The organism is Pseudomonas sp. 02C 26, from assembly GCF_002843585.1.
Classification (GTDB): domain Bacteria; phylum Pseudomonadota; class Gammaproteobacteria; order Pseudomonadales; family Pseudomonadaceae; genus Aquipseudomonas; species Aquipseudomonas shirazensis.
The window spans coordinates 1,587,339-1,702,681 of the sequence record NZ_CP025262.1; the positions used below are offsets into that span (position 1 = coordinate 1,587,339).

Annotated in this window: 90 protein-coding genes, 1 other RNA gene and 1 pseudogene (2 of these 92 cut by a window edge); 43 read left to right on the forward strand and 49 right to left on the reverse strand. The window is 62.9% G+C overall.

Annotated features, from left to right (window positions below):
- From CXQ80_RS07325 to gcl, 4 genes are all read right to left on the reverse strand, one after another.
- A protein-coding gene (locus CXQ80_RS07325; protein ID WP_101317962.1) for a glycerate kinase crosses the window boundary here: on the reverse strand, nt 1-1,019 show its 5' portion. Its footprint begins 256 nt before the window's first position; the window shows 1,019 of its 1,275 coding nt (coding positions 1-1,019); the start codon lies at nt 1,017-1,019; the stop codon falls past the left edge of the window.
- A 154-nt stretch (nt 1,020-1,173) separates the two neighbouring features.
- Nucleotides 1,174-2,067, reverse strand: coding sequence for a 2-hydroxy-3-oxopropionate reductase (locus CXQ80_RS07330; protein ID WP_101317964.1), 894 nt, complete (start codon nt 2,065-2,067; stop codon nt 1,174-1,176).
- Between the two features lie 54 nt (nt 2,068-2,121).
- Nucleotides 2,122-2,904, reverse strand: a complete 783-nt coding sequence (gene hyi, locus CXQ80_RS07335) for a hydroxypyruvate isomerase (protein WP_101317966.1) — start codon at nt 2,902-2,904, stop codon at nt 2,122-2,124.
- A gap of 57 nt (nt 2,905-2,961) precedes the next feature.
- The gene (gene gcl / locus CXQ80_RS07340) at nt 2,962-4,737 is read right to left on the reverse strand and encodes a glyoxylate carboligase (RefSeq protein ID WP_101317968.1); all 1,776 of its coding nucleotides are present in this window, start codon (nt 4,735-4,737) and stop codon (nt 2,962-2,964) included.
- Nucleotides 4,738-4,994: 257 nt separating this feature from the next.
- On the opposite strand from gcl, the gene CXQ80_RS07345 reads away from it, so the two are divergent.
- Entirely contained in the window at nt 4,995-5,435 is a 441-nt protein-coding gene (locus CXQ80_RS07345; RefSeq protein ID WP_101317970.1) for a heme-binding protein, read from the forward strand.
- Nucleotides 5,436-5,477: 42 nt separating this feature from the next.
- Here the strand turns inward: CXQ80_RS07345 and CXQ80_RS07350 are convergent, their stop codons facing one another.
- The 4 genes from CXQ80_RS07350 to CXQ80_RS07365 all read right to left on the reverse strand — a co-directional run bounded on the left by CXQ80_RS07350 (nt 5,478) and on the right by CXQ80_RS07365 (nt 9,266).
- On the reverse strand, nt 5,478-6,089 hold the full coding sequence (locus tag CXQ80_RS07350; RefSeq protein ID WP_101317973.1) for a TetR/AcrR family transcriptional regulator: 612 nt from the start codon (nt 6,087-6,089) through the stop codon (nt 5,478-5,480).
- Nucleotides 6,090-6,277: 188 nt separating this feature from the next.
- Complete coding sequence (locus CXQ80_RS07355) at nt 6,278-6,916, reverse strand: RraA family protein (protein ID WP_101317975.1); 639 nt, start codon at nt 6,914-6,916, stop codon at nt 6,278-6,280.
- A gap of 25 nt (nt 6,917-6,941) precedes the next feature.
- Nucleotides 6,942-7,916, reverse strand: a complete 975-nt coding sequence (locus CXQ80_RS07360) for a hydroxyacid dehydrogenase (protein WP_101317977.1) — start codon at nt 7,914-7,916, stop codon at nt 6,942-6,944.
- A 9-nt stretch (nt 7,917-7,925) separates the two neighbouring features.
- The gene (locus CXQ80_RS07365; protein ID WP_101317979.1) at nt 7,926-9,266 is read right to left on the reverse strand and encodes an MFS transporter; all 1,341 of its coding nucleotides are present in this window, start codon (nt 9,264-9,266) and stop codon (nt 7,926-7,928) included.
- 171 nt (nt 9,267-9,437) lie between these two features.
- On the opposite strand from CXQ80_RS07365, the gene CXQ80_RS07370 reads away from it, so the two are divergent.
- A complete protein-coding gene (locus CXQ80_RS07370) occupies nt 9,438-10,967 on the forward strand; it encodes an IclR family transcriptional regulator C-terminal domain-containing protein (protein ID WP_101317981.1) in 1,530 nt (509 codons plus the stop codon).
- Nucleotides 10,968-10,986: 19 nt separating this feature from the next.
- Here CXQ80_RS07370 and CXQ80_RS07375 read toward each other — a convergent pair whose 3' ends face one another.
- Complete coding sequence (locus tag CXQ80_RS07375) at nt 10,987-12,294, reverse strand: bifunctional diguanylate cyclase/phosphodiesterase (RefSeq protein WP_218195362.1); 1,308 nt, start codon at nt 12,292-12,294, stop codon at nt 10,987-10,989.
- A 410-nt stretch (nt 12,295-12,704) separates the two neighbouring features.
- Here CXQ80_RS07375 and CXQ80_RS07380 point away from each other — a divergent pair, with 410 nt between their 5' ends.
- Both CXQ80_RS07380 and CXQ80_RS07385 read left to right on the forward strand, forming a co-directional pair.
- On the forward strand, nt 12,705-13,631 hold the full coding sequence (locus CXQ80_RS07380; RefSeq protein ID WP_101317985.1) for an AEC family transporter: 927 nt from the start codon (nt 12,705-12,707) through the stop codon (nt 13,629-13,631).
- A gap of 131 nt (nt 13,632-13,762) precedes the next feature.
- Nucleotides 13,763-14,683 carry a DUF808 domain-containing protein gene (locus tag CXQ80_RS07385; RefSeq protein ID WP_101317987.1) on the forward strand — a complete coding sequence of 307 codons (921 nt, stop codon included), beginning with the start codon at nt 13,763-13,765 and terminating at the stop codon, nt 14,681-14,683.
- A gap of 68 nt (nt 14,684-14,751) precedes the next feature.
- Here the strand turns inward: CXQ80_RS07385 and CXQ80_RS07390 are convergent, their stop codons facing one another.
- The 7 genes from CXQ80_RS07390 to puuE all read right to left on the reverse strand — a co-directional run bounded on the left by CXQ80_RS07390 (nt 14,752) and on the right by puuE (nt 21,884).
- Complete coding sequence (locus tag CXQ80_RS07390) at nt 14,752-15,534, reverse strand: outer membrane protein OmpK (RefSeq protein WP_101317989.1); 783 nt, start codon at nt 15,532-15,534, stop codon at nt 14,752-14,754.
- Between the two features lie 356 nt (nt 15,535-15,890).
- Nucleotides 15,891-16,676 (reverse strand): outer membrane protein OmpK, encoded by a 786-nt coding sequence (locus CXQ80_RS07395; RefSeq protein WP_101317991.1) that lies wholly within the window; start codon nt 16,674-16,676, stop codon nt 15,891-15,893.
- 153 nt (nt 16,677-16,829) lie between these two features.
- Nucleotides 16,830-18,185 (reverse strand): nucleobase:cation symporter-2 family protein, encoded by a 1,356-nt coding sequence (locus CXQ80_RS07400; protein WP_101317993.1) that lies wholly within the window; start codon nt 18,183-18,185, stop codon nt 16,830-16,832.
- A gap of 192 nt (nt 18,186-18,377) precedes the next feature.
- Entirely contained in the window at nt 18,378-19,703 is a 1,326-nt protein-coding gene (locus CXQ80_RS07405; protein WP_101317995.1) for a urate hydroxylase PuuD, read from the reverse strand.
- Between the two features lie 131 nt (nt 19,704-19,834).
- Entirely contained in the window at nt 19,835-20,338 is a 504-nt protein-coding gene (locus CXQ80_RS07410) for an ureidoglycolate lyase (RefSeq protein ID WP_101317997.1), read from the reverse strand.
- A 104-nt stretch (nt 20,339-20,442) separates the two neighbouring features.
- Nucleotides 20,443-20,958, reverse strand: a complete 516-nt coding sequence (gene uraD / locus CXQ80_RS07415; RefSeq protein WP_101317999.1) for a 2-oxo-4-hydroxy-4-carboxy-5-ureidoimidazoline decarboxylase — start codon at nt 20,956-20,958, stop codon at nt 20,443-20,445.
- Nucleotides 20,958-21,884 carry an allantoinase PuuE gene (gene puuE / locus CXQ80_RS07420; protein ID WP_101318001.1) on the reverse strand — a complete coding sequence of 309 codons (927 nt, stop codon included), beginning with the start codon at nt 21,882-21,884 and terminating at the stop codon, nt 20,958-20,960. Before puuE ends, uraD begins: the two co-directional genes overlap by 1 nt.
- A gap of 388 nt (nt 21,885-22,272) precedes the next feature.
- Here puuE and uraH point away from each other — a divergent pair, with 388 nt between their 5' ends.
- Nucleotides 22,273-22,626: a hydroxyisourate hydrolase gene (uraH, locus tag CXQ80_RS07425; RefSeq protein WP_101318003.1), complete on the forward strand. Its 354-nt coding sequence runs from the start codon at nt 22,273-22,275 to the stop codon at nt 22,624-22,626.
- A 111-nt stretch (nt 22,627-22,737) separates the two neighbouring features.
- Here the strand turns inward: uraH and CXQ80_RS07430 are convergent, their stop codons facing one another.
- Nucleotides 22,738-23,685 carry an RHS repeat-associated core domain-containing protein gene (locus CXQ80_RS07430; protein WP_101318005.1) on the reverse strand — a complete coding sequence of 316 codons (948 nt, stop codon included), beginning with the start codon at nt 23,683-23,685 and terminating at the stop codon, nt 22,738-22,740.
- A 94-nt stretch (nt 23,686-23,779) separates the two neighbouring features.
- On the reverse strand, nt 23,780-25,129 hold the full coding sequence (locus CXQ80_RS07435; protein ID WP_101318007.1) for an NCS2 family permease: 1,350 nt from the start codon (nt 25,127-25,129) through the stop codon (nt 23,780-23,782).
- Between the two features lie 353 nt (nt 25,130-25,482).
- On the opposite strand from CXQ80_RS07435, the gene CXQ80_RS07440 reads away from it, so the two are divergent.
- A complete protein-coding gene (locus CXQ80_RS07440; protein ID WP_101318009.1) occupies nt 25,483-26,247 on the forward strand; it encodes a GntR family transcriptional regulator in 765 nt (254 codons plus the stop codon).
- A gap of 364 nt (nt 26,248-26,611) precedes the next feature.
- Here the strand turns inward: CXQ80_RS07440 and guaD are convergent, their stop codons facing one another.
- From guaD to xdhA, 4 genes are all read right to left on the reverse strand, one after another.
- Nucleotides 26,612-27,916, reverse strand: coding sequence for a guanine deaminase (guaD, locus tag CXQ80_RS07445; RefSeq protein ID WP_101318011.1), 1,305 nt, complete (start codon nt 27,914-27,916; stop codon nt 26,612-26,614).
- A gap of 10 nt (nt 27,917-27,926) precedes the next feature.
- Nucleotides 27,927-28,772, reverse strand: coding sequence for a xanthine dehydrogenase accessory protein XdhC (xdhC, locus tag CXQ80_RS07450; protein WP_101318014.1), 846 nt, complete (start codon nt 28,770-28,772; stop codon nt 27,927-27,929).
- Nucleotides 28,773-28,839: 67 nt separating this feature from the next.
- The gene (gene xdhB, locus CXQ80_RS07455) at nt 28,840-31,239 is read right to left on the reverse strand and encodes a xanthine dehydrogenase molybdopterin binding subunit (RefSeq protein ID WP_101318017.1); all 2,400 of its coding nucleotides are present in this window, start codon (nt 31,237-31,239) and stop codon (nt 28,840-28,842) included.
- Nucleotides 31,232-32,677, reverse strand: coding sequence for a xanthine dehydrogenase small subunit (xdhA, locus tag CXQ80_RS07460; protein WP_101318018.1), 1,446 nt, complete (start codon nt 32,675-32,677; stop codon nt 31,232-31,234). The genes xdhB and xdhA overlap by 8 nt, the downstream gene beginning before the upstream one ends.
- 266 nt (nt 32,678-32,943) lie before the next feature.
- On the opposite strand from xdhA, the gene CXQ80_RS07465 reads away from it, so the two are divergent.
- The 5 genes from CXQ80_RS07465 to ffs all read left to right on the forward strand — a co-directional run bounded on the left by CXQ80_RS07465 (nt 32,944) and on the right by ffs (nt 41,044).
- Nucleotides 32,944-33,603, forward strand: a complete 660-nt coding sequence (locus tag CXQ80_RS07465) for a GntR family transcriptional regulator (RefSeq protein ID WP_101318020.1) — start codon at nt 32,944-32,946, stop codon at nt 33,601-33,603.
- Nucleotides 33,604-33,606: 3 nt separating this feature from the next.
- Nucleotides 33,607-37,095 carry a chromosome segregation protein SMC gene (gene smc / locus CXQ80_RS07470; RefSeq protein ID WP_101318022.1) on the forward strand — a complete coding sequence of 1,163 codons (3,489 nt, stop codon included), beginning with the start codon at nt 33,607-33,609 and terminating at the stop codon, nt 37,093-37,095.
- A 205-nt stretch (nt 37,096-37,300) separates the two neighbouring features.
- Nucleotides 37,301-38,188: a cell division protein ZipA gene (zipA, locus tag CXQ80_RS07475; RefSeq protein WP_101318024.1), complete on the forward strand. Its 888-nt coding sequence runs from the start codon at nt 37,301-37,303 to the stop codon at nt 38,186-38,188.
- A gap of 307 nt (nt 38,189-38,495) precedes the next feature.
- On the forward strand, nt 38,496-40,826 hold the full coding sequence (ligA, locus tag CXQ80_RS07480; protein ID WP_101318026.1) for an NAD-dependent DNA ligase LigA: 2,331 nt from the start codon (nt 38,496-38,498) through the stop codon (nt 40,824-40,826).
- Nucleotides 40,827-40,947: 121 nt separating this feature from the next.
- An RNA gene (gene ffs / locus CXQ80_RS07485) (signal recognition particle sRNA small type) lies at nt 40,948-41,044 on the forward strand.
- Between the two features lie 80 nt (nt 41,045-41,124).
- Here ffs and CXQ80_RS07490 read toward each other — a convergent pair.
- Both CXQ80_RS07490 and CXQ80_RS07495 read right to left on the reverse strand, forming a co-directional pair.
- Nucleotides 41,125-41,331: pseudogene (locus tag CXQ80_RS07490) on the reverse strand (MerR family transcriptional regulator); the annotation flags it as partial.
- Between the two features lie 88 nt (nt 41,332-41,419).
- Nucleotides 41,420-42,190: an ABC transporter substrate-binding protein gene (locus tag CXQ80_RS07495; protein WP_101318028.1), complete on the reverse strand. Its 771-nt coding sequence runs from the start codon at nt 42,188-42,190 to the stop codon at nt 41,420-41,422.
- Between the two features lie 128 nt (nt 42,191-42,318).
- Here CXQ80_RS07495 and dnaX point away from each other — a divergent pair, with 128 nt between their 5' ends.
- From dnaX to recR, 3 genes are all read left to right on the forward strand, one after another.
- Nucleotides 42,319-44,352: a DNA polymerase III subunit gamma/tau gene (gene dnaX, locus CXQ80_RS07500; protein WP_101318030.1), complete on the forward strand. Its 2,034-nt coding sequence runs from the start codon at nt 42,319-42,321 to the stop codon at nt 44,350-44,352.
- A gap of 65 nt (nt 44,353-44,417) precedes the next feature.
- Nucleotides 44,418-44,744, forward strand: coding sequence for a YbaB/EbfC family nucleoid-associated protein (locus tag CXQ80_RS07505; protein ID WP_101318032.1), 327 nt, complete (start codon nt 44,418-44,420; stop codon nt 44,742-44,744).
- 220 nt (nt 44,745-44,964) lie between these two features.
- Complete coding sequence (gene recR / locus CXQ80_RS07510; RefSeq protein ID WP_101318035.1) at nt 44,965-45,567, forward strand: recombination mediator RecR; 603 nt, start codon at nt 44,965-44,967, stop codon at nt 45,565-45,567.
- Between the two features lie 18 nt (nt 45,568-45,585).
- Here the strand turns inward: recR and CXQ80_RS07515 are convergent, their stop codons facing one another.
- Nucleotides 45,586-47,439, reverse strand: coding sequence for a sigma-54-dependent Fis family transcriptional regulator (locus CXQ80_RS07515; RefSeq protein ID WP_101318037.1), 1,854 nt, complete (start codon nt 47,437-47,439; stop codon nt 45,586-45,588).
- A 279-nt stretch (nt 47,440-47,718) separates the two neighbouring features.
- Between CXQ80_RS07515 and CXQ80_RS07520 the strand changes: the two genes are divergently transcribed.
- Genes CXQ80_RS07520 through CXQ80_RS07540 form a run of 5 tightly spaced genes read left to right on the forward strand, consistent with a single transcriptional unit; the run spans nt 47,719 to nt 53,047 of the window.
- Nucleotides 47,719-48,774, forward strand: a complete 1,056-nt coding sequence (locus CXQ80_RS07520; RefSeq protein WP_101318039.1) for an ATP-NAD kinase family protein — start codon at nt 47,719-47,721, stop codon at nt 48,772-48,774.
- A gap of 22 nt (nt 48,775-48,796) precedes the next feature.
- Entirely contained in the window at nt 48,797-49,774 is a 978-nt protein-coding gene (locus CXQ80_RS07525) for a thiamine pyrophosphate-dependent dehydrogenase E1 component subunit alpha (RefSeq protein ID WP_101318041.1), read from the forward strand.
- 33 nt (nt 49,775-49,807) lie between these two features.
- Complete coding sequence (locus CXQ80_RS07530; RefSeq protein WP_101318043.1) at nt 49,808-50,830, forward strand: alpha-ketoacid dehydrogenase subunit beta; 1,023 nt, start codon at nt 49,808-49,810, stop codon at nt 50,828-50,830.
- Nucleotides 50,827-51,933 carry an acetoin dehydrogenase dihydrolipoyllysine-residue acetyltransferase subunit gene (locus tag CXQ80_RS07535; protein ID WP_101318045.1) on the forward strand — a complete coding sequence of 369 codons (1,107 nt, stop codon included), beginning with the start codon at nt 50,827-50,829 and terminating at the stop codon, nt 51,931-51,933. The genes CXQ80_RS07530 and CXQ80_RS07535 overlap by 4 nt, the downstream gene beginning before the upstream one ends.
- Before the next feature lie 49 nt (nt 51,934-51,982).
- A complete protein-coding gene (locus CXQ80_RS07540) occupies nt 51,983-53,047 on the forward strand; it encodes a 2,3-butanediol dehydrogenase (RefSeq protein ID WP_256585763.1) in 1,065 nt (354 codons plus the stop codon).
- 67 nt (nt 53,048-53,114) lie between these two features.
- On the opposite strand, the gene CXQ80_RS07545 is transcribed toward CXQ80_RS07540, so the two are convergent.
- The 16 genes from CXQ80_RS07545 to ccoN (CXQ80_RS07620) form a co-directional block, all read right to left on the reverse strand.
- On the reverse strand, nt 53,115-53,663 hold the full coding sequence (locus CXQ80_RS07545) for an adenine phosphoribosyltransferase (protein ID WP_101318049.1): 549 nt from the start codon (nt 53,661-53,663) through the stop codon (nt 53,115-53,117).
- A gap of 48 nt (nt 53,664-53,711) precedes the next feature.
- Nucleotides 53,712-54,446: a Crp/Fnr family transcriptional regulator FnrA gene (gene fnrA, locus CXQ80_RS07550; protein ID WP_101318051.1), complete on the reverse strand. Its 735-nt coding sequence runs from the start codon at nt 54,444-54,446 to the stop codon at nt 53,712-53,714.
- 179 nt (nt 54,447-54,625) lie between these two features.
- Nucleotides 54,626-56,008 carry an oxygen-independent coproporphyrinogen III oxidase gene (gene hemN / locus CXQ80_RS07555; protein ID WP_101318053.1) on the reverse strand — a complete coding sequence of 461 codons (1,383 nt, stop codon included), beginning with the start codon at nt 56,006-56,008 and terminating at the stop codon, nt 54,626-54,628.
- Nucleotides 56,009-56,105: 97 nt separating this feature from the next.
- A complete protein-coding gene (locus CXQ80_RS07560) occupies nt 56,106-56,789 on the reverse strand; it encodes a sulfite exporter TauE/SafE family protein (RefSeq protein WP_101318055.1) in 684 nt (227 codons plus the stop codon).
- Complete coding sequence (gene ccoS, locus CXQ80_RS07565; protein WP_101318057.1) at nt 56,782-56,991, reverse strand: cbb3-type cytochrome oxidase assembly protein CcoS; 210 nt, start codon at nt 56,989-56,991, stop codon at nt 56,782-56,784. Before ccoS ends, CXQ80_RS07560 begins: the two co-directional genes overlap by 8 nt.
- An 11-nt stretch (nt 56,992-57,002) precedes the next feature.
- The gene (locus tag CXQ80_RS07570) at nt 57,003-59,465 is read right to left on the reverse strand and encodes a heavy metal translocating P-type ATPase (protein WP_101318059.1); all 2,463 of its coding nucleotides are present in this window, start codon (nt 59,463-59,465) and stop codon (nt 57,003-57,005) included.
- A gap of 152 nt (nt 59,466-59,617) precedes the next feature.
- On the reverse strand, nt 59,618-60,142 hold the full coding sequence (locus CXQ80_RS07575; protein ID WP_101318061.1) for a FixH family protein: 525 nt from the start codon (nt 60,140-60,142) through the stop codon (nt 59,618-59,620).
- 12 nt (nt 60,143-60,154) lie between these two features.
- Nucleotides 60,155-61,570, reverse strand: coding sequence for a cytochrome c oxidase accessory protein CcoG (ccoG, locus tag CXQ80_RS07580; protein WP_101318063.1), 1,416 nt, complete (start codon nt 61,568-61,570; stop codon nt 60,155-60,157).
- Nucleotides 61,571-61,793: 223 nt separating this feature from the next.
- Nucleotides 61,794-62,774 carry a cytochrome-c oxidase, cbb3-type subunit III gene (ccoP, locus tag CXQ80_RS07585; protein WP_101318065.1) on the reverse strand — a complete coding sequence of 327 codons (981 nt, stop codon included), beginning with the start codon at nt 62,772-62,774 and terminating at the stop codon, nt 61,794-61,796.
- On the reverse strand, nt 62,771-62,968 hold the full coding sequence (locus CXQ80_RS07590; RefSeq protein ID WP_101318067.1) for a cbb3-type cytochrome c oxidase subunit 3: 198 nt from the start codon (nt 62,966-62,968) through the stop codon (nt 62,771-62,773). The genes ccoP (CXQ80_RS07585) and CXQ80_RS07590 overlap by 4 nt, the downstream gene beginning before the upstream one ends.
- Before the next feature lie 5 nt (nt 62,969-62,973).
- Nucleotides 62,974-63,582: a cytochrome-c oxidase, cbb3-type subunit II gene (gene ccoO / locus CXQ80_RS07595; RefSeq protein WP_101318069.1), complete on the reverse strand. Its 609-nt coding sequence runs from the start codon at nt 63,580-63,582 to the stop codon at nt 62,974-62,976.
- Nucleotides 63,582-65,024: a cytochrome-c oxidase, cbb3-type subunit I gene (gene ccoN / locus CXQ80_RS07600; protein ID WP_101318071.1), complete on the reverse strand. Its 1,443-nt coding sequence runs from the start codon at nt 65,022-65,024 to the stop codon at nt 63,582-63,584. The genes ccoO (CXQ80_RS07595) and ccoN (CXQ80_RS07600) overlap by 1 nt, the downstream gene beginning before the upstream one ends.
- Nucleotides 65,025-65,446: 422 nt before the next feature.
- Nucleotides 65,447-66,388 carry a cytochrome-c oxidase, cbb3-type subunit III gene (ccoP, locus tag CXQ80_RS07605; RefSeq protein ID WP_101318073.1) on the reverse strand — a complete coding sequence of 314 codons (942 nt, stop codon included), beginning with the start codon at nt 66,386-66,388 and terminating at the stop codon, nt 65,447-65,449.
- Entirely contained in the window at nt 66,385-66,576 is a 192-nt protein-coding gene (locus CXQ80_RS07610; RefSeq protein ID WP_101322973.1) for a cbb3-type cytochrome c oxidase subunit 3, read from the reverse strand. Before CXQ80_RS07610 ends, ccoP (CXQ80_RS07605) begins: the two co-directional genes overlap by 4 nt.
- A 9-nt stretch (nt 66,577-66,585) precedes the next feature.
- The gene (gene ccoO / locus CXQ80_RS07615) at nt 66,586-67,194 is read right to left on the reverse strand and encodes a cytochrome-c oxidase, cbb3-type subunit II (RefSeq protein WP_101318075.1); all 609 of its coding nucleotides are present in this window, start codon (nt 67,192-67,194) and stop codon (nt 66,586-66,588) included.
- A gap of 13 nt (nt 67,195-67,207) precedes the next feature.
- On the reverse strand, nt 67,208-68,632 hold the full coding sequence (ccoN, locus tag CXQ80_RS07620; protein ID WP_101318077.1) for a cytochrome-c oxidase, cbb3-type subunit I: 1,425 nt from the start codon (nt 68,630-68,632) through the stop codon (nt 67,208-67,210).
- A gap of 49 nt (nt 68,633-68,681) precedes the next feature.
- On the opposite strand from ccoN (CXQ80_RS07620), the gene CXQ80_RS07625 reads away from it, so the two are divergent.
- On the forward strand, nt 68,682-69,374 hold the full coding sequence (locus tag CXQ80_RS07625; protein ID WP_101318079.1) for an alpha/beta family hydrolase: 693 nt from the start codon (nt 68,682-68,684) through the stop codon (nt 69,372-69,374).
- 49 nt (nt 69,375-69,423) lie between these two features.
- Here CXQ80_RS07625 and CXQ80_RS07630 read toward each other — a convergent pair whose 3' ends face one another.
- The gene (locus CXQ80_RS07630; protein ID WP_101318081.1) at nt 69,424-69,708 is read right to left on the reverse strand and encodes a pyrimidine/purine nucleoside phosphorylase; all 285 of its coding nucleotides are present in this window, start codon (nt 69,706-69,708) and stop codon (nt 69,424-69,426) included.
- Between the two features lie 76 nt (nt 69,709-69,784).
- Nucleotides 69,785-70,336 (reverse strand): exonuclease domain-containing protein, encoded by a 552-nt coding sequence (locus tag CXQ80_RS07635; RefSeq protein ID WP_101318083.1) that lies wholly within the window; start codon nt 70,334-70,336, stop codon nt 69,785-69,787.
- A 150-nt stretch (nt 70,337-70,486) separates the two neighbouring features.
- Between CXQ80_RS07635 and CXQ80_RS07640 the strand changes: the two genes are divergently transcribed.
- On the forward strand, nt 70,487-71,290 hold the full coding sequence (locus CXQ80_RS07640; protein WP_101322974.1) for an ABC transporter substrate-binding protein: 804 nt from the start codon (nt 70,487-70,489) through the stop codon (nt 71,288-71,290).
- Between the two features lie 3 nt (nt 71,291-71,293).
- On the opposite strand, the gene CXQ80_RS07645 is transcribed toward CXQ80_RS07640, so the two are convergent.
- Nucleotides 71,294-71,824, reverse strand: a complete 531-nt coding sequence (locus tag CXQ80_RS07645) for an RNA polymerase factor sigma-70 (protein ID WP_101318085.1) — start codon at nt 71,822-71,824, stop codon at nt 71,294-71,296.
- 289 nt (nt 71,825-72,113) lie between these two features.
- On the opposite strand from CXQ80_RS07645, the gene CXQ80_RS07650 reads away from it, so the two are divergent.
- Both CXQ80_RS07650 and CXQ80_RS07655 read left to right on the forward strand, forming a co-directional pair.
- Entirely contained in the window at nt 72,114-85,067 is a 12,954-nt protein-coding gene (locus tag CXQ80_RS07650; protein WP_101318087.1) for a non-ribosomal peptide synthetase, read from the forward strand.
- A gap of 126 nt (nt 85,068-85,193) precedes the next feature.
- Complete coding sequence (locus tag CXQ80_RS07655) at nt 85,194-86,813, forward strand: PvdJ/PvdD/PvdP-like protein (RefSeq protein ID WP_101318089.1); 1,620 nt, start codon at nt 85,194-85,196, stop codon at nt 86,811-86,813.
- Nucleotides 86,814-86,846: 33 nt separating this feature from the next.
- Here CXQ80_RS07655 and CXQ80_RS07660 read toward each other — a convergent pair whose 3' ends face one another.
- Genes CXQ80_RS07660 through CXQ80_RS07670 form a run of 3 tightly spaced genes read right to left on the reverse strand, consistent with a single transcriptional unit; the run spans nt 86,847 to nt 91,394 of the window.
- On the reverse strand, nt 86,847-88,250 hold the full coding sequence (locus CXQ80_RS07660; protein WP_101318091.1) for an efflux transporter outer membrane subunit: 1,404 nt from the start codon (nt 88,248-88,250) through the stop codon (nt 86,847-86,849).
- A 3-nt stretch (nt 88,251-88,253) separates the two neighbouring features.
- Nucleotides 88,254-90,215 carry a MacB family efflux pump subunit gene (locus tag CXQ80_RS07665; protein ID WP_101318094.1) on the reverse strand — a complete coding sequence of 654 codons (1,962 nt, stop codon included), beginning with the start codon at nt 90,213-90,215 and terminating at the stop codon, nt 88,254-88,256.
- Complete coding sequence (locus CXQ80_RS07670) at nt 90,216-91,394, reverse strand: efflux RND transporter periplasmic adaptor subunit (RefSeq protein ID WP_101318096.1); 1,179 nt, start codon at nt 91,392-91,394, stop codon at nt 90,216-90,218.
- 217 nt (nt 91,395-91,611) lie between these two features.
- On the opposite strand from CXQ80_RS07670, the gene CXQ80_RS07675 reads away from it, so the two are divergent.
- The 3 genes from CXQ80_RS07675 (at nt 91,612) to CXQ80_RS07685 (ending at nt 94,126) form a co-directional block, all read left to right on the forward strand.
- A complete protein-coding gene (locus tag CXQ80_RS07675; RefSeq protein ID WP_101318098.1) occupies nt 91,612-92,088 on the forward strand; it encodes a sigma-70 family RNA polymerase sigma factor in 477 nt (158 codons plus the stop codon).
- A gap of 155 nt (nt 92,089-92,243) precedes the next feature.
- A complete protein-coding gene (locus CXQ80_RS07680; RefSeq protein ID WP_101318100.1) occupies nt 92,244-92,723 on the forward strand; it encodes a response regulator in 480 nt (159 codons plus the stop codon).
- A gap of 68 nt (nt 92,724-92,791) precedes the next feature.
- Nucleotides 92,792-94,126 carry an MFS transporter gene (locus CXQ80_RS07685; protein WP_101318102.1) on the forward strand — a complete coding sequence of 445 codons (1,335 nt, stop codon included), beginning with the start codon at nt 92,792-92,794 and terminating at the stop codon, nt 94,124-94,126.
- A gap of 804 nt (nt 94,127-94,930) precedes the next feature.
- Here the strand turns inward: CXQ80_RS07685 and CXQ80_RS07690 are convergent.
- Nucleotides 94,931-96,595, reverse strand: a complete 1,665-nt coding sequence (locus CXQ80_RS07690) for an electron transfer flavoprotein-ubiquinone oxidoreductase (protein WP_101318104.1) — start codon at nt 96,593-96,595, stop codon at nt 94,931-94,933.
- A gap of 539 nt (nt 96,596-97,134) precedes the next feature.
- On the opposite strand from CXQ80_RS07690, the gene CXQ80_RS07695 reads away from it, so the two are divergent.
- The 9 genes from CXQ80_RS07695 to CXQ80_RS07735 all read left to right on the forward strand — a co-directional run bounded on the left by CXQ80_RS07695 (nt 97,135) and on the right by CXQ80_RS07735 (nt 104,077).
- Nucleotides 97,135-97,884 (forward strand): electron transfer flavoprotein subunit beta/FixA family protein, encoded by a 750-nt coding sequence (locus CXQ80_RS07695; protein WP_101318106.1) that lies wholly within the window; start codon nt 97,135-97,137, stop codon nt 97,882-97,884.
- Entirely contained in the window at nt 97,885-98,814 is a 930-nt protein-coding gene (locus CXQ80_RS07700) for an electron transfer flavoprotein subunit alpha/FixB family protein (protein ID WP_101318108.1), read from the forward strand. It abuts the gene before it with no gap.
- A gap of 72 nt (nt 98,815-98,886) precedes the next feature.
- On the forward strand, nt 98,887-99,708 hold the full coding sequence (locus CXQ80_RS07705; protein ID WP_101318110.1) for an ABC transporter substrate-binding protein: 822 nt from the start codon (nt 98,887-98,889) through the stop codon (nt 99,706-99,708).
- A gap of 10 nt (nt 99,709-99,718) precedes the next feature.
- Nucleotides 99,719-100,072 (forward strand): DUF4398 domain-containing protein, encoded by a 354-nt coding sequence (locus tag CXQ80_RS07710; RefSeq protein ID WP_101318113.1) that lies wholly within the window; start codon nt 99,719-99,721, stop codon nt 100,070-100,072.
- Complete coding sequence (locus CXQ80_RS07715) at nt 100,069-100,878, forward strand: OmpA family protein (RefSeq protein ID WP_101318115.1); 810 nt, start codon at nt 100,069-100,071, stop codon at nt 100,876-100,878. The genes CXQ80_RS07710 and CXQ80_RS07715 overlap by 4 nt, the downstream gene beginning before the upstream one ends.
- Nucleotides 100,879-101,069: 191 nt before the next feature.
- Entirely contained in the window at nt 101,070-102,512 is a 1,443-nt protein-coding gene (locus CXQ80_RS07720) for a PLP-dependent aminotransferase family protein (protein ID WP_101318118.1), read from the forward strand.
- A gap of 63 nt (nt 102,513-102,575) precedes the next feature.
- A complete protein-coding gene (locus tag CXQ80_RS07725) occupies nt 102,576-103,070 on the forward strand; it encodes a hypothetical protein (protein ID WP_101322975.1) in 495 nt (164 codons plus the stop codon).
- Nucleotides 103,071-103,185: 115 nt separating this feature from the next.
- Complete coding sequence (locus CXQ80_RS07730) at nt 103,186-103,440, forward strand: YkgJ family cysteine cluster protein (RefSeq protein WP_101318120.1); 255 nt, start codon at nt 103,186-103,188, stop codon at nt 103,438-103,440.
- 31 nt (nt 103,441-103,471) lie between these two features.
- A complete protein-coding gene (locus CXQ80_RS07735; protein ID WP_101318122.1) occupies nt 103,472-104,077 on the forward strand; it encodes an START domain-containing protein in 606 nt (201 codons plus the stop codon).
- Nucleotides 104,078-104,143: 66 nt separating this feature from the next.
- Here the strand turns inward: CXQ80_RS07735 and gltA are convergent, their stop codons facing one another.
- Nucleotides 104,144-105,433 carry a citrate synthase gene (gene gltA / locus CXQ80_RS07740; protein WP_101318124.1) on the reverse strand — a complete coding sequence of 430 codons (1,290 nt, stop codon included), beginning with the start codon at nt 105,431-105,433 and terminating at the stop codon, nt 104,144-104,146.
- A gap of 350 nt (nt 105,434-105,783) precedes the next feature.
- Here gltA and sdhC point away from each other — a divergent pair, with 350 nt between their 5' ends.
- From sdhC to sucC, 8 genes are all read left to right on the forward strand, one after another.
- Nucleotides 105,784-106,170: a succinate dehydrogenase, cytochrome b556 subunit gene (sdhC, locus tag CXQ80_RS07745; RefSeq protein WP_178080755.1), complete on the forward strand. Its 387-nt coding sequence runs from the start codon at nt 105,784-105,786 to the stop codon at nt 106,168-106,170.
- Complete coding sequence (gene sdhD, locus CXQ80_RS07750; RefSeq protein ID WP_101318128.1) at nt 106,164-106,532, forward strand: succinate dehydrogenase, hydrophobic membrane anchor protein; 369 nt, start codon at nt 106,164-106,166, stop codon at nt 106,530-106,532. The genes sdhC and sdhD overlap by 7 nt, the downstream gene beginning before the upstream one ends.
- Nucleotides 106,533-106,535: 3 nt before the next feature.
- A complete protein-coding gene (gene sdhA, locus CXQ80_RS07755) occupies nt 106,536-108,308 on the forward strand; it encodes a succinate dehydrogenase flavoprotein subunit (RefSeq protein ID WP_101318131.1) in 1,773 nt (590 codons plus the stop codon).
- A gap of 12 nt (nt 108,309-108,320) precedes the next feature.
- Entirely contained in the window at nt 108,321-109,025 is a 705-nt protein-coding gene (locus CXQ80_RS07760) for a succinate dehydrogenase iron-sulfur subunit (RefSeq protein ID WP_101318133.1), read from the forward strand.
- A gap of 245 nt (nt 109,026-109,270) precedes the next feature.
- Entirely contained in the window at nt 109,271-112,102 is a 2,832-nt protein-coding gene (locus CXQ80_RS07765; RefSeq protein WP_101318135.1) for a 2-oxoglutarate dehydrogenase E1 component, read from the forward strand.
- A 42-nt stretch (nt 112,103-112,144) separates the two neighbouring features.
- Complete coding sequence (gene odhB / locus CXQ80_RS07770) at nt 112,145-113,374, forward strand: 2-oxoglutarate dehydrogenase complex dihydrolipoyllysine-residue succinyltransferase (protein ID WP_101318137.1); 1,230 nt, start codon at nt 112,145-112,147, stop codon at nt 113,372-113,374.
- Between the two features lie 92 nt (nt 113,375-113,466).
- Nucleotides 113,467-114,903 (forward strand): dihydrolipoyl dehydrogenase, encoded by a 1,437-nt coding sequence (lpdA, locus tag CXQ80_RS07775; RefSeq protein WP_101318139.1) that lies wholly within the window; start codon nt 113,467-113,469, stop codon nt 114,901-114,903.
- A gap of 173 nt (nt 114,904-115,076) precedes the next feature.
- Nucleotides 115,077-115,343: the 5' portion of an ADP-forming succinate--CoA ligase subunit beta gene (gene sucC, locus CXQ80_RS07780; RefSeq protein WP_008091914.1), read on the forward strand. It continues 900 nt past the right edge of the window; 267 of the gene's 1,167 nt are visible here — the first part of the coding sequence; its start codon is at nt 115,077-115,079; its stop codon lies off the right edge, out of view.

The following is a 115,343-nucleotide window of genomic DNA, read 5'->3' on the forward strand; positions in this document are numbered from 1 at the left end:
TTGAGGTTTTCGGTGAGGCTGAGCAAAAACTCCGCGTTGCGCCCGCCACGGCCATTGCCGCGCACGGTCACGGTCGTTTCACCGCCGGAGAGAATCACGCAGGGCGCCTTCAGCGGCTGGCCGTGCTGGACGATTTGCCGAGCGATGCCGGCATGCACCTTGGCCACCTCGCGCGACTCGCCTTCAAGGTCACCGAGGATCAGCGGGCTGAAGCCGGCCTGGCGGGCTTTCACGGCTGCCGCCTCCAGCGACTGCTGGGGCTTGGCGATCAATTGGAAGTGGCTGCGGGCCAGGGCCGGGTCGTCGGCTTTGACGGTTTCCGAAGCCGGGTTGTTGAGCCAGTCGATGACCGCTTGCGGCGCTTCGATGTTGTAGCGTTTGAGGATCGCCAGCGCTTGCGCCGAGGTGCTCGGATCGGCCACCGTCGGGCCGGAGGCGATCACGGTGGCGAGGTCGCCGGGCACATCGGAAATGGCATAGGTGTACAGCGTGGCCGGCCAGCAGGCCTTGGCCAGGCGGCCGCCCTTGATCGCCGAGAGGTGCTTGCGCACGCAGTTCATCTCGCCGATGGTCGCGCCCGACTTGAGCAGGGCCTTGTTGATCTGTTGCTTGTCGGCCAGGGACAGGCCTGCGGCTGGCAGGGCGAGCAGGGCAGAGCCGCCGCCAGACAGCAGACAGATCACCCGGTCGCTTTCAGTGAGGTCGCTGACCAGCTCCAGCACGCGCTTGGCCACGGCCAGGCCGGCGGCATCGGGAACAGGATGGGCAGCTTCGACCACTTCGATTTTCTGGCAGCTGGCGCCGTGCCCATAGCGGGTCACGACCAGCCCGGAGACTTCACCTTGCCAGGTTTTTTCGACCACTTCGGCCATGGCTGCGGCGGCCTTGCCGGCGCCGATAACGATGACCCGGCCGCTACGGTCGGCGGGCAGGTAGGCTTCGAGGACCTGGCTTGGGTGGGCGGCGGCGATGGCTGTGTCGAACAGCTCGCGCAGAAATTGTTGCGGATCGACCGACATGGCAGGCTCCCAAAATTCTTGTTGTTATGCGTAATAAAAAAACGCCCCCGGAACGACCTCCGTGCAGGCTGAACCAGGGGCGGGTGTTGCTCGGTTGCGGGTCAGAGACCCCTGGGGGCTGCGTCGCAAGCCCCCGGATTCAAATCAATTCAAATCACTTCTCGTCGCGGATCGAGAAATTGGCCATGTGCTCCAGGCCCTTGATCAATGCCGAGTGGTCCCAGTTGCCGCCACCCAGTGCTACGCAAGTGCTGAACACTTGCTGCGCGTTGGAGGTGTTCGGCAGGTTGATGCCCAGCTCCTTGGCGCCTTGCAGGGCCAGGTTCAGGTCCTTCTGGTGCAGGTTGATGCGGAAGCCTGGATCGAAGGTGCCTTTGATCATGCGCTCGGCATGCACTTCAAGAATCTTCGACGAAGCGAAACCGCCCATCAGTGCTTCACGCACCTTGGCTGGGTCCGCGCCGTTCTTGGCGGCGAACAGCAGCGCCTCGCCAACTGCCTGGATGTTCAGCGCGACGATGATCTGGTTGGCGACCTTGGCGGTCTGGCCGTCACCGTTACCGCCGACGCGGGTGATGTTCTTGCCCATCAGCTCGAACAGCGGCAGGGTGCGCTCGAAGGCTTTCGGGCAACCACCGACCATGATGCTCAGGGTGGCCGCCTTGGCGCCGACTTCGCCGCCGGACACCGGGGCGTCCAGATAGGCCGCGCCAGTGGCTTTGATCTTCTCGGCAAAGGCTTTGGTCGCGGTTGGCGAGATCGAGCTCATGTCGATGACGATCTTGTTCGGGCCAACACCTTCGGCAACGCCGTTTTCACCGAACAGGACAGCTTCGACCTGCGGGGTATCCGGGACCATGACGATGATGAATTCAGCTTCCTGAGCCACTTCCTTTGGATTGGCCAGGGCCACCGCGCCAGCGGCGATCAGGTCAGCCGGTGCTGCGTCGTGATGGGTCGAAACGAACAGGCTGTGACCTGCTTTTTGCAGGTTTTGGGCCATGGGCTTGCCCATGATGCCAGTGCCGATAAAACCGATTTTAGCCATGAGAGATACCCTCTTTTGTAATTGTCGAATCTCGATGAACCAGGCGCAGCCCGATCAGATCGCGTTGTGCGTCTTCAGCCAGCCCAGGCCCGCTTCAGTGGTGGTCAGCGGCTTGTACTCGGCGCCAACCCAGCCCTTGTAGCCAATGCGGTCCAGGTGCTCGAACAGGAAGCGGTAGTTGATCTCACCGGTGCCGGGTTCGTTGCGGCCAGGGTTGTCGGCCAGCTGGATGTGGTTGATGCGCGGCAGGTTGGCTTCGATGGTGCGGGCCAGGTCACCTTCCATGATCTGCATGTGGTAGATGTCGTACTGCAGGAACAGGTTGGCGCTGGCGACCTCGGTCTGGATGTCCAGCGCTTGCTGCGTGGTGTTCAGGTAGAAGCCAGGGATGTCGCGGGTGTTGATCATTTCCATGACCAGACGGATCCCGGCGGCCTGCAACTTGTCGGCGGCAAACTTGAGGTTGTCGACAAAGGTCTTGCGCACGGTGGCGCATTCCAGACCCTGTGGGCGAATGCCCGCCAGGCAGTTGATCTGGGTATTGCCCAGCTCCTTGGCATAGGCGATGGCCTTGTCGACACCGGCGCGGAATTCTTCGACGCGGTCGGGGTGGCAGGCAATCCCGCGCTCACCTTTCGACCAATCGCCCGCAGGAAGGTTGAACAACACCTGGGTCAGGCCATTGGCGTCCAGTTGCGCCTTGATTTCAGCGGCGCTGAAATCGTACGGGAAGAGGTATTCGACACCGCTGAAGCCAGCGTCGGCGGCGGCCTTGAAGCGGGCCAGAAAGTCCTGCTCGGTAAACAGCATGGACAGGTTGGCAGCGAAGCGAGGCATGGTGATCTCCTTGCAAATGAAAGCCCCCGGCACAACCGGCGCGGGGGCGTCAGGCAATCAGTCGAGCAGCGAAATAGCGGTAGGGGCGTCGTTGCCCACCAGGGCGAGGTCTTCGAACTCGTTGACCGCGTTGATTTCGGTGCCCATGGAAATGTTGGTGACGCGCTCGAGAATGATTTCAACCACGACCGGTACGCGGAACTCTTCGGCCATCTTCTGCGCCTTGAGCAGGGCAGGGGCGATTTCGCCTGGCTCGAATACGCGCAGGGCCTTGCAACCCAAACCTTCGACGACTGCAACGTGATCGACGCCGTAGCTGCCGGCTTCGGTCGAGTTGATGTTCTCGAACGCCAGTTGTACACAGTAGTCCATCTCGAAGCCACGCTGAGACTGACGGATCAGGCCGAGGTAGGCGTTGTTCACCAGCACGTGGACGTAGGGCAGATTGAACTGCGCGCCAACGGCCAGCTCTTCGATCATGAACTGGAAGTCGTAGTCACCAGACAGCGCGACGACCTTGCGTTGCGGGTCGGCCTTGACCACACCGAGGGCCGCCGGGATGGTCCAGCCGAGCGGGCCGGCCTGGCCGCAGTTGATCCAGTGACGCGGCTTGTACACGTGCAGGAGCTGCGCGCCAGCGATCTGCGACAGACCGATGGTGCTGATGTAGCAGGTGTCCTTGCCAAATACCTTGTTCATCTCTTCATAGACGCGCTGCGGCTTGACCGGCACGTTGTCGAAGTGGGTCTTGCGCTGCAGGCTGGCCTTGCGCTGCTGGCAGTCTTCCAACCAGGCACTGCGGTCCTTGAGCTTGCCGGCGGCTTTCCACTCGCGGGCCACTTCCAGGAACATATCCAGCGCCTTGCCAGCATCGGAAACAATACCCAGGTCCGGGGTGAACACGCGGCCGATCTGGGTCGGTTCGATGTCGACGTGAACGAAGCTGCGGCCTTCGGTGTAGACATCGACAGAACCGGTGTGGCGGTTGGCCCAGCGGTTACCGATACCGAACACCATGTCCGATTTGAGCAGGGTCGCGTTGCCGTAGCGGTGCGAGGTCTGCAGGCCGACCATGCCCACCATTAGCGGGTGATCGTCCGGGATGGTGCCCCAGCCCATCAGGGTCGGGATGACCGGCACGCCGGTCAGTTCGGCGAACTCGACCAGCTTGTCGCTGGCGTCGGCATTGATGATGCCGCCACCGGCCACCAGCAATGGGCGCTCGGCGTCATTGAGCATGGCCAGGGCTTTTTCCGCTTGCACGCGGGTAGCGCCTGGCTTGTTGATCTGCAGTGGCTCGTAGGCGTCGATGTCGAATTCGATCTCGGCCATCTGCACGTCGAACGGCAGGTCGATCAACACCGGGCCTGGACGGCCGCTGCGCATCTCAAAGAAAGCCTTCTGGAATGCGTAAGGGACCTGGCCTGGCTCGAGCACGGTGGTTGCCCACTTGGTCACCGGCTTGACGATGCTGGTGATGTCGACGGCCTGGAAGTCTTCTTTGTGCAGACGTGCACGCGGCGCCTGGCCGGTAATGCACAGGATCGGGATGGAGTCGGCGGCGGCGCTGTACAGACCAGTGACCATGTCGGTACCGGCTGGGCCGGAAGTGCCGATGCACACGCCGATGTTGCCCGGGTTGGCGCGGGTGTAACCCTCGGCCATGTGCGAGGCACCTTCGACGTGGCGAGCGAGGACGTGATCGATGCCACCGACTTTCTTCAGGGCCGAGTACAGCGGGTTGATAGCGGCCCCTGGGATGCCGAATGCGGTATCTACACCTTCCCGGCGCATGACCAGAACGGCTGCATCGATTGCTCTCATTTTGCTCATGGGTTGTGCCTCATCGATTTTGTAATTGTATACAACTTGCTCTTGGCCAGAGTGTATTCACGCTCGGTGGCCTAGGTCAATCCATTTTCGTCGGCAGCAAACGCTTCGGTCGGAATGCCCGTGAAAACGGCGTTTCGTCTGATCGTGCACGATCGCCTAAAAATATTGTATACAAAGATAATCGTAGTTGTGTTCTATTTATGCCATTGGATTTCAACTGCCCTCAGGGCTTCTCACAACAAGAAGAGGACCTTTCCATGACCACTTTGACCCTCAAAGTCGCTGTCAGCCTGGTGAACGCCGCGCTGGCCGCAGGCCGCAAGATCAACGCTGCGCCGCTGACCGTGGCGGTGCTGGATGCCGGCGGGCATCTGCTGACCTTGCAGCGTGAAGACGGCGCCAGCCTGCTGCGCCCGCAGGTAGCGACTGGCAAGGCCTGGGGTGCAATTGCCCTGGGCAAGGGCTCGCGTCTGCTGGCGTTGGATGCGCAGCAGCGACCGGCGTTTTTTGCCGCATTGAATGGTTTGGGCGAGCGGCCGGTGGTGCCGGCGCCAGGGGGCGTGCTGATTCGCGATCAGCAGGGCAGGGTGCTGGGTGCGGTGGGGATCAGCGGCGATACTTCGGATATCGATGAACAGTGCGCAATCAGCGCCATCGAAGCGGCGGGCCTGACCGCAGATGCCGGTGTCGCGGCCTGATCACTGCACCCAGGGCCGCGCTGCGGCCCTTTCTGACTCAGCTCAAGCCAGCTCTGGCTCACAGCCCTTGAGCACGAGCCGAATGATCGTTTGCGCAGCGGCCTCGTAATCACTGTCGGCGAGCTTGGCCTTGCCGGTGACGGCGGCGATCTGCCAATCGAAGTCGGCGTAGGTCTGGGTCGCCGCCCATATGCTGAACATCAGGTGATGGGCATCGACCGGGGCGATCTGTTTGCGCTCAATCCAGCGCTGGATGCACTCGATATTGTGCCGGGCCTGCTCGTTGAGCTGCTCGACCTGGCTCGGCGAAAGGTGCGGCGCGCCGTGCATGATCTCGCTGGCGAACACCTTCGAGGCATGGGGTAGATCACGCGAGATGCGGATCTTCGAGCGGATGTAGGCACTCAGCACTTCTTTCGGATCACCGTCGGCATTGAACGGCGTCGATGCCTGCATGATCGGCGCGATGATGCTCTCGAGCACCTCGCGGTAGAGGTTGTCCTTGGATTTGAAGTAGTAGTAGACGTTCGGCTTGGGCAAACCCGCCTTGGCCGCAATGTCGCTGGTTTTGGTGGCGGCGAAGCCCTTGTCGGCGAATTCCTCGCTGGCCGCGCGCAGGATCAGTTCCTTGTTGCGCTCGCGAATGGTGCTCATTGCAGGGATCTTCCTCGGAAAGGGCGCCTCTAGGAGGGATCGGGCATGGTAGCACCGGCCCGGAGCGAGGCTCAAGGCAGGCTGTTTGCGCAAGGGACGAGGGAGCTGGTCTGGGGGCAACCGGGGTGATGAGCATCGCAGAGGGGAAATGTCGGGCAGCAGTGCCTAGGCTGCTACCCGACCGGCGCTCAGCGCACGCTTGCCCGCACCTTGTCGCGAAAGCTGTTCTCGTAACCGTCCTGCAGCTTCACCTGCTCGGCCAGCGAGGCGAGACGGCTGCGCGGGATGACGATGATGCCGTCGCGGTCGCCAATTATCGCATCGCCCGGATGGCACACGACATTGCCGCACGCCACGGCGATGCCGACCTGGCCCGGGCCCCATTTCGACGGCCCTGCGGGGTTGACCGCGCGGGCATAGACCGGCAAACCCATGCTGTCGAGTTCTGCCACATCGCGCACGGCGCCGTCGATGACCACCGCCGCCACTTGCCGGGCCAGGCAGATCTCGCCAAGCAGATCGCCGAACACCGAGCGGTTGACCTCGCTGTTGCCATTGATCACCAGCACATCGCCGGGCTGCGCTTCGTCGAGAGCTCGGTGGATCGCCAGGTTGTCACCCTCGCGAGTATTGAGCGGCAGGATGGTGCCGAAAAAACTCGGCTTGCCAGCGGTATGGCGGATGGCCGAAGCCATCATGCCCATGCGCTGCAGAACGTCACCGATCAGGGCGACCGGGTAACGGGCGATCTCGCCAATCAGCGCCAAGTCTGCCCGTTGCCACTGGCTATTGACGCTGATCGAGTCGTCGGACACGTTGATGAACATATGAAACCTCCAGATTCGCCGGCGCTCAGTCGAACGACTTCGCCACAGGTTGGTTGACCGGGTGCGCCGGGGCTTGCCCCTGGAGCACGGCGGCAATCGCCTGCAGGGCGCTCATGCCAACCCGCATCAACGATTCGTCGGTCTGCCCGGCCACATGCGCGGTGACGATCAGGTTTGGCGTTTCGGCGATGGCCGGCGTGGGGTGGTTGAAAGGGTTGATCATGTCGAGATTCTCCGCGTCGAGCACATCCACCCCCGCGCCGGCCAGCTTGCCGCTGTTCAGCGCAGCGACCATGGCCTGCTCATCGACCACGCCACCCCGGCTGGTGTTGATCAGCAGCGCGCCGTCTTTCATCCGGGCGAACTGCTTGGCACCGATCAGGTTGCGGGTGGTGGGTAGCAGCGGTACATGCAGGCTGATCACATCGGCAGTGGCCAGCAGGGTGTCGAGGTCGACCCAGCGCGGATCGGTGCCTGGTGCGATTGCCGGGTCGGTGAAGATCACCTTCAGGCCAAAGGCCTCGGCCACGGGCGCAACGCTTGCGCCGATGTTGCCAAAGCCGACCAGGCCCAGGGTGCGCCCTTCGAGCTCGATGCCGGTCAGTGCCAGGCGGTCCTGCGCCCAGTTGCGATTACGCGTCTGCTCGCTGGCCATTGCCAGTTTGCGGCACAGCGACAGCAGCAAGGCGAAGACATGTTCGATGACACTGCGCTGATTGGCCCCGGGAGTGTTGGTGACCCACACGCCATGTTGCGCGGCGGCCTGGTAATCAACGTTGTCGTAGCCTGCGCCATGGCGGGCGACGATGCGCAGTTTCGGCGAGGCAGCGATCATCTCGGCGCTGACATGACCACCACGCAGAAACACCGCGTCGACCTGGTTGTGGATTTCGTCATAGCTGACGGCGTTGGCGCCATAGCCCAGACGCACCTCGCCAAGGTCAGCAAGGCCGGCGAGCACGCGCGGGTGAATGGGGCTGGTGACGTAGATCAGAGGCATGGTCTGTACTCAGGAAAATTGATGGCGATTGGCGTCGGCGGCAGCGTTGTTGCGCACGGTGCTGAGCACGATCAGGCCCAGCACGCCAGCGCCGCAGAGGATGAAAGCGGGTGCCGACTGGTTGCCGCTGGCGCCGATCAGCCAGGTCGCCATGAACGGCCCGATGCCGCCACCGATCACCGCGCCGACGCTGTGGCCGAAGGCGACACCGGTGTGGCGAACGTGGGTCGGGAAGAACTCCGGCATCACCGAGTAGGTGCCGGCCAGGCACAGCGCGTACGGCACCATGCCCAGGGCCAGGCCGACCATGGCCAGGCTCACCTGGCCTTGCTGCATCAGCATGAAGGAGGGGATCGACAGGGTGGCGTAGCCGAGATAGGCCAGGCGCAGAACGGCCTTGCTGCCGATGATCGAGCCGAGGTGACCGGCCAGGGGAATCATCAGCGCGGCAAAACTCACCGCCACCAGGACGATGGTCGAGGCCTGACCTTTTGAGTAGCCGAGGATCGAGCTGAAGTAGGCGGCGATGAATACCGTGCCGATGTAAGTGCCGATGTTCTGCACCAGCGAGATCATCATGACCTTGGTCAGCGGGCGCATGTAATCGCGCACCAGCTCGGCGAAGGGCGCGCTTTTCGGCTCGGCGTCAGCGGTCTTGTTCGACTCGAACTCAGGGCTGTCTTCAATGCCCAGGCGCATCCACAGGCCGATGATGCCCAGCGGCAAAGCGAGCAGGAACGGCACGCGCCAGCCCCAGTCGGCCATCTGCGGGTCGGTCAGCCAGGCTGCGGCCAGGCCAGCGATGGCCGCTGCCAGGCCCTTGCCGAACTGGGCGATCGAGGGCAGGAAGGAGATGTACAGCGAACGCCGATTGGCCGGTGCCCACTCGCGAATGTAGCTCGCTGCGCCACCGATTTCGCCGCCGGCGGAAAAGCCCTGAAGCATGCGCAGCGCCACCAGCAGAATCGGCGCCCACACGCCAATCTGCGCATAACCGGGTAGCAGGCCGATCAAGGTCGCGGCGATGCCCATCAAGGTGATGCTGGCAATCAGGCTGGTGCGGCGGCCCACCTTGTCACCCAGCCAGCCGAACGCGACGGCGCCGAGCGGGCGCACGAGGAACGCCGAGCCGAATACCAGAAATGTGTTGAGCAGGCCGGTGGTGGGGTCATCGGACGGAAAGAACACCAGCGCCAGGGTGGCCGCCAGATAACCGTAGATACTGAAGTCGTAATACTCGACGAAGGTGCCGAACACGGCGGCGGCGGTGGCTTTCTTCGCCTTGGTCTTGCGCTCGGCGACAGGCTCGGACATGGCGACGGGCTCGGTCAACGTATTGTTGTTATTCATAGGTCACTCCAGCGTTTTGGTCACGGCCATTTTAAAAAATGGGACAGTGTCCTGTTTTGTTTTTTTCAAGCATCCTCGTGCTCAGCCTGGTTGTCAACAGGCGGGCTAATTGCTTTGGTTGTGGCCTTGAGCACAGAATGGGCTCCCGTAGCAGCATGCCAAGCCTCTGAAATGCCTAACCCACGCCCTGAACCCGCGGCCAGCCACGCGGTTGCCGCCACCTCCAGCCACGGTCGTTTGATCGAGGTACTGGACGCACTGGTCAGACGAGCGGAGGGTGAGCCGTGGGGTGTCAGGGAGCTGGCCAGCGAGCTCGCCGAGAGCCGCAGCACTATCAATCGGATCCTGGCGGCACTGGTCGAGCGTGACCTTGCAGCGGAAGATGGTGCGGGCAAGTATCGGGTCGGGCCACGCTTGCGGGTGCTGATGCAGGCGGTGAGTGCGCACAGCGCCGTGTGGAATGCGGCCGGGAAGCTGCTCGATGAGCTGGCCGGCGATGCCAAGCAGTCAGCCTTGCTCTCGGTGTATGTCCCGCACTGTGACGGCTACTTCGTGCTGTGTTGCGGCGAGGCAGCGGCCACCTTGGCCTTCAGGCCGCAGCTTGGCGCGATCTATCCGCTGGGTTTTGGCGATATCGGCCGAGCGTTCGCTGATCATCTGAACAGCGGCGCGCAGCCTGACCAGCAACAGCTGCCGGTGCCAGCCGACAACGGGCAGGCGATGGCCGAATCCGAGTTCCCCGCAGCGGTGGCCCTGGCCACCCGGTGCTTGCCGCAAGGGCTGCTGGTGACGGTATCGCTGCACGACCTGGGCGCTGGCGGTGGCAGCAGCGCCAGTGCGGCGTTGCGCAAAGTCGAACAGGTCTTGAACCACCTCGAGGGATTGCCCGTCACCGCGCGAGCCTGTCCGCAGGTGCGGGGTTGCGACGAGGACAGCGCCACTGCGGCTCGGCTGGAGGTATTGCTGCAAATCCTCTGTGCGGTACCCGACGGCTACCCCTGCAAGGCGGGGATTGCCGCCGAGCTGCAGTGCAACAGCGCCACGGCGCGCAAGATCGTCGAGTCTGCTGCACAGGCCAGCCTGGTCTTTGCCAGCGGCCAGGCGCTATACCCTGCGGCGCGCCTGTACCAGTGGGCGGCGGTGCTCGGCGACAACCGCTTGCCTGTGGCAAAACTGTGCCGAGCGATCGTTGAGGCGTTGGTCAAGCAGACCGGCGAAACCGTGGCCTTTCTCAGCTTCGATGCGTGCTCCAGCACGGCGCAATTCATCGAAGTGGCTCAGGGTTGGAAGCCCATCCAGTACAAACTCGAAACCGGTGTCGAAGTACCGCTGTATGCCGGTGCTGCGGGCAAGGCTGTATTGGCGCACCTGGCCCCCGAGTTCGCTGACGGCCTGACCCTGAACAGATTCACCGAGGCCACCATCGTCTCGCATTCGGCGCTGCAGGCGGATTTGCTCGCCATTCGCGAACGCGGCTGGTCGCAGGGGGACGGCGAGCGAGTCCTCGGCGCCTTTGGTATCGGCGTGCCGTTCTTTGTCGACGGCCAGGTGGCAGGGTCGCTCTCGGCCACCATTCCGCAGTACCGCAAGCAGGATTGCGATGTAGCGGCATTGGTTGATCACATGAAGCTTGCAACCAGCCGCATCAGCCGGCTGCTTTCACTGGGCACTGTGCCTGTCCAAGGTGAATCGGGCCAGTAAGCCATGCCGCGGTTTGCGCTTAGCTGGCCGCGTATTTGCCGATGAACTGCGCCGCGATCATCGGCCGGCCGAAGTAAAAACCCTGGAAGGCAGTGCAGCCCATCGCTTGCAGGCAATCGAACTGGGCCTCGGTCTCAACGCCTTCGGCAACCGTCGATATGTTCAGTATCTCGGCAATTTCAATGATCTTTCTGATCAGTTCATATTTGCCCTTGTCACTCTCGATACCGGCGATAAATGAGCGATCGATTTTCAACTCATCCAGCGGCAGTTCGCGCAGCAGGGCCAATGAAGAAAACCCCGTGCCGAAGTCATCCAGTGACCACGATATGCCGTCGCTGCGCAGTGCTTCCATTTTCATCACGGTTGCCACCAGATCACTGGCAAATACCGACTCGGTTATTTCCAGGCGAAGTCGATTGGCAGGAATATTAAATTTGTGAACTATCTCTCGAACTTCTTCAACAAAGGTTGACGAAGTCAGTTGAAGCGGACTGACGTTTACCGACAACTTCCAGTGCTGTGCATCGCGGTGCTCGGACCACTCACTTAGCTGGCGACAGGCTTGTTCCAGCACCATCAGGCCGATGTCGTGGATCAGGCCGCTTTGCTCTGCAACGGGAATGAATTCGGCGGGCGACTGAATGCCGTGTCCGGGGCGGTCCCAGCGCAGCAGGGCCTCGGCGCCGATCACCCGCCCTTGTGCGCAGACTTGTGGCTGCAGGTAAGTGCACAGCTCGCGGCGGGCCAGTGCCCGTGCCAGCGCACTGTGCAGTTCGACCTTGAATTTCTGCTCATCGCGGAATATCGCCAGCACGCCCAGGGTCAGGGCCATGGCGGTGATGCTGTTCAGGGCATGCCCGAACTGGCTGATGTCTGATGGCAGCAATTCCAGCCGGCTAAAGGTCAATGGGCTGTTGGCGAAGAACACCAGGCCTGCGAAACATAGGCACGGAAACACCCAGCGCAGGTAGATGCCACTGTTGCGAAACAGCAGAAAGGCGGCCACGCCGATAGGGATCAGAAACAGGTTGGCCGAGCGTGATGTGTCGGCCGTCGCCGAGTCGGCAAGGCTGGCAATCACGGTAGCGATCAGCAGGCAATGGGCCAAGGCCGGCAGCGCGCGCTGTGTCGGCTGAGTCGCCAGGTACAGGCAGGCCAGACCAGACAGCACCACCGTGAACAGCAACACTGCCAGCAGCAACATGGCATGGGTCGCGTAATAAACGCCCCATAACGTGCCGTGCAAAATGCAGGCGACGCCGCTGAAGCGAAGGAGCAATTGGATGCGTGGCCACTGCGACGTGTCAGGGAACTTGCGAGCCATCCAACGCCTGCTCGCTTGAATTGATGTGTTCTTCACGTTGGCCAGTTCCACTGATGGAGTTGCGTTGTTGCGCGCACTAATAATCATGGACCACGCCACTCGCGGTTTACTGCGCATCATGGCCGGTGCAGATGACAAGCACGCCGCTCAAGTGCGGGGTCGCGCGCATGGTAGCAAACGTTTGCCAGGGAATGATGAATCGCGTGCTACGCGCCACCGTTATTAACTTGACCAGTTGATCAGTTCTGCCGTGGCCCGAGTAATGGAGGCAAGGGCATCTATTGTTTTGTATCCTCGGAATAATAAATCGCCGCGCGTTGTTGGTTATTCAGTTTATAGTCCCGGGCTGTTGTTATGGAGGAGGTTTCTGTGTTGCGGCGAACGTTGTCAATTTTGCCGGCGGCTGGCCAATGACCAGCGCGCTCATTCTCGCCTTGGTGCCGATTGCCTTGCTGATCATGCTTGGGCTCTGGCTGCGCCACGCGAACTTCGTCGGCGAAGCGTTCTGGCCGTATGCCGAAAAGCTCGGTTATTACGTGCTGCTGCCGGCACTGTTCTTCCATAGTCTGGCAACCGCACAGCTGGGCGACCTGCCGGTGCAGGCGATGGTCAGCGTGCTGGTGGTGTCGACGGTGGCCGTGGCTGCGGTGATGGTCTTGGCGCGGCGGTTGTTCCCGGCCGATGACCCGGCATTTACCTCGCTGTTCCAGGGTGGTGTGCGCTTCAACAATTATGTCGGGGTGACCGCTGCGGCGGGGATTTTCGGCGCCCATGGCATCGCCTTGGCTGCCATCGCCAATGCTGCGATCGTGCCAACGGTGAATATCCTCTGCGTGTTGGTGTTTGCCCGATATGGCGCGGGCAGCCGCCCGACCTTGGCCAGCGTGCTCAAGCAACTGGCGCTCAACCCGCTGCTGCTGGCCTGTGGGCTGGGCATGCTGGTACGGGGCAGCGGGCTTGCCATCCCGCCGGGCCTGGCTCCGGCACTGCAGGCGCTGGGGCAGGCGTCGCTGCCGTTGGGCCTGCTGTGCATCGGGGCGGCGCTGCACCTGCGCAGTGTGCGCGGCTGGCTCAAGCCGATCGGCACTTCGTCAGTGATCAAGTTCGTGGCAATGCCCTTGGTGACGGTGTTGATCTGCCGCTTGTTCGGCCTTGAAGGCGAGGCGGCGCTGGCGGCGGTGCTGTTCCAGACCTTACCCACCGCGTCGTCCGCCTACATCATGGCCAGGCAGTTGGGCGGTGATGCGCCACTGATGGCGGCGATCATCGCCGGGCAGACGCTGCTGGCGGCGCTGGCGATGCCGCTGGTGGTGTTGGCGACGACACCGCTGCTGTAGCGCTGGGTCGCCCAGCCAGAACTGTTCAGCGTGGCTAGGGTCTCTATGCCAACTTGTCGGCAATCACGTCTTTATCGCAGTCGCGCGGGCTCAGGCCTGGGTGGCTGCGGACACCTTTAGGAATCAATGGAATGGCTGGCAGCAGTTTTTTTGCTTTGTTGGATGATATCGCGGCGTTGCTCGATGACATTGCGCTGATGAGCAAGGTCGCGGCGAAGAAGTCGGCGAGCGTGCTCAGCGATGACCTGGCGGTGAACGCCGAGCAGGTCACCGGCATGAAGGCCGATCGTGAACTGCCGGTGGTATGGGCGGTGTTCAAGGGCTCGTTGAAGAACAAGGCGATCCTGGTGCCGTGCGCATTGATCCTCAGCGCGTTGTTGCCGGCCGCGATCAAGTGGCTGTTGATGCTGGGCGGGATCTACCTGTGCTATGAGGGCTATGAGGCAATCAAGGACAAGCTTTCGCGTGGCGGCAATGAAGCAGCGGACGCTGAACACAAGCCTGTGCCGAAAACCCCGCAAGCGCTGGCCGAGTACGAGCAGCGCAAGATCAAGGGCGCGATCAAGACCGACTTCATCCTCAGTGCCGAAATCATCGTCATCACCCTCAACGTGGTTGCCGATGCGCCTCTGTATCAGCAGATCATCACTTTGGTGGTGATCGCGCTGGCGATGACGGTCGGCGTATATGGCCTGGTCGCCGGCATCGTACGCATGGATGACGCAGGCTTTGCTCTCGCGAAGTCGAAAGCTCAGGGCGCCTGGGGCACATTCGTCAAGAAATTCGGGCGCGGCCTGGTGGCTGCGGCGCCGTTCCTGATGAAGGCGTTGTCGTGGATCGGCACGCTGGCGATGTTTCTGGTCGGCGGCACCTTCGTTGCCGAGGGTATCCAGCCGCTTGAACACCTGATCGAGGCGCTGGTTAGCGCGAGCGCGGGCTGGGGCGCGGTGGCGAAGTTCGGCCTGTACGGTGTGGTTGGCGCGATCACCGGCTTTGTCGCTGCGCTGGTCGTCGGCGGGGTATCGCGGGTACGCAAACTGGCGAGCAACTGATCGAACTGGCACCGCTCCAGCAGGGTTCATCCTGACTGGAGCGGATTCATACGCCGCGCCTGATCAGATCAGAAGTGCACCTTGACCAGCAGGCTAGCGGTGTTCTGGTCGGTGGTGAAACCGTCGGAATCCTTGATCCCGTATTTGTTCTTCCAGTAGTCGTACTCGATACCCACGTACAACTGCTTCTCGCCCAGATGCATTGCCTTGCCCAGGTCGTATTTGATCTGTGGGTTGAAGTGCAGGTTGGCGTGGTAGGTGCCACGGCGGTTCTGGTCGTTGTCGACTACCCAGTCCATGAAGCCGTCGATCAACACGTCCGAAGAGCCGACCGGGATGGTGTACGCCCACACCGGGGTGATCTGCCAGACGTTGTCGCCGGCGCGGCTGCCGTCGGTGGTGCGCTGGTAGAAGTTCAGCTGGAAGTAATCGAAGCCTGGGATATCCAGATCGAAGCCAGGGCCGATCAGGTACGACTCGCTGTCGCCTTCACCAAACTCGTAGGTCATCGCCAGCAGCACGTCCTTGACCGGGCCGAAGGCGATCTTCTGGTCGAGGATCTTGCCCAACGACAGGCGCGGGCTGATCTCACCGTAGTAGGTGTTGGGGCCGTTGCCGGCGTCCTTTTTACCCTGGTAGAAGATCTTGTCGACAAACACGAAGTTGTCGCCGTACTTCCAGCCATCAGCGTGCTCGAAAGTGAAGGTCTGCTGGATTTCCGGGTTGACCTTGAAGTTCTTGCCCCACAGGTAGGTCAGGCTGTTGCTTTGCCACTGCAGCAGGTCATCGGCGAAGGTGGTCCCGGAGGCCAGCAGGCTGCCGGCGAGGATCAGGCTGTTGATGGTACGCATCGCGTGTGTCGCTCCCTTGATTCGGATCTGTTGTCAGCGCTCGGTGGTGGCGCTGTTTTTGTCTTTTGAGTCAACTTTTTTCGATTGACCACAGCTGTTTGGCAAGAGCTGCGCCAACTTTTGTCGTTGGTCGCAATCTTCCTGCTCGACGTCTTGCTGAACGGCTGAAAACGGTCCTGTACGGCTGGCAACACGCAGACCAACCACCCGAATTCATTGACTGAGCGGTCAGTAAACGCGGGCAGAAATCATTCTGCCCTGAGCGAGGGGGCGCGCAGATTACTCAGTTGCGCGCTGCGCCTCAAGTGCTCCGTCCTGAAGCACGTGGAACCAAAGTTGGGCGTTCGGTCAGCTTCTCAGAAATGCACCTTGACCAGCGCACTGGCTACGCTCTGGTTGCTGTCCAGATTGCCGCGGCTGTCGATGCCGTACTTGTCCTTCCAGTAGCTGTACTCAAAGCCGACATACAGCTGCTTGGCACCGTAGTTGAGGGCTTTGCCGAGGTCGTATTTGACCTGTGGGTTGACGTGCAGATTGGCGTGGTAGGTGCCGCGGCGGGTCTGGTCGTTGTCGACCACCCAGTCGATGTAGCCATCGATGAGTACGTCCGAGCGGCCGACCGGGATGGTGTAGGACCAGGCCGGGGTGATCTGCCAGACATTGTCACCGGGGCGGCTGCCCTCGGTGTTGCGCAAGTAGAAGTTGAGGGTGAAGTAGTTGAAGCCGGGCACCGCCAGGTCAAAGCCAGGGCCGATCAGATAGGCTTCGTTGTCGCCCTCGCCACGCTCGTAGGTCATGGCCAGCAACACGTCCTTGACCGGGCCGAAGGCAAAGCTCTGGCCGGTGATCTTGCCCAGCGACAGGCGTGGGCTGAACTCGCCGTAGTAGGTGTTGGCGCCTTTGCTGGCATCGGCCTTGCCGTTGTAGAAGATCTTGTCGACGAACAGGAAGGTGTCGCCATACTTCCATTTGTTGGCGTGCTCGAAGGTCACCGTCTGCTGGATATTCGGGTTGACCTTGAAATCCTTGCCGTACAGGTAGGTCAGGCTTTCGCCGTGCCACTGCAGCCATTCGCCGGCGTGGGCGGGGACGGTCGCCAGCAGGCTGCTGCCGAGCAAGAGGGACGAGGTGATGCGCTTCATGTCGTGATTCCCGGACTTATTGTTTTTTTTGGGGTTTTTTCGGCGCAAGGGCGCCCCGAACGGCCCATTCCGGCGGGCCGACGGTGTAGCGGTACTGCGTGAACGTGAGAGCGTTGCAATCAACGGGGTAGCCAGCCTGGCCACCCCGTCGACTCAGTGTTGGTGACAGGCGTCGTTGTGCGCCGCCCGGTCAGCACCACCGAGGATGTTGAACAGCACGTTGAGCACCAGGGCACAGACCGTGGCCATGGCAATCCCGCTATGGGTGATCGGTTCCATCCACTGCGGCATCTGCGCGAAGAACTCCGGCTTGACCACCGGGATCAGGCCAAAGCCGACACTCACCGCAACCAGCAACTGGTTGCGTCGGTCGGAGATGTCCGCCTCTTGGAGGATCTTGATCCCGGTGGCGGTAACCATGCCGAACATGGCAATCGACGCACCGCCAAGCACGGCCGGTGGAATCGAGGCGATCAGGTACGCCGCCTTGGGCAGCAGGCTGAGGCCGATCAGCATGGCCCCGGCCATGACCGTGACGTAGCGGCAACGCACGCCGGTCATCTGCACCAGGCCGATGTTCTGGGCGAACGAGGAGTGGGTGAAGGTATTGAAGAAACCGGCGATGAACGACGCACCGGCATCGCACAACAGACCCCGGCGCAACATGCCCGGGGTTACTTCGCGATCAGTCACCTTGCCCAGGGCGAGGAACATGCCGGTGGACTCGACGAAGATGATCACTACCACAAGGCACATCGACAGGATCGGCGCCAGGCTGAAGGTCGGCATGCCGAAGTGCAGCGGCGTGACCACTTGCAGCCATGGCGCAGCGCCCAGACCGGACAGGTCGACCATGCCGATCGAACCGGCGACGATGTAGCCCAGGCCCATCCCAACCAGCACCGACACGTTGACCCAGAAGCCACGCATGAAGCGGTTGATCAGGAGGATCACGGCCAGCACCAGACCGGCCACCATCAGGTAGATCGGCGCGCCGAAGGTCTCCGCCTGCTGGCCGCCACCGGCCCAGTTGACCGCCACCGGGAACAACGACAAGCCGATCGACGTGATCACCGTGCCGGTGACCAGCGGCGGGAAGAAGCGCACCACCTTGGACATGAACGGTGCGATCAGCATGCCGAAGAAACCGGCGGCGATGGTCGCACCAAAGATGCCCTGCAGGCCCACGCCGGGCATGCCGGCCATGGCCACCATGCTGCCGACTGCGGCAAAGCTTGCGCCCATCATCACCGGCATGCGAATGCCGACCGGGCCGATACCGAACGATTGGATAATTGTGGCAACGCCTGCGACCAGCAGGTCAGCGTTGATCAGGAAGGCGACTTCTTCACGCGACAGGCCAGCGGCCTGGCCAATGATCAGCGGCACGGCGATCGCACCACCGTACATCAGCAGCACGTGTTGCAGACCCACCAGGATCAGCTGAAACAGGGGCAGGGGCTGTCGTGGCGGCGCAACAGGGATGTACGCCTTGGATGACTCTGACATGCAGCACCTCGAGTTTTGTTTTTATTCTCGGATCCAAGCGGTCAACCTGCAGCGCCAGGCTTTGGGTAAAAGCCAGGGGTTCACGCTGCGGGTTTGCGCTCGATGCTTGCTTGTTGCGTAGTGCGCATGGCGCAGGCGTGCCCTGCACGGGGAGTGATCCCGGTGCAGGAGCAAGCCTGGCGATGCGTGGGGTCAGTTGACGGGGGCGCCTTTGGCGATCCAGTCACCGACCAGTTTGCGTTCTTCAACGGTCATCTGGGTGATGTTGCCCAGCGGCATGATCTGGCTGGCAACCGCTTGCGCCTGAATGCGCGCGGCCTGGGCCTGGATCTGCTGCGGGGTATCGAACATCACGCCACCTGGCGCCGTGCTGAACAGTGGGCTGGTCGGCTTGGACGAGTGGCACACAGTGCAGCGTTCCTGGATCACGTTGTGAATCGTGTCGAAGGTGTCACCCGACTGGGCTGTGGCCTGGGCCGGAGCCTGTGCAGCAGCGGCCGGTGCTTCAGCCGCCTTGGCCGCATCGGCAGCACGCTGTTCGGCAGCGGTCTTGCCGCCTACGGCCGTGGCTGGCAGCGGTTGATACTCGATCTTCGCCGCAGCCTGCTCAGGAGTAGTTGGCAAAGGTTTAGGGCCGGTGACATAGGCCAGGCAGATCATCGCCAGAGCGCCGACGGGCAGGGTCCAGGCGTATTTGTTGCTGTCGTGGCGGGTGTTGAAGTAGTGACGGATCAATACCGCAGCCACTGCAATCCCGGCCAGGATCAACCAGTTGTACTGGCTGCCGTAGGTGCTCGGGAAGTGGTTGCTGATCATGATGAACAGCACCGGCAGGGTGAAGTAGTTGTTGTGCCGCGAGCGCAGCAGGCCTTTGGCCGGCAACAGCGGGTCGGGCGTCTGGTTGGCTTCGATCGCCGCGACCAGCTGGCGCTGGGCCGGCATGATGATGCGGAACACGTTACCGACCATGATGGTGCCGATGATCGCACCGGTGTGCAGGTACGCACCACGACCGCTGAACACCAGGCTGAAGCCCCAGCATGCGGCGATGATCAGTACGAACAGCACGCCGCCGAGCAGGGCAGGGCGCTTGCCCAATGGTGAGTCACAGAGAATGTCGTAGATGAACCAGCCGGCTACCAGCGAACCGATACCGATGGCCACGCCTTCGGCGCCGCTCAGCGAGCTGCCCGGGGCGAGCAGGTACAGGGTCGGGTTCCAGTAGAACACCACGCACAGCAGGGCGATCCCGGACATCCAGGTGAAGTAGGCTTCCCATTTGAACCAGTGCAGGTTCTCGGGCATTTTCGGCGGCGCCAGCTTGTACTTCTCCAGGTGGTAGATACCACCACCGTGGATGGCCCAGAGATCACCCGACAACCCATCGCGCGGGTTGCTGCGGTTGAGGTGGTTCTCCAGCCAGACGAAGTAGAACGATGCACCGATCCAGGCGACGCCTGTGATCATGTGAACCCAGCGAATGCTCAGGTTCAGCCATTCGTGAAGGTGTGCTTCCACAGTATGTACCTCTTGCCGATCACCAGCTTGAACGCTGCACGCGACCTTGCGCGCGATAAGCAGGCTGCGAGCGCAGCAGGTTTATCGCGACACCGAGTATTTCATGCAGGCCGTGGATGACCGACCTTTTCTTATTGGTGGGGATTGAGGATCAACATCTGTTCCTCGGTGAAGTAATGCTCATCGCAGTTGTTGCCTGAACCACTGCGATCAACCACCAGGAAATCATCCCGCTTTTCGATCGTCAGCACCGGGTGGTGCCAAACGCCGCGATGGTAATTGACGCCCTGCCTGCCGTTGCTGCGGAAGGCACGGACCAAACCTGATACAGGTGCATCGCCAACTGGCGCGACCACGATCAGAAACTGATTGCCGAGCAGCGGAATGAAAGCCTGGCTGCCCAGCGGATGGCGTTCGAGCATACGCACGGTCAACGGCATTTCCAGCGCGTCGGCGCGGAAGATACTGATGATGGCGTTGTCCTCAGGCTCGGCGGTTTCAACCGTGGCGAGCTTGTGGAAGCGCATGGTCGAGCCGTTGTTGATCATGAAGTGATCGCTGCCGTCGGTTTCGATCACGTCACCAAAGGGGGCGAAGGCTTCTTTGCTCAGGGGCTCGATCACTAGTGTGCGCATGCTTGTTATCTCTTCTTCTATGACTGGCTAATGTGGTGGTGCGCTTGCCGGAAGGCCCTGGGTACGCTCGCGTGGCGGACTCGGGCCAGACCTTGTGGCAAGCCTTACAGCTGCAGCAGGCGGAACAGCGCGATCAGGTTGATCTGCGCCAGCGCCTCTTTGAATTCGGCATCGGCATCGTTGTGAATCCGGGTTTCGAATGCCGCCAGAATCTGGTGTCGGTTACTGCCCTTGACCGCCATGATGAACGGGAACTGGAACTTGGCCTTGTAGGCATCGTTGAGTTCGGTGAAGCGGGCGAACTCTTCGGCAGTGCACTGGTGGATACCGGCGCCAGCCTGTTCATTGGTACTCGATTCGGTCAGCTCGCCCTGGACGGCGGCTTTGCCGGCCAGGTCCGGGTGAGCGTTGATCAAGGCCAACTGGTCGGCGTGGCTGGCGCTGAGCAGGATGTCGCTCATGCGCTGATGCAGGGCTTCGATCTGGTCCAGCTCGGCCAGTTGACCGAGGTCATAGGCCTTCTCGGCCACCCACGGCGAGTGCTCGTAGATGTCGGCAAAGGCGCTGACGAACGCGTCACGGCTCAGGGTCGAAGGAGTCAGGGTCTTGAAGGCGGTCATCAGGCGTTCTCGTTCTGGTACGGGTGGGTGGTGTGCCAGTGGCGGGCGATGTCCACGCGACGGGCAAACCAAACCTGGTCATGGCTCTTGGCGTATTCGACGAAGCGCTTCAGCGCTGCCAGCCGCGCCGGGCGACCGACCAAGCGGCAGTGCAGGCCGATCGAGAGCATCTTCGGCGCTTCGGCGCCTTCTTCGTAGAGCACATCAAAGGCGTCCTTGAGGTACTGGAAGAACTGCTCGCCACAGTTGAAGCCCTGCACCTGGGTGAAGCGCATGTCGTTGGTGTCGAGGGTGTACGGGATCACCAGATGCGGCTTGCCGGTCGGGTTGTTCGGCTCCCAGTAGGGCAGGTCGTCGTCGTAGGTGTCGCTGTCGTAGAGGAAACCGCCTTCTTCCATCACCAGCCTACGCGTGTTGGCCCCGGTACGACCGGTGTACCAGCCCAGTGGGCGCTCGCCGGTCAGCTCGGTGAGGATGCGGATGGCTTCGAGCATGTGCTCGCGCTCCTGCGCCTCGTCCATGTTCTGGTAGTCGATCCAGCGGTAGCCGTGGCTGCAGATCTCATGGCCAGCTTCGGCCATGGCGCGGATCACATCCGGATGGCGCTGCGCGGCCATGGCCACGGCGAAGATGGTCAGCGGTACGCCGGTGTCCTTGAACAGCTTGAGCAGGCGCCAGACGCCGGCGCGGCTGCCGTACTCGTACAGCGACTCCATGCTCATGTTGCGTTGGCCCTGCAGGGGCTGGGCGGCAACCATTTCAGACAGGAAGGCTTCGGACTCTTTGTCGCCGTGGAGGATGTTGCGCTCGCCACCTTCCTCATAGTTGAGTACGAACGACAAGGCGATGCGGGCGTTGCCCGGCCAGTGCGGGTGAGGTGGGTTGTTGCCGTAACCGATCAGGTCGCGAGGGTAGTCAGCGCTCACTGCAGTCTTCCTTCTTGTACGTTGTGCGAGGGGTGGTGGACCCGCGTCGGGTTGTCGCACTCACCGGATGGGCTGATTGTATACAACTTCTGAAATCTTTTGTAAGCCTGTTTTTCCGCATTTCTGCCCTTTTGTCGCGTGAGAATGCTTTGCAAGAAACTTGCCTGATTGGTCAGCTAATGACCTGGGACTGCGTATACAGCCTATATCTGGCGATACATAGCAGGTTTTCGCGAGCGTGTGGGAGAGCGGCGCTGAAGGGTCTAAAAAATTGTGTACAATTTATTGAGAAAGTGTCTTAATGAGCTCATTCCCGCACACGGCAGGCCCTCTTACGGTGCTTGCTGGGTATTTTCTGCCCACGAACTGAACAAGAGGCGACACGCACATGGGACGTCTGACCACTCACGTACTGGACGCTGCGCATGGCTGCCCGGGCAGCTCGATCAAGGTCGAGCTGTACCGTGTCGACGGCCAGCAGCTGGAATTGGTTAATACCGCGCTGACCAACAGCGATGGCCGCGTCGATGCGCCGTTGCTGCAGGGTGACGATTACCGCACCGGCGTATACCAGTTGCAGTTCAGTGCCGGGGATTACTATCGAGCTCGGGGCGTGGCTTTGCCAGAAGCGGCGTTCCTGGATGTTGTGGTGCTGCGCTTTGGGGTCGACGAGAAGCAGGAGCACTACCACGTGCCGCTGCTGATCTCGCCTTACAGCTACTCGACCTATCGTGGAAGCTAGTTGGTCACTAGAAGAATCTTCGTAGGTCTTTGGCCCGCTCTCACACTGGCGGGCTTTTTTTCGTCTGGAGATTGGTGTTTCTGAGGTCTTGTACCCATCGCCGGTCTTTGTTCAGGTGTCTTTTCGCACAGCCTGGTTGTTCTGCTGCAGTACTCGGCCAGTCGCATAGCCGGCATTGTCCTCGGCGCCAGCAACAATGGCGCCCATGATATTGAATGCGGTCCCGACGATGCGTGGAGCGCCTTTCTCAGTGGTCATCCATGCGCCTGCGGCCTTGAAGTGAGCTGACGCGTTCGAGAGCTGACCGCTGAGATTTTGCGTGGCTATATCGCGGTATATACCCGCGTGCTCAGTGGTCAGCGTGGCGTCGTTGTGACTCGTCAGGTTGTCGTTGACCTTGAACAGCTTTTGCGTAAAGGGTGTGCTGTCCACTTGGTCACTGGCAAATTCACGGAGTACTGCCCTTCCCAACTTTGGTGAGCCCTGCGAGGTTGGGTGCGGGAAGAGTGCTTTGCCCGCCAGGTCTACTGACTCTTTTGCAACCTGAATATTCGATTTGACGTGTTTTCTCATGAACGTAAGCGCCCAAGGGGTTTTCCCAGTGGGGTCCGTAAGGTTTATCGGGTCATTCAGGCAGTAGGCATAGGCATTCAACCCACCGCTGCCGAACGGACTCAGGCTGTCCGGGCTGAGGAATTTCATGAGCGACGGGCTGTAGGCGCGATGACCGTTGCCGAGCAGGTAATAGCCGGTTACCGGTTCGCGCTTTTGTCCGGTGAACGACAGCAGGCTGGCGTCAGCCTCCAGAGGGTGGTGGCCATAGGCGGCGTAGGCGATGCTCGCGCTGCTGGCGGCGCCCTGCAGCCGCACAATCGATCCTTGCTGATCGACGCCGAGCGGATGGGTGGCCGTGGTGTTGTCCAGCTGCGCCAAGGCTGACTCGCCATGGCGCAGCAGCGTGACGCATCGCTCACCTTGAAGCTCGGTCGCCAGGGATGACGCTTGGTAGAAGCGCAGCGCCGGGGGCAAAACGGTGGGTGGGGTGGTGTTGGGGAGCATGTTCGGGTCTCGGCATGGAGAAGATGAGACCCGAGTCTAACGTGGGGTTTTTCTGCAGTGACCTGTCAACAATGACAGGCCACTGCAAGAGGCCCTAGAGGAATACGAACTTGGCGATGAAGATCACGCAGAGTACCCAAAGGCTGGGCGAAATCTCCTTGTACTTGCCCGTCCCGGCCTTGAGCACCACGTAGCTGATGAAGCCCAGGGCAATGCCGTCCGCCACCGAGAAGGTCAACGGCATCATGATCACCGTGACGATCGCCGGAATGCTGTCGGTGGCTTCGTCCCAGTTGATATGGGCCATGCTGCCCATCATCAGCATCGCCACGTAGATCAGCGCGCCAGCGGTGGCGTAGGCGGGGATCATCCCTGCCAGCGGGGCGAAGAACATCGCCGCGACGAACAGTGCCCCGACCACCACGGCGGTCAGCCCGGTACGGCCACCTGCGGCCACTCCCGCAGCGCTCTCGACATAGCTGGTGACCGGCGGCACGCCAACGGCGGCGCCGAACACGCTCGAGGCACTGTCGGCCTTCAGCGCCCGTGACAGGTTTTCGATCTTGCCGTCCGGCGCCACCAGGTTGGCGCGCTGGGCAACCCCCATCAAGGTCCCGGCGGTGTCGAACATGTGCACGAAGAGAAACGCCAGCACCACGCTGATCATACTCACGTTGAACACGCCGGCGACGTCCATGGCCATCCAGGTCGGCGCCAGACTCGGCGGCAGCGAGAACACCCCGCCGTACTGCACCAGGCCCAAGCCCCAGCCGGCCAGGGTAACGCTGATGATGGCGATCAGGATCGCACCGAACACTCGGTGATAGCTGAGCACTGCGATCATCAGGAAGCACACCGCCGCCAACAGCGGCCCGGCCTCGTGCAGCGAGCCGAGCTTGATCAGGGTCGCCGGGCTGTCGACGACGATGCCCGCAGTCTTCAGGCCGATCAGCCCGAGAAACAATCCGACGCCGGCCCCCATGGCATGGCGCAGGCTCAGCGGAATGCTGTTGAGCAGCCATTCGCGAATCCGCGACAAGGTCAGGAACATGAACAGCACCCCGGAGACGAACACGGCGCCCAGCGCCGCCTCCCAGGTGTAGCCCATGGTGCCGACCACGGTGTAGGTGAAGAAGGCGTTGAGCCCCATGCCCGGCGCCAGGCCAACCGGCCAGTTGGCGTAAAGCCCCATCAGCAGGCAGCCGAGCGCGGCCGAGATGCAGGTGGCGACGAACGCCGCACCATGATCGATGCCGGCGTCAGCCATGATGTTGGGGTTGACGAAGATGATGTAGGCCATGGTGATGAAGGTGGTCACCCCGGCGATCATTTCGGTCTTGACGGTGGTGCCATGTCGCTTGAGTTTGAAAATCCGTTCCAGCCAGCTCGTTTCGAGCGGCGGGGTGAGATCCAGCGTAGGGGCGTCGGATTTGCGGGTGTCCACAGCGAGTACTCCTCAAGTCTTTCTTGTTGTTCGGAACCAGTGTCCTGCGCTATGCACTTGGTGATTCCGCGAGGGTGAGGCAGACGTCTGACCGTTTTTGTTGACTCATGGGTCAAGAAGTTGCTCGCTGGATTATGCGTTTGTGTACAAATAATGCAAATAATGTTTTATCTTTCCTGGGTACAATCTTGTAAATAGTGGCTATATGCCGAAATGGCCACCTGCAGAAACGGGTCAGCCTGTGTACAATGGGCCAGTACCTTTATTCTTATTTCCAACCAGGGCTTGCCAGCCACCCTCTGACAGGCAGTACAGTCAAGGTCCGATTGGCGGATTCCCATGCTCGAGTGCCCATGAACGAACAGCTGCAGCCTCTCAAGAAACCTGTACGCACCGGCAAGGCCGGGCGCAGTGGTACCCAGGACGACATCGTCTACGCGCATATTTTCGAGGCGATCCTCGAGCAGCGGCTGGCGCCGGGCACCAAATTGAGCGAGGAAGCGCTGGGCGAGATCTTTGGCGTCAGCCGCACCATCATTCGTCGCGCGTTGTCGCGTCTGGCCCATGAGAGCGTGGTGTTGCTGCGGCCCAATCGCGGTGCCGTGGTTGCCAGTCCGACGGTTGAAGAGGCGCGGCAGGTGTTCTTTTCGCGACGGATGGTTGAGCGGGCGATTACCGAGTTGGCGGTGCAGCATGCTACGGCTGAGCAGCTGAACGAGCTGCGGCAGATGGTGCGTGACGAGCGCGACAGCTTTTCGCGGGGTGATCGTGGGGCCGGGATTCGGCTTTCCGGGGAGTTTCACCTGAAGCTGGCCGAGGCTGCTGGGAATGCACCTTTGGTGAGTTTCCAGCGTAGTCTGGTGTCGCAGACTTCGCTGATCATTGCTCAGTATGAGAGCGGGAACCGGTCGCACTGTTCGTATGATGAGCATATGCAGCTGATCGATGCGATTGAGGCGAGGGATGCGGGGCAGGCGGTCAGCTTGATGATGCATCATATGGATCATATCGACAGCAAGCTGAACCTCGATGAGGAGAGTGCTTCGGACGATCTGCATGCGGTGTTTTCGCACTTGTTGCAGAAGAAGCCTGCTCGGGTTACTTCGGCTAAAGGTTGATTGGTTGGTTGTTGGCTTGGGGCTTATCCGATTGATGTGTGGTTTGATCGGGCCCCTTGCCCTTACGGCGAGTCCCTTTTTTGGCAAACGCCCCAAACAAGGTCTTGGCTCCACATCCGGCCCCTTCGCTGCGCTGGCGCAGAGCGGGTCAATGTGGGTTTCGCGATGGTGGTTGGCCGTCAGATTGCCGGGGCCGCTACGCGACCCTTCGCAGGTGAACCCGCTCCCACAGACCGCGCATGTCGATGGTACGCGGCCCCTGTAGGAGCGGCCTTGTGTCGCGAAAGGGCTGCGTAGCAGCCCCGGCAATCTCCAACCAATCAAAGCTCGGGCAGCCACAACAATCCCGCCCTGCGCCGGCGCGCTACCGCTGATGCACACACCGCCCAGCCGCATACGTCTCCAGTACCGTCCGATCATCCCCCAGCGTCGTCAGCACAAACAACGTTTCCTCGATCCCCCCCGATTGCTGCAGGCGATACTCAAGCAACGGCGTAGCCTTATAATCGAGGACCACGAAGTCCGCATCATTACCCGGACGCAAACTTCCCACCCGATCCTCCAGCCGCAAAGCCCGAGCCCCACCCAGCGTCGCCAGGTACAACGACTTGAACGGGTGCAAGCGCGCGCCCTGCAACTGCATCACCTTGTAAGCCTCATTCAAGGTATGCAGCAGCGAAAAACTGGTCCCCGCGCCAACATCCGTGCCCAGCCCGACATTGACCTTGAACTTCTCAGCTTGCGGCAAGTTAAACAAGCCACTGCCCAAGAACAGGTTCGAGGTCGGGCAGAACGCCACCGCCGAGCCCGTCTCCGAAAGCCGCTGACACTCCTCATCACACAAATGCACGCCATGGGCAAACACCGATCGCTCCCCCAGCAGCTCGAAGTGATCGTAGACGTCCAGGTAACCCTTCTGCTCCGGGAACAAGCCCTTGACCCAGTCGATCTCCTGCAGGTTCTCGGACAGGTGCGTATGCATGTACACCCCCGGATGCTCCTTCAGTAACTGGCCGGCCATCGCCAATTGCTCGGGCGTGCTGGTCGGGGCAAAGCGCGGCGTCACCGCATAGTGCAGCCGGCCCTTGCCATGCCAGCGCTGAATCAGCGCCTTGCTCTCGGTGTAGGACGACTCCGCCGTGTCGGTCAGATAATCCGGCGCGTTGCGGTCCATCATCACCTTGCCGGCGATCAGGCGCAGGTCCAGCCGCTCGGCCTCCTCGAACAGCGCGTTGACCGACTCCGGATGCACACTGCCGAACACCAGCGCGGTGGTGGTGCCGTTGCGCAGCAGCTCCCGCAGGAAGATCTTCGCGACCTTGTCGGCATGCGCCTTATCGGCAAACTGCTTTTCGCAGGGGAAGGTGTAGGTGTTCAGCCAGTCCAGCAACTGCTCGCCATAGGAGCCGATCATGCCGGTCTGCGGGAAGTGGATATGGGTGTCGATAAAGCCCGGCGTGATCAGGGCATCCTGGTAATGCACCACGTCGATGTCGGCATCCAGCGTCGGCAGCAGGTCGCTGGCGTGACCAAGGGCGCTGATGCGGCCTTCGTCGACCACCAGCAGGCCGTCCGGGTAGTACTCGCAGGATGCCTCCAGGCCGACTTCGGCGGGGTCGCCAACGCTGTGCAGAATGGCGGATCGGTAAGCTTTGCGGGTTGCGCTCATAACACTCTCGTCAATTGGCGTGGCTGCGGCGGGACGGCGGCAGCAACTGAGCAATGGGGCCGGCATTGACCGCAGCATCGTGCTGGCCAAAACAGGCGTTGTAGGTGGCGATGATTTCGCCGGCAATCGACACGGCGATCTCGATCGGCAATTTGCCTTTGACCTCGGCCAGGCCCATCGGGCAGCGCATCCGTGCTAGCACCGCATCGTCATAGCCGCGATCACGCAGGCGATGCTCGAACTTGGCCCGCTTGGTCTTCGAGCCGATGAGGCCGAACCAGGTGAAGTCGTTGCGCTTGAGGATCGCCGCGGTCAGCTCGAGATCGAGCTGGTGGTTGTGGGTCATGACGATGCAGTAACTGCCTGGCGGCAGCGCAGCCACTTCGTCGACCGGCTCCTCGCTGATGATGCGGCTCACGCCGGTGGGGATCAGCTCCGGGAATTCTTGCTCGCGCGAGTCGATCCAGCGCACCCGGCAGGGCAGGGCAGCGAGCAAGGGTACCAGAGCCCGGCCGACGTGGCCCGCACCGAACACGGCGATCTCGGCCTGCACCGCCGCCATTGGCTCGAACAGCAGCACGGTAACGCCGCCGCAGCATTGGCCAAGGCTCGCGCCGAGGCTGAAGCGCTCCAGATGCGGGGTGCTGCGCTGCTCGTCGAGCATCTGCCGGGCGATGTGCAGGGCCTTGTACTCAAGGTGGCCACCGCCGATGGTGTCGAACAGCTGGCGGGCGCTGACGACCATCTTCGAGCCGGCATTGCGCGGGGTCGAGCCGCGCTCTTCGATGATGGTCACCAGCACGCAGGGTTCACCGCGAGCTTGCAGGTCGGCGAGGGCGTTGATCCATTGGTGCATGATACAAAACCTCAGTTGGCTTCAACTCAGCCCCGCGCAGCACAGGGCTGCGCGGGGCTGCCTGCGGTCACGATGTGACAGGTTCCACGTGCTGTTCAGCAGGCTGCTGCACGGCCAGGGCCTGGCGCATCTGCTCGCAGCCCCACAGGACCCGCTCAGGCGTGGCCGGCGCGTCGATGTTGGGTTGCGCGCGGTAGTCGGCGATGCTGGCGACGGCGTCCTTGATCGCGCACCAGGCAGCGATACCGAGCATGAACGGCGGCTCGCCGACAGCCTTGGAATGGAACACGGTGTCTTCCGGGTTCTTGCGGTTCTCGACCAGCTTGACCCGCAGGTCCAGCGGCATGTCGGCCACTGCCGGGATCTTGTAGCTGGCCGGGCCGTTGGTAACCAGCTTGCCCTTGGCGTTCCACACCAACTCTTCGGTGGTCAGCCAGCCCATGCCCTGAATGAAGCCGCCTTCGACCTGACCGATGTCGATGGCCGGGTTCAGCGAGTCGCCGACGTCATGCAGGATATCGGCACGTAGCATTTTGTACTCCCCGGTCAGGGTGTCGACGATGACCTCGACGCAGGCTGCGCCAAAGGCGAAGTAGTAGAACGGCCGGCCGCGCGCCTGCGAGCGGTCGTAGAAGATCTTCGGCGTGCGGTAGAAGCCGGTAGTCGACAGCGACACCTGGGCAAAATAGGCCTGCTGCACCAGCGTCTCGAAGCTGATCAGTTCCTCACGCACGCGCACATGGCCGTTGCGGAATTCAACGTCTTCCTCGGTGACATTCCAGTGCCGGGCGGCAAACTCGACCAGGCGCTTCTTGAGGATCTCGGCCGCGTTCTGCGCCGCCTTGCCGTTCAGGTCGGCGCCACTGGATGCAGCGGTCGGTGAGGTATTGGGGACCTTGTCGGTATTGGTCGCCGTGATCTGAATGCGGTCGATCTCGACCTGGAACACCTGCGCTACCACCTGTGCAACCTTGGTGTTCAAACCCTGGCCCATCTCGGTGCCGCCATGGTTGAGGTGGATGCTGCCGTCGGTGTAGATGTGGATCAGTGCACCGGCCTGGTTGAGGAAGGTGGCGGTGAATGAGATGCCGAACTTGACCGGGGTCAGCGCCAGGCCTTTTTTCAATACCGGGCTGTGCTCGTTGAAGTGGCGGATCGACTTGCGCCGCTCGGCGTAGTCGCTGCTGGCCTCCAGTTCGGCGGTCATTTCCTCGATCAGGTTGTGTTCGACGGTCTGGTAGTAATGGGTGACGTTGCGCTCGGTCTTGCCGTAGTAGTTGGCCTTGCGCACATCCAGCGGGTCACGGCCGAGCTGACGGGCAATGTGGTCCATCACCTGCTCGATGGCGACCATGCCTTGCGGCCCGCCGAAACCACGGTAGGCGGTGTTGGAGGCGGTGTTGGTCTTGCAACGGTGGCCGTTGACGGTGGCGTCGCCGAGGTAATAGGCGTTGTCCGAGTGGAACATTGCGCGGTCGACGATCGAGCCGGACAGGTCAGGCGAGTAGCCGCAGTTGCCGGCGAGGTCGAACTGGATGCCGTGCAGGCGGCCGTCGTCATCGAAGCCGACGTCGTACTCGACGTAGAACGGGTGGCGCTTGCCGGTCATGGTCATGTCTTCGACCCGTGGCAGGCGCATCTTGGTCGGCTGGCCGGTCAGGCGCGCGATCACCGCGCACAGGCATGCCGGGCTGGCGGCCTGGGTTTCCTTGCCGCCGAAACCGCCACCCATGCGGCGCATGTCGAGGACGATCTTGTTCATCGGCACATCGAGCACTTCGGCGACCAATTTTTGCACTTCGGTCGGGTTCTGCGTCGAGCAGTACACGATCATGCCGCCGTCTTCGGTCGGCATCACCGAGGAGATTTGCGTTTCCAGGTAGAAGTGCTCTTGGCCACCGATATGCAAGGTCCCCTGCAAGCGGTGCGGGGCGCTGGCCAGGGCGGCAACCGAATCACCGCGCTGATGGGTATGGCTGTCGAGCACGAAGTGCTTGTCGCGCAGCGCCTGGACCACATCCAGCACCGGTTCGAGGTCTTCGTATTCGATGATCGCCGCCATCGCCGCACGGCGAGCGGTTTCCAGGTCGCGGGCAGCTACCGCCAGCACCGGTTGGCCGAAGAACTCGACCTTGTCGATCGCCAGCAGTGGGTCGCCGGCGACCACCGGGCCGATATCCTTGAGGCCGGGGATGTCTTCATGGGTGATGGCGATGCGTACGCCTTCGAAGGCGTAGCACGGCGCGGTATCGATACTCAGGATGCGCGCGTGGGCGCGGTCAGCTGTGCGCGCATACACATGCAACTGATTGGGGAATTCGAGGCGGTCATCGATATACACCGCTTCGCCGCTGACGTGTTTGTCGGCGCTGTCGTGCTTGACGCTGCGGCCGACACCGGTGGTCAGGTCCTGGCGGAACAGTTCGGCCATCTCGGCCTGGCTCTTGACGGCATGATGATTAGACATAGTCGGTCACCCGGGTTTCGATGTGCGGCGATTGCAGTTCGATGAAGTACTTGCGCAGCAGGTTCTGTGCGGTCAGCAGGCGGTATTCCTTGCTCGCGCGGAAGTCCGAGAGAGGGCTGAAGTCTTCGCCCAGCGCCTGGCAGGCACGTTCAAGGGTGGCCTGGTTCCATGGCTTGCCGCGCAGCGCGGCTTCACAGGCACGGGCGCGTTTGGGAATCGCTGCCATTCCGCCAAAGGCAATGCGCACGCCGCTGACCACACCGTTTTCGATGCTCAGGTTGAACGCTGCACAAACTGCCGAGATGTCGTCGTCCAGTCGCTTGGAGACCTTGTAGGCGCGGAACGTCCAGTCGTTGCTGGCCCGCGGCACGATGATCTTCTCGATGAACTCGCTGTCCTGGCGGGCCGTGATGCGGTAGTCGATGAAGTAGTCTTCCAGTGGCAGCACGCGCTGGCGCTGGCCCTGGCGCAGTACCACCTGGGCATCCAGGGCAATCAGCAGCGGCGGCGAATCACCGATGGGCGAGGCATTGCCGATGTTGCCGCCGAGGGTGCCCTGGTTGCGAATCTGCAATGACGCAAAGCGGTGCAGCAGGGCGCCAAAATCGGCGTATTCATCGCTGAGCGCGCCGTAGCAGTCGGTCAGCGGCGTCGCTGCGCCGATCTCCAGATGAGTGGCGGTCTTGTCGATGCGCTTGAGTTCGGCGACGTTGCCGACATAGATCATCACCGGCAAGGTCTTGTGGAACTGGGTTACTTCCAGCGCCAGGTCGGTGCCGCCGGCAAGCAGGCGCGCTTCTGGGTGCGAGCTGTACAGGTCGGCCAGGTCGGCAACGGTCAGCGGCACCAGACAGCGCTTGTCGCCGCTGTTCAGTTCGCCGGTTTCGGACGGGGCGATGGCCTTGAGGCGGGCGATAGTCTGCGCTTGCTGCGCATCGAACTGATCGCGGCACGGTGTGGCGCAGCTCTGTTCGGCAGCGGCGAGGATCGGCCGGTAGCCGGTGCAACGGCACAGGTTGCCGGCGAGGGCTTCCTGGGCCTGCTGGGTGTCGGCGCCGTTGCTGTTCTTCTGCAAGGCAAACAGCGACATGACAAAGCCGGGAGTGCAGAAGCCGCATTGCGAGCCGTGGCAGTCGGCCATGGCTTTTTGCACACTGTGCAGTTCGCCCTGATGCTTGAGGCCTTCGACGCTGATCAATTGTTTGCCGTGCAACGACGAAACGAAGGTCAGGCACGAGTTGAGGCTGCGGTAGCGCAGGCTCTGGCCGTCTTCTTCGAGCTCGCCGACCACCACTGTACAGGCGCCGCAGTCGCCACTGGCGCAGCCTTCCTTGGTGCCGGATTTGCCAAGGTGTTCGCGCAGGTACTGCAGCACGGTCATGTTCGGGTCCAGGGCGTGCTCATTACGCAGCTCCTGGTTTACGAGAAACTGGATCACGGGGAAGGCCTCGCAATGGTTTTATTGTTGTTCCGGCGGACTCTAAGCAGGCTTGATCGCCGGGTCAATGATTTTCTGACTCAAAGGTCAAGAAATCGCGCGCAGCGAGTCCGCACCGAACAGTGTGTCTTTTGTTAAGCATAGATCGCGCCTGAGTCCCACGGCCGCCTGCAACGAATAAAGCGCAGCGCACCTCTGCGCGACTGCCTGGCAAGTGCGCTACAATCCGCCGCTTGTGCCCAGTTCAATGATTTTGAAGGAAAACCATGACGTTCAAGGCGCCGGACAGTCTCTCCGAGCAGATTGCCCACCATCTGGCCGAGCGGATCATCCGCGGCGAGCTTGCCCCGGGTGAGCGGATCCAGGAGCAAAAGGTCACTCAGGCCCTGAACGTTAGCCGCGGCTCGGTACGCGAGGCGCTGTTGATCCTTGAGCGTCGCCATCTGGTGGCGATCCTGCCGCGGCGGGGCGCCCACGTGACCCGTCTTGACGAGCGCAGTGTGCGTAGCCTGTGTGCGCTGATGGGCGAGTTCTACATTCTGCTCGGCAACGCCGTTGCCCAGAAATGGCGCACCGATGCCGACCTGATGCCGTTTCTGGGCATCCAGCAACGCTTGCAACAAGCCTACGCGGCCACCGACATCAAGACCTTCGTCGCCGAGAGTTTTGCAGTGATGCGCGCTGCGTATCCGTTCGCCGACAACCCGTACCTGCAGGAAACCGTCGAGAACCTGCAGCCCGCCATGAGCCGCGCCTATTACCTCGCGCTGGATCAGCGCCAGGCGAATATGCTCGACTACCTCGACCTGTTCGATCGCCTGCTCCAAGCCGTGGTTGCGCGCGACATTGCACGTATTCGCGAAGTGCTGGTTGCCTACTGCCAGCGCAGCTGCGAGCTGGTGCTGGCTGCGTTGGCGCGGGTCTGATCGATGCGCTTGAAGTGCATTCGCCTGGCCGGGTTCAAGTCGTTCGTCGACCCGACCACGGTCAACTTCCCCAGCAACATGGCCGCCGTGGTCGGGCCCAATGGCTGTGGCAAGTCCAACATCATCGACGCGGTGCGCTGGGTGATGGGCGAAAGCTCGGCTAAAAACCTGCGTGGCGAGTCGATGACCGACGTCATCTTCAATGGCTCGACCAGCCGCAAGCCGGTCAGCCAGGCCAGTATCGAACTGGTGTTCGACAACAGCGACAACACCCTGGTCGGCGAGTACGCCGCCTATGCCGAGATCTCGATCCGGCGCAAAGTGACCCGCGACGCGCAGAATACCTACTACCTCAACGGCACCAAATGCCGTCGCCGCGACATTACCGATATCTTCCTCGGAACCGGGCTGGGCCCGCGCAGCTACTCGATCATCGAGCAGGGCATGATCTCCAAGCTGATCGAGGCCAAGCCAGAAGAGCTACGTAACTTCATCGAAGAAGCCGCCGGCATCTCCAAGTACAAGGAGCGCCGCCGCGAGACCGAAACCCGAATTCGCCGCACCCAGGAAAACCTCGCCCGCCTGACCGACCTGCGCGATGAGCTAGGGCGCCAGCTCGAGCGTTTGCACCGCCAGGCCCAGGCCGCAGAAAAGTATCGCGAGTACAAAGCTGAAGAGCGTCTGCTCAAGGCGCGCTTGTCGGCCCTGCGCTGGCGTGAGCTGGACCAGAAGGTGCAGCAGCGCGGCGCCGTCATCGGCGATCAGGAAGTAGCCTTCGAGGCGCTGGTGGCCGAGCAGCGCAATGCCGATGCCAGCATCGAGCGCCTGCGCGACGGCCACCATGAATTGTCCGAACGCTTCAATCAGGTCCAGGGCCGCTTCTATTCGGTGGCCGGTGACATTGCCCGGGTCGAGCAGAGCATTCAGCACGGCCAGCAGCGCCTGCGCCAGTTGCAGGATGATCTCAAGGAAGCCGAGCGCACACGGCTGGAGACCGAGTCGCACCTGGGCCATGACCGCACCCTGCTGGCGACCCTCGGCGAAGAGCTGGAGCAGCTTGAGCCTGAGCAGGAGATGACCCTCGCCGCAGCCGAAGAAGCGGCTGCCGTGCTCGAAGAAGCCGAGTTGGGCATGCACGGCTGGCAGGAGCAGTGGGACAGTTTCAATACCCGCTCAGCCGAGCCGCGGCGCCAGGCCGAAGTCCAGCAGTCGCGCTTGCAGCAGCTGGAAACCAGCCTCGAGCGCTTGGCTGAACGCCAGCGCAAGCTGGCTGACGAGCGTGATCAGCTCAGCGCCGACCCGCAGGATGCAGCCATGCTCGAGTTGACCGAGCAGGTCGCCAGCAGTGAGCTGCTGCTGGAAGAACTGCAGCTCAGCGAGCAGGACGTGCTCGAACGCCTCGAAGCTGTGCGTGAGCAACTGCAGCAGCTCAACCAGAGCCATCAGCAGTTGCAGGGCGAGCAACAGCGTCTGGGCGGCCGGCTGGCGTCGCTGGAGGCGTTGCAGCAAGCCGCCCTGGAGCCGTCTGCCGGTGCTGGCGAGTGGCTGCGCGAGCAAGGTTTGCAACAGCGTCCGCGCCTGGCCGAGGGTTTGCGCGTCGAGGCAGGTTGGGAGCTGGCCGTCGAGACGGTGCTGGGTGCTGACTTGCAGGCAGTGCTGGTCGACGACTTCAGCCAGCTGGACTTTGCCACGCTGGAACAAGGTGATTTGCGCCTGTTGCTGGCGGCCGGCGAGGGCGCTCGGGTGCCCGGCAGCTTGCTCGACAAGGTCGAAGGGCGCACCGACCTCAGCCCTTGGCTGGGCCAGGTGCGTCCGGTCGAGACCCTTGAGCAGGCGCTGAGCCAGCGCCCAAGTCTGCTGGTTGGCGAAAGCCTGGTCAGCCGCGATGGCTACTGGGTGGGCCGGCATTTCCTGCGCGTCAGCCGCGGCAGCGAAGCGCAAGGCGGCGTGCTCGCCCGCGCGCAGGAGATCGAACAGCTGGCCGAGCAGCAACTGCAGCAACAGGAGCAGTTGGACCAGTTCGAGCAGCGCCTGCACAGCCAGCGCGAGCAACAGCGTGACCTTGAAGAGCAGCGCGAACAACTGCGCCGCCGTAGCCAGGACGAAAACCGTCAGCACGGTGAGCTCAAGGCGCGTTTGTCTGCCGGTCGCGCCCGCGCCGAGCAGCTTGAGCTGCGTCGCCGCCGTCTTGAAGAAGAATTAAGCGAGCTCGGTGAGCAGCGCGCCATCGAGCACGAACAGCTCGGCGAGGCGCGGCTGATCCTGCAAGAGGCCCTTGACCTGATGGCCGAGGACACCGAGCAGCGCGAGCAATTGCTGGCCCGCCGCGACACCCTGCGCGAAAGCCTCGACCGCATCCGCCAGGAAGCCCGCCAGCACAAGGACCACGCCCACCAGTTGGCCGTGCGCCTGGGCTCGCTGCGCGCCCAGCATGATTCCACCCGGCAGGCGCTGGAGCGGCTGGAGCAGCAAGCCGAGCGCCTGAGCGAGCGCCAGGAGCAGTTGAGCCTGAATCTGGAAGAGGGCGAAGCGCCGCAGGAAGAGCTGCGCCTGAAACTTGAAGAGCTGCTCGAACGGCGCATGAGCGTCGATGAAGAAATGCGCCTGGCCCGGCTGCACATGGACGACGCCGACCGCGAACTGCGCGACGCCGAGAAACGCCGCACCCAGGCTGAGCAGCAGTCGCTTTTGCTGCGCGGTCAGCTCGAGCAGTCACGGCTTGAATCGCAAGGCCTCAACCTGCGCCGCAGCACCTTGCAGGAACAACTGCTGGCCGACGGTTTTGACCTGCAAGGCGTGCTTGCCACGCTCGATCCCGAGGCCAGCGAAGCGACCACCGAACAGCAGCTCGAACAAATCGAAGGGCGTATTCAGCGCCTAGGTGCGATCAACCTGGCAGCCATCGAAGAGTACGAGCAGCAGTCCGAGCGCAAACGCTATCTGGATGCGCAGGACGCCGACCTGGTCGAAGCGCTCGAGACCCTGGAAAACGTCATCCGCAAGATCGACAAGGAAACCCGCACCCGCTTCAAGGATACCTTTGATCAGATAAATGCCGGTTTGCAGGCACTTTTCCCAAAAGTTTTCGGCGGTGGCAGCGCTTACTTGGAACTGACGGGCGAAGATTTACTCGATACTGGGGTGACAATCATGGCGCGCCCGCCGGGCAAGAAAAACAGCACCATCCATTTGTTGTCGGGTGGCGAGAAAGCCCTGACTGCGCTGGCGCTGGTGTTCGCTATCTTCAAACTCAACCCGGCACCGTTCTGCATGCTCGACGAAGTCGATGCGCCGCTGGACGATGCCAACGTCGGGCGGTACGCCCGGTTGGTCAAGGAAATGAGCGAAACCGTGCAGTTCATCTACATCACCCACAACAAGATCGCCATGGAGATGGCCGATCAACTGATGGGGGTGACGATGCACGAGCCAGGCTGTTCACGTCTTGTTGCAGTTGATGTAGAGGCGGCAATGGCCATGGTAGACGCCTGATAAGCGACGCTGAGGCGTTTTCAGCAGCTAAAACGCCTGTCATGTGTGACAGACGGTGTAAAGTTGCCTTTGGTCGTGCTAGCTTTACCGTCACGTGTATTCTGCGTGGGTAAAACGCCTGTCAGAACATAGAGTTGGCGCCACGTGTTAAAGGGCTTTGAACCCTTTGTTTTCAAGCATATTTTTTATAGAGGCACGGGATTAAATGGAAATCGGTCTGCGCGAGTGGCTGATCGTCATCGGCATCATTGTCATCGCCGGTATTCTTTTCGACGGCTGGCGTCGCATGCGTGGTGGCAAAGGCAAGTTGAAATTCCGTCTCGATCGCAGCTACTCCAATGTTGCGGACGAAGAAGGCGGCGCGGAAGTGCTCGGCCCGGCACGCGTGCTGGAAGGCCAGCACAAAGAGCCCGAGCTGGATGAAACCGACCTGCCGTCGATGAGCGCAGGGCGTGAGCGCGAGCGCGAAGCCAAACCCGTCAAGGCCGCCAAGCGCGGCAAGCGCAACAGCGAGCCGCAGCAGGGCGATCTGAGCCTGGCGGCCGAGCCGCGTGAGCCCGACCTGTTCGCCGAGCCTGACAACACCTACGAGACTGACAACAACCGCAGCAGCGGTTTCTCCTCGAGCTCGTCCAGCAGCAGCGTCAAGGAGCTGCCACCGGCTGAAGAAGTGCTGGTGATCAGCGTGATCTCCCGTGACGAAACCGGCTTCCGCGGCCCGGCACTGTTGCAGAACATTCTCGAGAGCGGTCTGCGCTTTGGCGAAATGGACATCTTCCACCGTCACGAGAGCATGGCCGGCCACGGCGAAGTGCTGTTCTCGATGGCCAACGCGGTCAAGCCAGGGGTGTTTGACCTGGATGACATCGACCATTTCAGCACCCGTGCGGTGAGCTTCTTCCTCGGCTTGCCAGGCCCGCGCCATCCCAAGCAGGCGTTCGACGTAATGGTCGCTGCTGCGCGCAAGCTGGCCCATGAGCTCGATGGCGAACTCAAGGATGACCAGCGTAGCGTGTTGACGGCGCAGACCATCGAGCATTATCGCCAGCGCATCGTTGAGTTCGAGCGTCGCGCGCTGACTCAGAAACGTTGATTTAACTGTGCGGGCAGGGTCGATAGTGATCCTGCCCGCAGTGATTTTTGCGCTAGAGCAGCTTTGGGGTTGAGTGGGGCAGGCGAGTGCGGCGGTGCCTGGATTGGGGCTGCGGCGCAGCCCTTTCGCGACACAAGGCCGCTCCTACATGGATCCCGTTGCCCTTGAGGTCAGTGCGGTCCCCGCCGCTCTTTGGGCATGCGCGGTCCCCTGTAGGAGCGGCCTTGTGTCGCGAAAGGGCCGCATAGCGGCCCCCCATCCGCCAAACCCACCCAAAGCCGCTCTTGTGCCCAGCAAGAGACCCCCCATGACCGCCGAAACCCGCATCCATCAGCTGCGCGCCGAACTCGACCAGCACAACTACCGCTACTACGTCCTCGACGAGCCAAGCATCCCCGACGCCGAATACGACCGCCTGTTCAACGAGCTCAAAGCCCTCGAAGCCGACCACCCGCACCTGGTCACCCCCGACTCGCCAACCCAGCGCGTCGGCGGCAGTGCCCTCGCGGCTTTCAGCCAGATCCGCCACGAAGTGCCCATGCTCAGCCTGGGTAACGCCTTCGAAGAAGCTGACCTGCGCGAATTTGATCGCCGCGTGGTCGACGGCCTCGATCAGCCCGGCGCCGTCGACTACAGCTGCGAGCCCAAGCTCGACGGCCTTGCGGTCAGCCTGCTGTACCGCGATGGCCAGTTGGTGCAAGGTGCCACCCGTGGCGACGGCACCACCGGCGAAGACATCAGCAGCAACGTGCGCACCGTACGCAACATCCCGCTCAAGCTGCAGGGCAGCGGCTGGCCAGCCGTGCTCGAAGTGCGCGGTGAAGTGTTCATGAGCAAGGCCGGCTTCGACCGCCTCAACGCCAGCCAGGCTGCCATTGGCGGCAAGACCTTCGCCAACCCGCGCAACGCCGCCGCCGGCAGTCTGCGCCAGCTGGACTCGAAGATCACCGCCAGCCGCCCGCTGGAATTCTGCTGCTATGGCGTTGGGCAAACCTCCGAAAGCATCGCCGACAGCCACATCGACACCCTCGAGAAGCTCAAGACCTGGGGCATGCCGATCAGTCGCGAGCTCAAGCACGCCGCTGGTATTGAAGAATGCCTGGCCTACTACCAGGACATCGGCGCTCGCCGCAACGAGCTGGCCTACGAGATCGATGGCGTGGTGTTCAAGGTCAACAGCCTGGCCGCACAGCGCGAGCTGGGCTTCCGTGCACGCGAGCCGCGCTGGGCGATCGCCCATAAATTCCCGGCCATGGAAGAGCTGACCGAAGTGCTCGACGTCGAGTTTCAGGTCGGTCGTACCGGCGCAGTCACGCCTGTCGCGCGCCTCAAGCCGGTCAAGGTCGCCGGCGTCACCGTATCCAATGCCACCCTGCACAACATGGACGAAGTCGCCCGGCTCGGCGTGCATATCGGCGACACGGTGATCATCCGTCGCGCTGGCGACGTCATCCCGCAAGTCATGCAGGTGGTGCTTGAGCGCCGCCCGGCTGACGCCCGTCCGGTGCCGGTGCCGAGTGAATGCCCGGTGTGTGGCTCGCAGGTCGAGCGTACCCAGTTGATCAAGCGCAGCAAAGGCAAAGAGACCACCAGTGAAGGTGCGGTCTACCGCTGCGTTGGCCGCCTGGCCTGCGCCGCGCAGCTGAAGCAGGCGATCATCCACTACGTCTCGCGCCGCGCCATGGACATCGATGGTCTAGGCGAAAAAAGCGTCGAGCAGTTGGTCGATGAGGGGCTGATCCGCTCGCCGGCTGACCTGTACAAGCTGACTTTCGAGCAGATCGTCGACCTCGAAGGCTTTGCCGAGGTTTCCAGTAACAAACTGCTCGAGGCCATCAACAACAGCAAGCGACCAAACCTGGCGCGCTTCATCTACGCCCTCGGCATCCCCGATGTCGGCGAAGAGACCGCCAAGGTCCTGGCGCGCTCGCTGGGCAGCCTGGCGCGGGTGCAGGAGGCGCTGCCGCAGGTGCTCACCTACCTGCCCGATATCGGCCTGGAAGTCGCCCACGAGATCCACAACTTCTTTGAAGACCAGCACAACCGCGACGTCATCCAGCAGTTGCTCGACAGCGGCATGCAGTTGCAGGAGGAGGGTGAGCTGGCCCCCGAGTTCGCCGCCAGCACTACCCTCGCCGGGCTGATCACCAAGCTCGACATCGCTTCGGTCGGCCCGACTGGCGCCGAGAAGCTGGTGGCCAAGCTCGGCAGCCTCGAGCAGATCATCCAGGCCGACGGCATCGACCTGCGTCAGGCCCTGGCGGCCAAGCAAGCCGAAGCCGTGCGCGAGTTCTTCAAGGTCGAGGCCAACCAACAGCTGGCACGCGCTATCGAAGCGCAGCTGCTGAAGTTCGGCATGCACTGGGCCAGCGACAAGCGCGTGGTCGAAGGCCTGCCCCTGGCCGGGCAGACCTGGGTGCTTACCGGCAGCCTCGAGCGCATGAGCCGCGACATCGCCAAGGACAAGCTCGAACAGCTCGGCGCCAAGGTCGCCGGTTCGGTCTCTGGCAAGACCCACTGCGTCGTCGCCGGCCCCGGCGCCGGCTCGAAGCTGGCCAAAGCCAGCGAACTCGGGGTCAAGGTGCTCGATGAAGACGCCTTTGTCGGCTTTTTGGCCGGCCACGGCATCGACATCTGACTGCCTCGCGGGTCAAGTCATTGAGAAATGATGATTTTTTCTTGATGCAGAGGTTGTAACTTCGTCCCAGAGCGGTACAATGGCGCGGCTTGTCACATGGCAAGTCGCGTTATGGTGGCCCTATCGGTCCCTCCGCATTGATTACCCGTTGACCTGGTCAGATCCGGAAGGAAGCAGCCAAGGCGGGGACATTGAGTGCCGGGGTGTGGCTGGTGGGGCCGCCTCCATTTCAGGGGGCGGAAAATTTTTCGAGGCGCCTGCTCCAGCATCGCCCATGACTGTCCAACCCAACTCCCCCTCAGTTATTCGAGCGCCGCTCGCGTACACGTACCCCTGCAGCCGCAACCTTCATCAACCGCTGAAACGTCGGACACGCCAGATGATCGTCCTCAGGGCACGCCGCCGCATGCCGCAGCCCTTTGCTCATGGCCTGCAAGCGTTTGACCTGTTCATCGATTTCGTCCGCCTTGGCCCTGAGCATGTCGCGATCGGGTTTTTCGTCAATCTGCGAGGGTGTATTCATGGGCGTTACGGTTTTATTGATTTCCACGCTGGTGGTCGGCAGCGGCTTGTACGCCACGGCGTTGCTGCTTTCACTGGTGTGAGCCGATCACCATCGGCGCTGGCGAAGTGGGCGCGGCGTAGTGCTGAACAATGCGGTCCATCTCGCCGGACTGCTTGATCCGCACCAGCGCCCTGAGCAGCGCCTGGGTCGGGCGCGACGAGTCGCTGCGGACCACGCAACCGAGGTTTTGCTCTTCCAGCAGCGCGCGGCTCTGCAATTGCGCTTCGGCTGGCAGTTGGCGGTTGAACCACTGCAGCGATAACTCATTGCTCACTGCGTACTGGTAGCGCCCGGCCTGTAGTTTCTGCAGGGCCAGTTGTTGGCTACGGCTGTCTTCGCGGTGCAATTGTCCTCGGCTGAACAGGGGTTGCAGGGTTGGGTAGCTATAGCCGAGGACCGTACCAATGGCTTGAGCCGGCAGGCGCGAGGCATCCACGGGATCGAGCAGGCCGGCGCGGCTTACCAGCAGATCGCGCTGGACCATCAGCGGCACGCTCCAGATGTACTCGCCTGGGCGCTCGATCAACCAGTTGGTTGCGAGGTGGCAGCGCACGTCGACATCGCCGTCCTCCATGGCTTGCTGCATGCGCAGGCGGGCCAACACGTGGTACTCAGGCCGCACCCCGGCTTCGCGCGCGGCAGACTGCATCAAGTCATAAAGAATGCCTTCGACCGGCTGACCCTGCTCGATGCGGATCAGCGGCATGCTCCAGCTCTCGGCAATGGCGAAGCGCAGCACCGGTTGCTCGGCCAAGCTGGGCGTGGCACATAACAGCAGGCTGGCCAGTAGTCGGCGCACGTGTATTCCTCCTTGATCTGCGTCGAACCGTGCATGGCTTAGCGTAGACGAGATTGGCCGGGTGCAATTTCGGCCCCGCTCCGCTAGCATTAGCGATCTTCCGCTGGTTCAGTTTGCGATGGTTTTTGATGAGTTATCAGGTTCTTGCACGTAAGTGGCGTCCGCGCTCGTTCCGCGAAATGGTCGGCCAGACCCATGTGCTCAAGGCATTGATCAATGCGCTGGACAACCAGCGGCTGCATCACGCCTACCTGTTTACCGGTACCCGCGGGGTCGGCAAGACCACCATCGCGCGGATCATCGCCAAGTGCCTGAACTGCGAAACCGGCATCACCTCGACGCCCTGTGGCACCTGCTCGGTGTGCCGGGAGATCGACGAGGGGCGCTTCGTCGACCTGATCGAGATCGACGCCGCCAGCCGAACCAAGGTCGAAGACACCCGCGAGCTGCTCGACAATGTGCAGTACGCACCGAGCCGTGGCCGCTTCAAGGTCTACCTGATCGACGAAGTGCACATGCTCTCGACGCACTCGTTCAACGCCTTGCTGAAGACGCTGGAAGAGCCGCCGCCCTACGTTAAGTTCATCCTCGCCACCACCGACCCGCAAAAGCTGCCGGCCACCATCCTCTCGCGCTGCTTGCAGTTCTCGTTGAAGAACATGAGCCCGGAGCGGGTGGTCGAGCACCTGAACCACGTGCTGACTGCCGAGAGCGTGCCGTTCGAGAATGACGCACTGTGGCTGCTCGGGCGCGCTGCCGATGGCTCGATGCGCGACGCCATGAGCCTGACCGATCAGGCCATCGCCTTTGGCGAAGGCCAGGTACTGGCCGCCGATGTGCGGGCGATGCTCGGCACCCTTGACCACGGCCAGGTGTATGGCGTGTTGCAGGCGTTGCTCGAAGGCGATGCGCGAGCGCTGCTGGAGGCGGTGCGCGATTTGGCCGAGCAAGGCCCGGACTGGTCCGGCGTACTCGCCGAGATGCTCAACGTGCTGCACCGCGTGGCCATCGCCCAGGCGCTGCCCGAGGCGGTCGACAATGGTCAGGGCGACCGTGATCGAGTCCTGGCGCTGGCGTCGGCGCTGCCTGCCGAGGACGTGCAGTTCTACTATCAGATGGGTTTGATCGGCCGGCGCGACTTGCCGCTGGCACCAGACCCGCGCGGCGGTTTCGAAATGGTCCTGCTGCGCATGTTGGCATTCCGCCCGGCGGACAACGATGACGCGCCGAGACCGCAGCTAAAGCCAGTGGGGATCAGCCAGGCCACAGCTGATTCAGCAAAAGCGGTGGCAGCTGCAGCGCCCGTCAGCGCGGTTGCAGAGGTGCCGGCCCCGGCTGCGCCGGTGGCCCCAGCGGTTGCCGAACCAGTAGTCGCGGAGCCTGTTGCGGAACCAGAGCCAGAACCAGAACCTGCTGCGCCAGCGCCAGTTGCCGAGCAAGCCATCGACCTGCCATGGGAAGAGCAGGCAGCGCCTGTCGCTGCGCCGAAGCCACCTGCGCCTGAGCCGCCAGCCAGGCCCGAGCCGCAACCCGAAGCACAGCACGCGCCGTCACGTGACGACGCGCCGCCGTTCGACCCGGCTGCCTACGATGGCGTCGGTATGGAACGTGACGACGAGCCGCCGCTGGACGAGGACTATTATGCCGGCGAGGCCGACCCGGTTGGTTTCAGCTACCTCGACGAACTCGCCGAGCACGTTCAGGAAGACCAGCAGGCGCCGCCGCCCGAGCCGCTGCCAGCCTCCAAGCCGGCAACCGGGCTGGCCCTGCAATGGTTGGAATTATGCCCACAGTTGCCTGTATCGGGGATGACAGGCAACATCGCCGCAAACTGTACGTTGATTGCCGTCGACGGCGACAACTGGCTGCTGCACCTTGACCCGGCGCAGGGCGCGCTGTTCAACTCGACCCAGCAGCGGCGTTTGAACGACGCGCTCAACCAGCACCTCGGGCGCACCCTGCAGCTGAGCATCGAGCTGATTCGCCCGGAGCAGGAAACCCCGGCCCAGGCCGCAGCGCGCAAGCGTTCCGAGCGTCAGCACGATGCCGAAGTGTCGATCGAGCAGGATCCGCTCATCCAGCAGATGATCCGCCAGTTTGGCGCGACCGTGCGGCAGGATACTATTGAGCCCGTAGAGCCTCTGGTCAGCCAGGGGCAATAAACCGATATCCATGCGGTCGGCACTGCGCCAGGCCGCATCATATGAACCAATCGAGGTATACCCCCATGATGAAAGGTGGCATGGCAGGCCTGATGAAGCAGGCTCAGCAAATGCAGGAAAAAATGGCCAAGATGCAGGAAGAGCTGGCCAGCGCCGAAGTCACTGGTCAGTCCGGCGCCGGCCTGGTCAGCGTGGTCATGACCGGCCGTCATGACGTCAAGCGCATCAGCCTCGATGACAGCCTGATGCAGGAAGACAAGGAAGTCCTCGAAGACCTGATCGCTGCTGCCGTCAACGACGCCGTGCGCAAGGTCGAGCAGAACAGCCAGGACAAGATGGGCGGCATGACCGCTGGCATGCAACTGCCGCCGGGCTTCAAGATGCCTTTCTAAGGCATTGGCTTTGCTGCAGGACAAAACGCCCGTTGATCGGGCGTTTTTTTTTGCGCTGGGTAAACCCTGGCCAGTAACCGCAGCCGACCGAACCCGCAGGCGCGGTCGAGGGTCAACCACAACACAGGTAGGCCTTGTCGCTATCGGCTGTAGCTGATTTGACGCTGCCTGCCGTGGCCGGTATAAACCGCCTCTTAATTTGTATTGTCAGGCCTCTCCGATGAGCTTCAGCCCACTGATCCGCCAACTGATCGACTCGCTGCGCATCCTGCCCGGTGTCGGCCAGAAAACCGCCCAGCGCATGGCCCTGCAGTTGCTCGAGCGTGACCGCAGCGGCGGCCTGCGCCTGGCGCAGAGCCTGACCCAGGCGATGGAAGGGGTCGGCCACTGCCGCCAGTGCCGCACCTTGACCGAACAGGAGCTGTGCCCGCAGTGCGCCGATGTGCGCCGCGACGACACCCAGCTGTGCGTGGTCGAGGGGCCGATGGATGTGTATGCCGTGGAGCAGACTGGTTTCCGCGGTCGCTACTTCGTACTCAAGGGGCACCTGTCGCCGCTCGATGGCCTCGGGCCTGAGGCTATCGGCATCCCGCAACTGATGGCGCGCATCGCCGAGCAGGGCAGCTTCACCGAAGTGATCCTCGCCACTAACCCGACCGTAGAAGGTGAGGCGACCGCGCACTACATCGCCCAGTTGCTGCACGAGCAGGGCCTGGTTGCCTCGCGCATCGCTCACGGCGTGCCGCTCGGTGGCGAGCTGGAGCTGGTCGACGGCGGTACCCTGGCCCATGCCTTTGCCGGGCGCCGACCGATTGCGCTGTAACTGGCTGCCCCCAGCCGGTTACTTCATCCGCGGCATTTCAATCCGGTGCTCGTGTACGCGCCGGTACAAGGTTGCCCGGGAAATGCCCAGCGCCTGAGCTGCATCCGCCGGTTTCCAGCGATGACGAATCAGCGCATCGAGAATCATCTGCCGGGCCGGGCTGGAGACGCTGCTCAGCGCCGGCGCGTCCTGAGCGGCGCCGCGCAGCTCTTGCGGTAGATCATCCAGGCGCAACTGGCCACCATCACACACCGCGCAGGCATAGCGCAGCACCTGGCGCAGCTGCCTGAGGTTGCCCGGCCAGCGGTAGCTCAACAGCGCTTCCAGCGCTGCATCGGTGAGCAGCACCTCAACCCCGCAGGCCTGCGCCTCCTCGGCCAGCAGGCGGTGGATCAGGCTCAGGCGGTCGTCGCGCTCGCGCAGCGGCGGCAGTTCGAAGCGGGCGTTGGCCAGGCGGAAGTACAGGTCCTCGCGAAAGCGCCCGTCGCTGACCATCGTTGCCAGGTCACGGTGAGTGGCGCAGATCACCTGGATATCGACGCGCTCGCGCCGGGCCGCACCCAGCGGCGCCACCTCGCCCTCGGCCAGCACTCGCAGCAGCCGGGTTTGCAGGCTTAGCGGCATGTCGCCGATCTCGTCGAGAAACAGCGTGCCGCCATCGGCTTGCTGGAGCAGGCCCTGCATGCCTTTGCTGGAGGCGCCGGTAAACGCTCCGGCAACATAGCCGAACAGCTCGCTTTCGATCAGCGACTCCGGGATCGCCGCGCAATTGAGCGTGACAAACGGCCATGCTGCGCGCTGGCTGAGCTGGTGCAGCTGGCGGGCAAAAACTTCCTTGCCGACCCCGGTTTCACCTTGCACCAGCACCGCCAGGTTGCAGTCCTTGACCCGCGTGGCCAGGCGCAGGTGCTGGCTGATGCGCGCGTCTTGGGCTGGCGCCGTGGGCACTGATGGCGTGCTGCGCCGCTGTGGCGCGCTGACTCGCCCATACAAGGCAAAACCTGGCAGGCGCTGGGCGCTGGCCTCGCTGGCGCGGCGCAGTTGCTCGAGGTCGAACAGCTCGCCGATGTGTTGCGGCAGGCGCCCGTTGCGTGCCAGCAGATGCTCGCGGGCGAGGCTGTTGAGCGCTTGCAGGCGGCCTTCGGCATCCCAGGCGAGCAGGTAATCGGGCTGGCTTTCGACATAACCGGGGGTGCCGTGGGCGCGCATCACCCAGTGGCCCTGGCTGCTGTGCATGAAGAAGGCGTTTTCGATCTCGCGAGCGGTCTGCTCGACCAGCTGGCGAATCAGGTGCTGGCTGCGCCGATCATCCGGCGACTTCAGCGCGGACACGTCGACCACCCCCAGCAGTTCGCCCAGCGGGTCGAACACCGGCGCTGCGGTACAGGTCAGGCCGATGAATGCAGCGCGATAGTGATCGCGCTTGTGCACGGTCACCGGCGCCTTGCTGGTCAGCACCGCCGCCACGCCGCAGGTGCCTTCTTCCACTTCCGACCAGCAGGTGCCCAGATACAGGCCGGCCTTGCGGCAGTCAGTGCGGATGCTGCTGTCGACCCGGTAGTCGATGGTGCGGCCCTGGCCGTCGGTCAGCAGCACGCAGTAGTCGGCGCCGCGCACTTGGGCGTGCAGGCGCGCCACGGCGTCGCTGGCGATGCGCAGAAACAGCTCGGCGCGCTCGCGGCATTCGTTGAGCAGGTTTGGCGAAAGGATGCGTGGACCCTGCTGCGAGCCAGGGTCGAGGTGATGCAGCTCCATCGAGCGCCGCCACGAATCGAGGATCAGCGCGGGTACCGGCACCTGTGGCTGGCGTTCGGCGTTTTTCAGCACGCGGCTGACGCAGTCGACATGGGCTCTGGAGTTCGCGGCGAGCATTCGGGCCTCCGGGTCTCTCGTTCTTGTCTTTATCGAGCCATTAAGCACCCGTGCGAAAGCCGCGACAAGCGCTGCTTGATTGGCGGCGCAGCTGAGACGCGGCGTCTCAGCGTCTCGCGGTCGGCGCTGCTGGCGCGGCACCCGGCGTCTCGCCGGCAAGCCGCCAACGTGCGCTGGACAATAGCTGAAACCGCTCTGCCACAGGGTTTGCAGCGTTCAGATCAAAAGCTGGCACCGGCCTTGCTCTGGCTCTCCTCAAACAATAAAACGAGGTGCGCCATGCGCCAGCCCGGCCCGATCATCGGGATCATTGCCAACCCTGCCTCCGGTCGCGACCTGCGCCGCCTGACGGCCAATGCCGGTTTGTATTCCAGCACCGACAAAGCCTCGGCGATCCAGCGCCTGCTCGCCGCATTTGGCGCCACTGGCATTGCCCAGGTGCTGCTGCCAACCGATATGACCGGCATCGCCGCCGCGGTGCTCAAGGCCAGCACTGGCCCGATGGCCCGTGAGCAGCGCTGGCCGGCGTTGCAGATGCTCGATCTGCCTCTGACGCAAACCGCCGCCGACACCCGCCTCGCGGCTCGCCAGATGGTCGAGCAGGGCGTGGCGATGATCGCTGTGCTGGGCGGCGACGGCACGCACAAGGCGGTCGCCGCCGAAGCCGGCGATACGCCGTTGCTGACCTTGTCGACCGGCACCAACAACGCCTTCCCTGAACTGCGCGAAGCGACCAGCGCGGGCCTCGCCGGTGGCCTGCTGGCCAGCGGGCAGATCCCAGCAGCCATCGGCCTGCGCCGCAACAAGCGGCTGCTGGTGCGGGTGCCGCAACAGCAGCTGTGCGAATGGGCGTTGGTCGAGGTCGCGGTTTCACCTCAACGCTTTGTCGGCGCCCGCGCCTTGAGCCGCAGCGAAGACCTGGCAGAAGTGTTCGCCTGCTTTGCCGAGCCACACGCCATCGGCCTGTCGGCCATCTGCGGGCTGTGGTGCCCGGTTTCACGTCAGGCCGAGCAGGGCGCCTGGGTGCGCCTCGATACCAGCGCCACACAGGTCTTGCTGGCGCCGCTCGCGCCCGGCCTGTTGCAAGGCTGCGGGGTGACCGCCAGTGGCCCGCTGCAGCCGGGCGTGGCGTATCCGCTGAGCCTGCGCAGCGGCACCCTGGCGCTGGATGGCGAGCGTGAAATCGAGTTTGCCGAGCAAGACACCCCAACCATCACCCTCGACCTGCACGGCCCACTTTCGGTCGATGTCGAGGCGGTGCTGGCGCATGCCGCCCGCCACCATCTGCTGGTCGTTCCCCGTGACCAGCGGCACACCCCTGCAACCCTGCGTTGAGACAACCCTGGAGAACAACAAGATGTCCACCCAACTCAGCTCCGAGCAGTTGCTGCATGCCTATGAAGTCATGCGCACCATTCGCGCCTTCGAAGAGCGCCTGCATGTCGAGTTTGCCACCGGCGAGATCCCCGGTTTCGTCCACCTGTATGCCGGCGAAGAAGCCTCGGCGGCCGGGGTCATGGCGCACCTGCGCGATTCCGATTGCATCGCTTCCAACCACCGCGGCCATGGCCACTGCATCGCCAAGGGCGTCGATGTGTACGGGATGATGGCCGAGATCTACGGCAAGAAGACCGGCGTCTGCGGCGGCAAGGGCGGTTCGATGCACATCGCCGACCTGTCCAAGGGCATGCTCGGCGCCAACGGCATCGTCGGTGCCGGCGCGCCGCTGGTGGCCGGCTCGGCGCTGGCAGCCAAGCTCAAGGGCCGCGATGACGTCTCGGTGGTGTTCTTCGGCGACGGCGCCTCCAACGAAGGCGCGGTGTTCGAAGCCATGAACATGGCCTCGGTGATGAACCTGGCGTGCATCTTCGTCGCCGAGAACAACGGCTACGCCGAAGCCACCGCGTCGAAATGGTCGGTGGCCTGCGACCATATTGCCGACCGCGCCGCCGGCTTCGGCATGCCCGGGGTGACGATCGACGGCTACGACTTCTTTGCCGTGCACGAAGCCGCAGGCGCCGCCGTCGAGCGTGCGCGCAGCGGCCAGGGGCCGTCGCTGATCGAGGTCAAGCTGACCCGCTACTACGGCCATTTCGAGGGCGACGCACAAACCTACCGCGCCCCCGACGAGGTCAAGAACCTGCGTGAAACTCGCGACTGCCTACTGCAGTTTCGCAACAAGACCACCCGTGCCGGCCTGCTCAGTGCCGCGCAACTGGACGCCATCGATGGCCGCGTCGACGACCTGATCGAGGACGCCGTACGCCGCGCCAAGGCCGACCCCAAACCACAGCCCGCCGATCTGCTCAGCGACGTTTACGTCAGCTACCCGTGAGCCCCCGACAATAACAACGACAGGACAATCACCATGGCAAGAAAGATCAGTTACCAGCAGGCCATCAACGAGGCCCTGGCCCAGGAAATGCGCCGCGACAGCACTGTCTTCATCATTGGCGAAGACGTCGCCGGCGGCGCCGGTGCGCCGGGTGAGCAGGACGCCTGGGGTGGCGTGCTTGGCGTGACCAAGGGCCTTTATCATCAGTTTCCGGGGCGGGTGCTGGATGCGCCGCTGTCTGAAATCGGTTACGTCGGTGCCGCCGTCGGTGCTGCCACCCAAGGCCTGCGCCCAGTCTGCGAACTGATGTTTGTAGACTTTGCCGGCTGCTGCCTGGACCAGATCCTCAACCAGGCGGCGAAGTTTCGCTACATGTTCGGCGGCAAGGCGGTGACACCGCTGGTGATGCGCACCATGGTCGGCGCCGGCCTGCGCGCAGCGGCCCAGCACTCGCAGATGCTCACCTCGCTGTGGACGCATATCCCGGGCCTGAAGGTGGTCTGCCCGTCGTCACCGTATGACGCCAAGGGCCTGCTGATCCAGGCCATCCGTGACAACGACCCGGTGATCTTCTGCGAGCACAAGCTGCTCTACAGCATGCAGGGCGACGTACCCGAAGAGCTCTACAGCGTACCGTTCGGCGAGGCCAATTACCTGCGCGACGGCGACGACATCACCTTGGTGACCTACGGGCGCATGGTCCATCTGGCCATGGAAGCTGCCAACAACCTGGCCCGCCAGGGCATCGACTGCGAGGTGCTCGACCTGCGCACCACCAGCCCGCTGGACGAGGACAGCATCCTTGAAAGCGTGGAGAAAACCGGCCGGCTGGTGGTGATCGACGAAGCCAACCCGCGTTGCTCGCTGGCCACTGACATCAGCGCGTTGGTCGCGCAAAAGGCCTTTGCCGCGCTCAAGGGGCCGATCGAGATGGTTACCGCGCCGCACACGCCAGTGCCGTTCTCCGATGCCCTCGAAGACCTGTACATCCCCGATGCGGCGAAGATCGAAGCCGCCGTGCGCAAAGTCATGGACGCCTCAAGGAGTGCTGCATGAGCCAGATCCATACCCTGACCATGCCCAAGTGGGGCCTGTCGATGACCGAGGGCCGAGTCGACGCCTGGCTCAAGCAGGAAGGCGAGCAGATCAACAAGGGCGACGAAGTGCTGGATGTCGAGACCGACAAGATCAGCAGCAGCGTCGAGGCGCCGTTCAGCGGCGTGTTGCGCCGACAGGTCGCCCAGCCGGACGAAACCCTGGCAGTCGGCGCATTGCTCGCCGTGCTGGTCGACGGCGAGGCCGATGAGGCCGAGATCAACGCGGTGGTCGAGCGCTTCCAGGCCGAGTTCGTCGCCAGCGCTGCCAGTGAGCAGGCGCAAGGCCCGGCACCGCAGAAAGCCGAGGTCGGCGGGCGCCTGCTGCGCTGGTTCGAACTGGGCGAGGGCGGTACACCGCTGGTACTGGTGCACGGCTTTGGCGGCGACCTCAACAACTGGCTGTTCAACCACCCGGCCCTGGCCGCCGAGCGGCGGGTGATTGCGCTGGACCTGCCCGGTCACGGCGAGTCGGCAAAGACCCTTGAGCATGGTGACCTGGACGAGCTCAGCGGCGCCGTGTTGGCCTTGCTCGACCACCTTGATATCACCCGCGCGCACCTGGCCGGGCATTCCATGGGCGGCGCGGTGTGCTTGAATCTGGCCCGCCTGGCGCCGCAGCGGGTGGCCAGCCTGAGCTTGATCGCCAGCGCTGGTCTGGGCCGGGAGATCAATGGCGACTACCTGCGCGGTTTTGTCGAAGCGGCCAATCGCAATGGCTTGAAACCAGCCATGAGCCAACTGTTTGCCGACCAGGGCATGGTCACCCGGCAGATGCTCGAGGACATGCTCAAGTTCAAGCGCCTCGAAGGCGTCGACGCTGCCCTGCGTTTGTTGGCCGCAGCGATTGCCGATGGCGACCAGCAACGCCATGACCTGCGCGGCGTGATCGCCCAACAGCCGACCCTGGTGCTGTGGGGCAGCGAAGACGCGATCATCCCGGCCAGCCATGCCCAAGGCGTAGAGGCCGAAGCGGTGGTGCTGCCAGGGGTTGGCCATATGGTGCAGATGGAAGCTGCCGAGCAGATCAACCAGCTGCTGCAGGACTTTATCCGCAAGCACTGATCCCGCGAGCCTGGAGAAAACAACAATGAACGACCTCAGCCATTCCCATATGCGCGCCGCCGTCTGGCATGGGCGCAATGACATTCGCGTCGAACAGGTACCGCTGCCGGCAGACCCACCGCCGGGCTGGGTGCAGATCAAGGTCGACTGGTGCGGCATCTGCGGCTCGGACCTGCACGAGTACGTGGCCGGGCCGGTATTTATCCCGGTCGAAGCACCGCACCCGCTGACCGGTATTCAGGGCCAGTGCATTCTAGGCCACGAATTCTGCGGCGAGATCGCCAAGCTCGGCGAGGGCGTCAGCGGCTACGCCGTTGGCGATCCGGTTGCTGCCGATGCCTGCCAGCACTGCGGCACCTGCTATTACTGCACCCATGGCTTGTACAACATCTGTGAAAAACTGGCCTTTACCGGGCTGATGAACAACGGTGCGTTCGCCGAGCGAGTGAACGTCCCGGCCAATCTGCTCTACCGCCTGCCCGAAGGCTTCCCGCGCGAAGCCGGCGCGCTGATCGAGCCGCTGGCGGTGGGCATGCATGCGGTGAAAAAGGCCGGCAGCCTGCTTGGGCAGAACGTGGTGGTAGTCGGGGCTGGCACCATCGGCCTGTGCACCATCATGTGCGCCAAGGCCGCAGGTGCGGCTCAGGTGATCGCCCTGGAGATGTCCTCGGCGCGCAAGGCCAAGGCCCTTGAGGTCGGCGCCAGTGCCGTGCTCGACCCGAGCCAGTGCGACGCGCTGGCTGAAATCCGCGCGCTTACCGGCGGGCTGGGTGCTGATGTCAGCTTTGAATGCATCGGCAACAAGAACACCGCCAAGCTGGCCGTCGATGCGATTCGCAAAGCCGGCAAGTGTGTACTGGTGGGGATTTTCGAGGAACCGAGCCTGTTCAACTTCTTCGATCTGGTCTCGACCGAGAAACAGGTGCTGGGTGCCTTGGCCTACAACGGCGAGTTTGCCGATGTGATCGCCTTCATCAACGATGGCCGCCTGAACATTCAGCCACTGGTGACCGGGCGCATTGGCCTGGAGCAGATCGTCGAGCTGGGCTTTGAGGAGTTGGTCAACAACAAGGAGCAGAATGTGAAGATCATCGTCTCGCCAGGCGGGCGTTGATCTCCACAGGCTGACCTACACGGGGAGATGCGCTGGCCGCCAGCGGCCAGCGCAGATCAGGCAGCCCCTAGTATTCGCTCAGGGAAAACTCGGTCAGGCAGAAGGTCGGCACGCCTGCGTCCTGCAGCCGTTGCGAGCCTTCCAGCTCCGGCAGGTCGATGATCGCCGCCGCTTCGAATACTTGCGCGCCGGTGCGCCGGACCAGGTTGGCTGCTGCCAGCAAGGTGCCGCCGGTGGCAATCAGGTCATCGAAGATCAGCACCGAGTCGCCTTCACACAGGCTGTCCGCGTGCACTTCAAGAAACGCCTCGCCGTACTCGGTCTGATAGCCCTCGGACAGCACATGCGCCGGTAGCTTGCCCTGTTTGCGGAACAGGATCAGCGGCTTGTTCAACTGGTGGGCAATGATCGACCCGATCAGAAAACCGCGCGCATCCATGGCACCGATATGGCTGAATTCGGCCTCGACATAGCGCTCGATGAACCGGTCGGCCACATAGCGCAGGCCGCGCGGCGACTGGAACAACGGAGTGATGTCACGGAAGATCACACCCGGCTTGGGGAAGTCCACTACCGGGCGGATCAGGGCTTTGAGGTCGAAAGTGTCGCTGTACATGAGGGGTATCCTGAGAAATCTGGCCGCAAGTATACCCCGTCAACTGGCTCAGGCGTCGATAGCGCCGCCGGCCAGTGCGCACAGCTGGATCGGGTCGAGGATATGCACTTCCTTGCCCTCGGCCGTGATCAGGCCGTTTTGCTGGAAGCGCGTGAACACCCGCGACACGGTTTCCACAGCCAGGCCCAGGTAGTTGCCGATCTCGTTGCGCGACATGCTCAGACGGAACTGGTTGGCCGAATAACCGCGTGCACGGAAGCGCGCCGACAGGTTGACCAAGAAGGTGGCGATGCGCTCGTCAGCGGTTTTTTTCGACAGCAGCAGCATCATTTGCTGGTCGTCGCGAATCTCCCGGCTCATCACTCGCATCAGCTGGCGGCGCAGTTGCGGCAGTTGCACCGACAGTTCGTCGAGGCGCTCGAAGGGGATCTCGCATACCGAGGTGGTTTCCTGGGCCTGGGCCGATACCGGGTAGGCCTCGGTGTCCATGCCCGACAGGCCGACCAGCTCGCTCGGCAGGTGGAAGCCGGTGATCTGCTCCTCGCCGCTGTCGCTCAGGCTGAAGGTCTTCAGGGCACCGGAGCGAACCGCATAGACCGAGCCAAAATCGTCGCCCTGGCGGAACAGGAATTCCCCCTTTTTCAGCGGGCGGCCGCGTTTGACGATTTCATCCAGCGCATCCATGTCCTCAAGGTTAAGGGACAATGGCAGGCACAACGGGGCCAGGCTGCAATCCTTGCAGTGGGCCTGGTTGTGTGTGCGCAGTTTTACTGGCTCGGACATTTCAATCGATCCTTGTGGGAAATCACACATAAGCCGTAAGGATAACCGACGGCATGGCTTGAGGGCCAGCCTGCACTTTTTTGTGCAGGCTGGCGGGTCTGCCGCGTGGTGTCGCGCAGCCCGTCCTCAGCCAATGATGTGCCTGCCCCACAGGGAAGTCCATGCGCTGCTTGGTCGCGTCAGATCACCCGCGAGAAACGCTGGCGATTGTGTTGCGCCAGGTAGGCATCGAACACCATGCATACCGAGCGGACCAACAGGCGCCCGGCCGGCAGGACCTTGATGCCCTTGCTGTCGAGACGGATCAGACCGTCGCCGTGCATCGCCTGCAGTTGCGGCCACAGCTCATTGAAGTAACCACGAAAATCGATCATGAAGGTGCGTTCGATCTGCTCGAAGTCCAGCTCGAAGTGGCAGATCAATTGCTGGATCACCGCCCGGCGCAGGCGATCATCCTGGTTGCACAGTATCCCGCGCTGGGTCGCCAGTTGTGCGTTGGAGAGGAGCTCCTTGTAGGTGTTCAGGTCGCTGCTGTTCTGGCAGTACAGGTCGCCGATCTGGCTGATGGCCGACACGCCGAGGCCGATCAGGTCGCAATGGCCGTGGGTGGTGTAGCCCTGGAAGTTGCGCTGCAGGGTGCCTTCTTCCTGGGCGATGGCCAGCTCGTCGTCGGGCAGGGCAAAGTGATCCATGCCGATGTAGCGGTAACCCGCTGCGGTCAGTTGCTCGATGGTGGCGTGGAGCATTTCCAGCTTGGCTGCCGGGGCCGGCAGGTCGTTGCTGTCGATGCGCCGCTGGGGCATGAAGCGCTCTGGCAGGTGCGCGTAGTTGAACACCGAAAGGCGGTCGGGCTGCAGTCGGATCACTTCGTCGACGGTGCGGGCGAAGCCCTCCGGGGTCTGCTTGGGCAGGCCGTAGATCAAGTCCAGGTTGACCGAGCGGAACTGCAAGGTACGCGCCGCCTCGATCAGGGCGCGGGTCTGCTCCAGGCTCTGCAGGCGGTTGACCGCACGTTGCACCACTGGGTCGAGGTCTTGCACACCGAGGCTGACCCGGTTGAAGCCCAGTTCGCGCAGCAGGCCCATGGTCGACCAGTCGGCTTCACGCGGGTCAAGCTCGATACCGTAGTCGCCGGAGTCGTCGTCGAGTAGGTTGAAGTGCTCGCGCAGGCTCGCCATCAGCTGACGCAATTCGACATGGCTGAGGAAGGTCGGCGTGCCGCCACCAAAGTGCAGCTGTTCAACACGTTGTTTAGGTTCCAGATGACAGGCGATCAGCTGGATTTCCTGTTGCAGGCGCTGCAGGTAGGGCAGGGCGCGGGCGCGGTCCTTGGTGATGACCTTGTTGCACGCGCAGTAGTAGCAGATGTTGGCGCAGAACGGCACGTGCACATACAGCGACAGCGGCCGTACCGCGCGGCGGCTCTCGCGCAGGGCATGCAGCAGGTCGAACGAACCCACTTCGCTGTGCAGTTGCAGAGCGGTTGGGTAGGAGGTGTAGCGAGGGCCGGCCAGGTCGTAACGGCGGATAAGGTCGGCGTCCCAACGAAGTTCGTCGAGCATGTGGAATAGTCCCCGGATAGGAGCAGCAGTGTCCGAAGTCTATGGGCGTCTGTAGGAATCTGTTTTGATTTGTATCAACGCGCCTCACGAGGCGCGCTCAGTGGCCCATCAGCCAGTGCTGGTGCGGGCCGGGCAGGGTCCACAGGCCAAACACCATCACCAGCAGGCCACCGGCCACGCGCACACTGCGTTTGCGCAGCAGCCGATTGACCCGCTCGGCGGCCAGCCCGGTGGCGAGCAATACCGGCCAGGTGCCGAGGCCGAATGCCAGCATCAGCGCCGCGCTGTAGCCGGCATTGCCCTGGCTCGCTGCCCACAGCAGGGTGCTGTAGACCAGCCCGCACGGCAGCCAGCCCCACAGTGCACCGAGCAGCAGCGCCCGCGGCAAACTCGACACCGGCAACAAGCGAGTTGCCAGCGGTTGAATATGCCGCCACAGGCCACGGCCGAGTGCTTCGATGCGGGTCAGCCCGCTCCACCAACCCGCCAGGTACAGGCCCATGGCGATCAACAGCAACGCCGCGATTACCCGCAACACCTGGGCTGCCGGGCTGCTGGCCACGGCCCAGCCGGCCATGCCCAGCAGCAGGCCGGCGCTGGCATAGCTGAGCACGCGGCCGAGGTTGTAGGCCAGCAACAAGCGCAGCCGGCGGCCGCGTTGTTGTGCCGGAATGGCCAGGGTCAGCGCGCCCATCAGCCCGCCGCACATGCCCAGGCAGTGGCCGCCGCCAAGCAGGCCGAGCACCAGGGCCGAGCCCAGCAGGGGCAGCAGCTCAGCCACGGGGCGGGGTGTCCTCATCCGCGGGCTTGCTCTCATGCTTGACCGCCGCTTGATGGCCTGGGTCCTGGTCATCGAAGAGGATGCTGTGCGCCGGGCTGTCGAGGTCGTCGTACTGGCCGCTGTCGACGGCCCAGAAGAAGATGTAGATGGCCACGCCAACGATCAGCAGGGCTGCGGGAATCATGATGTACAGCGCAGGCATGGCGGTATCGCTCAGTGAAGGATGGTCGCGCCGGCACCCGCCTCGACGCGGGTGGTGCTGGCAGGCGCGGGGTCGGGCAGGCGGGTCAGGCGCAGGGCATTGAGCACCACCACCAGCGAGCTGACCGACATGCCGATGGCGGCCCACACGGGGGTGATCCAGCCCAGCGCCGCGAACGGCAACATCAGGCCATTGTACAAGGTTGCCCAGGCCAGGTTCTCGACGATTATCCGCCGCGTGCGGCGTGCCAGCAGCAGCGCCTGGGCCAGCGCTTGCAGGCGGTTGGACAACAGCACCGCATCGGCGCTGGTTTTTGCCAGGTCAGTAGCCGAGCCCATGGCAATGCTGATGTCCGCTGCAGCCAGCACGGGCACGTCATTGACCCCATCACCGAGCATCAACACCTTGCGCCCTGCGGCCTGCAATGCGCGCAGGCGGGCCAGCTTGTCGTCGGGGCGCAGGCCGCCAACCGCCTGATCGATGCCCAGTTGCGCGGCCACCTCAGCGACCATCGGCGAGCTGTCGCCTGACAGCAGCAAGGTCTGCCACCCGCGCGCCTTGCAGGCGTCGAGCAAACCCTGGGCGTCGTCGCGCAGGCGGTCGTCCAGGCCAAACCAGGCCAGCGGGCCGTGTGCATCGCCGAGCAGCAGCCACTGGCCACGCGGCTCGGGCAGCAGCGGTGGCTCGCTGCCGCTCAGGGCACAGACGAAACTGGCCTGGCCGATGCGCAGGTGCTGGCCGTCGAGTTGGCCTTCCAGGCCCAGCCCGGGCACGTTCTGCACTTCTTCGGCGGGCCGCGTGCTGCGGCCGAAGGCACGCGCGATCGGGTGCTCCGAGCGGTTTTCCAGGGCGGCGGCGAGGGCCAGGCACTGGTCGCTGCCCAGCGTGCCCAAGGGGCGAATGCTGCGCAGGGTCAGGCGGCCTTCGGTGAGCGTGCCGGTCTTGTCGAAGATCACCGTGTCGATCTGGTTGAGGCCTTCCAGCACATGCCCGCGTGTCACCAGCAGGCCAAGCTTGTGCAGTGTGCCGGTGGCGGTGGTCAGCGCGGTCGGCGTGGCCAGCGACAGGGCGCATGGGCAGGTGGCGACCAGCATCGCCAGCACGATCCAGAATGCCCGGCTCGGGTCCAGTTGCCACCAGAGCAGGCCGATGGCGACTGCGGCCAACAGCGTGAATAACAAGAACCACTGCGAGGCGCGGTCGGCGATCTGCGCCAGGCGCGGCTTTTCGGACTGGGCGCGTTCCAGCAGCCGGACGATGGCGGACAAGCGCGTGGCCTGGCCCAGCGCTTGGACCTCGACGCTCAGCGTGCTTTCGATGTTCAAGGTGCCGCCGGTGACGTGATCGCCCGGGCTGCGCGCCAGCGGCAGGTACTCGCCGGTGAGCAATGACTCGTCGATGCTCGAACGGCCCTCGACAATCCGCCCGTCCGCCGGGATCACCGCGCCGGGCAGCACCTGCACCCGATCGCCGCAGTTGAGTTCGGCCAGCAGAATGCGCTCGCTGCGCCCCTCGCTGTCCAGGCGCAAGCACGAGGCCGGCAGCAGGTTGACCAGTTGCGCAGTGGCCGCCGCCGTGCGCTCGCGGGCGCGGCGTTCAAGGTAACGGCCAGTCAGCAGAAACAGGGCAAACATGCCGACCGTGTCGAAGTACAGCTCGCCACTCCCGGTGATCGCCGTCCAGATACCGGCGCAGTAGGCCAGGGCGATGGCCAGCGACACCGACACATCCATGGTCAGATGGCGGGTGCGCAGGTCGCGCGCGGCGCCTTTGAAAAACGGCGCACAGCTGTAGAACACGATCGGCGTGGTCAGAAACAGCGCAACCCAACGCAGAATGGTGTGCAACTCGGGGCTGAGGTCGATGTTGAATTCCGGCCAGGTGGCCATGGTCGCCATCATCGCCTGGAACCACAACAGCCCGGCCACACCGAGGCGGCGCAAGGCGCTGCGGTTCTCCCGCGCAAGCTGCTCGGCGGCCTGGTCGGGCTGATACGGGTGGGCGGCGTAGCCAATCTGGCGCAGCTCGGCCATCAGCTTCGACAACGGCAGTTGCAGGTCGTCCCAGCTCAGCAGCAGGCGGTGGTTGGACAGGTTCAGGCGGGCGTCGGCCACGCCTGGCACATTGCGCAGATGTTTCTCGATCAGCCAGCCGCAAGCGGCGCAACTGATGCCTTCGATCATCAGCACCGCTTCGGCATGGCCATGGTCATGGCGGACGAAGCCTTGCTGAACATCGTTGCGGTCGTACAGCGCCAGTTCGTCCTGCAACTGCTGGGGCAGGGCCTCTGGGTTGGCGCTGGTTTCGCTGCGGTGCTGGTAGTAGTGCTCAAGGCCGCCAGCGACGATGGATTCGGCAACGGCCTGACAACCGGGGCAGCAGAATGCGCGCAGCTCGCCCAACACCTTGGCGTTGAAGCGGCTGCCGGCAGGGACCGGCAGGGCGCAGTGGTAGCACGGGTTGGGCTGAGTCATCACATCATGGCCTTACAAAAACCGCAAAGTTGCACGCATTCCCGTAGGAGCGGCCTTGTGTCGCGAAAGGGTCGCAAAGCGGCCCCAGGATTCATGCCGCGGCCACAATTGCCGGGCCAGCTTCGCTGACCTTTCGCGACACAAGGCCGCTCCTACAGGTGCTCGGCGCCCTGGATGGCTTCATCGCCGAGCTGGAGGGTTACGCCGTGCTCGACTTTCTCTTCCTCGAACAAGCGCCAGATGTGGCCATCCTGGCTGCCCAGCAGCTCGACAAAGCGCCGGCCCTCGACCTTGTCGTCCAGTTGGCCAACATAGCGGCCCGCTTCGCTGCGCGCCAACTGGACTTTGCGGTCCTTGTCCGGCTGGGTCGGCGAGATCAGGTTGAGTTCCAACGTCTGCGGGTCGCTGTTGCCGCTCAGACGCAGCTCGACCTCGCCGGTCAGCTCATCGAGGAGCACGCTGGCCTTGAGGTTGAGAGTCTGCGCCAGCAGTTCGCGGTCGAGCGAGCGGTTGATGCCTTTGCCGGCCTCGTAGTAGTTGTCGTTGACCAGGTTGTCTGGGTTGCGCACGGCAATGCTGACCATGGTCAGGCTCAGGCACACCGAGGTGGTGAGGATGCCGATGAGGATCCAGGGCCAGAGGTGCTTGTACCAGGGGCTGGCGGCAGTAGCAGGCATGGAGCGGGTTCCTTAGCGAATTTGCGGGCCGATGAAACGGCTCTTGGCTTCAACCTGGGTGCCGTTGTCGTCGGCGTCCTTGAGGGTGAAGATGACTTCGTTGGTGGTCGACGGCAACTGCTCGGGGGCCACCGACAGCTGCACCGGCAGGCTGACGATATCACCGGCCTCGACACGGATCTCGCGCCGGCCTTGCAGTTGCAGGTCTGGCAGGCCGCTGGCCTCGAGCACGTAGACGTGATCGCGCTGGTCCTTGTTCATGACTTTGAGGCTGTACACGTTCTCGATCCGCCCCTGGGCGTTTTCGCGATACAGCACGCGGTCCTTGCTGACATCGAACCCCACCAGCGAACGGGTAGCGAAGGCCGTGGCCAGGGCGCCGATCATCACCAGCAGGACTACTGCATAACCGATCAGGCGCGGTCGCACCATGTGTGTCTTTTGCCCGGACAGGTTGTGTTCGGTGGTGTAGCTGACCAGGCCGCGTGGGTAGTTCATCTTGTCCATGATGGTGTCGCAGGCGTCGATGCAGGCAGCGCAGCCGATGCACTCGACCTGCAGGCCGTCACGGATGTCGATGCCGGTCGGGCACACCTGCACGCACATGGTGCAGTCGATGCAGTCGCCCAGGCCTTGCGCCTTGTAGTCGGCGTCTTTCTTGCGCGGGCCGCGCAGTTCGCCGCGGCGCGGGTCATACGAGACGATCAGGGTGTCCTTGTCGAACATCACGCTCTGGAAGCGCGCATACGGGCACATGTAGATGCACACCTGTTCACGCAGCCAACCGGCATTGCCGTAGGTGGCCAGGGTGAAGAAGCCGACCCAGAAGTAGGCCCAGCCATCGGCTTCGCCGGTGAAGAATTCCACGAGCAGTTCGCGGATCGGCGAGAAGTAACCGACAAAGGTCACCCCGGTGACGAAACCGATCAGCAGCCACAGGCTGTGCTTGGCGGTCTTGCGAGCGAGCTTGTTGGCGCTCATTGGCGCCTTGTCGAGCTTCATGCGCTGATTGCGGTCACCCTCGGTGATTTTCTCGCACCACATGAACACCCAGGTCCACACGCTCTGCGGGCAGGTGTAGCCGCACCAGATGCGCCCGGCGAACACGGTGATGAAAAACAGGCCGAAGGCGGCGACGATCAGAATGCCCGACAGCAGAATGAAATCCTGCGGCCAGATGGTGGTGCCGAAGATGTAGAACTTACGTTCGGGCAGGTTCCACCAGACAGCCTGGTGGCCGCCCCAGTTCAGCCACACGGTGCCAAAGTAGAGCAGGAACAGCAGCGCGCCGCCGACCATGCGCAGCCTGCGGAATACGCCGGTGAAGGCGCGGGTGTAGATCTTGGCACGGGAGGCATAGAGGTCGACGGAATCCTTTCCCTTGTTGGCAGGCGGGGTCACGTCATGTACCGGAATGTGCTTGCTCATCATCGAGTCCCACGGCAGTGGAGAAGTGCCGCGGCCAGTGCATGCCAGCTGCGGTCGTGCGCCTGGTGCTGACGCTCTGCGGCCTATGATACGCCTGTGCTGGCGAGGTCGGACCGTGCTGCGACGTTATGTCGCGTTGGGTTTGCCTGTGAAATGGTGTAGGTGCGATTGTCAATTGATCCAGGTCAGCCGAGGTGCAAACGCCTCGGCTGACCTGGCTGGATTACGGCTTGGCAGGCTCGGCGGCTTCCTGCTGCGACAGGCTGTACACATAGGCGGCCAGCAGGTGCACCTTGTCATTGCCTTGCAACTCGGCCTGGGCCGGCATCTGGCCCTGACGGCCGTAGCGGATGGTCTGCTGCAACTGGGCGAAGCTTGAGCCGTAGATGAACGCCTGCGGATGGGTCAGGTCAGGTGCGCCCATGGCCGGCGTACCCTTGGCCTCGGGCCCGTGGCAGGCGACGCAGTTGGTGGCGAACAGTTTCTGGCCGTTGGCAGGATCTGCCTTGATGCCCTCGGGCAGCTTGCGCCCGTCCAGGTTGGTCAGGACAAAGGCGGCCACATCAGCCACACCTTGCTCGCCGAGCACCTCGGCCCAGGCCGGCATCACGCCGTGGCGGCCGTTCATGATCGAGGCCTTGATCGTCTCCGGCTCGCCGCCCCAGCGCCAGTCGCTGTCGGTCAGGTTGGGGAAGCCATAGGCGCCCTTGGCGTCGGAACCGTGGCACACCGAACAGTTGGAGGCGAACAACCGGCCACCCATTTTCAGCGCCTGCGGGTCCTTGGCGACTTCCTCGATCGGCATCGCGGCAAACTTGGCAAAGATCGGCCCGAAGCGGGCATTGGCCTTGGCCATTTCCTTTTCCCACTCGTGCACGCCGGTCCAGCCCGCCTCACCGTTGCTGAACTCGGTCTGCTTGTCGTTATCGAGGTAGCTGTAGCCTGGCAGGATGCCTTTCCAGTTGCCCAGGCCCGGGTACAGCACCAGGTAACCAAGGGCAAAGATGATGGTGCCGACAAACAGCCAGAACCACCATTTGGGCAGCGGGTTGTCGTATTCCTCGATGCCGTCGAAGGCGTGGCCGACGGTCTCGTCGGTGATGTCCTCGCGCTGGCCCTTGCGGGTCGACAGCAGCAGCCAGGTGAGGGCGAAGATCGTGCCCAACGTCAGCACGCTGACGTAAAGGCTCCAGAAGGTAGTCATTGTTGTTTGCTCCTAGACGCTTTTGCTTGCGCTTGCTCGACATGCTGGCTGGCTTCGGGGTCATCGGCAAAAGGCAGTTGCGTGGCCTCGTCGAAGTCGCGCTTGCGCCTTGGGCTGAACACCCACAGGGCGAGGCCGACGAACGCCACCAGTACCACCACGGTGCCCAGGCCGCGGATCATTCCGATATCCATCAGCGTCACCGTTTGCTTTTGATGATGGTGCCAAGGCCTTGCAGGTACGCCACCAGCGCGTCCATCTCGGTCTTGCCCCTGACCGCGTCGGCAGCGCCGGCGATGTCGGCATCGGTGTACGGCACGCCCAGGGTGCGCAGCACTTCGAGCTTTTTCGCGGTGTCCTTGCCATCGAGCTTGTGCTCGACCAGCCACGGGTAGGACGGCATCTTCGACTCGGGCACGACGTTGCGCGGGTTGTACAGGTGCGCGCGGTGCCAGTCATCCGAGTAACGCCCGCCGACCCTGGCCAGGTCCGGCCCAGTGCGCTTGGAGCCCCACAGGAACGGGTGGTCCCAGACACTTTCGCCGGCCACCGAGTAGTGCCCGTAGCGTTCGGTTTCGGCGCGGAATGGCCGGATCATCTGCGAGTGGCAGCCGACGCAGCCTTCGCGGATATAGATATCGCGGCCTTCCAGCTCCAGCGCGGTGCGCGGCTTCATGCCTTCGACCGGCTTGTTGGTGACGTCCTGGAAAAACAGCGGGACGATCTGGGTCAGGCCACCGATGCTGACGGCAATGACCATGAAGAAGGCCAACAGGCCTATGTTCTTCTCGACTGCTTCATGCTTCATCAGTGCGCTCCCACAACGACGATCTTGGCGGCGGCTTCAGCTTCTGTGGCATCCGCTGCACGTACAGTGCGCAGCACGTTGTAGGCCATCAGCAACATCCCCGAGGCGAAGAACGCACCGCCCACTGCGCGGACGATATAGCCCGGGTGGCTGGCCTGCAGCGCCTCGACGAACGAATAGGTGAGGGTGCCGTCATCGTTGATCGCACGCCACATCAGGCCCTGGGTAATGCCGTTGACCCACATCGAGGCGATGTACAGCACGGTGCCGATAGTGGCCAGCCAGAAGTGCGCGTTGATCAGGCCGACGCTGTGCATCTGCGTCCGGCCGTAGAGCTTGGGAATCATGTGGTAGATGGCGCCGATCGAGATCATCGCCACCCAGCCGAGCGCGCCGGCGTGTACGTGGCCGATGGTCCAGTCGGTGTAGTGCGACAGCGAGTTGACCGTCTTGATCGCCATCATCGGCCCTTCGAAGGTCGACATACCGTAGAACGCCAGCGACACCACGAGGAAGCGCAGGATCGGGTCGGTGCGCAGTTTGTGCCAGGCCCCGGACAGCGTCATCATGCCGTTGATCATGCCGCCCCAGCTCGGCGCCAGGAGGATGATCGACATGACCATGCCCAGCGACTGCGCCCAGTCGGGCAGGGCGGTATAGTGCAAATGGTGCGGGCCGGCCCAGATGTACAGGGTGATCAGCGCCCAGAAGTGCACGATCGACAAGCGATACGAGTAGATCGGCCGCTCGGCCTGCTTGGGCACGAAGTAATACATCATGCCGAGAAAGCCCGTGGTCAGGAAGAAGCCCACCGCGTTGTGCCCGTACCACCACTGGATCATCGCGTCGGTCGCACCGGCGTAGGCCGAGTACGACTTGAACAGGCTGACCGGCAGCGAGATGTGGTTGACGATGTGCAGCATCGCGGTGACGACGATGAAGGCGCCGTAGAACCAGTTGCCGACATAGATGTGCTTGGTCTTGCGCTTGACGATGGTGCCGAAGAACACCACGCCGTAGGTGACCCAGACAATCGCCAGCAGAATCGCGATTGGCCATTCAAGCTCGGCATATTCCTTGGTGGTGGTGTAACCCAGCGGCAAGGTGATCAAGGCGCTGACGATGACCGCCTGCCAACCCCAGAAGGTGAACGCCGCCAGGCTATCGGAAATCAACCGCGTCTGGCAGGTGCGCTGGACCACGTAATACGAGGTGCCAAACAGCGCACAGCCACCGAAGGCGAAGATCACCAGGTTGGTGTGCAGCGGGCGCAGGCGGCCGAAGCTGGTCCAGGGCAGGTCGAGGTTCAGTTGCGGCCAGACCAGTTGCGAGGCGATGAACACCCCGAGCCCCATGCCAAGGATCCCCCAGACCACCGTCATGATGGCGAACTGGCGGACGACCTTATAGTTATAAGCAGTCGGACTGATTGCTGTGCTCATTCTAAGGTTCCACGGTTTGAATATTCTTGTTGGTTGAAAATCGGCGCCAGTATCGGTAACCCCTGGGGGTATGGCAACGCAAGGCTCCTCGCGCCGACCCGTGTCCAAACCCTGCATGCTGCCGTCCCGCAGCGCTTGGGTCTGGATGATTGTACACAAATAAATATTTGTTATGTGTACCGTTTCTCGACTTTTTCTGATCGATTGGTCAGGCTTTTTCGGGCCTGTCTGGGTAGGTCGGATACCCTTCCAAAGCCGTAGCTTGAACCGCCCAAAGTCGGCCCGGCGTCAGGCGCTATGGGACGTGCGAGTAGGGCGTTGCCGCCTTGGCATCAAGCTTAGTTGTGTTCGGAGGGGGTGCAAGCGAGGTGGGCGGTGCGGAGAAGCGGGGAAGCCGGGGCCGTGAAACGGCCCCGAGGGTGTCACTTGGCGGTCACGGTCTGCGCCGGTTGCGGTTGCGACAGGCTGTACACGTAGGCTGCCAGCAGGTGGACCTTGTCGTGGCCCTGAATGTCAGCCTGGGCTGGCATCTGGCCCTGGCGGCCGTAGCGAATGGTCTGCTGCAACTGGGCGAAGCTGGAACCATAGATGAACGCCTGTGGATGGGTCAGGTCAGGTGCGCCCATCACTGGCGTGCCTTTGCCTTCCGGTCCGTGGCAGGCGACGCAGTTGCTGGCGAAGATCTGCTGGCCTTTGGCTGGATCAGCCTTGACCCCTTCAGGCAGCTTGCGGCCGTCCATGTTGGTCAGCACGAACGCCGCCACATCCGCCACGCCCTGTTCACCGATCACCTCCGCCCAGCCCGGCATGACGCCATGGCGGCCGTTCATGATCGAGGCCTTGATGGTTTCCGGGTCGCCGCCCCAGCGCCAGTCGCTGTCGGTCAGGTTGGGGAAGCCGTAGGCACCTTTGGCGTCCGAGCCGTGGCACACCGAGCAGTTCGAGGCGAACAGGCGACCGCCCATTTTCAGCGCTTGCGGGTCCTTGGCCACTTCTTCCACCGGCATGGCGGCAAACTTGGCGAAGATCGGCCCGAAGCGGGCGTCGGCCTTGTCCATCTCGCGCTGCCATTCATCGACCTGGGTCCAGCCATTCTCATAGCCCGGCAGGATGCCCTTCCAGTTGCCCAGGCCTGGGTACAGGATCAGGTAACCGACGCCGAAGGCGAGGGTGCCGACGAACAGCCAGAACCACCACTTGGGCAGCGGGTTGTCGTACTCCTCGATGCCATCGAAGCTGTGGCCCATGGTCTGGTCGGTGGTGTCCTTGCTCTGGCCCTTGCGGGTGCTGAGCAGCAGCCAGGTCAGGCCGATCAGGCTGCCGATGGTCAGTACGCTGATGTACGTACTCCAGAAGGTGGTCATTGCCCGTTACTCCTCATTGCAGGCTCCTGCCCGGCAGGGGGCAGGCGGTCATCGTCGAAGGGCAGCAGGCGCGCTTCGGCGAAATCACGGTCACGGCGACGGTTGAACACCCACAGGCTCAGGCCGATGAAGGCGATCATCACCACCAAGGTGCCGAGGCCGCGGATCATGCCGATGTCAATTGACAGTTCCATTGCTTACCTCTTGTTCTTGATCGCAGTGCCGAGCACCTGCAGGTAGGCGACCAGCGCGTCCATCTCGGTATGGCCCTTGACGGCGTCACGGGCACCGGCGATATCCGCGTCGGTGTAAGGCACGCCGAGGGTGCGCAGGGCGCGCATCTTGGTCTCGGTGTGGCTGTTGTCGACCTGGTCGGCGACCAGCCATGGGTAGGACGGCATCTTCGACTCGGGGACGACGTTGCGCGGGTTGTACAGATGCGCGCGGTGCCAGTCGTCCGAGTAGCGCCCGCCGACTCGGGCAAGGTCCGGCCCGGTGCGCTTGGAGCCCCACAGGAACGGGTGGTCCCAGACGCTCTCGCCGGCGACCGAGTAGTGCCCGTAGCGCTCGGTCTCGGCGCGGAACGGCCGGATCATCTGCGAGTGGCAACCAACGCAGCCTTCGCGGATATAGATATCGCGGCCTTCCAGCTGAAGCGCGGTGTACGGCTTCATGCCTTCGACCGGCTTGTTGGTGACGTCCTGGAAGAACAGCGGGACGATCTGGGTCAGGCCGCCGATACTGACGGCCAACACCATCAACACCGCCAGCAGGCCGACGTTTTTCTCGATGACTTCATGTTTCATCAGGCAACTCTCCTCAGGCCAACTGGGCGTTCGCAGGGGCGGCGGCTGCATCCGGTGCGCGCACCGTGCGCCAGGTGTTCCAGGCCATCAGGAACATGCCGCTGAGGAAGATCGCACCACCGACGAAGCGCACGATGAAGCCTGGGTGGCTGGCCACCAGGGTTTCGACGAACGAGTAGGTGAGGGTGCCGTCGGCGTTGACCGCGCGCCACATCAGGCCCTGGGCGATGCCGTTGACCCACATCGAGGCGATGTACAACACGGTGCCGATGGTCGCCAGCCAGAAGTGCGCATTGATCAAGCCAATGCTGTACATGCGCTCTTTGCCCCAGATTTTCGGGATGGTGTGGTACAGCGCACCGATGGAAATCATCGCTACCCAACCAAGCGCGCCGGCATGGACGTGGCCGATGGTCCAGTCGGTGTAGTGCGACAAGGCGTTGACGGTCTTGATCGCCATCATCGGCCCTTCGAAGGTCGACATGCCGTAGAACGCCAGCGACACCACGAGGAAGCGCAGAATCGGGTCGCTGCGCAGTTTGTGCCAGGCGCCCGACAGGGTCATCATGCCGTTGATCATGCCGCCCCAGCTTGGCGCGAGCAGAATCAGCGACATGACCATGCCCAGCGACTGCGCCCAGTCAGGCAGGGCGGTGTAGTGCAGGTGGTGCGGGCCGGCCCAGATGTACAGGGTGATCAGTGCCCAGAAGTGCACGATCGACAGCCGATAGGAATACACCGGGCGTTCGGCCTGCTTGGGCACGTAGTAGTACATCATGCCGAGGAAGCCTGCGGTCAGGAAGAAGCCCACCGCGTTGTGGCCGTACCACCACTGCACCATGGCGTCGGTTGCGCCGGCATACACCGAGTAGGATTTGGTCAGGCTGACCGGGATTTCCAGGTTGTTGACGATGTGCAGCAGCGCCACGGTGAGGATGAACGCACCGAAGAACCAGTTACCCACATAGATGTGCTTGGTGGTGCGCTTGATCAGCGTACCGAAGAACACGATCGCGTAGGCCACCCAGACAATGGTGATCAGGATGTCGATCGGCCATTCCAGCTCGGCGTATTCCTTGGAGCTGGTGTAGCCCAGCGGCAGGCTGATCGCGGCGAGCACGATCACCAGTTGCCAGCCCCAGAACGAGAATGCCGCCAGGCGCGGCGCGAACAGGGTGGTCTGGCAGGTGCGCTGCACCGAGTAATACGAGGTGGCAAACAGCGCGCAGCCGCCGAAGGCGAAGATCACTGCGTTGGTGTGCAGCGGTCGCAGGCGGCCAAAGCTGGTCCACGGCAGGTCGAAGTTGAGGGCAGGCCAGGCGAGTTGGGCAGCGATGAAAACGCCGAGCCCCATCCCGACGATTCCCCACACCACCGTCATAATGGCGAATTGGCGGACCACCTTGTAGTTGTAGGCGGTTCTGGGTGTTGTGTTCATGTATGGGTTCCCATCCACGGTTATAGGCAGACTAAACAGCGAGGCAAGAATGAGAGATGGGCTAAATGCCGGTATTGACGGGGATCAATGGGCGCAAGTGACAAATGTTTCAGGCTTGCGCTGCGATCTGCCGCAAGCCGGTGGCGAGCGGGGCTATGTGGGGTGTTTGATCCTGGCCCACGGTGCTGGCGCACCGATGGACAGCGGATTCATGAACGACATGGCGCAAAGGCTGACAGGGCAAGGGCTGGCGCTGCTGCGTTTCGAGTTCCCGTACATGGCCGAACGGCGCGCAACAGGCGGCAGGCGGCCACCTAACCCGCAGAAGGTTTTGCTTGAATGCTGGCGCGAGGTGTATCAACAGGTGCGACCATTGGTCACAGGACCGCTGGCGATTGGCGGCAAGTCAATGGGCGGGCGCATGGCCAGTTTGCTGGCCGATGAACTGCAGGTAGATGCACTGGTGTGCCTGGGATATCCGTTCTACGCAGCGGGCAAGCCGGAAAAGCCGCGGGTCTCGCACTTGGCGGAACTGCAGACACCGACCTTGATTGTGCAGGGCGAGCGCGATGCCCTGGGCAACCGGGAAACGGTCGCGGGCTACCAGCTGTCGTCAGCCATCGAACTGTGCTGGTTGGCGGCGGCGGATCATGACCTCAAGCCGCTGAAAGCGTCGGGCTTCACCCATGAGCAGCACCTGCAAACCACCGCAGAACGGGTTGCCCGCTTCATCCAGCGCTGAGCAGCAACTCAGCAGGCGCCGCGCCTGCTGAGCCAATGCGATTGCTGGATCAGTCGCGGTATTCGCACAGGTAAGCGGTTGCAACTGCGACCTTGAGCTGGAACTTGCTGTCGGCAGGCACGTTGAACTGGCTGCCAGCGATGAATTCCTGCCAGTTGTCGCTGCCCGGCAGCTTGACGGTCAGGGCGCCGGAAACCACGTGCATGATTTCGCGCTTGGCGGTGCCGAACTCGTATTCGCCCGGGGCCATCACGCCGACGGTGGCCGGGCCTTCAGTGCCTTCGAAAGCGATCGACTTGACGGTGCCATCAAAGTACTCGTTGACCTTGAACATGGGGCGACTCCTGTAAAGGGGGGATGAAAAAGGGGCTGGCCAGTATGCCCAAGCCCCAGCGTGTCGTCATCTGCTTTCAGGGGCTCTCGGCCGGCAGGCTTAGCGGCAGCAAACGCGCGGTATTGCGCGCATCTTCGAGGGCGCGGTGCTGCTGGCCGCTGAACTGCAGGCCAGCCAGTTGCAGGGCGCTGTTGAGCCCGGCCGGGCGTTGCAGGTGGCGGGCCTTGGCGAAGCGCTGCTTGAGGTTGATGTGGGCGGTGTCCTGGAGCACGCTGCGCACTTTATAGTCGTGCCATTCCTGCAGCAGCTGGCGGCGGTCATAGTCGCCCCAGCTGACCCAGGCTTGCAGTTCGTCGGCATGTGTCCTCAGCCAGCCCTCGAACCCAGCCCAGGCCTCACGAAAACACGCGGCGGCGTCGACGTCCGCCTGGCTGATGTGGGTCAGCTGGCGGCAGAACGGAGTCAACTGCGGGCGTTTTTTCGGTTTGACGAAGCACTGGAACTGGTCGACCTCATGGCCTTGCCGCGTCACCAGGCTGGCACCGATTTCAATGATTTCCATCTCTGTGAGCGGCCAGCCACCGTCATCGGTGGTTGCCTCCAGGTCGATCACTAACCAATGGGCCATGGCAGGCTCCCTTGCAAGACTCGCTAGAGAGTAGCCAAACTCGGCCAAACAGGCACCCTATGGCACTTTGGCATATGTGATGGTTGTGCCGCTTGCAGAAAACGCCTAGCTTAGGCGCATCAAGGTTTGGTGTGTCTGCAAGTGTCTGTGTTGATTCCACTGCCCAGGCTCAAGGCCTTCTCGTCGCTGTTGCTGGTTGCTCTGCTGGGGCGCGTCGCGCCTGCCTGTGCCGAACCCGAGGCAGGCATCGAGGTGCGCATCGGTGCGGCGCATTTTCCGCCTTATACCGAACGCCCGGAGCGGGGCGCCGACAGTGGCCTGCTGCCGCAACTGACACAGGCGCTCAACTCGCTGCAAAAGGACTACTTCTTCGTTCTGGTGCCCACCTCGATTCCGCGGCGCTTTGCCGACCTGGAGCAAGGGCGCACCGACATGGCGATTTTCGAGAACCCTCAGTGGGGCTGGCAACAGGTCCCCCACCAGGCCGTCGACATGGGCCTGGAAGATGCCGAAATTTTTGTCGCGCGGCGCCAGCCGGGAAGGGACCAGAATTACTTCGCTGAGCTGCATGGCAAGCGTCTGGCTGTTTACCACGGCTATCATTACGCCTTCGCCGACTTCAACGCCGACCCACAGCAGCTCAGTGCGAACTACCATGCGACCTTGACCTACTCGCATGACAGCAACCTGTTAATGGTCCAGCGAGGGCGCGCCGACATTGCCCTGGTAACGCGCTCGTATTTCAATGATTTTCTTGCTCGCAACCCTGCCAGCCGCGAGCAGTTGATGGGCTCGGAACGGGTCGATCAGCTTTATCATCATTACGCACTACTGCGCCCGAATGCACCGATCAGCCCGCAGGCATTTGCCGCGCTGTTGCAACAACTGCGCAGCAACGGTGAATTGACGCGGATTTTTCAGCCCTATCAGATCCAGACGACCAGCCCGCAGTAGCCCTCAAGTGTGCGGCTGGGCGCTTTTGCGGCAATGGATCAGGGCGTCGCGAATCATGAAGTTGACCAGCGTCGGCGAGACGCCAAGTTCCTTGGCGATGTCTTTCTGCGGGACGCCGTGCAGCCGGTACATCTCGAAGGCATAACGGGTGCGCTGGGGCAGTTCATTCAATGCATCGGCGATGTGTTCAAGCGCAGCCAGGTTGATGTGGGTGTGCTCGGGCGATGCATTGACGATCACCACGTTCATGCCTTCCTCTTCGGTGCCCGAATACCTCAGCTCCATCGCCTGTTTGCGATAGTGATCGATGGCCAGGTTACGCACGATCTGGAACAGATAGCTGAGTTGAGCTTTGATCGAGGAGGTGATCTGCGGTGCGGCGTTGAGCCGGAAGAAGGCGTCCTGAACAACATCCTCGGCACGCGAGCGGCAGCCAGTGATGCGCGCGGCTATTTTGAGGAGAATGCTGCGATTGTCGACGAACGCCTGGAGTAAGGGTGAATCGCACTTACTTGTGGATAGTTGTTCCGCCATGGAAATCACCTTAGCTCTTTTAGGAATAGGAGCGCTTTTGGATAGGGCGCTTCCTGCGACGAGCGACAAATTAGGCGGAATGATAATGGTTGTCAAATACGAAAGTTAATGAGTATCTATTCGTGTTTGATCTAAGCCTGCCCTCGCACAGTCATCCCCCTCGCTGCCCGCACTGTTAATTATTTGCCCTGCCCATCCGTTCCCCTGTGTACCCAAGGCCGCCTACGCCGCCCGCATTCAGCGAGGCAACGGCCAGGCCCGACTTACCCAGACACTGGCAGGAACACCCATGACGGACGCCTTCGAACTCCCGCACTCGCTGGTCCAGGCCCTGGCGCAACGCGCCAAGCAGACCCCCGAGCGGATCGCCTTGCGCTTTCTGGCCGATGACCCGCGCGAGCAGGCAGTACTGACCTATCAGGCGCTGGATGCGCGGGCGCGGACCATCGCCGCAGCACTGCAGGCGCGGGCCGAGTTCGGTGATCGGGCGGTGCTGTTGTTCCCCAGCGGTGCCGATTACGTCGCGGCGTTCTTCGGCTGCCTGTATGCGGGTGTGATTGCCGTGCCGGCCTATCCGCCAGAATCTGCCAAGCGCCATCATCAACAGCGCCTGTTGTCGATCATCGACGATGCCCAGCCGCGCTTGCTGCTGACCGTGGAAACACTGCGCGACAGCCTGCAGCAACTTGACGCGCTCGCTGCTGACGGCGCGCCGCAGTTGCTGGCGGTCGACCAGCTCGACCCGGCGCTGGCGGCGCAGTGGCGCGAGCCGCAGTTGGCGGGCGATGACATCGCCTTCTTGCAGTACACCTCAGGCTCTACCGCATTGCCCAAGGGCGTGCAGGTCAGCCATGCCAACCTGGTTGCCAACGAGCAACTGATTCGCCAGGGCTTTGGCATCGACCTGAACCCCGACGACGTCATCGTCAGCTGGCTGCCGCTGTACCACGACATGGGCTTGATCGGCGGCTTGCTGCAGCCGATCTTCAGTGGCGTGCCGTGTGTGCTGATGTCGCCGGGGTACTTCCTGGCCCGGCCGCTGCGCTGGCTGCAGGCGATCAGCGAGTACGGCGGTACCATCAGCGGCGGGCCGGATTTTGCCTATCGCCTGTGCAGTGAACGGGTTAGCGAAGCGGCCTTGGCCGGGCTCGACCTTAGCCGCTGGCGGGTGGCGTATTCTGGTTCCGAGCCGATCCGCCAGGACAGCCTGGAAACTTTTGCCAGCAAGTTTCAGCCATGCGGCTTCGAGCGCAGCAGCTACTTCGCCAGTTACGGCCTGGCCGAAGCCACCTTGTTCGTCAGCGGCAGCCGTCGCGCTCAAGGCATTGCTGCTCTGCAGGTCGATGCCCAGGCGCTGGCCGAGCACCGTATCGAAAGCGGCGAGGGCAGTGTGTTGATGAGCTGCGGCTATCCGCAACCCGAGCACGCCGTGTGCATCGTCGAACCACAGCAGCAACAGCTGCTGGCGGATAACCAGGTCGGGGAAATCTGGGCCGCCGGCCCGAGCATCGCCCGTGGCTATTGGCGCAACCCGCAAGCGACGGCACGCACCTTCGTCGAGATGAACGGCCAGACCTGGCTGCGCACGGGCGACCTGGGCTTTATCCGCGACGGCGAGATATTCGTCACCGGGCGCCTGAAAGACATGCTCATCGTACGTGGGCAAAACCTCTACCCGCAGGACCTGGAGCAGACCCTCGAGCGCGAAGTCGAAGGGCTGCGCAAGGGGCGGGTGGCGGTATTCGCCGTCGACGACAACGGCGAGGAGGGCATCGGTGTCGCTGTCGAAGTGAGCCGCAATGTGCAGAAGTCGACCGCTCCCGAGGCGCTGATCAAGACCCTGCGCCAGGTGATCGCCGATGCCTGTCGGCAGGCACCGGCGGCAGTGCTGCTGCTCAACCCCGGCGCGCTACCGAAGACTTCCAGCGGCAAGCTGCAACGCGCGGCCTGTCGCCAGCGCATGGATGACGGCAGCCTTGATCTCTACGCGCGCTTCCCGGCGATCAGCAGCGTGGCGTCGGCGGCTTCTGTGACAGAGCCCCTGCAAGCGCGCATCGCTGCCATCTGGCGTGACCTGCTCAAGGTCGAAGCGGTGGCGGCCGATGACCACTTCCTGCTGCTGGGTGGCAACTCGATTGCCGCCACGCAGGCGACCGCGCAACTGGCAGACGAGCTTGGCATCGAGCTGAGCCTGCGCACCCTGTTCGACGCCCCGGTGCTGGCTGACTACAGCGCAGCGGTAGCTGCACTGCTGGCTGACGGCGGCCAGCAGCGCACTCATATCGACGTGCGCGGCCGCGCTCAGCCACTGCCGCAGTCGCTTGCGCAAAACCGCCTGTGGCTGCTGTGGCAGCTGCAACCGCAGTCGGCAGCCTACAACATCCCGGCCGGCCTGCACCTGCGCGGCGAACTCGACGTTGCCGCGCTGCAGCACAGCCTGCAAGCGCTGGTCAGCCGGCATGAATCGTTGCGTACGGTGTTCAGCGAAGTCGACGGCCAGGCCCTGCAACGGGTGCTGCCTGAGCTGCAACTGGAGCTCGCTCAGCTTGACCTGCATGGGCTGGACCCCGCGCAGGTTGCGGCCCGCCGCGAAGCCGAGGCGCAGCAGCCGTTCGATCTGGGCAATGGGCCGCTGCTGCGCGCTACTCTGGCGCGGCTGGATGATGAGCAGCACCAGCTGTGGCTGACGCTGCACCACATCGTCGCTGACGGCTGGTCGCTGAACATTCTGCTGGATGAGTTCGCTCGCCTGTACGCGGCCCGCTGCCAGGGCCAGCACGTCAGCCTGCCAGCGCTGCCGTTGGGCTACGCCGATTACGGCATCTGGCAGCGCCAGTGGCTGGCCGAGGGCGCGGCTGCAGCACAACTCGAATACTGGCAAGCGCAATTGGGTGATGATCTGCCGGTGCTCGATCTGGCCACCGATCAGCCGCGTTCGAGCCAGCGCACACTGCGCGCCGAGCGCCTCAGCGTAAAAGTCCCGGCCCAGCTCACCACCGCGCTCAAGCAGCTTGCCGAGCAGCAACAGGCCAGCCTGTTCATGATCCTGCTGGCTGCCTGGCAGGGCTTGCTGCACCGCTACAGCGGGCAGCACGACATCCGCGTTGGCGTGCCCAATGCCAACCGCCCACGCCTGGAAACTCAGGGCATGGTTGGCTTCTTCACCAATACCCAGGTGCTGCGTGCGCAGCTCGATGGCCGCCAGCCGTTCAGCCAGTTGCTGGCCCAGGTGCGTCAGGCCACGATCGAGGCGCAGGCGCATCAGGACCTGCCGTTCGAGCAACTGCTTGAAGCACTGCCGCAGGCGCGTGAGCAGGGCCTGTTCCAGGTCATGTTCAACCATCAGCAACGCGACCTGTCAGCGCTGCGCCGCCTGCCTGGTTTGCTCGCCGAAGAGTTGCCATGGCACAGCCGTGAAGCCAAGTTCGACCTGCAACTGCACAGCGAAGAAGACCAGCAGGGCCGCCTCAGCCTGGCCTTCGACTATGCCGCGGAGCTGTTCGACGCGGCCACCGTGCGGCGCCTGTCGCAGCACCTGCTGGCCTTGCTCGAACAGGTCAGCGCGCAACCGCAGCTGGCGCTGGGCGATGTGCAGTTGCTTGATGCCGCCTCGCGCACGCAACTGCTGCAATGGGGCCAGTGCGCAGCGCCGGCGCCGCAGCGCTTGCTGGTCGAGCAGCTCAACGAACAGGCGCGCCTGACCCCGCAACAGCCGGCTCTGCTCTGGGACGGCGGCAGCCTCGATTACGCCAGCCTGCACCAGCAGGCCAACCGCCTGGCGCATTACCTACGCGACAAAGGTGTCGGCCCCGATACCTGTGTCGCGATTGCCCTGCAGCGCTCGCCACAGTTGCTGGTCGGCTTGCTGGCGATCCTCAAGGCCGGTGGCGCCTATGTGCCGCTGGACGTCGATTACCCTGCCGAGCGGCTGGCGTTCATGCTCGCCGACTGTGGCGCGAGCCTGTTGCTCAGCCACAGCGACTGCCTGGCACAGCTGCCGCAGCGTGCCGAGGTCAGCGTGATCGCCCTTGACCAGTTGCACCTGGACAGCTGGCCAAGCCATGCGCCGGGGCTGCATCTGGAAGGCGACAACCTCGCCTACGTAATCTACACCTCAGGCTCCACCGGCCAGCCCAAAGGCGTCGGCAATACCCATGGGGCATTGGCCGAGCGCCTGCGGTGGATGCAGACCAGCTATGCACTGGAGGCCAGCGATGTGCTGCTGCAAAAGGCACCGATCAGTTTTGACGTGTCGGTGTGGGAGTGTTTCTGGCCGCTGCTCACCGGTTGCCCATTGGTCCTCGCCGGCCCCGGCGAGCACCGTGATCCGCAGCGCATCGCCGAGCTGGTGCAGCAGTTTGGCGTGACCACGCTGCACTTCGTCCCGCCGTTGCTGCAGGTGTTTGTCGAGGAGCCGCTGACTGCGAGCTGCACGAGCCTGCGCCGGCTGTTCTCCGGTGGCGAGGCGTTGTCGGCCAGCCTGCGTGATCGGGTTCTGCAGGTACTGCCGCAGGTGCACCTACACAACCGCTATGGCCCGACCGAAACCGCAATCAACGTAACCCATTGGCATTGCCAGCCCAGCGATGGCGAGCGTTCACCGATTGGCAGGCCGCTGGCCAACGTGCTCTGCCAGGTGCTTGATGACGAGCTCGAGCTGAGCCCGCCAGGTGTGCCGGGCGAGCTGTGCCTGGGGGGCGTCGGCCTGGCTCGGGGTTACCTGGGCCGACCAGGGCTGACCGCCGAGCGCTTCGTGCCGCAGGCCGATGGCAACGGCGCGCGCCTGTACCGCAGCGGCGACCGCGTCCGTTGGTTGCCCGAGCATGCGGCGCTGGAATATCTGGGCCGGCTCGATCAGCAGGTCAAGGTTCGTGGCTTCCGGGTTGAACCCGAAGAAGTGCAGGCCTGCCTGCTGGCTCAGCTGGGCGTCTCTCAGGCGGTGGTGCTGATTCATCAGGACGCGGTTGGTGCACAGTTGCTCGGCTATTACACCGGTAACGAGCAGAGCGAGGCGCTGCTGGCCGCACTGAGCGAGCGCCTGCCGGCCTATATGGTCCCGGCGCAATTGATCCACCTTGCTCAGATGCCCATCGGCCCGAGCGGCAAGGTCGAGCGCAAGGCGCTGCCGGCGCCGGTCTGGCAACAACGCCAGCACGTCGAGCCGCACACTGCGCTGCAACAGCAGGTCGCGGCAATCTGGCGCGAAGTGCTCGGCGTGCCGCAGGTGGGCTTGCAGGATGACTTCTTCGCCCTCGGTGGCCACTCGCTGCTGGCCACCCAGATCGTCTCGCGCACACGCCAGGCGTTGGACGTCGAACTGCCATTGAAGACCTTGTTCGATGCCAGCGAGCTGGGCGCATTCTGTGTCGAGATTGCCGGGCTGCGCGAGCGCGGCGAGCATAACCAGCAAGGCGCTATTGCGCGGGTCGACCGGCGCCAGGCGGTGCCGCTGTCGTATTCGCAGCAGCGCATGTGGTTCCTCTGGCAGATGGAGCCGGACAGCCCGGCCTACAACGTCGGCGGCATGGCGCGCCTGCGCGGCACCTTGCACGTGGATGCCTTCGAGCGCGCCCTGCATGCGTTGATTGCCCGTCACGAAACCCTGCGCACCACCTTCCCGAGCATCGACGGCGTGCCATACCAGTGCGTCGCCGAGCACAGCCCATTGCAGGTGCAGTGGCATGACTTCAGCGCGGTGGCTGCCGAGCAGCGCCAACAGCGCCTGCAAGCGCTGGCCGATCAACAGGCGCACCAGCCGTTCGATCTGGAGCGCGGTGCGCTGCTGCGCGCCTGCCTGGTCAAGGCCGGCGAGCGCGAGCACTACTTTGTCCTGACCTTGCACCATATCGTCACCGAAGGCTGGGCGATGGACATCTTTGCCCGCGAACTGTGTGAGCTGTACGAAGCCTTTGTCGATGATCGCGAGTCGCCGCTGGCGCCGTTACCAGTGCAGTACCTGGACTACAGCGTGTGGCAGCGGCAATGGCTGGAAGGCGGCGAAGGCCAGCGCCAGCTGGCCTACTGGCAGGCCCGGCTGGGCGATGAACAGCCGCTGCTGGAACTGCCCAGCGACCGCCCACGGCCGCCGGTGCAGAGCCATCAGGGCGGGCTGTACCGCTTCGACCTCGACCCGGCACTGGCGGCGCGGGTGCATGCGTTCAATGGCGAGCGCGGCCTGACCCTGTTCATGACCATGACCGCCACTCTGGCGGCCTTGCTGCACCGCTACAGCGGCCAGCGCGACCTGCGTATCGGTGCGCCGGTGGCCAACCGGATTCGCCCGGAAAGCGAAGGCCTTATTGGCGCCTTCCTCAACACCCAAGTGCTGCGCTGCGAGCTGGACGGGCAGATGCGTGCAGGCGACCTGCTCGAGCAACTGCGTGACACCATCGTGGCCGGCCAGTCGCACCAGGACCTGCCGTTCGAGCAACTGGTCGAAGCCTTGCAACCGGCGCGCAGCAGTGCCTACAACCCGCTGTTCCAGGTGATGTGCAACGTGCAGCGCTGGGCCTTCCAGCAAAGCCGCGAGCTGGCCGGGATGCAGGTCGACTACCTGCTCAACGACGCCAGTGCGACCAAGTTCGACCTGTACCTGGAAGTTACCGACCTGGACGGCCGCCTCGGCTGCTGCCTGACCTACAGCCGCGACCTGTTCGATGAACCGCGCATCGCCCGTATGGCCGAGCACTGGCAACAGCTGCTGGCTGGGCTGATCGCCGACCCGCAGCAGCGTCTGTGCGAGCTGCCGATGCTGGCCGCGGCCGAGCAACAGGCGCTGCTTGAGCAATTGCAGGGCGAGCCTGCTGGCGAGCTGCAACACACCCTGCACGGTCTGTTCAGCGTGCAAGCCCAGCGCAGCCCGGATTCGCTGGCGCTGACCTTTGCCGGTGAACACCTCAGCTATGCCGCCCTCGACCAGCAGGCCAATCGCCTGGCGCGGGTGCTGCGCGAGCGTGGCGTCGGCCCGCAAGTGCGGGTTGGCCTGGCACTTGAGCGCTCGCTGGAAATGGTCGTTGGCCTGTTGGCAATCCTCAAGGCCGGCGGTGCCTATGTGCCGCTCGACCCGGAATACCCACTGCAACGCCTGCAATACATGATCGAAGACAGCCGCATCGGCCTGCTGCTCGGCCAGCGCGATTTGTTCGAACGGCTCGGCGAGTTGCCGGCCACTGTCGGCCGTTGGTGCCTTGAGGATGATGCCGCAGCCTTGGCTGATTACAGCGATGCAGCGCTGACCAACCTCAGCCTGGCGCAGCATCAGGCCTACCTGATCTACACCTCCGGCTCGACCGGCCAGCCCAAGGGCGTGGTGGTCAGCCACGGCGAAATCGCCATGCATTGCCAGGCCGTGATCAGCGCGTTCGGCATGCGCAGCGACGACTGCGAGCTGCACTTCTATTCGATCAACTTCGATGCTGCCAGTGAGCGCCTGCTGGCGCCGCTGTTGTGCGGTGCGCGGGTGGTCTTGCGCGGGCAAGGGCAGTGGGGCGCCGAGGAAATCTGCCAGCTGGTGCGCGAGCAGCAGGTGAACATTCTTGGCTTTACCCCAAGCTACGGCAGCCAGCTGGCTCAGTACCTGGCCAGCAGCGCCGAGCAATTGCCAGTGCGTCTGGTAATCACCGGCGGTGAAGCGCTGACCGGCGAGCACCTGCAGCGGATCCGCCAGGCGTTTGTTCCGCAGCAGCTGTTCAACGCCTATGGGCCGACCGAAACCGTAGTCATGCCGCTCGCGTGTCTGGCGCCGCCGACCCTGCCGGCCGACGCTGGCAGCGTGCCGATCGGCCAGGTGATCGGCGCTCGCAGCGCGTACGTGCTGGATGACGATCTGGCGCTGTTGCCCCAGGGCGGCATCGGCGAACTGTACATCGGCGGCGCCGGCCTGGCCCAGGGTTATCACGACCGCCCCGGTTTGACTGCCGAGCGTTTTGTCGCCGACCCGTTCAGCCGCGACGGCGGCCGCCTGTACCGCACCGGCGACCGCGTGCGCCTGCGTGCTGATGGCTTGGTCGAATACGTTGGCCGTGCCGACCAGCAAGTGAAGATCCGTGGCTTCCGGATTGAACTGGGTGAAATCGAAAGCCGCCTGCAAGCCTACGCCGACATCGACGAGGCAGTGGTGCTGGCGCTGGACTTGCCCGGCGGCAAGCAGCTGGTCGGCTATCTGGTCTGCGCTCAGGCCAACGCCGACGCGGCTACCCAGGCCGATCTGCGCGAAGCGCTGAAGGCTCATGCCCGCCGGCACCTGCCGGACTATATGGTCCCCGCACACCTGGTGCTGCTCGCCCAGCTGCCGCTGATGGGCAACGGCAAGCTCGACCGCCGCGCCTTGCCAGCGCCGGATCTGGAGCTGGTGCAGCTGCATTATCAAGCCCCGGCGAATGCGCTCGAGGAGCAACTGGCGCAGGTCTGGCGGGAGGTGCTCAACGTCGCCCGGGTCGGTGTGCAGGACAATTTCTTCGAGCTGGGCGGCGATTCGATTCTGTCGATCCAGGTGGTCAGCCGGGCCCGCCAACTGGGCCTACAGTTCACCCCGCGCGACCTGTTCCAGCACCAAACCATCCAGGCACTCGCCGCGGTGGTCAGGCACAGCGATGCGCCGAGCGTGATCGAGCAGGGCGCGCGGGTCGGCAGCAGCGCGTTGACGCCGATCCAGCAATGGTTCTTCGACAGTGAAGTGGTCGAGCCGCAGCATTGGAACCAGGCCGTGCTGTTGCAGGTCCGTGAGCCATTGCTGGCGGCGAGCCTGGAACAGGCGCTGGCCGCGTTGCTGGTGCAGCACGACAGCTTGCGGCTGCGCTTCAGTCAGGTGAACGGTCGCTGGCACGGCGAGTATCAACAGCCGACCAGCGAGCAACTGCTGTGGACGGCAACGGTCGCCGATCTGGACGACTGCCAGGCGCTGTATACCGATGTGCAACGCAGCCTCGACCTGCAGCAGGGGCCGCTGCTGCGCGCCTTGCTGGTCAGTGATGGACAAGGCCAGCAGCGTTTGCTGGTCGTTATCCACCACCTGGTGGTCGATGGCGTGTCCTGGCGGGTGCTGCTCGAGGACTTGCAGGCGCTGTACCGCGGCGCCAGTCTCGCGGCCAAGACCCACGCCATCGGCGACTGGGCAGCGCGCCTGGCTACCTATGCCGGCAGCGACTCGCTGCGCGATGAGCTTGGCTGGTGGCAGACGCAACTGGCTGGCGTGCGCCGTGAGCTGCCCTGTGATCATCCTCAGGGCGGCAACCTCAACCGACATGCACAGACCCTGAGCATCAACCTTGAGGTCGAACAAACCCGCCAGCTGCTGCAGCAGGCGCCAGCGGCCTATCACACCCAGGTCAACGACCTGCTGCTGACCGCCCTGGCGCGCACCCTGTGCCGCTGGAGCGGCGACCGCGAAGTGCTGGTGCAACTGGAAGGCCACGGCCGCGAAGGCTTGTTCGAAGACCTCGACCTGACCCGCAGCGTCGGCTGGTTTACCAATGCCTATCCACTGGCCTTGGCCATCGAGCCAGGCGACCACGATCAGGCCCAGGCAAGCTCGATCAAACGCATCAAGGAACAACTGCGCCAGGTGCCGCACAAGGGCATCGGTTACGGCGTACTGCGTTACCTCGCTGACGCCGCCAGCCGCGAAAGCATGGCAGCGCTGCCGCAGGCGCGGATCACCTTCAACTACCTCGGCCAGTTCGACCAGCAGTTCGATGCGCATGCGCTGTTCCAGCCGCTGGATGCGCCGGCGGGCCTGGCCCACGACCTCGACGCGGCGCTGCCCAACTGGCTCAGCGTCGATGGCCAGGTTTACGGCGGTGCCCTGCAACTGCGCTGGACCTTCAGCAGCGAGCGCTACGAGCACGCCACCATCGCCGCGCTGGCCGAAGACTATCGCCGCGAACTGCTGGCGCTGGTTGCCCATTGCCTGGCCGATGGCAACGGCAGCTTCACCCCGTCGGACTTCCCCCTCGCTCACCTGAGCCAGGAGCAGATCGACAGCCTGCCCGTACCCGCTGCGCAAATCGACGACGTCTACCCGATGACGCCGATGCAGGAGGGCATGCTCCTGCATACCCTGCTCGAGCCGGGCACCGGCATCTACTACATGCAGGACCGCTACCGCATCAACAGCGCGCTCGAGCCGCAGCGCTTTGCCCAGGCCTGGCAGGCGGTAGTCGCCCGTCACGAAGCCCTGCGTGCCTCGTTCAGCTGGAGCGCCGGCGAAGCGATGCTGCAGATCATCCATAAGCCAGGCCACACCGCGGTCGACTATCAGGACTGGCGCGAGCTGGATGACGAGGCCCAGGAGCAACGCCTGCAAGCGCTGCACAAGCAGGAACGCGAAGCGGGCTTCGAATTGCTCAGCCAGGCGCCGTTCCACCTGCGCCTGGTGCGCGTGGCCGACGAGCGTTACTGGTTCATGATGAGCAATCACCACATCCTGATCGATGCCTGGTGCCGCTCGTTGCTGATGAACGACTTCTTCGAGATCTATCAGGCGCTCGGTGAGGGCCGCCAGGCGCAACTGCCAGTGCCGCCGCGCTATCGCGATTACATCGGCTGGCTGCAACGGCAGGACCTCGATGAAGCGCGCCAGTGGTGGCAAGCCAACCTGGCCGGATTCGAGCGCGCCACGGCGCTGCCCAGCGACCGACCGCTGCGCCACGACCATGCCGGCGACGGCATGATCGTCGGCGACTGCTATACCCGGCTGCAGGTCGAGCAGGGCGCCCGCCTGCGCGAATTGGCCCAGGCCCACCAGTTGACCATCAATACCTTCGCCCAGGCGGCCTGGGCACTGGTGCTGGCGCGCTTCAGCGGCGAGCGCGACGTGGTCTTCGGCGTTACCGTGGCTGGGCGGCCGGTGAGCATGCCGCAGATGCAGCGCACGGTTGGCCTGTTCATCAACAGCGTGGCCCTGCGTGTGCAATTGCCGGCGCCGGGGCAGCGGCAAAGTGTGCGGCAGTGGCTGCAGGGCCTGCTCGAGCGCAACATGGAGCTGCGTGAATACGAGTACCTGCCGCTGGTGGCGATCCAGGAGCGCAGCGAGCTGCCCAAGGGCCAGGCGCTGTTCGACAGCCTGTTCGTGTTCGAGAACGCGCCAGTGGAAACGGCCGTGCTCGACCACGCCCAGCACCTCAACGCCAGCTCTGACTCGGGCCGGACCCACACCAACTTTCCGCTGACCGCGGTGTGCTACCCCGGTGATGACCTAGGCCTGCACCTGTCGTTTGACCAGCGCTATTTCGATCACGCCACGGTCGAGCGCTTGCTGGCCGAATTCAAGCGCCTGCTGCTGGCGCTGGTCGAGGGCTTTGACGGCGAGGTCAGCGCGCTGGCGTTGCTCGGCGCTGAAGAACAACGCTTCCTGCTCGAAGACTGCAATCGCAGCGAGCATGCCTACAGCCTTGAGCAGAGCTATGTCGAGCTGTTTGAAGCGCGCGTCGCCGCGCATCCGCAGCGGGTCGTGGCGCGCTGCCTGGAGGCCAGTTTTGACTACGCCGGGCTCAACCTGGCCGCCAACCGCATGGGCCACGCGCTGCTCGCAGCGGGCGTCGCCATCGATCAACCCGTAGCCCTGCTGGCCGAGCGTGGCTTGCCGCTGCTGGGCATGATCGTCGGCAGCTTCAAGGCCGGCGCGGGCTATCTGCCGCTCGACCCCGGGCTGCCAGCGGCGCGCCTGCAACGCATCGTCGAGCTGAGCCGCACGCCGCTGCTGGTGTGCACCGCCGCCCACGCCGAACAGGCGCGGCAACTGCTGGATGAGCTGGCCGGTGCCGTACGGCCAACCTTGCTGGTGTGGGAAGAAATTCAGGCCAGCGCCGTGGCTAGCCATAACCCAGGCGTCTACAGCGGCCCGGACAACCTCGCCTATGTGATCTACACCTCCGGCTCCACCGGTTTGCCCAAGGGGGTGATGGTCGAGCAGCGTGGCATGCTTAACAACCAGTTGAGCAAGGTGCCGTACCTGGGGCTGGACGAGCACGACGTGATCGCCCAGACCGCGTCGCAAAGTTTTGATATTTCGGTCTGGCAGTTCCTCGCCGCGCCGTTGTTCGGGGCCCGCGTTGAGATCGTGCCGAACGCCATCGCGCATGACCCGCAAGGCTTGCTCAGCCATGTGCAGGCGAGCGGGATCAGCGTGCTGGAAAGCGTGCCGTCGCTGATTCAGGGCATGCTCGCCAACCCCGAGCAGCACCTGGACCGGCTGCGCTGGATGCTGCCGACCGGCGAGGCGATGCCGCCCGAGCTGGCCGCGCAATGGCTGCAACGCTACCCGGCAATTGGCCTGGTCAACGCTTATGGCCCGGCCGAGTGCTCGGATGACGTGGCGTTCTTCCGTGTCGATGCAGCGTCGACCGAAGGCAGCTACCTGCCGATCGGTACGCCGACCGACAACAACCGGCTGTACCTGCTGGGTGAAGAACAGACCCTGGTGCCGCTGGGTGCAGTGGGCGAGTTGTGCGTGGCCGGCACCGGGGTGGGCCGCGGCTATGTCGGCGACCCGGTGCGCACGGCCCTGGCGTTCATCCCGCATCCATACGGCGCGCCGGGAGAGCGCTTGTACCGCACGGGTGATCTGGCCCGGCGCCGGGTAGACGGCGTGCTCGAATACGTCGGTCGCATCGACCACCAAGTGAAGATCCGCGGTTATCGGATCGAGCTGGGCGAGATCGAAGCGCGCCTGCATGAGCAAGGCGAGATCCGCGACGCCGCCGTCGGCGTGCAGGAGGGCGTCAACGGCAAGCACCTGGTCGGCTATCTGGTGGCGCATCACGGCGTGACGGCCGATGCAACCTTGCTGGAACAGGTCAAACAGCGCCTGCGCAGCGACCTGCCGGAGTACATGGTGCCGTTGCACTGGGGCTGGTTCGACAGCCTGCCGCACAACGCCAACGGCAAGCTCGATCGCAAAGCGCTGCCAGCCATCGATATCGGTGCTCAGCACAGCCAGGACTACCTGGCGCCGCGCAGCGAGCTGGAAGCGACACTGGCTGTGATCTGGACCGATGTGCTCGGCAGCGAGCGGGTAGGCGTGCGCGACAACTTCTTCGAGCTTGGCGGCCACTCGCTGCTGGCCACTCAGATCGCCTCGCGGGTGCAGAAGCAGTTGCAGCTGAACGTGCCGCTGCGGGCAATGTTCGAGTGCAGCACGGTCGAGGAGCTGGCGCTGTATGTCGAAGGGCTGCAGGGCAGTGTGCTGGATGACGACAAGGTCGACCGCCTGAGCGACCTGATGGCCGAGCTGGAAGGCTTCTGACAGCTGCGGCGGGCGGGCGCTGGTCGCTCGCTCGCCGGCGCCTGGCCGAGCGTTAAATTCAACCTGTGGTTATCCGTTCTAGCTTGGACACCACCTGCAGCACCATCGCATTTGATCAGAGGCGCAATGACCATTTCTCGACGCGGCTTCATCGCTGGCCTGGCGCTGGCGGGGGCCACTGGCACGGCGGCTTACTACGCGCACAGGGAGCTGACCCACGACCCGGCCGACGACATCGTTACCCCCGGCGAAGCGACGGTGGAGCCTGCCGATTTCACCGGTCAGGTGCTCGCCGAGCAGATGCGCGGTGTTTGGGACCTGCGCTTCGAGGGCGTTGATGGCGGCCTCGAGGGCTTGCCACTCACGGGCGTGCAGGCGTTTATCGACGTCGCCACCAAGGGCCGTGGCCTGCGTGGTTTTGTCGATACCGGCGAGCAGTTGCGCGCTGACGGCGTGGCCGCCTACCGCATTCTCGGGGACCTGGTCGGGGCCAATTCGCGGCAGGTGCGCTGGCGTTTGATCAGCCTGCGCGGCGGCCCCGGCTACGAGTGCATCGCCAGCCTGGATGAGGTCTGGGGCGAGTTCGCCAATGCCGGCAACGCCAGCCTCAGTGGCCGCTTGCAACGGGTCGACCGCTCGCTGACCCTGCCGGTGCCGGACAGCCGCTTCGTTGCGATCAAACGCAGTTTCCCCGAAGCACGTGAGCGCCTGAGGTACAACGCGGCGATGCAGGCCTGGGTGATCAGCCCCGAACATCGCTTGTTCCATCAGCTCTGGCACGCCACCCGCGACCAGTGGCACAAGCTCCCCGAAGACAAGCGCAACGCCCTGCGTGGGCTCGGTTGGCAGCCCGGCCCACGTGAGCAGGAGCGCGATGCCCGCGGCCCGCGCAAGCACCGCAATGGCTCGGGTATCGACTTTCTGTTCATGCACCGGCACATGCTAGCGGCAGCGCGGCAGTTGCAGGACTTGCCCGCCTGGCAGCAGTTTCCGCTGCCGCAGCCCAACGTCGAGTTCGACCGTCAGGGCTTTGCCCGCTACCACGAAAACCACGACGGCTGCTGTGTGCCGCCCAGCTGGCAGGCGCCGGGCGACGAGCCGTATGGCCAGTGGGTTGCAGCGATCAAGGCCAGCGAAACGTTCTGCAGCAACTTCCAGGTGTGGGAGTCGCAGTATCAGGACCCGCAGTACCTGGCCAGGCTCAGCCTCGGCGAGCTTGGTTCGGAAATGGAAATGACCCTGCACGACTGGCTGCACATGTGCTGGGCCTCGGTCCCGCGCGACCCAAGCAACGGCGCTCCGGTGCCGTTTGCCCGCGATCCGAGCGACTTTGCTCCGCGCTGGTTCGGTGCCGACAACGATTTTCTTGGCGATCCGTTTTCATCCCACGTCAACCCGGTGTTCTGGGGCTTTCACGGCTGGATCGACGAGCGCATCGAGGACTGGTATCAGGCCCATGAGCGGCTGCACCCGGGTCAGGTGCGCCGGCTTGAGGTGAGCGGGGTGAAGTGGTTTGCGCCTGGACGCTTCGTCGAGGTCGGCGATCCGTGGCTGGGGCCGGACACCCACGGTTGCAGCAGCACGCCCGGCCTGCGCGTGGGCAAGTCGGTGGAGATGGACGTAGAGACCATGAAGCTGGCTCTGCGCATCACTTTTGGTGAAGACGACACGCTCGCCGGGTTGGTGCGCAAGGTGCCGCAGCGGCCTTGGTATGCGCGGCACTTGTCGCTGAAGAATATCGTCTGAAGCCGGCCTGGGGCCGCGGCCCCGGGCGCTCGCCTACTGCTCGACCTGCCAGCCACCGCCCAGGGCTTTGTAGAGCGCTACGCTGCCTTGCAGGCGGGCCAGACGCAGTTGCGCCTGCTGGTCCTGGGCCAGGTACAGCGTGCGCTGGGTTTCGAGCACGCTGAGCAGGGTTTCGGCGCCGGCGCTGTAGCGGCGTTGGGCGATATCGAAAGCCAGCCTGGCCTGGGTGAGTTCCTCATCCTGCCACTGGCGCTGACGGTCTATCCCGCTGATCGCGTTGAGCGCCTTTTCCACATCGGCAAAGCCGGCAACGATGCTGCTGCGGTAATTCTCCAGCAGTTCTTCCTGCTCGGCCGTGGCCAGGTCACGGGCCGCACTGAGGCGGCCGTTATTGAAGATTGGCCCGATCAGCCCGGCTGTCAGGGTGTAGTAGGGGCTGTCGAGGATGTCGGCGAAGGTGCGCGCGCCACTGCCCAGTTCGGCGCCCAGGGTCAGCCGCGGCAACAGTGCAGCGCGGGCGACCTGAACATTGGCACTGGCGGCGGCCAGGCGTGCTTCGGCGGCGGCGATGTCCGGGCGGCGGCCGAGCAGGTCGCTGGGCACACCACTGCCGATCTGCGGCCAGCGCACGGCGCTGATGCTGGCGCTGGTCTGCGGCAGGTTCTGCACCGGTTCGCCGAGCAGTGTGGCTAGCGTCACGCGGTTGTCTTGCCACTGTTGTTCGAGCAACGGCACTTGCCGTTCCTGAGCGGCGACCAGACTGCGCTGCTGGGCAAGCTCCAGACGGGTGGCAGACCCCGCACCCTGGCGCGCCTCGACCACGCCGAGCACATCGCGCGCGTTGGCCAGGTTGAGGCGGGCGATGCGCAGTTGCTCTTGCAGGGTCAGGCCACGCAGGTAGCTGTCGGCAACGGCGCTGGTCAGGGTCAGCTCGACGGTGTGCCGATCAAAGCGGCTGGCGTCGACCTCGCGCAGGGCGCTGTCGCGAGCGGCGCGCACACCGCCCCAGAAGTCCACCTCGTAGCTGGCGTTCAAGCGTGCATCGAAGGCGGTGCTGGTGCGCTCGCTGCTGCTGGCGTCGAGCTGGTCGTTACCCTCGCCACGCAGCAGCCGCTGGCGGCTGGCGTCGAGGCCGTATTGCAGGTCCGGCAGCAACGGCGCGCCGGCAATCACCGCTCGCGCCTGCGCCTGGCGTACCCGTGCGGCAGCGCCGGCCAGGTCGTGGCTGTTGAGCCGGGCGCGCTCGACCAGACCGTCCAGCTCGCTGCTGGCAAACGCCTGCCACCAGCGGGCATTTGGCAGCGGGTGGTTGTTAACCTCACTGCCGCCCTGCCAGGCCGACGGTGCCGGAAGGTTGGCCTCGGGGGCGGGCGCGGTGCTGCAGGCGGCGAGGGCAAGGCTCAGGGATAACAGGCTGATGCGGCTGGGCAAGGTCATGGATTATTCGCTGGTAAGGGCTTTGACCGGATCGAGGCGGGCGGCTTTGCGCGCCGGCATGAAGCCGAACACCACGCCTGTCACCACGGCGCAGGCGAAGGCGCCAAGAATGGCCGGCAGGGCGAAGGCTACGGCGATGTCGGCCAGCAGCAGGCCGCCGCCGATCGCCAGGGCGAGGACAATGCCGGTCACACCGCCGACCATCGACAGCATCACCGCCTCGCTGAGGAACTGGCGGAGGATGTCGCGCTGACGGGCGCCGGTGGCCATGCGGATGCCGATCTCGCGGGTGCGCTCGCGCACGGTCATGAGCATGATGTTCATCACGCCGATGCCGCCGACCAGCAGCGAGATCGCGGCGATGGCGCCGAGCATCAGCGACAGGCTGTTCTGCGTGCGTGCTTCGGCCTGAATCAGCGCCGCGTCGTTGGTCAGTTCGAAATCCTCCTTGCCCTGGTGGCGCTGGCGCATCAAACGCTCGATGGCTGCTTCGGTAGCGCTGACCTTGGCCGAATCGGCGGCGGCGATGATCACGTACTCGGGGTCGTGGCTGCCGAACAGGCGGATCGACGCTGCGGTGTAGGGCACCACGATGCGCTCGTCGCTGTCCTGATCGCCGGAACTGGCACCTTTGGCCGCGAGCATGCCGATTACCTGAAACGGCACATTGCCGATCAGCAGGTACTGGCCGATCGGATCGCTGCCCGGGGCGAGCAGCTTGTCGCGGACCTTCTGCCCGATCACCGCCACGGCGGCGCCGGAGCGCTCGTCGGCCTCGGTGAAGAAGCTGCCGGCCACCACCGGCCAGTTGAGAATGTGCGGGAACTGGATATTGTTGCCGCCGACATAGAACTGCTGATTGTTGTTGCCATGACGGACCATCAGCTCGCCGCCAATGACCGGCATGATCCGCTCGACCTGCGGCAGTTGCGCGACCGCGGCAACGTCATCGAGGCTGACGATGCCGCCCGGTTCGCGCAGGGTGGCGTGGCGCCCGCTCAGGTAGAGGATGTTCGAGCCAAACGCGGCCATCTGCGCCATGACCTGGCGCTTGCTGCCTTCGCCTACAGCGAGCATGACCACCACCGAGGCGACGCCGATGACGATGCCAAGCAAGGTCAGTGCGGTGCGAAAGCGGTTGATCCACATCACCCGCCAGGCGGCTTGCAAGGCTTCGACCAGTTCGCCTTTCCAGGCGCCGCGCTCGACGGCGCCCTGATCCAGACGCTGGCGCAGGTCATCAGCCTGCAGCCCTTGTATGACCGCAGGCGGCTGGCCAGCCGCCGAGTCGCTGACGATCTGCCCGTCACGAATCTCGATCACCCGCGCTGCTCTGGCCGCGACTTCGCGGTCGTGGGTGATCAGGATGATCACATGGCCCTGGCTGGCCAGTTCGTCGAGCAGGTTCATCACCTCGGCGCCGCTGTGGCTGTCCAGCGCACCGGTCGGCTCGTCGGCCAGGATGATATGGCCGCCGTTCATCAGGGCACGGGCAATCGATACGCGCTGCTGCTGGCCGCCCGACAACTGATGCGGACGGTTGCCGGTGCGGCTGGCCAGGCCCAGCCGGTCGAGCAGGGCGGCGGCGCGGGCATGGCGCTCGGCGGCCGCGGTCCCGGCGTAGATGGCCGGCATCTCGACGTTTTCCTGGGCTGAGCCAGACGGGATCAGGTGGTAGCCCTGGAAGACGAAACCGAACGCTTCGCGGCGCAGCCAGGCCAGCTCATCGCTGTCCAGTTCTGCAACGTTCTTGCCAGCGAAGTGGTAGCTGCCGGAGGAGGGCCGGTCGAGGCAGCCGAGGATGTTCATCAGGGTCGATTTGCCGGAACCGGAGGTGCCGACGATGGCGACGAATTCACCCGGATGAATGCTCAGGCTGACCCCGCGCAATACCTGCACTTCAGGGCTGTCGATACCGCCGTAGACTTTGCAGATGCCGTTCAGCTCGATCAGAGGCACAGACATTCAACCTCCGCTGGCGCTGGGCGCGCCGATGACCAGTTGCTCGCCTTCGGCGAGGCCGTCGAGGATCTGCACGCGCAGTCGATCACTGAGGCCGGTGCGGACCTCGCGCTGCTCGATCTTGCCGTCGCGCTTGACCACCTGCGCCAGGCGCAGGCCCTCGGCCTTGCCTTCGTCGAAGGCGGCCAATGGCGCGGTCAGGACCTGGCTGGCCTGGCCGGCGACGAAGAACACCTGGGTGGTCATCTCGGCCATCAGCGCGCCGTCGGGATTGTCGACATCCAGCAGTACCGTGTACTGCACCACCTGGCTGCCGGTGGTACCGGCGCTGGCGCTGGCCGGGCTGCCGCCACCCTGGCTGGTCTGATCCAACGGCTTGGGCGGGATCGGCAGGATCTGCCTTACCTGGCTGGTCCAGCGGCGCTTGCCGCCGGCGAGGGTGGTGAAGTAAGCGCTCATGCCCGGCTTGACCTTGCCGATGTCGGCTTCCGAGACCTGCGCCCAGACGGTCATCGGCGACAGCTTGGCGATGCGCAGGATCAGCGGGGTCTGCTGTTGGGCGTTGAGGGTCTGGCCCTCGCGCGCGTCCAGCGCCACCACCGTACCGTCCATTGGGGCAAAGATACGCGTGTAGCCAAGCTCGGCTTCATCACTGCGCAAGCTGGCCTGGGCCTGGCGGATCTGCGCCTGGTACATGTCGATGCGCGCCTGGGTGACCTTGAGCTGGGCGTCAGCGCTTTGCAGGTCTTCGGCACGGGTGGCGCCGGCGGCAGCCAGTGCACGTTGGCGCTGCTGTTGTTGCTGGGCTAGCTGGAATTGCGCGCGTTGCTCAGCCAGTTGCGCCTTGAGGTTGTCGATCGAATAACGCCCGGCATCGAGCCTGGCCTGTTGCGTCGAGGGGTCGATTTCGACCAGCAGCTGACCCTGGCGGATCGGGTCGCCGACTTCGACGTGCAGCTTGCGGATCTGCCCCGACGCCTGCGCCCCCACGTCGACGTAGCGGCGTGGCTGCAGGGTACCCAGCGCGGTGACGCTGCTTTCGATGTCGGCGCGGGTAACCGCGACGGTGCTGACTGGCGCGCCAGCCAAGGGCAAGCTGGCCCAGGCCAGTACGCTGCCCAGTGCCAGCAGGCCGAGGCCACCGAGCAAAACACGGTGGCGGGTGGTGGTTGAGCGACTCATGCGAACTTCCAGCCAGTGAGGTTGGCCACACGCTGCCAATCAGGGCGCGCACGGAGGTGCCAGATAGACGAAAGCGCTGTATCCGGATTTAGCCGGAAAAGGTGATCGCGTGCTTGTTGCTGAGAATAATTATAATTTGTAAGATCGCACTCTGATATCACTCAGTCCCGCGTCAATGCAGTGCAGATTGCCCAGCAGGGAGACGCCAGGTGCCGTTGTGGAACATTATTATCGCGAGTTGGTGAGCTTTCTTTGCGCGCGTCTGGGCAATCGTCAGGCCGCCGAAGACGTGGCTCACGACGCTTATCTGCGGGTGCTGGAGCGTACCGATACGCAGCAGATCGAGCATCCCCGCGCGTTCCTTTATCGCACTGCGCTCAACCTGGTGATTGACCGCCACCGCCGCCACCTGATCCGCCAGACCGAATCACTCGATGTGCTCGACAGCGATGAGCGCTGGCACAGCCCGGCGCCGTCGCAGAGCATGCAGCTTGGCCAGCGCCTGGCGCTGATGCAGCGCGCACTGGATGAACTCAGCGCGCCGTGTCGCGAGTGTTTTCTGCTGCGCAAGATCGACGGTCTGTCGCATCCGCAGATTGCCGAGCGTCTGGGTATTTCCCGCAGTCTGGTGGAAAAGCACATCGTCAATGCCATGAAGCACTGCCGCGTGCGCATGCGCCAGTGGGAATCGTGAACGGCGGCAGTGAAAATCCCCGTGCTGGCACCTTGATTTCTCGCGTTTTAGCGACGAGTATCAGTAAAGACCCCGCCTGGTAGTCACCGGGCATGCCTGAACTGGCGCAGTATGGTCATGGAGCGTGTGTCCTTACCTCTGCCCAGGTTCGATCGATGCCTCATAAATCCTTGCGCATCCTCATCGCCGACGAGCACCCGTCCCAGCGTTTGCAGCTGGAGAAGATGCTTAATGCCATGGGGTATTACCGGATCGCCCCGGTGGAAAACTTCGAAGACTTGCAGCGCCTGGTGCAGAGCGCGCTGCAGCCGTTCAATCTGTTGATTGGCAACATCGAGCTGGCTAGCCATGCCGGTGTTGATCTGGCGCGTTTCTGTCGGGTCAGTTCGCAGATTCAGCATGCCCTGCTGTATCACTCGCAGCGCCTGAAAGTGCCGGCGGTGCCGCAGACCGAGCGCAAGGCGGTGAGCATCAGCCTGCCGAAAGTGCCTGACAGCGAGGCGTTGGAGTCATTTATGGCAATCATCGACCTGCCGATGGTGGTCGGCCAGTTGCCGCTGCCGCCCGGGCTTTCCCCAGGCTCGGGCTATCCAAGACTGCGGCGCAACTTCGCCCAGACCGTGTTCAACCGCTAAGCCTGGATGCGCCTGATGGCCGCAGGGTTTGTTATTCTCTCGCCCTTTGCCGATCTGCGGACTCTGCCATGACAGCCATCGATAGCGCGCCTGCGCCGCGGTTTACCCGCGCCGACCACCGGACCCTGGGTCTGGCGGCGCTGGGCGGCGCGTTGGAAATCTACGATTTCATCATCTTCGTGTTCTTTGCCCTGACCCTCAGCCAGCTGTTTTTCCCGCCGGAAATGCCTGAGTGGCTGCGTTTGTTGCAGAGCTTCGGGATTTTTGTGACTGGTTACCTGGCGCGGCCGTTGGGCGGTATCTTGATGGCGCATTTTGCCGACCATCTGGGCCGCAAGCGGGTGTTCAGCCTGAGCATCCTGATGATGGCGCTGCCGTGCCTGCTGATCGGGGTGATGCCGACCTACGCCGACATCGGCTACGCCGCGCCGTTGATCCTATTGGCGCTGCGGATTCTCCAGGGCGCGGCAGTGGGCGGTGAAGTGCCCAGCGCCTGGACCTTCGTTGCCGAGCATGCGCCGGATGGCCGGCGCGGCTACGCATTGGGCTTTTTGCAGGCTGGATTGACCTTTGGTTATTTGCTCGGCGCGCTTACGGCTACTTTGCTGGCGCAGCTGTTTACCCCGCAGGAGATCCTTGATTACGCCTGGCGTTACCCGTTCTTGCTTGGCGGGGTGTTCGGCGTGATTGGGGTTTGGCTGCGCCGTTGGTTGAGTGAGACGCCGGTGTTTCTGGCGCTGCGTGAGCGGCGTGAGCAGCCGGTGGCGTTTCCGTTGCGCCAGGTGTTGCGCGAGCATCGGCGGGCGTTGCTGCCGGCGGCGCTGCTGACCTGTGTGCTGACTTCGGCGGTGGTGGTGTTGGTGGTGATCACGCCGACGGTGATGCAGCAGCGGTTTGGTATCAGTGCTGGGCATACCTTTGCCTTGAGCAGTGTCGGGATCGTGTTCTTGAATATTGGTTGCGTGCTGGCGGGGTTGCTGGTTGACCGCATCGGGGCGTGGCGGGCGTTGCTTGTTTATAGCCTGGCGCTGCCGGTGGGGATTGCCACGTTGTATGCGAGTCTGGTGGGGCAGTGGGGGATGATCTGGCCGGCCTATGCGCTGGCGGGGCTTTGCTGTGGGGTAGTGGGGGTGGTGCCTTCGGTGATGGTCGGGTTGTTTCCGGCGCAGATTCGGGTTTCCGGGATTTCCTTTACTTATAACGTGGCATATGCATTGTGGGCAAGTACTACGCCTTTGGCTTTGATCGCCTTGATGCCTTGGAGTCCTTGGGTTTGTGTGGGGTTCTGTTTGGTGATGGGGGTGGTTGGGGTGGTGACTGCGCTGTATTTTCAGGGGCGGGAGGCTTTGGTGTTTGTCTGTGAAGGTGCTGGGCTTTCTAAGGTGGATCTGTGTCGTGAATAGGTTGCGTAGCGGTCTGGGGGGCTTGCGGGCTTTGTGGGCTTATCCAATTGGTTTATGGGCAGTTCTGGCCCCTTTCGCCTTTACGGCGAGTCACTTTTTTGGCAAACGCCCCAAAAAAGTAACCAAAAAAGGGCTTGGCTCCACATCCGGCCCCTTCGCTGCGCTGCGGGGGTCCCTCGCTCCGGTCTTGCTCCCGGGCGGACCGCGCTGAACGGCCCATCCTGGGCCGCAGCGCTTGACGGGCATCCATGCCCGTCACCTCCCTCCGCAAGACCTGCGCTCGGCCTCCTGAGTCGCCGTGGATCAAGATCAAGAGCACGCCTCGCTGCGCTCGCGCAGAGCGGGTCAGTGTGGGTTTCGCGATGGTGTCTGGTCGTTAGATCGCCGGGGCTGCTTTGCAGCCCTTTCGCGACACAAGGCCGCTCCAGTGACCGCGACAATCTGCGCGGACGCGGTCGATGTAGGAGCGGCCTTGTGTCGCGAAAGGGTCGCGCAGCGGCCCCGGCAATCTCAAATCAAACAAAAATCAGGCAGCCGCAGCAGTCTCGCTCTGCGCCAGCGCAGCGAGGCGTGCACTTGATCTTGATCTGCTTTTGATCTTGATCTACTGCGACTTCAGGAGGCCGGAGTGAGGGAGCCCCGTAGCGCAGCGCAGGGGCCGTATGTAGGAGCAAGCTTTTTTTGGTTACTTTTTTGGGGCGTTTGCCAAAAAAAAAGACTCGCCGTAAGGGCGAAAGGGGCCGGACCTACCCATAAAGCAAACGGATAAGCCCCAGCCCCCAACCTCAAACCAACCCCAAAAAATCACATATTGGGATAGTTAGGCCCACCCGCACCCTCAGGCGTAACCCAGGTAATATTCTGCGCCGGATCCTTGATATCACACGTTTTGCAATGCACACAGTTCTGCGCATTGATCTGGAACCGCTTGGCGCCATCTTCCTGCGTAACCACCTCATACACCCCAGCCGGGCAATATCGCTGCGCCGGCTCGTCATACAACGGCAGGTTACTGGCAATCGGTACACTCGGATCAGCCAGCTTCAAGTGGCAAGGCTGCTCTTCTTCATGGTTGGTACTGGAGAGAAACACCGAACTCAGCTTGTCAAAGCTCAACTTGCCATCCGGCTTCGGATAATCGATCTTCTTCGAGTCTGCCGCCAGTTTCAGGCACGCATAATCAGGCTTGGTATCACGCAGGGTGAACGGCAGCTTGCCGGCAAACCAGTTCTGGTCGACATAGTTGAAGGCAGCACCAAACAGCGGCCCGAACTTGTGCATCGCCGGGCCAAAGTTACGGCTGGCAAACAACTCGTCATGCAGCCAGCTGGCCTTGAAGCCATCGACGTAGCTATTGAGCACATCACCGCCTTCACTCCCGGCCAGTAACGCAGCAGCCACCGCATCAGCGGCAAGCATGCCTGACTTCATCGCCGTATGGCTGCCCTTGATCTTGGCGAAGTTCAGCGTGCCCAGGTCGCAACCAATCAGTGCGCCGCCATTGAAGACCATCTTCGGCAGCGAGTTGAAGCCGCCCTTGGCGATTGCGCGGGCGCCGTAGCTGATGCGCTTGCCGCCTTCAAGGTACTGGCTGATAACCGGGTGATGCTTGAGACGCTGGAACTCATCGAACGGCGACAGGTACGGGTTGGAGTAGGACAGGTCGACGATAAGGCCAACCACCACCTGATTGTTCTCCAGGTGATAGAGGAACGAGCCACCGGTGTTCTCGTTGCTGACCACATCCAGCGGCCAGCCCGCGGTATGCACCACCAGGCCTTGCTCGTGCTTGCTCGGGTCGATCTCCCAGATCTCTTTGATGCCGATGCCGTAGTGCTGCACATCCGACTCGCTGTCGAGATTGAAGCGTTTGATCAGCTGCTTGCCGATGTGCCCGCGGCAGCCTTCGGCGAACAGGGTGTACTTGGCACGCAGTTCCATGCCTGGGGTGTACAGGCCATCTTTCGGCTTGCCTTCGCGGTCGACGCCGAGGTCGCCGGTGAGGATGCCGCGGACAACGCCGTTGTCATCGATCAGCGCTTCCTGAGCGGCAAAACCTGGATAAACCTCGACGCCGAGGTTTTCCGCCTGCTGGGCCAGCCAGCGGCACAGATTGCCCAGCGAGATGATGTAGTTGCCCTGGTTGTGCATGGTCTTGGGCACGAACAGGTCAGGCACCTTGGTCGAGCTGCCGGCATCTTTGAGGACATAGATGTCATCGCGTTTGACCGCGGTGTTGAGCGGGGCGCCGAGCGCTTTCCAGTCAGGGAACAGCTCGTCCAGCGCGCGCGGTTCGAACACCGCGCCAGAGAGGATGTGAGCGCCGACTTCGGAGCCTTTCTCGACCACGCAGACGCTGATCTCGCTACCGGCTTCGGCGGCCTTCTGCTTCAGACGGCAGGCGGCGGACAGGCCTGCCGGCCCGGCGCCGACAATGACCACGTCGAATTCCATGTATTCGCGTTCCACTGGTTCTCTCCTACTCAAGGCTCATCGCTGTTTCTTGTCGGGGGACGGGCAGTCACCGGTAGCTATCTAGGCTGTAGCTTTACCGAACACGGACTACACCGCTGGGTCATGCCGCGCATTATATCTACACCACTCCAACGGTCCAATACAAACGTTTGTTTGAATTTGCCGCAGACCAGTAAAATCACAGGGAGGCGGCTGGAGGCTGGCCGATTTGCCGTATTGACCAGGCTGGGTGTTACGGTCAAGATACGAGCGGTTTTACGCTCGCCGTAGGCTGATCGATGGGCGCAGGAGCACCCCTAAAGACCAGGTGTAGAGCAGGGTTTTCGGGCTGAAAGCCGTCATGTAGTGGAGTTTACACGCCACCACAGAAAATGACCCGCAGGTTCTACCTCGGCAGTCGCTACAGGACTTATCAGTCACAGTGAATAATCCTCTGGCCGATACGTTTTTAGAGGTGCCCTTGTACCCACGCGCAATCGCCGGGCCTTTGTCCCCAGGCGAGTTTCTTTTCACCGGAGAGTAACGAGGAATCCATGAAGGTTCTTGTAGCTGTCAAACGAGTGGTCGACTACAACGTCAAGGTTCGCGTCAAAGCGGATAACTCCGGCGTCGACCTTGCAAACGTCAAGATGTCCATGAACCCCTTCTGCGAAATCGCGGTGGAAGAAGCCGTACGCCTGAAAGAAAAGGGCATTGCGACCGAGATCATCGCCGTTGCAGTCGGCCCGACCGCTGCCCAGGAGCAACTGCGCACCGCGCTGGCCCTCGGCGCTGACCGTGCCATCCTGGTCGAGACCAGTGATGAACTGAACTCGCTGGCCGTGGCCAAGGTGCTCAAGGCGCTGGTGGACAAGGAGCAGCCGCAACTGGTGATCCTCGGCAAACAGGCGATCGACAGCGACAACAATCAGACCGGGCAGATGCTCGCGGCGCTGACTGGCTACGCCCAGGGCACCTTCGCCTCCAAGGTTGAGGTGGCCGGTGACAAGCTCAATGTCACCCGTGAAATCGATGGCGGCCTGCAGACTGTATCGCTGAACCTGCCGGCGATCGTCACTACCGACCTGCGCCTGAACGAGCCGCGCTATGCGTCGCTGCCGAACATCATGAAGGCCAAGAAGAAGCCACTGGAGACTGTTACTCCGGACGCGCTGGGCGTTTCTACCGCCTCCACTGTGAAGACCGTAAAAGTCGAAGCGCCGGCTGCACGCAGCGCGGGTATCAAGGTCAAGTCGGTGGCTGAACTGGTCGAGAAATTGAAGAACGAGGCGAAGGTAATCTAAATGACTATCCTGGTTATCGCTGAACACGAGAACGGCGCTGTTGCCCCGGCCACCCTCAACACCGTTGCTGCTGCCGCCAAGATTGGTGGTGAAGTCCACGTACTGGTCGCCGGCGCCAACGTTGGTGCTGTCGCCGAAGCCGCAGCCAAGATCGCTGGCGTGGCCAAGGTGCTGGTAGCCGACAACGCCGCCTATGCCCACCTGCTGCCGGAAAACGTCGCGCCGTTGCTGGCCGAGCTGGGCAAGGGTTACAGCCACGTGCTGGCTCCGGCCACCACCAACGGCAAGAACATCCTGCCGCGGGTTGCTGCACTGCTGGACGTCGACCAGATCTCCGAGATCATCGCGGTCGAGTCTGCCGACACCTTCAAGCGCCCGATCTATGCTGGTAACGCCATTGCCACCGTGCAATCGAGCGCGGCCGTCAAGGTCATCACCGTGCGTACCACCGGCTTCGATCCGGTTGCTGCCGAAGGTGGTTCGGCCACTGTCGAAGCCGTCAGCGCTGCCCACGATGCCGGCAAGTCGGCGTTCGTTGGCGAAGAGCTGGCCAAGTCGGACCGTCCCGAGCTGACTGCTGCCAAGATCGTCGTTTCCGGCGGCCGCGGCATGGGTAACGGTGACAACTTCAAGCACCTGTACACCCTGGCCGACAAGCTCGGCGCCGCCGTTGGTGCATCCCGCGCTGCGGTAGACGCAGGCTTTGTGCCGAACGACATGCAGGTCGGTCAGACCGGCAAGATCGTCGCGCCGCAGCTGTACATCGCCGTCGGTATTTCCGGCGCGATCCAGCACCTGGCCGGTATGAAAGACTCCAAAGTGATCGTTGCGATCAACAAGGATGAAGAGGCGCCGATCTTCCAGGTAGCTGATTACGGCCTGGTCGCGGACCTGTTCGAAGCAGTTCCGGAGCTGGAAAAGCTGGTCTGATCCGCCTGCTTCACTTATAAAGAAGCCCGGCCCTCGACATGAGGGCCGGGCTTTTTTCATAAGGAGTGGTGGATGAATTTTCGCAGAACGGGCAGGGCGCTGGTCTGCCTGGCCGCGCTGATGTCGCCTGCGGTCATGGCGGCCGGCAAGTGCGAGCGCCTGGTCGCCACCGGCAGCCCGGATGCGCCGCCTTATTCATGGCAGGACCCGCAAGACCCGCGGCACCTGATCGGGGCCAACGTCGACCTGCTGCGCCAGGTGGCGACCGAGCTTGGCCTGAAGCTTGAAGTGCTGCACGCCGGCCGCCGCGATCAAGCGCTGGAAGAGGTGCGCAGCGGGCGTATGGACCTGTTGCTCGATACGCCCATGCAGGTAACCCAACTGGATGCCCTGGATTACATCCACCCTGCGCTGCAGCTCAATGAATACCTGGTCTGGACCCGGCATGACGGCGCCGTGGTGTTCGACGGGCCGGCTGATCTGGCTCGCTACCAGGGCACTTTGTCCGAGCGGGCGCGGCTGACCCCGGCCTTCGAGGCCTTTGCCAAGGCGCAGCTCAAGCTGGTGCCGGCGCAGAACCTGACTCAGGCGTTCCAGAAGCTGGTGCTCGGTCAGGTTGATTATGTGCTGGCCGGACGCTACTCGGGCATGGCCATGGTCCAGGGCCTGGGCATGGCCAATGACCTGATCGCCCGTGGCCTGCCGGTGGACCGCCCCGGGCTGTACCTGGCGGTGTCGCACAACTCGGCCTGCAATGACGCCTGGTTGCGCGGACAACTGGCAAAAAAACTGACAGAATTGCCGATCTCCGGTGCATCCGAAACGGTGCTGCAACGTAACGTCGAACGCTGGAAGGCGCAGATGTTGGTGCCCCAGGATGCCCCCAAACAGTAGGAAGACCGTGTTGAGAATCCAACCCTTGATGCTGGCCCTGGCCATCACCAGCCTGGCTGGCTGTGCCAATGATCCGGCGCCCACTGAACAACTGCGGCTGTCCGAGCAGGCGCTGGAGCAGGCCAAGGCCGTCGGTGCCACCGATCAGGTCGAAGCGCTGAAGCTGGCAGACGAAAAACTGACTCGCGCCAAAGCCAATCTGCTCAGCCAGGACAATCGCGATGCACGCATGCGCGCCGAGCAGGCCGAACTGGATGCGCGCCTGGCCGAGGCACAGGTATTGACGCTCAAGAGCGAAGAGCAGTTGACCGTGCTGCAGTCGCGCGTCAAGCGCTTGCGTAAGCAATTGGAGGCGCAGCCATGAATCGCACTACGCCAATCGCGGCGCTGGCATTGCTGGCGCTGGTCGGTCTGCAGGGCTGTGCCAGCCAGCGCAGCGAGTCGGCCCTGGAGGACGCCAGCGCAGCGTTCCAGAAGGTCAAGGATGACTCCAACGTGCTGCGCAGTGCGCCACGCGACGTGATCCGCGCCGGCGAGTCGCTTGCCAAGGCCGAGCGCTTGTCCAGCTACATCGGCACCGGTGCCGATGTGCGCCACTACGCTTATCTGAGCCAGCGCTACAGCGAGATCGCTGCCGAGCACGCCAAGCTGTCGTTGAATCAGGAGCGCATCGCCAAGCTTGATCTGGAGCGTCAGCGCCTGCAATTGGCGCTACGTGAGGCCAAGCTGGCCAGTGTGCAGCAGCAAGGCAAGTGGGTCGAAGCGCAGATCAGCGCGCTGGCCTCCGAGCAGAGCGAACGCGGCCTGGTGATGACCCTCGGCGATGTGCTGTTCGACACAGGTCGGGCTGATCTGAAGAATTCGGCAAGTCGCACCGTGCTCAAGCTGGTGCAGTTTCTCCAGCTCAATCCGCGCCGTGTGATCCGCATCGAGGGTTACACCGACAGCACTGGTACGCCGGAAGACAACCTCAAACTGTCGCGTGATCGTGCACAGGCCGTGGCCGATATGCTGGTCGATCTGGGTATCGACGAGAAGCGTATTCAGGTCGAGGGTTACGGCGACCAGTACCCGATCGACGTCAATGCTTCGGAGCGGGGCAGGGCGCAGAACCGCCGAGTCGAGATCGTTTTCTCGGACGACAAGGGCAAACTCGCCGCGCCACGCTGACGGATGCTGCTCGCGGGGCCGTTGTATGGCCCGTGAGCTGGCGTGGATAAACCCTGAAAGGGTGCTGGTCACGTAACTGTAATGTCGACTATTCTGCAATCTGTCCCCGTACACTTTGCAACTGTTCCGGTATTCTGCCTGTCAGTGAGTCGCATAAAAACAACGACCCGTACGCGCTTCGAGAATCCGTCATGACCAACCTGCTGCTGTACCAGCGCATCGCCCAGCAACTGGCTGAGGACATCCGTCGCGGTGTCTACCAGCCCGGTGAGCGAGTACCGTCGGTGCGCAAGATGAGCGCGCAGCTCAATGTCAGCCACGCGACCGTGCTTCAGGCCTACGCCAACCTGGAAGACCAGGGGCTGATCCGCGCACGGCCGCAGTCCGGCTACTACGTGCACCAGACGCCAGCGCTGACTGCGCAGACGCCGGACATCGCCCGCGTCGAGCGGCCTGGCCTGGTCACCCGCGCGACCATCATCCAGCAGGTACTGACCGAGGCGCGTCGGGATGGCGTGTTCCCGTTCGGCGCTGCCGTGCCGCATGTCGACTATCTGCCGGTACGAGCGCTACACCAGCAATTGGCCAAGGTCACCCGTTTTCATAGCCCGCGCGCGTTCAGTTACATGTTCAGCCCGGGCTTCGAGCCACTGCGTCGACAGATAGCCATTCGCATGCGTGATGCCGGTGTGTTGGTCGACCCGAGTGAGATCATCGTGACCCATGGCTGTGTCGATGCGCTGCAGATGTCGCTGCGCGTGCTGACCCGGCCGGGCGACCTGATCGCAGCCGAGTCGCCGACCTATTACGGCCTGCTGCAACTGGCTGATCTGCTTGGGCTGAAAGTCATCGAGATCCCCAGCGACCCTGCCAACGGCATCAGCCTTGAGGCATTGCAGCTGGCGGCCAATCAGTGGTCGATCAAGGCGCTGGTACTGACTGCGCGATTGAGCAACCCGCTTGGCGGCACCATCCCGGAAGAGCGCCAGAAGCAGCTGCTGCGGCTGGCGTCGGACTTCGACATCCAGATCGTCGAGGATGATATCTACGGCGAGCTGATGTTCGAACAGGGCCGCACCAAGGCACTCAAGGCCTACGACCGGCTGGATCGGGTGATCTACTGCTCGAGCTTTTCCAAGACCTTATCGCCCGGCGTACGGGTGGGCTGGATGATTGCCGGCCGTTATCAGGCCGAGATCCAGCGCTTGCAGACTTTCACTACCCACTCGGCTTGCAGCGTGACTCAGATGGGGGTGTCGGCGTACCTGGAAAACGGCGGCTATGATCGCCACCTGCGCTTTATCCGCCAGGAATACCGCAAGAACCTCAGTGCGTATCAGTTGGCGGTGCAGCAGCACTTCCCTGAGGGCACGCAAATGACCCGGCCAACCGGCGGTTTCATCCTTTGGGTGAGTTTGCCTGGGCGGGTCAACACCCAGGAGTTGCATGTGCGTGCGCTGGAGCAGGGCATCAGTATCGCGCCAGGGTTGATCTTCAGTAATACCGAGCAGTTCAACCACTGTATTCGGCTCAATTGCGGTATCCCGTGGAACAAGGAAGCCGAGCGCGCCGTGATCACCCTTGGCCTGCTGGCCCATCAATTGTGCAAAGACTCGGCCAGTTCACTGTTCTAGTCTTGCCAGATTCAGGCGGAACCGCCAGCATAGTCCTGTCATTCAGCGGTGTTTATGGAGTTCATGAAAGCGCTTCGCTGTTTTGCCCTGTTGTTTTGCCTGGCTCCGCTGTGTTTCTCCAGCGGTGCGCTGCAGGCTGCGTCCACAGCGCCCGTCGCTGCCCCGGCCAAGGCGGTCACGGCCAGCAAGACCACCGCTGGCAAAGCGAGCACGCCCCCGGCAAAGGCTGCGGTACGCAAGAAGGCCAAGGTCAAGCCTGTGGCGAGAAACAAGCGCAAGGCAGTCAGCAAGGCTGTGGCCAAACCGGTACCCAAGACCAAGCTCGACCTCAGCTTGCCTACGCACCTGGTCGACAAGCTGGAGCCGGAGGTGAATACCTTGTCGTCGCAACGGCGCAAGCCTCTGCTGCCGTCGATGTTCCCGGAGAACCCGCCGGCGGATGACAGCCCATTTCAGCTCAACGGGCGCTTGATCAACAACGAGATGCAGCTGCAGTTGCGCAATGACAGCCGGCGTGAAGTCGAAGGTGCTGCCATCGATTTTCAATTCCGCCAGTAACTGCAACTGACTGCCGGGTCACGGCAGATTTCATCTGGCCAGCAATTTCAAACGAATGTTTGAGTCGTTACTATCAGGGACGTTCGTCCCGTTTTGTTTCAGGAGTCTAGACTTGATGAAATGCCGAGAGGGTTGCGGTGCATGCTGCATCGCCCCTTCGATCAGCTCGCCCATGCCGCGCATGCCACATGGCAAGCCGGCCGGTGAGCGCTGCCTGCACCTGACGCCGAGCAATCTCTGTGAGCTTTTCGGCAGGCCGGAGCGCCCCGCAGTGTGTGGTGGCTTCAAGGCCGATGTCGAGGTGTGTGGCAGTGACAGTGACGAGGCAATCAGGCTTCTTGGCTGGCTGGAGCAGATGACGGCGGCGTGACACGGTATCTTCGACAACAAGGATAAGCATGATGAGATCGTTCAAGCGTATTGCACTGCTGTGTGGCATGGGTGTGTTGTTGGCTCCGGCCGCCTGGGCAGAAAACTGGCAGGTGGCCAAGGACAAGGACGGCATCACCGTGTCGCTCAGCGAGGTGGCAGGGTCGCAGTACAAGGCCTACCGCGGCGTAACGGTGATCAAGGCACCGCTGGCCAAGGTCAAGGCGCTACAGGAAGACGTTGCCGGGGCCTGTGCCTGGATCCATGAGTGCGAGTCGCAGAAGCTGCTCAAGCATGAGGGTGATCAAACCTGGACTTACAGCCGTTTCAATACGCCGCCGCTGGTTACCCCGCGCGACTCGGTGATGCTGGTTACCACCACTCAGCAAGCGGACGGCAGCCTGCTGCGCACGCTGGAAGAAAAGCCCGATTATCTGCCGGCAGAAAAGGGTTTTGTGCGGGTGGCCAAGGTTGAAGGCTTCTGGAAGCTGGTGCCCAAGGGTGACAGTACTGAAGTGACCTATCAGGTGCACACCGAGCCAGGTGGCAGCGTGCCGTCCTGGCTCGCCAACAAATTCGTCGTGGATGCACCGTTCAATACCCTGCAGGCGCTGCGCGAGCGCGCCGAGAAGCCCTGATCGGCAAATGCAAAAGGCTGCCCGAGGGCAGCCTTTTTTACGCATTCAGCATCAAACCAGCGATGCTTACTTGCGATCCGTCAGGTTGACGATATCGCGCTGCGGCTCACCGGTGTACAGCTGGCGTGGACGGCCAATCTTGTACGGGCTGGAGAGCATTTCTTTCCAGTGCGAGATCCAGCCGACAGTACGTGCCAGGGCAAAGATCACGGTGAACATGCTGGTCGGAATGCCGATCGCCTTGAGGATGATCCCCGAGTAGAAGTCGACGTTCGGATACAGCGAGCGCTCGATGAAGTACGGATCGGTCAGAGCGATCTCTTCAAGGCGCATGGCCAATTGCAGTTGCGGGTCGTCCTTGATGCCCAGCTCGCGCAGGACTTCGTCGCAGGTCTGCTTCATCACGGTGGCGCGCGGGTCACGGTTCTTGTAGACGCGGTGACCGAAGCCCATCAACTTGAACGGATCGTTCTTGTCCTTGGCCTTGGCGATGAAGGTGTCGATGTTGGAAACATCGCCGATTTCATCGAGCATGGTCAGTACGGCTTCGTTGGCGCCGCCGTGAGCCGGGCCCCACAGTGCGGCGATGCCGGCTGCGATACAGGCGAACGGGTTGGCACCCGACGAGCCGGCCAGACGTACGGTGGAGGTCGAAGCGTTCTGCTCGTGGTCGGCGTGGAGGATGAAGATCCGGTCCATCGCCTTGGCCAGCACCGGGCTGATCGGTTTGATCTCGCACGGGGTGTTGAACATCATGTGCAGGAAGTTTTCCGCGTACGACAGGTCGTTGCGCGGGTACATCATCGGCTGGCCCATGGAGTACTTGTAAACCATCGCGGCCAGGGTCGGCATTTTTGCGACCAGGCGCACCGCGGAAATTTCGCGGTGTTGCGGGTTATTGATATCCAGGGAGTCGTGGTAGAACGCCGAGAGGGCGCCGACCACACCGCACATCACCGCCATCGGGTGAGCGTCGCGGCGGAAACCGTTGAAGAACGACTTCAGCTGCTCGTGAACCATGGTGTGGTTCTTGACGGTGCTGACGAACTGCGCCTTCTGCTCGGCATTCGGCAGTTCGCCGTTGAGCAGCAGGTAGCAGGTTTCGAGGTAGTCCGATTGCTCGGCGAGCTGCTCGATCGGGTAGCCGCGGTGCAGCAGGATGCCCTTGTCGCCGTCAATGTAGGTGATCTTCGACTCGCACGAGGCAGTCGCCATGAAACCTGGGTCGAAGGTGAAGTGACCAGAAGCCCCCAACCCGCGGACGTCGATTACATCGGGACCAACGGTGCCGGTTAAAATGGGCAGCTCGACGGGGGCTGCGCCCTCGATGACCAACTGCGCTTTTTTGTCAGCCATGTGGCCTCCTATTAATGCTTGAAATCATCAGACAGACCCCCCACGCAGGGCCCGCACCACTATAGAGGGATAAATTCAGATGTCAATTTGCCTAAAGGTGGGTTGAATCACCCCCTAAGGCCTGATTTTTCAAGAAATTGGCGCCCGTTTACGCCTTTTGTTCGCTAAAGGCAATGCGCTATTTGGGCTAGCCCATCACGTTGTCATAAGCAGCCTAACTGTCTATACTCGGCAGCCGACCGCCAAGGGCTTGCAAGCCCGATTGCTGGGGGTCGCCGTTCTCTGGGTGGTGGGTACCTGACCAGTACACTTACCAACAACTTTGCCCTGTTAGCTTGGGGCTCTTCAGTGTGAAAAAAGCCGTGAAAAGCCAACGACCTGTAAACCTAGACCTAAGGACCATCAAACTCCCCATTACCGGTATTACGTCATTCCTGCACCGTGTCTCCGGCATCATTCTCTTCCTGGGCTTGGCGATCATGCTTTACGCATTGAGCAAATCCCTGGGTTCGGAGGAAGGTTTCGGCGAGGTGAAGGCGTGCTTGACCAGTCCGCTGGCCAAGTTCGTGGCGTGGGGTCTCCTCTCTGCCTTGCTGTATCACCTGGTTGCCGGTGTGCGCCATTTGATCATGGACATGGGCGTCGGTGAGACACTGGAAGGCGGAAGACTGGGCTCGAAAATCATCATCGCTGTTTCCGTAGTGGTGATCGTGCTGGCAGGAGTTTGGATATGGTAACTAACGTCACGAACCTCTCGCGTTCGGGCCTCTATGACTGGATGGCGCAGCGCGTATCTGCGGTCGTTCTCGCGGCTTACTTCATCTTCCTGATCGGCTACCTCGTCGCCCACCCGGGTATCGAGTTTGCCCAGTGGCACGCTCTGTTCTCCAACAATGCGATGCGAATCTTCAGTCTGTTGGCCCTGGTGGCCCTTGGCGCTCACGCCTGGGTCGGCATGTGGACCATCGCCACTGACTACCTGACGCCAATGGCGCTGGGCAAGTCGGCGACTGCGATTCGTTTCCTGTTCCAGGCGGTATGCGGCGTTGCGATGTTCGCTTACTTCGTCTGGGGTGTGCAGATTCTCTGGGGTATCTGATTCATGGCTATGATTCCAACGATTTCATTCGACGCCATCATTGTTGGTGGTGGCGGTGCCGGCATGCGCGCTGCGCTGCAGCTGGCCCAGGGCGGTCACAAGACTGCCGTGATCACCAAGGTCTTCCCGACCCGCTCGCACACTGTATCCGCCCAAGGCGGCATCACCTGCGCAATCGCCTCGGCTGACCCGAACGACGATTGGCGCTGGCACATGTACGACACCGTCAAGGGGTCGGACTACATTGGTGACCAGGACGCTATCGAATACATGTGTCAGGAAGGCCCGGCTGCGGTGTTCGAGCTGGACCACATGGGTCTGCCGTTCTCGCGTACCGAAACTGGCCGTATCTACCAGCGTCCGTTCGGTGGCCAGTCCAAGGACTTCGGCAAGGGCGGTCAGGCGGCGCGCACCTGCGCAGCTTCCGACCGTACCGGTCACGCGCTGCTGCACACCCTGTACCAGGGCAACCTGAAAGCCGGCACCACCTTCCTCAATGAGTACTACGCAGTCGATCTGGTGAAAAACCAGGACGGCGCATTCGTTGGTGTGATCGCGATCTGCATCGAAACCGGCGAAACCCTGTACATCAAGGCCAAGGCCACTGTACTGGCGACTGGCGGTGCGGGCCGTATCTACGCGTCGACCACCAATGCCCTGATCAACACCGGTGACGGTATCGGCATGGCCCTGCGCGCAGGCGTTCCGGTACAAGACATCGAAATGTGGCAGTTCCACCCGACCGGCATCGCCGGCGCTGGTGTGCTGGTCACCGAAGGTTGCCGTGGTGAAGGCGGTTACCTGATCAACAAGCACGGCGAGCGTTTCATGGAGCGCTATGCGCCTAACGCCAAAGACCTTGCTGGTCGTGACGTTGTGGCCCGCTCGATGGTCAAGGAAATCATCGCCGGTAACGGCTGTGGTCCGAATGGCGACCACGTGATGCTCAAGCTCGACCACCTCGGCGAAGAAGTGCTGCACAGCCGTCTGCCAGGTATCTGCGAGCTGTCCAAGACCTTCGCCCACGTCGACCCAGTGGTCGCGCCGGTGCCGGTCGTACCAACCTGCCACTACATGATGGGCGGCGTTGCCACCAACATTCATGGTCAGGCCATGACCCAGGACGCCGACGGCGTCGACCAGATCATCCCGGGCTTGTTCGCCGTGGGTGAAGTGGCTTGCGTATCGGTTCACGGCGCCAACCGCCTGGGCGGCAACTCGCTGCTCGACCTGGTGGTGTTCGGTCGTGCTGCTGGTCTGCACCTGGAAAAAGCGCTGTCCGACGGCATCACCTACACCGACGCCAGCGACACCGACATCGAAGTCGCCCTGAGCCGCTTGAACAAGCTCAATCAGCGCACCGATGGCGAAGACGTGGCTACCCTGCGTCGCGAGCTGCAAAGCTGCATGCAGAACTACTTCGGCGTGTTCCGCACCGGCGAATACATGCAGAAGGGCATCGAGCAGCTGGCTCAGCTGCGCGAGCGTATTGGCAACGTCAAGATCAACGACAAGTCCCAGGCCTTCAACACCGCGCGGATCGAAGCGCTGGAGCTGCAGAACCTGCTGGAAGTTGCCGAAGCTACTGCGATTGCCGCAGAAGTGCGTAAAGAGTCGCGCGGTGCTCACGCCCGTGAAGACTTCGAAGATCGTGACGACGAAAACTGGCTGTGCCACACCCTGTTCTTCCCAGGTGAGAAGCGGGTTGCCAAGCGCGCAGTCAACTTCGCACCGAAGACCGTACCGGCGTTTGAGCCAAAAATCCGGACTTACTAAGGGGTGGCCGCTATGTTGAAAGTCGAAGTATATCGCTACAACCCGGACACCGACTCGGCGCCGAAAACTCAGATTTTCGAAGTCGACACCGGTGGCAAGGACCTGATGGTGCTGGACGTGCTGGCACTCATCAAGGAGCAGGACGAAGGTTTCTCCTATCGTCGCTCCTGCCGTGAAGGCGTCTGTGGTTCCGACGGCATGAACATCAACGGCAAGAACGGTCTGGCGTGCATCACGCCGCTGTCTGCCGTAGTAAAAGGTAACAAATTGGTCGTGCGTCCGCTGCCGGGCCTGCCAGTTATCCGTGACCTGGTCGTCGATATGAGCATCTTCTACAAGCAGTACGAGAAGGTGAAGCCATTCCTGCAGAACGATTCGCCAGCTCCGGCTATCGAACGCCTGCAATCGCCAGAAGAGCGCGAGAAGCTGGACGGTCTGTACGAGTGCATCCTGTGCGCTTGCTGCTCGACTTCCTGCCCGTCGTTCTGGTGGAACCCGGACAAGTTCCTCGGTCCAGCTGCACTGCTGCAGGCCTATCGCTTCCTGGCCGACAGCCGCGACACGAAAACTCAGGAGCGCCTGGCGTCCCTGGATGACCCGTTCAGCGTATTCCGCTGCCGCGGGATCATGAACTGCGTAAACGTTTGCCCTAAAGGTCTGAATCCGACCAAGGCAATCGGTCACGTACGTAACATGCTGCTGCAAAGCGGCACCTGATACACAGCTGTAGCAAGTGCAAGACACTGAAGCGCGGGTGGTGAGCCCGCGCGGAGGTGAAACCCGGGCAGGGGTCGATAAGGCCCACGCCCATTACCTATGAAGATTTGAGACCAGCAGGGGCTTCCGGGCTGGTACCCGGAAAATCTGCAGGATCCTCGGTGGCGTGATTGGTCGCTGTTCTCGGGCTTTCTCATGCGTATTGAGGTACTTGCCGATTCGTCCCCGAACGAGGGTGACCAAGCATGCAAGAAAGCGTGATGCAGCGCATGTGGGAAAGCGCCCACCTTTCAGGTGGTAACGCTGCATATGTGGAAGAGCTCTACGAACTCTACCTGCACGACCCTAACGCTGTGCCAGAAGAGTGGCGCACCTACTTCCAGAAGTTGCCCGCCGACGGCAGCACCGCTACCGATGTATCGCACTCGACAATCCGCGACCATTTCGTACTGCTGGCAAAGAACCAGCGCCGCGCTCAACCGGTTTCCGCCGGGAGCGTGAGCAGCGAACACGAGAAGAAGCAGGTTGAAGTTCTGCGACTGATCCAGGCCTATCGTATGCGCGGCCATCAGGCTGCCAAGCTCGACCCGTTGGGGTTGTGGCAGCGCCCTGCGCCCGTAGACCTGTCGATCAATCACTACGGCTTGACCAATGCCGATCTTGATACGACCTTCCGTGCCGGCGACCTGTTCATCGGCAAAGAGGAAGCGAGCCTACGCGAAATTCACGATGCGCTGGAGAAGACATATTGTCGCACCATCGGCGCCGAGTTCACCCATATCGTCGATTCCGAGCAGCGTAGCTGGTTCCAGCAGCGTCTCGAAAGCGTGCGTGGGCGTCCGGAGTTTTCCGCTGATGTGCAGGCGCATCTGCTTGAGCGTGTCACCGCAGGTGAAGGCCTCGAGAAGTATCTGGGCACCAAGTATCCAGGTACCAAGCGCTTCGGTCTGGAAGGCGGCGAGAGCCTGATCCCGATGCTGGACGAAATGATCCAGCGCTCGGGCTCCTACGGCACCAAGGAAGTCGTGATCGGCATGGCCCACCGTGGCCGGCTGAACGTGCTGGTCAATACCTTCGGCAAGAACCCGCGCGAGCTGTTCGACGAGTTCGAAGGCAAGAAGATGAACGAGCTGGGCTCGGGTGACGTTAAATATCACCAGGGCTTCTCGTCGAACGTGATGACCCCGGGTGGTGAAGTTCACCTGGCCATGGCGTTCAACCCGTCCCACCTGGAAATCGTCTCGCCAGTGGTGGAGGGTTCGGTGCGCGCCCGTCAGGACCGTCGCAACGACAGCGTTGGCGACAAGGTACTGCCGATCTCGATTCACGGTGATGCTGCGTTCGCTGGCCAGGGTGTGGTGCTGGAAACCTTCCAGATGTCGCAGACCCGCGGTTTCAAGACCGGCGGTACCGTGCACATCGTGATCAACAACCAGGTTGGTTTCACCATCAGCAACCCGCTCGACTCGCGTTCCACCGAGTACTGCACCGACGTCGCCAAGATGATTCAGGCGCCGATCCTGCACGTCAACGGTGATGATCCGGAAGCAGTGCTGTTCGTGACCCAGCTGGCCATCGATTACCGCATGCAGTTCAAGCGTGACGTGGTGGTTGACCTGGTCTGCTACCGTCGCCGCGGCCACAACGAAGCGGACGAGCCTAACGGCACCCAGCCACTGATGTATCAGCAGATCAGTAAGCAGCGCACCACCCGTGAGCTGTACGCCGAGTCGCTGATCCAGGCCGGTCGTGTCGATGCCGAGCGTGCTCAGGCCAAGATCGACGAGTACCGCAACGCACTGGACAACGGTCTGCATGTGGTCAAGAGCCTGGTCAAGGAGCCGAACCGCGAACTGTTCGTCGACTGGCGTCCATACCTGGGCCATGCCTGGACCGCGCGTCACGACACCCGTTTCGACCTCAAGACCTTGCAGGACCTGTCGGCCAAACTGCTGGAGATGCCGGAAGGCTTCGTCGTGCAGCGTCAGGTGTCGAAGATCTACGAAGACCGCCAGAAGATGCAGGCCGGTGGCTTGCCGATCAACTGGGGCTATGCCGAAACCATGGCGTACGCCACGTTGGCCTTCGAAGGTCACCCGATCCGCATGACCGGTCAGGATATCGGCCGCGGCACCTTCTCGCACCGCCATGCGGTGTTGCACAACCAGAAGGACGCCAGCACCTATATCCCGCTGCAGAACCTGTACCCGGGCCAGCCACGTTTCGACCTGTACGATTCGTTCCTGTCCGAGGAAGCAGTTCTGGCGTTCGAATACGGTTACTCGACCACTCAGCCAAACGCGCTGGTGATCTGGGAAGCCCAGTTCGGCGACTTCGCCAACGGTGCGCAAGTGGTGATCGACCAGTTCATCACCAGTGGCGAGCACAAGTGGGGCCGTCTGTGCGGTCTGACCATGCTGCTGCCGCACGGCTACGAAGGCCAGGGTCCTGAGCACTCCTCGGCGCGTCTGGAGCGTTACCTGCAGCTGTGCGCCGAGCACAACATCCAGGTGTGCGTACCGACCACTCCGGCACAGATCTACCACCTGCTGCGTCGCCAGGTGATCCGCCCGCTGCGCAAGCCGCTGGTGGTCCTGACGCCGAAGTCGCTGCTGCGCCACAAGCTGGCCGTGTCGACCTTGGAAGACCTGGCAGAAGGCTCGTTCCAGACCGTGATCCCGGAAATCGATACCCTCGATCCGGCCAAGGTCGAACGCTTGATCCTGTGCAGTGGCAAGGTCTACTACGACCTGCTGGAAAAACGCCGTGCCGAAGGCCGCGAAGATATCGCCATCGTGCGTATCGAGCAGCTGTATCCGTTCCCGGAAGACGACCTGGTCGAAATCCTGGCGCCGTACAGCAACCTCAAGGCCGCCGTCTGGTGCCAGGAAGAGCCAATGAACCAAGGCGCCTGGTACAGCAGCCAGCACCACATGCGCCGTATCCTGGGCCGCCACAACAAGGCACTGGTCCTGGAATACGCCGGCCGCGACGCTTCTGCCGCGCCAGCCTGTGGTTACGCATCGAAGCACGCCGAACAGCAGGAAAAACTGCTGCAAGACGCCTTCACTGTTTAATGCTTTCGCGCACCTGAAACCGAATTTAAGGAAACACTGCTAATGGCTATCGAGATCAAAGCCCCAACCTTCCCGGAATCGGTTGCCGACGGCACCGTTGCCACCTGGCACAAACAGCCGGGCGACGCCGTCAAGCGTGACGAGCTGATCGTTGACATCGAAACCGACAAAGTCGTCCTGGAAGTGCTCGCCACTGCCGACGGCGTACTCGGCCCGATCGTCAAGGGCGAGGGCGACACCGTCCTCTCCGACGAACTGCTGGGCTCGATCGTTGAAGGCGGCGCTGCTGCCGCTGCACCTGCTGTTGCCGCGCCTGCTGCTGGCGGCGCTGCCCCGGCCGCTGCTGCCGACGCTGGCGAAGACGACCCGATCGCTGCACCGGCCGCGCGCAAGCTGGCTGAAGAAGGCGGTATCGATCTGGCTACCGTCGCCGGCACTGGCAAAGGCGGTCGTATCACCAAGGAAGACGTGGTTGCTGCCGTTGCCAACAAGAAGTCCGCGCCTGCCGCGGCTCCTGCTGCCAAGCCAGCCGCTGCTGCTGCCGCTCCAGTACTGACCGCCACTGGCGACCGTACCGAGAAGCGTGTGCCGATGACCCGTCTGCGCGCCAAGATCGCCGAGCGTCTGGTCGAAGCCCAGTCGAACATGGCGATGCTGACCACCTTCAACGAAGTCGACATGACCGAAGTCATGGCTCTGCGTTCGAAGTACAAGGACCTGTTCGAGAAGTCCCACAACGGCGTACGCCTGGGCTTCATGTCGTTCTTCGTCAAGGCCGCTACCGAGGCGCTCAAGCGCTACCCGGCAGTCAACGCCTCGATCGACGGCACCGACATCGTCTACCACGGCTTTGCTGACGTCGGCGTTGCCGTCTCCAGTGACCGTGGCCTGGTGGTTCCAGTACTGCGCAACGCCGAGCAGATGAGCCTGGCTGAAATCGAGAACGGCATCGCCACCTTCGGCAAGAAGGCTCGTGACGGCAAGCTGGGCATCGAAGACATGACCGGCGGTACCTTCACCATCACCAACGGTGGTACATTCGGCTCGATGATGTCGACCCCGATCGTCAACCCGCCGCAGGCGGCTATTCTGGGCATGCACAACATCATCCAGCGTCCGATGGCGGTCAATGGTCAGGTTGCCATTCGCCCGATGATGTACCTGGCGCTGTCCTACGATCACCGTCTGATCGATGGCAAGGAAGCAGTAACCTTCCTGGTCACCATCAAGAACCTGCTGGAAGACCCGGCTCGTCTGCTGCTGGACATCTAACACGCAGCTGCAAGCGGCAACCGGCCGGCTCCCGTGCGAGCCCGTCGCTTGCCGCTTGAGGCTTGCAGCTTGTAGCTGAAAAGGAATCTTTTATGACCCAGAAATTCGACGTGGTAGTGATTGGTGCAGGCCCTGGTGGCTACGTTGCCGCGATCAAGGCCGCTCAGCTTGGCTTGAGCACCGCCTGCATCGAGAAGTACACCGACGCCGAAGGCAAACTGGCCTTGGGCGGTACCTGCCTGAACGTCGGTTGCATTCCTTCCAAGGCGCTGCTGGACAGCTCCTGGAAATACAAGGAAGCCAAAGAAAGCTTCAACGTTCACGGTATCTCCACTGGCGAAGTGAAGATGGACGTTGCTGCCATGGTTGGCCGCAAGGCTGGCATCGTGAAGAACCTGACCAGCGGTGTTGCCACCCTGTTCAAGGCCAACGGTGTTACTTCGATCCAGGGCCACGGCAAACTGCTGGCTGGCAAGAAAGTCGAAGTCACCAAGGCTGACGGCACTACCGAAATCATCGAAGCCGAAAACGTGATCCTGGCCTCCGGCTCGCGTCCGATCGACATTCCGCCGGCTCCGGTCGACCAGAACGTCATCGTCGACTCCACCGGTGCCCTGGAATTCCAGACCGTTCCGCAGCGTCTGGGCGTGATCGGCGCTGGCGTGATCGGCCTGGAACTGGGTTCGGTATGGTCGCGTCTGGGTGCTCAGGTAACTGTCCTGGAAGCTCTGGATACCTTCCTCATGGCTGCCGATACTGCAGTTGCCAAGGAAGCCCAGAAGACCCTGACCAAGCAAGGCCTGGACATCAAGCTGGGCGCTCGCGTGACCGGCTCGCAAGTCAACGGCAACGAAGTCGAAGTGACTTACACCGATGCCAACGGCGAGCAGAAGATCACCTTCGACAAGCTGATCGTTGCGGTCGGCCGTCGTCCAGTGACCACCGAACTGCTGTCTGCCGACAGCGGCGTCGACATCGACGAGCGCGGCTACATCTTCGTCGATGACTACTGCGCAACCAGCGTGCCGGGCGTGTACGCCATCGGTGACGTGGTGCGTGGCATGATGCTGGCGCACAAGGCCTCGGAAGAGGGCATCATGGTTGTCGAGCGCATCAAGGGCCACAAGGCTCAGATGAACTACGACCTGATCCCATCGGTTATCTACACCCACCCGGAAATCGCTTGGGTCGGCAAGACCGAACAAGCCTTGAAGGCTGAAGGCGTAGAGGTTAACGTGGGCACCTTCCCGTTCGCGGCCAGCGGCCGTGCGATGGCTGCCAACGACACCGGTGGTTTCGTCAAGGTCATCGCCGATGCCAAGACCGACCGCGTTCTGGGTGTGCACGTGATTGGCCCATCGGCTGCCGAACTGGTTCAGCAGGGCGCAATCGCAATGGAATTCGGCACCAGCGCCGAAGACATCGGCATGATGGTGTTCAGCCATCCGACCCTGTCCGAAGCGCTGCATGAAGCCGCTCTGGCTGTGAATGGCGGTGCCATTCACGTCGCCAACCGCAAGAAGCGTTAATTATAAGAAACCACGGCGGGTCGCCCGTCGTGAGTCCTGCGTGCATGACTCACCGCGGAACGTCCGCCGGACCGGACCTTCGGGACCACCCGAAGGTTTAACGGTCACAGGTGGTGCGGCGCCATTGTTGGCGCAGCGCCGAAGCGCAGTACCTAACGAAGACGGTATAAAGCATGAATCTTCACGAGTATCAGGGTAAGCAGCTGTTCGCTGAATACGGCCTGCCAGTTTCCAAGGGTTTCGCAGTCGACACCCCTGAAGCAGCAGCAGAAGCCTGCGACAAGATCGGCGGTTCCGAGTGGGTTGTAAAAGCCCAGGTTCACGCAGGTGGTCGCGGTAAAGCGGGCGGCGTCAAGCTGGTTCGCAGCAAAGAAGACGCCAAGGCGTTCGCTGCACAGTGGTTGGGCAAGCGTCTGGTGACTTACCAGACTGACGCCAAC

Coding starts and splice junctions, on each gene's coding strand:
- CXQ80_RS07330 (WP_101317964.1), bottom strand. CDS start 2,067: ATGGCTAAAATCGGTTTTATCGGCACTGGCATCATGGGCAAGCCCATG.
- hyi (WP_101317966.1), bottom strand. CDS start 2,904: ATGCCTCGCTTCGCTGCCAACCTGTCCATGCTGTTTACCGAGCAGGAC.
- gcl (WP_101317968.1), bottom strand. CDS start 4,737: ATGAGCAAAATGAGAGCAATCGATGCAGCCGTTCTGGTCATGCGCCGG.
- CXQ80_RS07345 (WP_101317970.1), top strand. CDS start 4,995: ATGACCACTTTGACCCTCAAAGTCGCTGTCAGCCTGGTGAACGCCGCG.
- CXQ80_RS07350 (WP_101317973.1), bottom strand. CDS start 6,089: ATGAGCACCATTCGCGAGCGCAACAAGGAACTGATCCTGCGCGCGGCC.
- CXQ80_RS07355 (WP_101317975.1), bottom strand. CDS start 6,916: ATGTTCATCAACGTGTCCGACGACTCGATCAGCGTCAATAGCCAGTGG.
- CXQ80_RS07360 (WP_101317977.1), bottom strand. CDS start 7,916: ATGCCTCTGATCTACGTCACCAGCCCCATTCACCCGCGCGTGCTCGCC.
- CXQ80_RS07365 (WP_101317979.1), bottom strand. CDS start 9,266: ATGAATAACAACAATACGTTGACCGAGCCCGTCGCCATGTCCGAGCCT.
- CXQ80_RS07370 (WP_101317981.1), top strand. CDS start 9,438: ATGCCTAACCCACGCCCTGAACCCGCGGCCAGCCACGCGGTTGCCGCC.
- CXQ80_RS07375 (WP_218195362.1), bottom strand. CDS start 12,294: ATGGCTCGCAAGTTCCCTGACACGTCGCAGTGGCCACGCATCCAATTG.
- CXQ80_RS07380 (WP_101317985.1), top strand. CDS start 12,705: ATGACCAGCGCGCTCATTCTCGCCTTGGTGCCGATTGCCTTGCTGATC.
- CXQ80_RS07385 (WP_101317987.1), top strand. CDS start 13,763: ATGGCTGGCAGCAGTTTTTTTGCTTTGTTGGATGATATCGCGGCGTTG.
- CXQ80_RS07390 (WP_101317989.1), bottom strand. CDS start 15,534: ATGCGTACCATCAACAGCCTGATCCTCGCCGGCAGCCTGCTGGCCTCC.
- CXQ80_RS07395 (WP_101317991.1), bottom strand. CDS start 16,676: ATGAAGCGCATCACCTCGTCCCTCTTGCTCGGCAGCAGCCTGCTGGCG.
- CXQ80_RS07400 (WP_101317993.1), bottom strand. CDS start 18,185: ATGTCAGAGTCATCCAAGGCGTACATCCCTGTTGCGCCGCCACGACAG.
- CXQ80_RS07410 (WP_101317997.1), bottom strand. CDS start 20,338: ATGCGCACACTAGTGATCGAGCCCCTGAGCAAAGAAGCCTTCGCCCCC.
- uraD (WP_101317999.1), bottom strand. CDS start 20,958: ATGACCGCCTTCAAGACCCTGACTCCTTCGACCCTGAGCCGTGACGCG.
- uraH (WP_101318003.1), top strand. CDS start 22,273: ATGGGACGTCTGACCACTCACGTACTGGACGCTGCGCATGGCTGCCCG.
- CXQ80_RS07430 (WP_101318005.1), bottom strand. CDS start 23,685: ATGCTCCCCAACACCACCCCACCCACCGTTTTGCCCCCGGCGCTGCGC.
- CXQ80_RS07440 (WP_101318009.1), top strand. CDS start 25,483: ATGAACGAACAGCTGCAGCCTCTCAAGAAACCTGTACGCACCGGCAAG.
- guaD (WP_101318011.1), bottom strand. CDS start 27,916: ATGAGCGCAACCCGCAAAGCTTACCGATCCGCCATTCTGCACAGCGTT.
- xdhC (WP_101318014.1), bottom strand. CDS start 28,772: ATGCACCAATGGATCAACGCCCTCGCCGACCTGCAAGCTCGCGGTGAA.
- xdhB (WP_101318017.1), bottom strand. CDS start 31,239: ATGTCTAATCATCATGCCGTCAAGAGCCAGGCCGAGATGGCCGAACTG.
- CXQ80_RS07465 (WP_101318020.1), top strand. CDS start 32,944: ATGACGTTCAAGGCGCCGGACAGTCTCTCCGAGCAGATTGCCCACCAT.
- smc (WP_101318022.1), top strand. CDS start 33,607: ATGCGCTTGAAGTGCATTCGCCTGGCCGGGTTCAAGTCGTTCGTCGAC.
- zipA (WP_101318024.1), top strand. CDS start 37,301: ATGGAAATCGGTCTGCGCGAGTGGCTGATCGTCATCGGCATCATTGTC.
- ligA (WP_101318026.1), top strand. CDS start 38,496: ATGACCGCCGAAACCCGCATCCATCAGCTGCGCGCCGAACTCGACCAG.
- dnaX (WP_101318030.1), top strand. CDS start 42,319: ATGAGTTATCAGGTTCTTGCACGTAAGTGGCGTCCGCGCTCGTTCCGC.
- CXQ80_RS07505 (WP_101318032.1), top strand. CDS start 44,418: ATGATGAAAGGTGGCATGGCAGGCCTGATGAAGCAGGCTCAGCAAATG.
- recR (WP_101318035.1), top strand. CDS start 44,965: ATGAGCTTCAGCCCACTGATCCGCCAACTGATCGACTCGCTGCGCATC.
- CXQ80_RS07515 (WP_101318037.1), bottom strand. CDS start 47,439: ATGCTCGCCGCGAACTCCAGAGCCCATGTCGACTGCGTCAGCCGCGTG.
- CXQ80_RS07520 (WP_101318039.1), top strand. CDS start 47,719: ATGCGCCAGCCCGGCCCGATCATCGGGATCATTGCCAACCCTGCCTCC.
- CXQ80_RS07525 (WP_101318041.1), top strand. CDS start 48,797: ATGTCCACCCAACTCAGCTCCGAGCAGTTGCTGCATGCCTATGAAGTC.
- CXQ80_RS07530 (WP_101318043.1), top strand. CDS start 49,808: ATGGCAAGAAAGATCAGTTACCAGCAGGCCATCAACGAGGCCCTGGCC.
- CXQ80_RS07535 (WP_101318045.1), top strand. CDS start 50,827: ATGAGCCAGATCCATACCCTGACCATGCCCAAGTGGGGCCTGTCGATG.
- CXQ80_RS07540 (WP_256585763.1), top strand. CDS start 51,983: ATGCGCGCCGCCGTCTGGCATGGGCGCAATGACATTCGCGTCGAACAG.
- CXQ80_RS07545 (WP_101318049.1), bottom strand. CDS start 53,663: ATGTACAGCGACACTTTCGACCTCAAAGCCCTGATCCGCCCGGTAGTG.
- fnrA (WP_101318051.1), bottom strand. CDS start 54,446: ATGTCCGAGCCAGTAAAACTGCGCACACACAACCAGGCCCACTGCAAG.
- hemN (WP_101318053.1), bottom strand. CDS start 56,008: ATGCTCGACGAACTTCGTTGGGACGCCGACCTTATCCGCCGTTACGAC.
- ccoS (WP_101318057.1), bottom strand. CDS start 56,991: ATGCCTGCGCTGTACATCATGATTCCCGCAGCCCTGCTGATCGTTGGC.
- CXQ80_RS07570 (WP_101318059.1), bottom strand. CDS start 59,465: ATGACTCAGCCCAACCCGTGCTACCACTGCGCCCTGCCGGTCCCTGCC.
- CXQ80_RS07575 (WP_101318061.1), bottom strand. CDS start 60,142: ATGCCTGCTACTGCCGCCAGCCCCTGGTACAAGCACCTCTGGCCCTGG.
- ccoG (WP_101318063.1), bottom strand. CDS start 61,570: ATGAGCAAGCACATTCCGGTACATGACGTGACCCCGCCTGCCAACAAG.
- ccoP (WP_101318065.1), bottom strand. CDS start 62,774: ATGACTACCTTCTGGAGCCTTTACGTCAGCGTGCTGACGTTGGGCACG.
- CXQ80_RS07590 (WP_101318067.1), bottom strand. CDS start 62,968: ATGGATATCGGAATGATCCGCGGCCTGGGCACCGTGGTGGTACTGGTG.
- ccoO (WP_101318069.1), bottom strand. CDS start 63,582: ATGAAGCATGAAGCAGTCGAGAAGAACATAGGCCTGTTGGCCTTCTTC.
- ccoN (WP_101318071.1), bottom strand. CDS start 65,024: ATGAGCACAGCAATCAGTCCGACTGCTTATAACTATAAGGTCGTCCGC.
- ccoP (WP_101318073.1), bottom strand. CDS start 66,388: ATGACCACCTTCTGGAGTACGTACATCAGCGTACTGACCATCGGCAGC.
- ccoO (WP_101318075.1), bottom strand. CDS start 67,194: ATGAAACATGAAGTCATCGAGAAAAACGTCGGCCTGCTGGCGGTGTTG.
- ccoN (WP_101318077.1), bottom strand. CDS start 68,632: ATGAACACAACACCCAGAACCGCCTACAACTACAAGGTGGTCCGCCAA.
- CXQ80_RS07625 (WP_101318079.1), top strand. CDS start 68,682: ATGAGAGATGGGCTAAATGCCGGTATTGACGGGGATCAATGGGCGCAA.
- CXQ80_RS07630 (WP_101318081.1), bottom strand. CDS start 69,708: ATGTTCAAGGTCAACGAGTACTTTGATGGCACCGTCAAGTCGATCGCT.
- CXQ80_RS07635 (WP_101318083.1), bottom strand. CDS start 70,336: ATGGCCCATTGGTTAGTGATCGACCTGGAGGCAACCACCGATGACGGT.
- CXQ80_RS07645 (WP_101318085.1), bottom strand. CDS start 71,824: ATGGCGGAACAACTATCCACAAGTAAGTGCGATTCACCCTTACTCCAG.
- CXQ80_RS07650 (WP_101318087.1), top strand. CDS start 72,114: ATGACGGACGCCTTCGAACTCCCGCACTCGCTGGTCCAGGCCCTGGCG.
- CXQ80_RS07655 (WP_101318089.1), top strand. CDS start 85,194: ATGACCATTTCTCGACGCGGCTTCATCGCTGGCCTGGCGCTGGCGGGG.
- CXQ80_RS07660 (WP_101318091.1), bottom strand. CDS start 88,250: ATGACCTTGCCCAGCCGCATCAGCCTGTTATCCCTGAGCCTTGCCCTC.
- CXQ80_RS07665 (WP_101318094.1), bottom strand. CDS start 90,215: ATGTCTGTGCCTCTGATCGAGCTGAACGGCATCTGCAAAGTCTACGGC.
- CXQ80_RS07670 (WP_101318096.1), bottom strand. CDS start 91,394: ATGAGTCGCTCAACCACCACCCGCCACCGTGTTTTGCTCGGTGGCCTC.
- CXQ80_RS07680 (WP_101318100.1), top strand. CDS start 92,244: ATGCCTCATAAATCCTTGCGCATCCTCATCGCCGACGAGCACCCGTCC.
- CXQ80_RS07685 (WP_101318102.1), top strand. CDS start 92,792: ATGACAGCCATCGATAGCGCGCCTGCGCCGCGGTTTACCCGCGCCGAC.
- CXQ80_RS07695 (WP_101318106.1), top strand. CDS start 97,135: ATGAAGGTTCTTGTAGCTGTCAAACGAGTGGTCGACTACAACGTCAAG.
- CXQ80_RS07700 (WP_101318108.1), top strand. CDS start 97,885: ATGACTATCCTGGTTATCGCTGAACACGAGAACGGCGCTGTTGCCCCG.
- CXQ80_RS07705 (WP_101318110.1), top strand. CDS start 98,887: ATGAATTTTCGCAGAACGGGCAGGGCGCTGGTCTGCCTGGCCGCGCTG.
- CXQ80_RS07715 (WP_101318115.1), top strand. CDS start 100,069: ATGAATCGCACTACGCCAATCGCGGCGCTGGCATTGCTGGCGCTGGTC.
- CXQ80_RS07720 (WP_101318118.1), top strand. CDS start 101,070: ATGACCAACCTGCTGCTGTACCAGCGCATCGCCCAGCAACTGGCTGAG.
- CXQ80_RS07725 (WP_101322975.1), top strand. CDS start 102,576: ATGAAAGCGCTTCGCTGTTTTGCCCTGTTGTTTTGCCTGGCTCCGCTG.
- CXQ80_RS07730 (WP_101318120.1), top strand. CDS start 103,186: ATGAAATGCCGAGAGGGTTGCGGTGCATGCTGCATCGCCCCTTCGATC.
- CXQ80_RS07735 (WP_101318122.1), top strand. CDS start 103,472: ATGAGATCGTTCAAGCGTATTGCACTGCTGTGTGGCATGGGTGTGTTG.
- gltA (WP_101318124.1), bottom strand. CDS start 105,433: ATGGCTGACAAAAAAGCGCAGTTGGTCATCGAGGGCGCAGCCCCCGTC.
- sdhD (WP_101318128.1), top strand. CDS start 106,164: ATGGTAACTAACGTCACGAACCTCTCGCGTTCGGGCCTCTATGACTGG.
- sdhA (WP_101318131.1), top strand. CDS start 106,536: ATGGCTATGATTCCAACGATTTCATTCGACGCCATCATTGTTGGTGGT.
- CXQ80_RS07760 (WP_101318133.1), top strand. CDS start 108,321: ATGTTGAAAGTCGAAGTATATCGCTACAACCCGGACACCGACTCGGCG.
- CXQ80_RS07765 (WP_101318135.1), top strand. CDS start 109,271: ATGCAAGAAAGCGTGATGCAGCGCATGTGGGAAAGCGCCCACCTTTCA.
- odhB (WP_101318137.1), top strand. CDS start 112,145: ATGGCTATCGAGATCAAAGCCCCAACCTTCCCGGAATCGGTTGCCGAC.
- lpdA (WP_101318139.1), top strand. CDS start 113,467: ATGACCCAGAAATTCGACGTGGTAGTGATTGGTGCAGGCCCTGGTGGC.